General features: G+C 71.4%; 110 protein-coding genes and 1 riboswitch (1 of these 111 only partly in view). Of the genes, 36 read left to right on the top strand and 74 right to left on the bottom strand.

The window, feature by feature from the left end:
- The 11 genes from lgt to hisI all read right to left on the bottom strand — a co-directional run.
- Window positions 1-930 (bottom strand): prolipoprotein diacylglyceryl transferase (gene lgt, locus BT364_RS01240; RefSeq protein WP_256259550.1); only part of this gene is annotated, 930 nt, incomplete at its 3' end.
- A 109-nt stretch (window positions 931-1,039) separates the two neighbouring features.
- Window positions 1,040-1,867: a DsbA family protein gene (locus BT364_RS01245; protein WP_072483166.1), complete on the bottom strand. Its 828-nt coding sequence runs from the start codon at window positions 1,865-1,867 to the stop codon at window positions 1,040-1,042.
- A 74-nt stretch (window positions 1,868-1,941) separates the two neighbouring features.
- On the bottom strand, window positions 1,942-2,754 hold the full coding sequence (gene trpA, locus BT364_RS01250) for a tryptophan synthase subunit alpha (protein ID WP_072483167.1): 813 nt from the start codon (window positions 2,752-2,754) through the stop codon (window positions 1,942-1,944).
- Window positions 2,751-4,031: a tryptophan synthase subunit beta gene (gene trpB / locus BT364_RS01255; protein WP_072483168.1), complete on the bottom strand. Its 1,281-nt coding sequence runs from the start codon at window positions 4,029-4,031 to the stop codon at window positions 2,751-2,753. Before trpB ends, trpA begins: the two co-directional genes overlap by 4 nt.
- A 137-nt stretch (window positions 4,032-4,168) precedes the next feature.
- Window positions 4,169-4,384 carry a tryptophan biosynthesis modulator TrpM gene (gene trpM, locus BT364_RS01260; protein WP_371267897.1) on the bottom strand — a complete coding sequence of 72 codons (216 nt, stop codon included), beginning with the start codon at window positions 4,382-4,384 and terminating at the stop codon, window positions 4,169-4,171.
- 8 nt (window positions 4,385-4,392) lie between these two features.
- Window positions 4,393-5,202, bottom strand: coding sequence for an indole-3-glycerol phosphate synthase TrpC (gene trpC, locus BT364_RS01265; RefSeq protein ID WP_072483169.1), 810 nt, complete (start codon window positions 5,200-5,202; stop codon window positions 4,393-4,395).
- 115 nt (window positions 5,203-5,317) lie between these two features.
- Window positions 5,318-5,773, bottom strand: a complete 456-nt coding sequence (locus BT364_RS01270; protein ID WP_072483170.1) for a DUF2752 domain-containing protein — start codon at window positions 5,771-5,773, stop codon at window positions 5,318-5,320.
- A gap of 80 nt (window positions 5,774-5,853) precedes the next feature.
- Entirely contained in the window at window positions 5,854-6,102 is a 249-nt protein-coding gene (locus tag BT364_RS01275; protein ID WP_072483171.1) for an HGxxPAAW family protein, read from the bottom strand.
- Between the two features lie 128 nt (window positions 6,103-6,230).
- Window positions 6,231-6,890, bottom strand: a complete 660-nt coding sequence (locus BT364_RS01280) for a TIGR02234 family membrane protein (RefSeq protein WP_072483172.1) — start codon at window positions 6,888-6,890, stop codon at window positions 6,231-6,233.
- Window positions 6,891-6,904: 14 nt separating this feature from the next.
- Window positions 6,905-8,398: an anthranilate synthase component I gene (locus tag BT364_RS01285; RefSeq protein ID WP_072483173.1), complete on the bottom strand. Its 1,494-nt coding sequence runs from the start codon at window positions 8,396-8,398 to the stop codon at window positions 6,905-6,907.
- A gap of 12 nt (window positions 8,399-8,410) precedes the next feature.
- Window positions 8,411-8,794 (bottom strand): phosphoribosyl-AMP cyclohydrolase, encoded by a 384-nt coding sequence (hisI, locus tag BT364_RS01290; RefSeq protein WP_072483174.1) that lies wholly within the window; start codon window positions 8,792-8,794, stop codon window positions 8,411-8,413.
- Window positions 8,795-8,878: 84 nt separating this feature from the next.
- Here hisI and BT364_RS01295 point away from each other — a divergent pair, with 84 nt between their 5' ends.
- Entirely contained in the window at window positions 8,879-9,511 is a 633-nt protein-coding gene (locus BT364_RS01295) for a TIGR03085 family metal-binding protein (RefSeq protein WP_072483175.1), read from the top strand.
- A 17-nt stretch (window positions 9,512-9,528) separates the two neighbouring features.
- On the opposite strand, the gene BT364_RS01300 is transcribed toward BT364_RS01295, so the two are convergent.
- From BT364_RS01300 to hisD, 10 genes are all read right to left on the bottom strand, one after another.
- A complete protein-coding gene (locus BT364_RS01300; RefSeq protein WP_072483176.1) occupies window positions 9,529-10,779 on the bottom strand; it encodes an MFS transporter in 1,251 nt (416 codons plus the stop codon).
- Between the two features lie 25 nt (window positions 10,780-10,804).
- Window positions 10,805-11,392: an ArsR/SmtB family transcription factor gene (locus BT364_RS01305; RefSeq protein WP_072483177.1), complete on the bottom strand. Its 588-nt coding sequence runs from the start codon at window positions 11,390-11,392 to the stop codon at window positions 10,805-10,807.
- A gap of 169 nt (window positions 11,393-11,561) precedes the next feature.
- Window positions 11,562-12,317 (bottom strand): imidazole glycerol phosphate synthase subunit HisF, encoded by a 756-nt coding sequence (gene hisF, locus BT364_RS01310; RefSeq protein WP_072483178.1) that lies wholly within the window; start codon window positions 12,315-12,317, stop codon window positions 11,562-11,564.
- On the bottom strand, window positions 12,314-12,712 hold the full coding sequence (locus BT364_RS01315) for a RidA family protein (protein ID WP_072483179.1): 399 nt from the start codon (window positions 12,710-12,712) through the stop codon (window positions 12,314-12,316). The genes hisF and BT364_RS01315 overlap by 4 nt, the downstream gene beginning before the upstream one ends.
- Window positions 12,709-13,434, bottom strand: a complete 726-nt coding sequence (priA, locus tag BT364_RS01320) for a bifunctional 1-(5-phosphoribosyl)-5-((5-phosphoribosylamino)methylideneamino)imidazole-4-carboxamide isomerase/phosphoribosylanthranilate isomerase PriA (protein WP_072483180.1) — start codon at window positions 13,432-13,434, stop codon at window positions 12,709-12,711. Before priA ends, BT364_RS01315 begins: the two co-directional genes overlap by 4 nt.
- The gene (hisH, locus tag BT364_RS01325) at window positions 13,434-14,075 is read right to left on the bottom strand and encodes an imidazole glycerol phosphate synthase subunit HisH (protein ID WP_072483181.1); all 642 of its coding nucleotides are present in this window, start codon (window positions 14,073-14,075) and stop codon (window positions 13,434-13,436) included. Before hisH ends, priA begins: the two co-directional genes overlap by 1 nt.
- A gap of 11 nt (window positions 14,076-14,086) precedes the next feature.
- On the bottom strand, window positions 14,087-14,254 hold the full coding sequence (locus BT364_RS41275) for a hypothetical protein (RefSeq protein WP_164493121.1): 168 nt from the start codon (window positions 14,252-14,254) through the stop codon (window positions 14,087-14,089).
- The gene (gene hisB, locus BT364_RS01330) at window positions 14,251-14,847 is read right to left on the bottom strand and encodes an imidazoleglycerol-phosphate dehydratase HisB (RefSeq protein ID WP_072483182.1); all 597 of its coding nucleotides are present in this window, start codon (window positions 14,845-14,847) and stop codon (window positions 14,251-14,253) included. The genes BT364_RS41275 and hisB overlap by 4 nt, the downstream gene beginning before the upstream one ends.
- A gap of 115 nt (window positions 14,848-14,962) precedes the next feature.
- Window positions 14,963-16,090 carry a histidinol-phosphate transaminase gene (locus BT364_RS01335; protein WP_072483183.1) on the bottom strand — a complete coding sequence of 376 codons (1,128 nt, stop codon included), beginning with the start codon at window positions 16,088-16,090 and terminating at the stop codon, window positions 14,963-14,965.
- Window positions 16,087-17,409, bottom strand: a complete 1,323-nt coding sequence (hisD, locus tag BT364_RS01340) for a histidinol dehydrogenase (RefSeq protein WP_072483184.1) — start codon at window positions 17,407-17,409, stop codon at window positions 16,087-16,089. Before hisD ends, BT364_RS01335 begins: the two co-directional genes overlap by 4 nt.
- Before the next feature lie 138 nt (window positions 17,410-17,547).
- On the opposite strand from hisD, the gene BT364_RS01345 reads away from it, so the two are divergent.
- The 4 genes from BT364_RS01345 (at window position 17,548) to ybaK (ending at window position 21,738) form a co-directional block, all read left to right on the top strand.
- Entirely contained in the window at window positions 17,548-19,149 is a 1,602-nt protein-coding gene (locus BT364_RS01345; RefSeq protein ID WP_072483185.1) for an oxidoreductase, read from the top strand.
- 268 nt (window positions 19,150-19,417) lie between these two features.
- On the top strand, window positions 19,418-20,455 hold the full coding sequence (locus tag BT364_RS01350) for a hypothetical protein (protein ID WP_072483186.1): 1,038 nt from the start codon (window positions 19,418-19,420) through the stop codon (window positions 20,453-20,455).
- Between the two features lie 5 nt (window positions 20,456-20,460).
- Entirely contained in the window at window positions 20,461-21,204 is a 744-nt protein-coding gene (locus BT364_RS01355; RefSeq protein WP_072483187.1) for an LON peptidase substrate-binding domain-containing protein, read from the top strand.
- A gap of 30 nt (window positions 21,205-21,234) precedes the next feature.
- Window positions 21,235-21,738 (top strand): Cys-tRNA(Pro) deacylase, encoded by a 504-nt coding sequence (ybaK, locus tag BT364_RS01360; protein ID WP_072483188.1) that lies wholly within the window; start codon window positions 21,235-21,237, stop codon window positions 21,736-21,738.
- Between the two features lie 192 nt (window positions 21,739-21,930).
- Here ybaK and BT364_RS01365 read toward each other — a convergent pair whose 3' ends face one another.
- The 4 genes from BT364_RS01365 to BT364_RS01380 all read right to left on the bottom strand — a co-directional run bounded on the left by BT364_RS01365 (window position 21,931) and on the right by BT364_RS01380 (window position 26,010).
- A complete protein-coding gene (locus BT364_RS01365) occupies window positions 21,931-22,635 on the bottom strand; it encodes an ABC transporter permease (RefSeq protein ID WP_072483189.1) in 705 nt (234 codons plus the stop codon).
- 34 nt (window positions 22,636-22,669) lie between these two features.
- A complete protein-coding gene (locus BT364_RS01370) occupies window positions 22,670-23,398 on the bottom strand; it encodes an ABC transporter permease (RefSeq protein WP_256259570.1) in 729 nt (242 codons plus the stop codon).
- 199 nt (window positions 23,399-23,597) lie between these two features.
- Window positions 23,598-24,572: an ABC transporter ATP-binding protein gene (locus BT364_RS01375; protein WP_072483191.1), complete on the bottom strand. Its 975-nt coding sequence runs from the start codon at window positions 24,570-24,572 to the stop codon at window positions 23,598-23,600.
- Window positions 24,573-24,726: 154 nt separating this feature from the next.
- A complete protein-coding gene (locus tag BT364_RS01380) occupies window positions 24,727-26,010 on the bottom strand; it encodes an NYN domain-containing protein (protein WP_072483192.1) in 1,284 nt (427 codons plus the stop codon).
- 224 nt (window positions 26,011-26,234) lie between these two features.
- Here BT364_RS01380 and BT364_RS01385 point away from each other — a divergent pair, with 224 nt between their 5' ends.
- Window positions 26,235-26,414 (top strand): hypothetical protein, encoded by a 180-nt coding sequence (locus BT364_RS01385; RefSeq protein WP_072483193.1) that lies wholly within the window; start codon window positions 26,235-26,237, stop codon window positions 26,412-26,414.
- Window positions 26,415-26,513: 99 nt separating this feature from the next.
- Here BT364_RS01385 and dnaE read toward each other — a convergent pair whose 3' ends face one another.
- Window positions 26,514-30,053, bottom strand: a complete 3,540-nt coding sequence (gene dnaE / locus BT364_RS01390) for a DNA polymerase III subunit alpha (RefSeq protein WP_072483194.1) — start codon at window positions 30,051-30,053, stop codon at window positions 26,514-26,516.
- Window positions 30,054-30,273: 220 nt separating this feature from the next.
- Between dnaE and BT364_RS01395 the strand changes: the two genes are divergently transcribed.
- The 5 genes from BT364_RS01395 (at window position 30,274) to BT364_RS01415 (ending at window position 36,295) form a co-directional block, all read left to right on the top strand.
- Window positions 30,274-31,599, top strand: a complete 1,326-nt coding sequence (locus tag BT364_RS01395) for a DUF2252 domain-containing protein (protein WP_072483195.1) — start codon at window positions 30,274-30,276, stop codon at window positions 31,597-31,599.
- A gap of 60 nt (window positions 31,600-31,659) precedes the next feature.
- Window positions 31,660-32,379, top strand: a complete 720-nt coding sequence (locus tag BT364_RS01400; RefSeq protein WP_072483196.1) for a hypothetical protein — start codon at window positions 31,660-31,662, stop codon at window positions 32,377-32,379.
- A gap of 48 nt (window positions 32,380-32,427) precedes the next feature.
- A complete protein-coding gene (locus BT364_RS01405) occupies window positions 32,428-33,243 on the top strand; it encodes a DsbA family protein (RefSeq protein WP_072483197.1) in 816 nt (271 codons plus the stop codon).
- 97 nt (window positions 33,244-33,340) lie between these two features.
- Window positions 33,341-35,002 (top strand): alkaline phosphatase D family protein, encoded by a 1,662-nt coding sequence (locus BT364_RS01410; RefSeq protein ID WP_072483198.1) that lies wholly within the window; start codon window positions 33,341-33,343, stop codon window positions 35,000-35,002.
- Window positions 35,003-35,317: 315 nt separating this feature from the next.
- The gene (locus BT364_RS01415; protein WP_072483199.1) at window positions 35,318-36,295 is read left to right on the top strand and encodes a zinc metalloprotease; all 978 of its coding nucleotides are present in this window, start codon (window positions 35,318-35,320) and stop codon (window positions 36,293-36,295) included.
- A gap of 51 nt (window positions 36,296-36,346) precedes the next feature.
- On the opposite strand, the gene BT364_RS01420 is transcribed toward BT364_RS01415, so the two are convergent.
- Window positions 36,347-36,925: a dienelactone hydrolase family protein gene (locus BT364_RS01420; RefSeq protein WP_072483200.1), complete on the bottom strand. Its 579-nt coding sequence runs from the start codon at window positions 36,923-36,925 to the stop codon at window positions 36,347-36,349.
- 37 nt (window positions 36,926-36,962) lie between these two features.
- On the opposite strand from BT364_RS01420, the gene BT364_RS01425 reads away from it, so the two are divergent.
- Complete coding sequence (locus BT364_RS01425; protein ID WP_072483666.1) at window positions 36,963-38,090, top strand: mechanosensitive ion channel family protein; 1,128 nt, start codon at window positions 36,963-36,965, stop codon at window positions 38,088-38,090.
- A gap of 29 nt (window positions 38,091-38,119) precedes the next feature.
- Here BT364_RS01425 and BT364_RS01430 read toward each other — a convergent pair whose 3' ends face one another.
- Window positions 38,120-39,706 carry a Na+/H+ antiporter gene (locus BT364_RS01430; RefSeq protein ID WP_072483667.1) on the bottom strand — a complete coding sequence of 529 codons (1,587 nt, stop codon included), beginning with the start codon at window positions 39,704-39,706 and terminating at the stop codon, window positions 38,120-38,122.
- Window positions 39,707-39,880: 174 nt separating this feature from the next.
- Between BT364_RS01430 and BT364_RS01435 the strand changes: the two genes are divergently transcribed.
- Window positions 39,881-40,660, top strand: coding sequence for a glycoside hydrolase family 95-like protein (locus BT364_RS01435; RefSeq protein ID WP_072483201.1), 780 nt, complete (start codon window positions 39,881-39,883; stop codon window positions 40,658-40,660).
- Window positions 40,661-40,684: 24 nt separating this feature from the next.
- Here the strand turns inward: BT364_RS01435 and BT364_RS01440 are convergent, their stop codons facing one another.
- The 4 genes from BT364_RS01440 to BT364_RS01455 are packed head-to-tail and all read right to left on the bottom strand — an operon-like array spanning window position 40,685 to window position 43,578.
- Window positions 40,685-41,167, bottom strand: a complete 483-nt coding sequence (locus BT364_RS01440) for a GNAT family N-acetyltransferase (protein ID WP_072483202.1) — start codon at window positions 41,165-41,167, stop codon at window positions 40,685-40,687.
- Complete coding sequence (locus BT364_RS01445) at window positions 41,164-42,105, bottom strand: RluA family pseudouridine synthase (RefSeq protein ID WP_072483203.1); 942 nt, start codon at window positions 42,103-42,105, stop codon at window positions 41,164-41,166. The genes BT364_RS01440 and BT364_RS01445 overlap by 4 nt, the downstream gene beginning before the upstream one ends.
- Window positions 42,106-42,128: 23 nt before the next feature.
- Complete coding sequence (lspA, locus tag BT364_RS01450) at window positions 42,129-42,731, bottom strand: signal peptidase II (protein WP_072483204.1); 603 nt, start codon at window positions 42,729-42,731, stop codon at window positions 42,129-42,131.
- Between the two features lie 58 nt (window positions 42,732-42,789).
- On the bottom strand, window positions 42,790-43,578 hold the full coding sequence (locus BT364_RS01455) for a TraR/DksA family transcriptional regulator (RefSeq protein ID WP_072483205.1): 789 nt from the start codon (window positions 43,576-43,578) through the stop codon (window positions 42,790-42,792).
- Between the two features lie 567 nt (window positions 43,579-44,145).
- On the opposite strand from BT364_RS01455, the gene ileS reads away from it, so the two are divergent.
- Window positions 44,146-47,328: an isoleucine--tRNA ligase gene (ileS, locus tag BT364_RS01460; protein WP_072483206.1), complete on the top strand. Its 3,183-nt coding sequence runs from the start codon at window positions 44,146-44,148 to the stop codon at window positions 47,326-47,328.
- A gap of 345 nt (window positions 47,329-47,673) precedes the next feature.
- Here the strand turns inward: ileS and BT364_RS01465 are convergent, their stop codons facing one another.
- The 16 genes from BT364_RS01465 to rsmH all read right to left on the bottom strand — a co-directional run bounded on the left by BT364_RS01465 (window position 47,674) and on the right by rsmH (window position 65,619).
- Window positions 47,674-48,804, bottom strand: coding sequence for a DivIVA domain-containing protein (locus BT364_RS01465; protein WP_072483207.1), 1,131 nt, complete (start codon window positions 48,802-48,804; stop codon window positions 47,674-47,676).
- A gap of 49 nt (window positions 48,805-48,853) precedes the next feature.
- Window positions 48,854-49,138, bottom strand: coding sequence for a YggT family protein (locus BT364_RS01470; RefSeq protein ID WP_072483208.1), 285 nt, complete (start codon window positions 49,136-49,138; stop codon window positions 48,854-48,856).
- A 70-nt stretch (window positions 49,139-49,208) separates the two neighbouring features.
- Complete coding sequence (locus tag BT364_RS01475; RefSeq protein ID WP_072483209.1) at window positions 49,209-49,826, bottom strand: cell division protein SepF; 618 nt, start codon at window positions 49,824-49,826, stop codon at window positions 49,209-49,211.
- Window positions 49,827-49,952: 126 nt separating this feature from the next.
- Window positions 49,953-50,672 (bottom strand): YggS family pyridoxal phosphate-dependent enzyme, encoded by a 720-nt coding sequence (locus BT364_RS01480; protein WP_072483210.1) that lies wholly within the window; start codon window positions 50,670-50,672, stop codon window positions 49,953-49,955.
- A gap of 6 nt (window positions 50,673-50,678) precedes the next feature.
- The gene (gene pgeF, locus BT364_RS01485) at window positions 50,679-51,419 is read right to left on the bottom strand and encodes a peptidoglycan editing factor PgeF (RefSeq protein WP_072483211.1); all 741 of its coding nucleotides are present in this window, start codon (window positions 51,417-51,419) and stop codon (window positions 50,679-50,681) included.
- The gene (gene ftsZ, locus BT364_RS01490) at window positions 51,416-52,633 is read right to left on the bottom strand and encodes a cell division protein FtsZ (RefSeq protein WP_072483212.1); all 1,218 of its coding nucleotides are present in this window, start codon (window positions 52,631-52,633) and stop codon (window positions 51,416-51,418) included. The genes pgeF and ftsZ overlap by 4 nt, the downstream gene beginning before the upstream one ends.
- A gap of 277 nt (window positions 52,634-52,910) precedes the next feature.
- The gene (locus BT364_RS01500; protein WP_072483214.1) at window positions 52,911-53,705 is read right to left on the bottom strand and encodes a cell division protein FtsQ/DivIB; all 795 of its coding nucleotides are present in this window, start codon (window positions 53,703-53,705) and stop codon (window positions 52,911-52,913) included.
- Window positions 53,706-53,755: 50 nt separating this feature from the next.
- Window positions 53,756-54,850, bottom strand: a complete 1,095-nt coding sequence (gene murG / locus BT364_RS01505; RefSeq protein ID WP_072483215.1) for an undecaprenyldiphospho-muramoylpentapeptide beta-N-acetylglucosaminyltransferase — start codon at window positions 54,848-54,850, stop codon at window positions 53,756-53,758.
- Window positions 54,851-54,856: 6 nt separating this feature from the next.
- Complete coding sequence (gene ftsW, locus BT364_RS01510) at window positions 54,857-56,317, bottom strand: putative lipid II flippase FtsW (protein WP_177327995.1); 1,461 nt, start codon at window positions 56,315-56,317, stop codon at window positions 54,857-54,859.
- 84 nt (window positions 56,318-56,401) lie between these two features.
- Window positions 56,402-57,835 (bottom strand): UDP-N-acetylmuramoyl-L-alanine--D-glutamate ligase, encoded by a 1,434-nt coding sequence (gene murD, locus BT364_RS01515; protein ID WP_177327996.1) that lies wholly within the window; start codon window positions 57,833-57,835, stop codon window positions 56,402-56,404.
- Window positions 57,817-58,887 (bottom strand): phospho-N-acetylmuramoyl-pentapeptide-transferase, encoded by a 1,071-nt coding sequence (gene mraY / locus BT364_RS01520; RefSeq protein ID WP_072483217.1) that lies wholly within the window; start codon window positions 58,885-58,887, stop codon window positions 57,817-57,819. The genes murD and mraY overlap by 19 nt, the downstream gene beginning before the upstream one ends.
- On the bottom strand, window positions 58,884-60,290 hold the full coding sequence (locus BT364_RS01525; protein ID WP_072483218.1) for a UDP-N-acetylmuramoyl-tripeptide--D-alanyl-D-alanine ligase: 1,407 nt from the start codon (window positions 60,288-60,290) through the stop codon (window positions 58,884-58,886). The genes mraY and BT364_RS01525 overlap by 4 nt, the downstream gene beginning before the upstream one ends.
- Window positions 60,291-60,294: 4 nt before the next feature.
- On the bottom strand, window positions 60,295-62,022 hold the full coding sequence (locus BT364_RS01530) for a UDP-N-acetylmuramoyl-L-alanyl-D-glutamate--2,6-diaminopimelate ligase (RefSeq protein WP_072483219.1): 1,728 nt from the start codon (window positions 62,020-62,022) through the stop codon (window positions 60,295-60,297).
- A 19-nt stretch (window positions 62,023-62,041) separates the two neighbouring features.
- Window positions 62,042-64,024 (bottom strand): peptidoglycan D,D-transpeptidase FtsI family protein, encoded by a 1,983-nt coding sequence (locus BT364_RS01535; RefSeq protein WP_072483220.1) that lies wholly within the window; start codon window positions 64,022-64,024, stop codon window positions 62,042-62,044.
- A gap of 4 nt (window positions 64,025-64,028) precedes the next feature.
- On the bottom strand, window positions 64,029-64,604 hold the full coding sequence (locus BT364_RS01540; protein WP_072483221.1) for a cell division protein FtsL: 576 nt from the start codon (window positions 64,602-64,604) through the stop codon (window positions 64,029-64,031).
- Between the two features lie 49 nt (window positions 64,605-64,653).
- A complete protein-coding gene (gene rsmH, locus BT364_RS01545) occupies window positions 64,654-65,619 on the bottom strand; it encodes a 16S rRNA (cytosine(1402)-N(4))-methyltransferase RsmH (protein WP_072483222.1) in 966 nt (321 codons plus the stop codon).
- 380 nt (window positions 65,620-65,999) lie between these two features.
- Between rsmH and BT364_RS01550 the strand changes: the two genes are divergently transcribed.
- The 4 genes from BT364_RS01550 to BT364_RS01565 all read left to right on the top strand — a co-directional run bounded on the left by BT364_RS01550 (window position 66,000) and on the right by BT364_RS01565 (window position 71,718).
- Window positions 66,000-66,551, top strand: coding sequence for a beta-class carbonic anhydrase (locus BT364_RS01550; RefSeq protein ID WP_072483223.1), 552 nt, complete (start codon window positions 66,000-66,002; stop codon window positions 66,549-66,551).
- A 243-nt stretch (window positions 66,552-66,794) separates the two neighbouring features.
- A complete protein-coding gene (locus tag BT364_RS01555) occupies window positions 66,795-67,844 on the top strand; it encodes an AAA family ATPase (RefSeq protein WP_072483224.1) in 1,050 nt (349 codons plus the stop codon).
- Window positions 67,844-69,232 carry a DUF58 domain-containing protein gene (locus BT364_RS01560; protein WP_072483225.1) on the top strand — a complete coding sequence of 463 codons (1,389 nt, stop codon included), beginning with the start codon at window positions 67,844-67,846 and terminating at the stop codon, window positions 69,230-69,232. The genes BT364_RS01555 and BT364_RS01560 overlap by 1 nt, the downstream gene beginning before the upstream one ends.
- Window positions 69,229-71,718: a transglutaminase TgpA family protein gene (locus tag BT364_RS01565; protein WP_072483669.1), complete on the top strand. Its 2,490-nt coding sequence runs from the start codon at window positions 69,229-69,231 to the stop codon at window positions 71,716-71,718. The genes BT364_RS01560 and BT364_RS01565 overlap by 4 nt, the downstream gene beginning before the upstream one ends.
- A gap of 166 nt (window positions 71,719-71,884) precedes the next feature.
- On the opposite strand, the gene BT364_RS01570 is transcribed toward BT364_RS01565, so the two are convergent.
- From BT364_RS01570 to BT364_RS01580, 3 genes are all read right to left on the bottom strand, one after another.
- Window positions 71,885-72,277 carry a DUF3040 domain-containing protein gene (locus tag BT364_RS01570; protein WP_072483226.1) on the bottom strand — a complete coding sequence of 131 codons (393 nt, stop codon included), beginning with the start codon at window positions 72,275-72,277 and terminating at the stop codon, window positions 71,885-71,887.
- 294 nt (window positions 72,278-72,571) lie between these two features.
- The gene (locus tag BT364_RS01575; RefSeq protein ID WP_072483227.1) at window positions 72,572-73,330 is read right to left on the bottom strand and encodes a class I SAM-dependent methyltransferase; all 759 of its coding nucleotides are present in this window, start codon (window positions 73,328-73,330) and stop codon (window positions 72,572-72,574) included.
- Between the two features lie 102 nt (window positions 73,331-73,432).
- Window positions 73,433-73,960 (bottom strand): SAV_6107 family HEPN domain-containing protein, encoded by a 528-nt coding sequence (locus tag BT364_RS01580; protein ID WP_072483228.1) that lies wholly within the window; start codon window positions 73,958-73,960, stop codon window positions 73,433-73,435.
- Window positions 73,961-74,128: 168 nt separating this feature from the next.
- Between BT364_RS01580 and BT364_RS01585 the strand changes: the two genes are divergently transcribed.
- The 5 genes from BT364_RS01585 to BT364_RS01605 all read left to right on the top strand — a co-directional run bounded on the left by BT364_RS01585 (window position 74,129) and on the right by BT364_RS01605 (window position 80,171).
- Window positions 74,129-74,944: an ATP-binding cassette domain-containing protein gene (locus BT364_RS01585; protein WP_072483229.1), complete on the top strand. Its 816-nt coding sequence runs from the start codon at window positions 74,129-74,131 to the stop codon at window positions 74,942-74,944.
- Window positions 74,916-77,003 carry a YhgE/Pip family protein gene (locus BT364_RS01590; protein WP_072483230.1) on the top strand — a complete coding sequence of 696 codons (2,088 nt, stop codon included), beginning with the start codon at window positions 74,916-74,918 and terminating at the stop codon, window positions 77,001-77,003. Before BT364_RS01585 ends, BT364_RS01590 begins: the two co-directional genes overlap by 29 nt.
- A gap of 29 nt (window positions 77,004-77,032) precedes the next feature.
- On the top strand, window positions 77,033-77,644 hold the full coding sequence (locus BT364_RS01595; protein ID WP_072483231.1) for a TetR/AcrR family transcriptional regulator: 612 nt from the start codon (window positions 77,033-77,035) through the stop codon (window positions 77,642-77,644).
- 361 nt (window positions 77,645-78,005) lie between these two features.
- On the top strand, window positions 78,006-78,623 hold the full coding sequence (locus BT364_RS01600; RefSeq protein WP_072483671.1) for a DUF4126 domain-containing protein: 618 nt from the start codon (window positions 78,006-78,008) through the stop codon (window positions 78,621-78,623).
- A 30-nt stretch (window positions 78,624-78,653) separates the two neighbouring features.
- Window positions 78,654-80,171, top strand: a complete 1,518-nt coding sequence (locus BT364_RS01605; protein ID WP_256259552.1) for a phytoene desaturase family protein — start codon at window positions 78,654-78,656, stop codon at window positions 80,169-80,171.
- 46 nt (window positions 80,172-80,217) lie between these two features.
- Here the strand turns inward: BT364_RS01605 and BT364_RS01610 are convergent, their stop codons facing one another.
- From BT364_RS01610 to BT364_RS01640, 7 genes are all read right to left on the bottom strand, one after another.
- A complete protein-coding gene (locus tag BT364_RS01610) occupies window positions 80,218-81,141 on the bottom strand; it encodes a hypothetical protein (RefSeq protein ID WP_072483232.1) in 924 nt (307 codons plus the stop codon).
- Window positions 81,142-81,191: 50 nt separating this feature from the next.
- Window positions 81,192-82,109, bottom strand: a complete 918-nt coding sequence (metF, locus tag BT364_RS01615) for a methylenetetrahydrofolate reductase [NAD(P)H] (RefSeq protein ID WP_072483233.1) — start codon at window positions 82,107-82,109, stop codon at window positions 81,192-81,194.
- A 120-nt stretch (window positions 82,110-82,229) separates the two neighbouring features.
- Window positions 82,230-82,883, bottom strand: a complete 654-nt coding sequence (gene thiE, locus BT364_RS01620; RefSeq protein ID WP_072483234.1) for a thiamine phosphate synthase — start codon at window positions 82,881-82,883, stop codon at window positions 82,230-82,232.
- A gap of 112 nt (window positions 82,884-82,995) precedes the next feature.
- Window positions 82,996-83,361 (bottom strand): Rv2175c family DNA-binding protein, encoded by a 366-nt coding sequence (locus BT364_RS01625; RefSeq protein WP_072483235.1) that lies wholly within the window; start codon window positions 83,359-83,361, stop codon window positions 82,996-82,998.
- A gap of 43 nt (window positions 83,362-83,404) precedes the next feature.
- Window positions 83,405-85,153: a peptide-N4-asparagine amidase gene (locus BT364_RS01630; RefSeq protein ID WP_072483236.1), complete on the bottom strand. Its 1,749-nt coding sequence runs from the start codon at window positions 85,151-85,153 to the stop codon at window positions 83,405-83,407.
- 111 nt (window positions 85,154-85,264) lie between these two features.
- Complete coding sequence (locus BT364_RS01635; RefSeq protein ID WP_072483237.1) at window positions 85,265-86,521, bottom strand: NAD(P)/FAD-dependent oxidoreductase; 1,257 nt, start codon at window positions 86,519-86,521, stop codon at window positions 85,265-85,267.
- A 28-nt stretch (window positions 86,522-86,549) separates the two neighbouring features.
- The gene (locus BT364_RS01640) at window positions 86,550-86,894 is read right to left on the bottom strand and encodes an avidin-fold protein (RefSeq protein ID WP_072483238.1); all 345 of its coding nucleotides are present in this window, start codon (window positions 86,892-86,894) and stop codon (window positions 86,550-86,552) included.
- Between the two features lie 52 nt (window positions 86,895-86,946).
- Window positions 86,947-87,059: riboswitch (TPP riboswitch) on the top strand.
- On the opposite strand from BT364_RS01640, the gene thiO reads away from it, so the two are divergent.
- From thiO to BT364_RS01670, 6 genes are all read left to right on the top strand, one after another.
- Window positions 87,057-88,241, top strand: a complete 1,185-nt coding sequence (thiO, locus tag BT364_RS01645; RefSeq protein WP_072483239.1) for a glycine oxidase ThiO — start codon at window positions 87,057-87,059, stop codon at window positions 88,239-88,241. It overlaps the preceding riboswitch by 3 nt.
- On the top strand, window positions 88,238-88,474 hold the full coding sequence (gene thiS, locus BT364_RS01650) for a sulfur carrier protein ThiS (RefSeq protein WP_072483240.1): 237 nt from the start codon (window positions 88,238-88,240) through the stop codon (window positions 88,472-88,474). Before thiO ends, thiS begins: the two co-directional genes overlap by 4 nt.
- 3 nt (window positions 88,475-88,477) lie before the next feature.
- Window positions 88,478-89,272 carry a thiazole synthase gene (locus tag BT364_RS01655; RefSeq protein WP_072483241.1) on the top strand — a complete coding sequence of 265 codons (795 nt, stop codon included), beginning with the start codon at window positions 88,478-88,480 and terminating at the stop codon, window positions 89,270-89,272.
- 110 nt (window positions 89,273-89,382) lie between these two features.
- Window positions 89,383-91,299 (top strand): Stk1 family PASTA domain-containing Ser/Thr kinase, encoded by a 1,917-nt coding sequence (gene pknB / locus BT364_RS01660; protein ID WP_072483242.1) that lies wholly within the window; start codon window positions 89,383-89,385, stop codon window positions 91,297-91,299.
- 6 nt (window positions 91,300-91,305) lie between these two features.
- The gene (locus BT364_RS01665; protein WP_072483243.1) at window positions 91,306-92,160 is read left to right on the top strand and encodes a deoxyribonuclease IV; all 855 of its coding nucleotides are present in this window, start codon (window positions 91,306-91,308) and stop codon (window positions 92,158-92,160) included.
- A gap of 80 nt (window positions 92,161-92,240) precedes the next feature.
- Window positions 92,241-92,798 (top strand): DUF4396 domain-containing protein, encoded by a 558-nt coding sequence (locus BT364_RS01670; RefSeq protein ID WP_072483244.1) that lies wholly within the window; start codon window positions 92,241-92,243, stop codon window positions 92,796-92,798.
- Window positions 92,799-92,831: 33 nt separating this feature from the next.
- On the opposite strand, the gene BT364_RS01675 is transcribed toward BT364_RS01670, so the two are convergent.
- Entirely contained in the window at window positions 92,832-93,464 is a 633-nt protein-coding gene (locus tag BT364_RS01675; RefSeq protein ID WP_072483245.1) for a sulfite oxidase-like oxidoreductase, read from the bottom strand.
- 154 nt (window positions 93,465-93,618) lie between these two features.
- On the opposite strand from BT364_RS01675, the gene bfr reads away from it, so the two are divergent.
- Window positions 93,619-94,098, top strand: coding sequence for a bacterioferritin (bfr, locus tag BT364_RS01680; protein ID WP_072483246.1), 480 nt, complete (start codon window positions 93,619-93,621; stop codon window positions 94,096-94,098).
- Between the two features lie 20 nt (window positions 94,099-94,118).
- Here the strand turns inward: bfr and BT364_RS01685 are convergent, their stop codons facing one another.
- Window positions 94,119-94,415, bottom strand: coding sequence for a (2Fe-2S)-binding protein (locus BT364_RS01685; protein WP_072483247.1), 297 nt, complete (start codon window positions 94,413-94,415; stop codon window positions 94,119-94,121).
- A 169-nt stretch (window positions 94,416-94,584) separates the two neighbouring features.
- Window positions 94,585-95,931, bottom strand: coding sequence for a class II 3-deoxy-7-phosphoheptulonate synthase (locus BT364_RS01690; RefSeq protein WP_072483672.1), 1,347 nt, complete (start codon window positions 95,929-95,931; stop codon window positions 94,585-94,587).
- A 103-nt stretch (window positions 95,932-96,034) separates the two neighbouring features.
- On the opposite strand from BT364_RS01690, the gene BT364_RS44035 reads away from it, so the two are divergent.
- Both BT364_RS44035 and BT364_RS01695 read left to right on the top strand, forming a co-directional pair.
- A complete protein-coding gene (locus tag BT364_RS44035) occupies window positions 96,035-96,091 on the top strand; it encodes a trp operon leader peptide (RefSeq protein WP_107408160.1) in 57 nt (18 codons plus the stop codon).
- Between the two features lie 93 nt (window positions 96,092-96,184).
- On the top strand, window positions 96,185-98,071 hold the full coding sequence (locus tag BT364_RS01695; protein ID WP_072483248.1) for an anthranilate synthase family protein: 1,887 nt from the start codon (window positions 96,185-96,187) through the stop codon (window positions 98,069-98,071).
- A 34-nt stretch (window positions 98,072-98,105) separates the two neighbouring features.
- Here the strand turns inward: BT364_RS01695 and BT364_RS01700 are convergent, their stop codons facing one another.
- The 4 genes from BT364_RS01700 to BT364_RS01715 form a co-directional block, all read right to left on the bottom strand.
- Complete coding sequence (locus BT364_RS01700; protein WP_072483249.1) at window positions 98,106-99,110, bottom strand: 2-hydroxyacid dehydrogenase; 1,005 nt, start codon at window positions 99,108-99,110, stop codon at window positions 98,106-98,108.
- A gap of 126 nt (window positions 99,111-99,236) precedes the next feature.
- Window positions 99,237-99,929 carry a response regulator gene (locus BT364_RS01705; protein ID WP_072483250.1) on the bottom strand — a complete coding sequence of 231 codons (693 nt, stop codon included), beginning with the start codon at window positions 99,927-99,929 and terminating at the stop codon, window positions 99,237-99,239.
- Complete coding sequence (gene macS / locus BT364_RS01710; protein WP_072483251.1) at window positions 99,926-101,149, bottom strand: MacS family sensor histidine kinase; 1,224 nt, start codon at window positions 101,147-101,149, stop codon at window positions 99,926-99,928. The genes BT364_RS01705 and macS overlap by 4 nt, the downstream gene beginning before the upstream one ends.
- Window positions 101,150-101,200: 51 nt before the next feature.
- Entirely contained in the window at window positions 101,201-101,944 is a 744-nt protein-coding gene (locus BT364_RS01715) for a lysophospholipid acyltransferase family protein (protein WP_072483252.1), read from the bottom strand.
- A 195-nt stretch (window positions 101,945-102,139) separates the two neighbouring features.
- Here BT364_RS01715 and BT364_RS01720 point away from each other — a divergent pair, with 195 nt between their 5' ends.
- Window positions 102,140-102,919 (top strand): alpha/beta hydrolase, encoded by a 780-nt coding sequence (locus tag BT364_RS01720; RefSeq protein ID WP_072483673.1) that lies wholly within the window; start codon window positions 102,140-102,142, stop codon window positions 102,917-102,919.
- Window positions 102,912-103,592: a hypothetical protein gene (locus BT364_RS01725; RefSeq protein WP_072483253.1), complete on the top strand. Its 681-nt coding sequence runs from the start codon at window positions 102,912-102,914 to the stop codon at window positions 103,590-103,592. The genes BT364_RS01720 and BT364_RS01725 overlap by 8 nt, the downstream gene beginning before the upstream one ends.
- Before the next feature lie 35 nt (window positions 103,593-103,627).
- Here the strand turns inward: BT364_RS01725 and BT364_RS01730 are convergent, their stop codons facing one another.
- The 6 genes from BT364_RS01730 to BT364_RS01755 form a co-directional block, all read right to left on the bottom strand.
- Entirely contained in the window at window positions 103,628-104,386 is a 759-nt protein-coding gene (locus BT364_RS01730; protein WP_072483254.1) for an endonuclease/exonuclease/phosphatase family protein, read from the bottom strand.
- A 73-nt stretch (window positions 104,387-104,459) separates the two neighbouring features.
- Complete coding sequence (locus BT364_RS01735; RefSeq protein ID WP_072483255.1) at window positions 104,460-105,401, bottom strand: ROK family glucokinase; 942 nt, start codon at window positions 105,399-105,401, stop codon at window positions 104,460-104,462.
- Window positions 105,402-105,476: 75 nt separating this feature from the next.
- Window positions 105,477-105,935: a DUF5304 domain-containing protein gene (locus tag BT364_RS01740; protein ID WP_072483256.1), complete on the bottom strand. Its 459-nt coding sequence runs from the start codon at window positions 105,933-105,935 to the stop codon at window positions 105,477-105,479.
- Between the two features lie 83 nt (window positions 105,936-106,018).
- Window positions 106,019-107,281 carry an ArsA family ATPase gene (locus tag BT364_RS01745; protein WP_072483257.1) on the bottom strand — a complete coding sequence of 421 codons (1,263 nt, stop codon included), beginning with the start codon at window positions 107,279-107,281 and terminating at the stop codon, window positions 106,019-106,021.
- Window positions 107,282-107,285: 4 nt separating this feature from the next.
- Window positions 107,286-107,735: an SRPBCC family protein gene (locus tag BT364_RS01750; protein ID WP_072483258.1), complete on the bottom strand. Its 450-nt coding sequence runs from the start codon at window positions 107,733-107,735 to the stop codon at window positions 107,286-107,288.
- Window positions 107,736-107,847: 112 nt separating this feature from the next.
- Window positions 107,848-108,639, bottom strand: coding sequence for a metallophosphoesterase family protein (locus BT364_RS01755; RefSeq protein ID WP_079179305.1), 792 nt, complete (start codon window positions 108,637-108,639; stop codon window positions 107,848-107,850).
- A gap of 280 nt (window positions 108,640-108,919) precedes the next feature.
- On the opposite strand from BT364_RS01755, the gene BT364_RS01760 reads away from it, so the two are divergent.
- Window positions 108,920-110,716: an AMP-dependent synthetase/ligase gene (locus tag BT364_RS01760; protein ID WP_072483260.1), complete on the top strand. Its 1,797-nt coding sequence runs from the start codon at window positions 108,920-108,922 to the stop codon at window positions 110,714-110,716.
- A gap of 86 nt (window positions 110,717-110,802) precedes the next feature.
- Here the strand turns inward: BT364_RS01760 and BT364_RS01765 are convergent, their stop codons facing one another.
- Window positions 110,803-111,945 carry a glycosyltransferase family 4 protein gene (locus tag BT364_RS01765; protein ID WP_072483674.1) on the bottom strand — a complete coding sequence of 381 codons (1,143 nt, stop codon included), beginning with the start codon at window positions 111,943-111,945 and terminating at the stop codon, window positions 110,803-110,805.
- A 119-nt stretch (window positions 111,946-112,064) separates the two neighbouring features.
- Between BT364_RS01765 and BT364_RS01770 the strand changes: the two genes are divergently transcribed.
- Window positions 112,065-113,315, top strand: coding sequence for a glycosyltransferase family 87 protein (locus tag BT364_RS01770; protein WP_079179276.1), 1,251 nt, complete (start codon window positions 112,065-112,067; stop codon window positions 113,313-113,315).
- Here BT364_RS01770 and BT364_RS01775 read toward each other — a convergent pair.
- Both BT364_RS01775 and BT364_RS01780 read right to left on the bottom strand, forming a co-directional pair.
- Complete coding sequence (locus BT364_RS01775) at window positions 113,312-114,550, bottom strand: gluzincin family metallopeptidase (protein ID WP_177327997.1); 1,239 nt, start codon at window positions 114,548-114,550, stop codon at window positions 113,312-113,314. The two genes, BT364_RS01770 and BT364_RS01775, sit on opposite strands and share 4 nt — an antisense overlap.
- 16 nt (window positions 114,551-114,566) lie before the next feature.
- Window positions 114,567-114,587, bottom strand: partial view of a C40 family peptidase gene (locus BT364_RS01780; RefSeq protein WP_072483261.1) — the final stretch only. Its footprint extends 1,011 nt past the window's final position; 21 of the gene's 1,032 nt are visible here — the last part of the coding sequence; its start codon lies beyond the right edge, outside the window; it ends in the stop codon at window positions 114,567-114,569.

Raw genomic sequence — 114,587 nt, forward strand, 5'->3', positions numbered from 1 at the left:
GTCCGCGTCGTCCTTGGAGTCCGCGTCGTCCTTGGAGTCCGCGTCGTCCTCGGCGGTCTCGACGCCATCGGCGGTCTCGACGCCCTCGGCCTTCGCCGCCTCCGCCGCTTCCTTCGCGGCGCCCGGCTCCACGATCTCCTCGCGCCCCGGCCGTACCTTCGCCGAGATCACGATGTACGCCACCGCCAGCACGAACACGATCAGCGCGGTCCACACGTTCAGGCGCAGGCCCAGGATGTGGTGGGCCTCGTCGACCCGCATGTACTCGATCCAGGCCCGTCCCGCGCAGTACGCGGCGACGTACAGGGCGAACGCCCGGCCGTGTCCGAGCTTGAAGCGGCGGTCCGCCCAGATCACCAGCAGGGCGACACCGATGCACCACAGCGACTCGTAGAGGAACGTCGGGTGGTAGGTGCCGGCGACCCGGTTGGGGCCCTCGCTGATCTCCAGCGCCCACGGCAGATCGGTCTGCTTGCCGTACAGCTCCTGGTTGAACCAGTTGCCCCAGCGGCCGCAGGCCTGGGCCAGGGCGATGCCGGGGGCGAGCGCGTCGGCCCAGGCGGGCAGCGGGATCCCGCGGCGGCGGCAGCCGATCCAGGCGCCGACGGCACCGAGGGCGATCGCGCCCCAGATGCCGAGGCCGCCCTGCCAGATCTTGAAGGCGTCGACCCAGTTCTCACCGTCGCTGAAGTACAGCTGGTAGTCGGTGATGACGTGGTAGAGCCGGCCGCCGACGAGGCCGAAGGGCACGGCCCAGACGGCGATGTCGGCAACGGTGCCGGATCTGCCGCCCCGGGCGACCCAGCGCTTGTTGCCGAACCAGACGGCGACGAAGACACCGATGATGATGCAGAACGCGTAGCCGCGGAGCGGGATCGGGCCGAGATCGATCACGCCGGTCGACGGGCTGGGAATGTAGGCAAGGTCCATGGCAGGGTCGACGCTACCTTGCCGGGTGGGGCGTACGGCAACCCACCCGACAACGTATGGGTAACGGGCAGGTCATCGATTCCCCTGCTCGACTCCGCGCGGGGACCGGTCAGGAACCCGACGGGGTGGGGGTGACCGTGGCCGGCTTCTTGCCCTTGTTGGCCTCGGCCACCCACTTCTTCAGGTTGGCCACGGTGATCGGCTCGTTCCCCTTCTTCGGGAAGATCGATTCCCCGTTGAGCTGCGCGGTCGGCGTGCCCTGGAATCCGCCGTTCTGGAACGCCGTGTTGGACTTCTTGACCCAGCCGTCGTGCTTGCCGTCCTCCACACAGCTGCGGAAACCGGGGGTGTCGAGCCCCGGGACCTTCCCCGAGAGCTCGACCAGCTTGGCGTTGTCACCGAAGGCGTCGTCGGTCTCCTGCGGCTGGTTGCGGTAGAGCACGTCGTGGTACGCGGAGAACTTACCGGCGTCCTGGGCGCAGGCCGCCGCGTTGGCCGCGCGCAGCGAACCGCTGCCGCCGAGATTGCCGTCGATGATCGTGGCGAGGTGGTACTCGACCTTGATCTGCCCGGTGTTCTCCAACTGGTGGATCGTGTCGCGGAACGCGTTCTCGAACTGGGCGCAGACCGGGCAGCGGAAATCCTCCCAGATGGTGAGCGTGGACGGGGCGTCGTCCGCGCCGACCCGGATGGCCAGGCTGTCCTTCCCGGTCGCGCCGGACGGGGCGGCGACGGGGCCCCCCGCCTCGCTCTTGTCACCCTTGCCGCCCGAATTCGCGGCGATCACGCCGACGACGGCGGCCAGCGCCAGCACACCCACCACCGCACTGGCGACGATCAGCGTGCGCCTGCGGCGCTCACTGGCCTTCTGGCGCTCACGCTGCTGTACGAGCCGGTCTCGCGCGGCCCTTTTTCCCTGTTCGTTCTTCTCGCTCACACCCGCAGCAACGAACCGGGGAGGCACGTGCGTGCCTCCCCGGTCCAGGTCCACTCGTTTGGGTTACACCCGATTCAGCGCTTTCGAACGCCTTCGGCGAGTTCGCCCGCCAGGGAGCGGACGGCGGCCAGACCGGCCGCCTCGTCGGGGGCGTCCAGCATCGCCTTGACGAAGGCGGAGCCGACGATCACCCCGTCGGCGAAGCCCGCCACCTCGGCGGCCTGCCGGGCGTTGGAGACGCCCAGGCCGACGCAGACCGGCAGGTCCGTCGTGGCGCGGGTGCGCCGGACCAGGTCCTGGGCCTGGTCGCCGACCGAATCGCGGGTGCCGGTGACACCCATCAGCGAGGCCGCGTAGACGAAGCCGGAGCCGGCCGCGGTGATGGTGGCGAGGCGCTCGTCCTTGCTGCTGGGCGCGACGACGAAGACGGTCGCGAGACCGTGCTTGTCGGCGTGCTCGCGCCACAGCTCGGACTCCTGGACCGGCAGGTCGGGCAGGATGCACCCGGCCCCGCCCGCCTCGGCGAGCTCGGCGGTGAAGCGCTCGACGCCGTACCGGTCGATCGGGTTCCAGTACGTCATGACGAGGATCGGGGCACCGGTCGCCTCGTGCGCCTCACGGACCGTGCGCATCACGTCGGCGATCTTCACACCGCCGCGCAGGGCGATGTCGTCGGCGGTCTGGATGACCGGTCCGTCGAGCACCGGGTCGCTGTGCGGCAGCCCCACCTCGACGATGTCCGCGCCGCCCGCCACGACCTCCTTCACGGCCTCGATCGCGCCGTCGACGGTCGGGAACCCGGCCGGGAGGTACGCGATGAGCGCGGCCCGGTCCTCCGCCTTCGCCTGCGCGAGGGCGGTGTTCAACAGCTCCACATTGCCGCTCACTTGGTGACCTCCTCTTCCCCGTCGGCCACATCGGCCTCGACGACCCCGTCGGTCGCGTCGTACAGCCCGAAGTAGCGGGCTGCGGTGTCCATGTCCTTGTCGCCGCGGCCGGACAGGTTGACCACGATCAGCCCGTCCTTGCCGAGCTCCTTGCCGACCTCCAGGGCTCCGGCCAGCGCGTGGGCGCTCTCGATGGCCGGAATGATCCCTTCGGTGCGGGAGAGGAGACGCAGCGACTGCATGGCCGCGTCGTCGGTGACCGCGCGGTACTCGCCGCGGCCGATGTCCTTGAGGTACGAGTGCTCCGGGCCGATGCCCGGGTAGTCGAGACCGGCCGAGATGGAGTACGGCTCGGTGATCTGGCCCTCGTCGTCCTGGAGGACGTAGCTGCGCGAGCCGTGCAGGATGCCGGGCTCGCCCGCGGTCAGGGTCGCCGCGTGCTCGCCGGTCTCCACGCCGTGTCCGGCGGGCTCGCAGCCGATCAGCCGGACGTGCGCGTCCGGGATGAAGGCGTGGAAGAGCCCGATGGCGTTGGAGCCGCCGCCGACGCAGGCGATGGCGGCGTCCGGCAGCCGGCCGGTCCGCTCCAGGATCTGGCGGCGGGCCTCGACACCGATGACCCGGTGGAAGTCGCGGACCATGGCCGGGAAGGGGTGCGGTCCCGCGACGGTGCCGAAGAGGTAGTGCGTGCGGTCCACATTGGCGACCCAGTCGCGGAACGCCTCGTTGATGGCGTCCTTCAGGGTCCTGGAGCCGGACTTCACGGCGATGACCTCCGCGCCGAGCATCCGCATCCGCGCCACGTTCAGCGCCTGCCGCTCGGTGTCGATCTCGCCCATGTAGATGGTGCATTCGAGGCCGAAGAGCGCGCAGGCGGTCGCGGTGGCGACGCCGTGCTGGCCGGCGCCGGTCTCGGCGATGACCCGGGTCTTGCCCATGCGCTTGGTGAGCAGCGCCTGGCCCAGCACGTTGTTGATCTTGTGCGAGCCGGTGTGGTTGAGGTCCTCGCGCTTGAGGAAGATCCGGGCGCCGCCCGCGTGCTCCGCGAAGCGCGGGACCTCGGTCAGCGCGCTGGGCCGGCCGGTGTAGTTGACCATGAGCTCGTTGAGCTCGGCGGCGAAGGCCGGGTCGGCCTTCGCCTTGTCGTACTCGACGGCGACCTCGTCCACGGCGGCGACGAGCGCCTCCGGGATGAACTTGCCGCCGAACGCACCGAAGTACCCCTCGGCGCTGGGGATCAGACCCTCCGGGTCCGGAATGAAGAAGTCAGATGACATCCGACGTGCTCCTCGACATCGCAATGGGTGGATTCACCGTATGCGCCGTGAGCGGAGCGCCACCGCGACCGGTGATCGGTCGGGCGGTGCGGTCGTACGTACGACGGGAGTGGTGCGGGTACGTCGGCCGGGGCTCGCTACAGCGCGGTCCCCGGGCGCCATCGCATGCCGTTGACCTGGCCGGGCTCGTCGCCGATCACGTACCGCACCCGCCGGCCGTGCACGCGGCGCGCGGGGGCGCGGCAGCCGCGGGGGCGGCAGCCGCGCGCCAGCGGGGCGTGCGGTACCCGGACCGTGGCTCCGGTGGGGCGCAGGCCCCGCCGGCGACGGGACGCGGGACGTTCGGCGGACACGGGCCGGGTCAGCTCCGTCCGTGCCGCAGCGCCGGGTGGGCGCCGGCGGCGACCAGGTCGGCGACGGCGGCCCGCGGGTCGCGGCCGGTGACCAGCGACTCGCCCACGAGCACCGCGTCGGCGCCCGCGTTGGCGTAGGCGATCAGGTCGTGCGGGCCACGGACACCGGACTCGGCGACCTTGACGATGTGGTTCGGGATCTCGGGGGCGACGCGCTCGAAGGTGGAGCGGTCGACCTTGAGGTCCTTCAGGTTGCGCGCGTTGACACCGATGACCTTCGCCCCGGCGTCCACGGCGCGCTCGGCCTCCTCCTCGTCGTGCACCTCGACCAGCGGCGTCAGGCCGATGGACTCGGCGCGCTCGATCAGGGAGACCAGGGCCTCCTGGTCGAGGGCGGCGACGATCAGCAGGGCGAGGTCGGCACCGTAGGCGCGGGCCTCCCAGAGCTGGTACGAGGTGACGATGAAGTCCTTGCGCAGGACCGGGATGTCGACCTTGGCGCGGACGGCCTCCAGGTCGGCGAGCGAGCCGCCGAAGCGGCGCCCCTCGGTGAGGACCGAGATGACGGACGCGCCGCCCGCCTCGTAGTCCGCGGCGAGCGCGGCCGGGTCGGCGATCGCGGCCAGGGCCCCCTTGGAGGGGCTGGAACGCTTGACCTCGCAGATGACGGTGACGCCCTCGCCGCGCAGGGCGGCGACTCCGTCCTTGGCCCCGGGAGCGCGCGCCGCGCGCTCCTTCAGCTCGTCGAGGCTGACACGCGCCTGCCGCTCTGCGAGGTCGGCGCGTACGCCGTCGATGATCTCGTCGAGCACACTCACGCGAGCGGCCCCCTTCCGGGACGGTGATGAGGGAACAGGATCAGCCATGTCAATGCTATCCGTAGGAGGGCGAAGGGCCCGAATCCGGTGGGCGAATGTCCCACTACCTGGGCATTCAAGGCACCAGAAACGAACCGATCGGCAGATTCCGGACGACCGAGAAGATCAGCAGTACGGCCCCGGTCCCCCACCAGACGACGGGTTTCGCGGCGAGGCTCATGGGCCTGCCCCGGGCGGCGCGGACCATCCAGACGGCCCACAACACGGCGAAGGCCGCGTAGCCGACGACGGCGAGCGCGTTGGAGCCGAGGGCGGCGGCGATGTCGCCGTGCGCGACGGCATGGGCGCTGCGCAGTCCGCCACAGCCCGGACAGTAGAGCCCGGTGAACCTCAGCAGCGGGCAGAGCGGGTAGTGGCCGGGCTCGTTGGGGTCGACGGCACCGACGTAGCCGAACGCGCCGACGACGACGGCCATGACGCCGACCGGCGTGGCCAGCCGCCGGATGCGCGAGGCCGGTACGGGGGCCGGGGGGAAGACCGGCGGGGCGGCGGGGGTAGGCGATGCGTCCACCCGGTGATTGTCCCTGCTGACGCGGAAAGGCGCAGCCCGGGCCGGGCTGCGCCTCGCATGCGTATGGGTGCCGCGTGGCGTCAGGAGACCTGGGCCTGTGCGGCGCGGGCCCGTGCCTGGGCCATCTCCGCGGACTCCTTCGGCGTGCCGAGGCCCGCGGCCTTCATCGCGAGGCCGACGACCCCGCCGAGGAGGACGACGGCGATTCCGGCCCAGAAGCCGACGGGGTTGGCCGCGACCATGAAGACGCCTGCGGCGCAGAAGCCGATGAAGGAGATGATGACACCGGTCCAGGCGGCCGGGGTGTGTCCGTGGCTGCTGCCCGCCATGAGTTGCTCCTTGTTGGTGTTGCGCTGTTGGTATCGCTGTACGCAAAGCTGGTGGCGCTGTTGGTGCCGCTGTGCTGAAAGCTCGGATTCATTGTCCCGTACGTGCGCGGCCGGACATGATCTGGGGGTCACACCTCGCGCGTCGGGTCCTCGCCGCGGTCCAGGGCCTTCCAGAGATCCTCGGGCCGGTCCGGGTCCGGGGCGGTGCGGGCGGCCTTGCGGGGGCGGGGGGTGCCGTCCCGTTCGTACCGTCCCGACATGGTGGGCCAGAGCTTCCCGTAGCGCAGGGCGAGCAGCCCGGCGAGCAGGATCAGCAGGCCGCCGGCCGCGGTGACGTAGGGCCACGCGGTGTGGGCGAGCGCGCCGATGGTCGCCGAGGCGTCGCCGGTGGACTGGGCGGCCTTCTCGTCGAGCGCCGCGCTGTCGGAGGCGCCGAGGCAGGCGCTCAGTCCGGCGCCGAGGCCGCTGAGGGCGAGGAGCCCGGCGACGACCAGCCGGCCGGCGCCGCGGACCGCGAAGACGGCGACGAGGGCGGCCAGGCCGACTACGGCGAGGGCCGCCGGGAGGCCGGTGACGTCCTGCCCGTCTGCGGTCAGGGGCAGCGAGCCGCCGCCGACGGACGCCTCGCCCTCGGCCCAGGTCTGGCCGGAGGCGAGCAGCACGACGGTGGCGCCGGCCGCCCCGAGGAGCAGACCGGCGGCCAGACTGCGACGGCTTCCCGAGGCGTCGGGCGCGGCGACGGCTCGGGCACGGGGCTGGGGTACGGGGACAGCACTCACGTACTCCACTATCCCCTACCGCCTCAGACGCCGTGGAGCCGGTTGGCCGTATGCACCGCGCGGAGCACCGCCGCGGCCTTGTTGCGGCATTCGGTGTCCTCGGCGACCGGGTCGGAGTCCGCGACGACGCCCGCTCCGGCCTGGACGTACGCCGTGCCGTCGCGGAGCAGGGCGGTGCGGATGGCGATGGCGGTGTCGGAGTCCCCGGCGAAGTCGAGATAGCCGACGCAGCCTCCGTACAGTCCGCGGCGGGCCGGTTCGAGCTCCTCGATGATCTGCATCGCGCGGGGCTTGGGGGCGCCGGAGAGGGTGCCTGCGGGGAAGCAGGCGGTGAGGACGTCGAAGGCGGTGCGGCCCTCGGCGACGCGGCCGGTGACGGTGGAGACGATGTGCATCACGTGCGAGTACCGCTCGATCGACATGAAGTCGACGACCTCGACGGTGCCGGGTGCGCAGACCCGCCCCAGGTCGTTGCGGCCGAGGTCGACCAGCATCAGGTGCTCGGCGCGTTCCTTCGGGTCGGCGAGGAGTTCGTCGGCGAGCGCCTGGTCCTCCTGCGGGGTGGCGCCGCGGTGCCTGGTCCCGGCGATCGGGTGGACCATGGCGTGTCCGTCCTCGACCTTGACGAGGGCCTCCGGGCTGGAGCCGGCGACGTCGAAGCCGTCGAACCGGAAGAGATACATGTACGGCGAGGGGTTGGTGGCGCGCAGCACCCGGTATACGTCCAACGCGCTTGCCGTGCACGGGGTTTCGAAGCGCTGGGAGGGGACGACCTGGAAGGCCTCGCCGGCCCTGATGCGCTCCTTCACGTCCTCGACGGCGTCCTGGTACGCCTTGCCGCCCCACAGTGCGGTGTACGGGGGCAGCTCGGACGGCGGAAGGGTGGCGGGGGCGTTCTCGACGGGGCGCGAGAGGTCGCGTTCCATGGCGTCGAGGCGGGCGACGGCGTCCGCGTACGCCTCGTCGACACCGGTCGAGAGGTCGTTGTGGTTGATCGCGTTGGCGATCAGCAGGACGCTGCCGTCCCAGTGGTCCAGCACGGCCAGGTCCGAGGTGAGCAGCATGGTCAGCTCGGGCACGTGCAGGTCGTCCTCGCCGCTGTCGCCGATCTTCTCCAGGCGGCGCACGATGTCGTAGCCGAGGTAGCCGACCATGCCGCCGGTGAACGGGGGCATTCCGTCGTCGACGACCAGGTCGTGCGGGGTGTGCAGGGTCTCGATGGTGGCGCGCAGGGCCTCCAGGGGGTCGCCGTCGACGGGGACCCCGACGGGCGGGACGCCCAGCCAGTGGGCCTGTCCGTCGCGTGCGGTGAGGGTGGCGGCGCTGCGTACCCCGATGAAGGAGTAGCGCGACCAGGTGCGGCCGTTCTCCGCGGACTCCAGGAGGAAGGTGCCGCTGCGCTCGCCCGCGAGTTTGCGGTAGAGCCCGACCGGGGTGTCGCCGTCCGCGAGGAGCCTGCGGCTGACGGGGATGACGCGCCGGTCGACGGCGAGTTTGCGGAAGGTGTCGAGATCCATGGCGGGCGGCCCTTACTGCGCGAGCGGGAGGACGTCGGCGTCGAAGCAGGTGCGGTCGCCGGTGTGGCAGGCGGCACCCGTCTGGTCGACCCGGACGAGGACGGTGTCGGCGTCGCAGTCGAGGGCGACGGACTTGACCCGCTGGATGTGGCCCGAGGTGTCGCCCTTGACCCAGTACTCCTGGCGGCTGCGGGACCAGTAGGTGCAGCGGCCGGTGGTGAGGGTGCGGTGCAGGGCCTCGTCGTCCATCCAGCCGAGCATCAGCACCTCGCCGGTGTCGTACTGCTGGGCGATGGCGGGGACGAGTCCGTCGGCACCGCGCTTGAGGCGGGCCGCGATGGCCGGGTCGAGGTTGCCGGACGGCGGCGGAGTGCTGGGCGTGGGCGCGCTGGTCATGCGCCCATTGTGCCGTGGCCGCGGGGTCGTTCCCGTGCGACGTCCACTGGGCGGACCGCGTGCGGCGGTCGTACGCTGGCGACCATGTCGACCCATGCGAAGCGCGAACGACTTCTGCTCGCCGACCTGTTGGAGGCGGCGGGACCGGAGGCACCGACCCTGTGCCACGGCTGGACGACCCGGGACCTGGCCGCCCATGTGGTGGTCCGCGAGCGCAGGCCGGACGCGGCGGGCGGGATCCTGCTGGGCGCGCTGAAGAACCGGCTCGAACGGGTGCAGGCCGAATTCGCCGCGAAGCCGTACGAGGAGCTGATCCAGCTGATCCGTACGGGACCGCCGAGGTTCTCCCCGTACGCCGTGAAGCAGATCGACGAGGCCGCCAACACCGTCGAGTTCTACATCCACACGGAGGATGTCCGCCGGGCCCAGCCGGACTGGTCGCGGCGCGAGCTGGACCCGGTCTTCGCCGATCTGCTGTGGTCGCGTGCCGAGAAGACGGCCCGGCTGCTGGGCCGCAGGTCCCCGGTGGGGCTGGTACTGCGCCGCCCGGACGGCCAGACCGCGGTGGCGCACAAGGGCACCCCGGTGGTGACGGTCACCGGCGAGCCGGGCGAGCTGCTGCTCTTCGCGTTCGGGCGGCAGGACGCGGCCGTGGTGGGCCTGGAGGGCGACAAGGAGGCGGTGGACCGGCTGCACACGGCGGAGCTGGGGATGTAGGGCGCACGGGGGCGGGGTCAGCGCGGGAGTTCCGCGCGGCGCAGCCCGGCGATGGCCAGCCCCGTCACCGCCCCCGAGGCGCACACCGCGGCGCTGGCGGCGAAGACCGGGCCGGTCCCCCAAGCGGCGACGGCGGCTCCCGTGACCGGGTAGCCGAGCGGGGCGATCGCGTGGGTGAAGAGCGTCGAGACCGAGGTGACCCGGCCGAGGTAGGCGGGTTCGGTGACGGTCTGGATCAGGGCCCCGCACAGGGAGCCGCCGAGGCCGGCGAAGAGCCCGACGCAGACCGCCCCGGCGGCGGCGAGGGGCACCGAGGGCAGGTACGCCAGGGCGCCGATGGCGACCGCGCCGATCAGCACCGTCAGGCACATCACCAGCCCGGCGCGCGGCACCCGGCCGCGCACGGCGAGCAGCAGGGCCGACGCACCGGCGCCGATGCCGAAGGCGGCGATGATCCAGCCCATGCCGGACGCGCCCCAGTCACGCTCCCGGGCGAGCAGGACAAGTCCGAGGTTGAGCGGCCCGACGAAGCCCAGCTCGCTGACGGCGACGACCAGCATCAGCGGTCCGAGCAGCGGGTGGCGGCGGATGTGGCGCAGCCCGTCGGCCAGGTCGTGCCAGGCGGTGCCGGAGGGTTCGGCGCCCTCCTGGTCGGGCAGCGGGCGGATCCGCAGGGACAGGAGCAGCGGCAGCGACACGGCGAAGAGCACCCCGGCCGCGGCGAAGGCGAGCGCCGGTCCGCCGAGGGCCACCGCGACGCCGCCGAGCGGGGCGCCGACAACATTGGCGGTACGGGTGGCCAGTCCGCGCATTCCCTGGACGCGGGCCAGCTCTCCGGCTGCGGTGATCCGGGGCGGCAGGGCGCCGACGGCGGGCAGGAAGAGGGCGTCGACCACGCCGAAGACGAGCGCGACGGCGATCAGCATCCACAGCGCGGGCGAGGTGAGCAGCAGCGCGCCGGCCAGGCCGAGGACGACCAGGCAGCGGGCGGCGTCGCTGCCGATGACGACGCGGCGCGGTCCGATCCGGTCGGCGAGCACTCCCCCGCCGAGCATCAGCACGGCCCGGGGTATGGAGCCGACGGCGAGGACGATCCCGGTCTGGGCGTCGCTGCCGGTGCGGGCGGCGGCCCAGGCCAGCGCCATGTAGTAGACGCTGTCGCCGATCATCGAGGCGGTGTGGGCGCCTAACCAGCGCAGGACGTTGGCGTCGCGGTGGGCGGGGCGTTCGGCGACCTGCGTGGGCGTGACGGTGTCGGTGACGGTCATGGGGTCGGCCTCCCGGGGCGGCGGGTCAGGGGCGGAACGGGAATGTGTACAGGTGTACGGCGACGTTCTCGCGGCCTTCCGTCTCCCCGGCCTCTTCGCGGGCACGGCCGAGTCCCTCGTACCGGTCGACGACCTCGTGCATCTCGCGGGTGAGCGCGGAGAGCTCCTCGGCGGTGAGCCGGGCCAGGTACTCGGAGCTGGAGGCGGCGCTGCGCCACTCCAGCGGCCAGGTCGGGGCCGAGTCGAGGTAGCGGCGGTACAGCTCGATGTGCTGGTCGAAGGAGAGCCGGCCGACGGCGGCGTGCGTGGCGGCCTTCTCGGGGGCGTCGGTGAAGTCCTCCTCGTGGAAGTTCAGCCCCTTCGAGGCGGGCTGCCACCAGCGTTCGCGGCCGTCCGCGCCCTGCTGCTCGGCCTCCTCGATCAGGCCGTGGTCGGCGAGCTTGCGCAGGTGGTAGCTGACGAGCGAGACCGCCTCGTCGACCTGCTCGGCCAGTTGGGACGCGGTGGCCTTGCGGGCGATGTAGAGCGCCCGGTAGAGCCGCATCCGCAGGGGGTGCCCGAACGCCTTCAGGGTCTCCAGGTCCGAGACCCGGCGTGATTCCTTGCTTGCCATGCCCCGACCGTAGATGGAAAAGAAAGCTTGCGCAATCTTTATTGCGCAATAAAAGTTGTGGGATCCCGGACGGCAGAAGAGACGACGGAAGAGACAGCGGAAAAGCCCGTCGCCGGGCGGGGCCGATGGATCGGCTCCGCCCGGCGACGGGCTCGGTGAGTGGTGCGGGTCAGCGGACCGGGTGTCCGGCCTCCCTGAGCGCGTCCTTGACCTCGGAGATCCGCAGATCGCCGAAGTGGAAGACGGAGGCGGCGAGCACCGCGTCGGCGCCCGCCTCGATGGCGGGTGCGAAGTCGGCGAGCCGGCCGGCGCCGCCGGAGGCGATGACGGGGACGGTCACGTGCTTCCGTACCGCCGTGATCATCTCGGTGTCGTAGCCGTCCTTGGTGCCGTCCGCGTCCATCGAGTTGAGCAGGATCTCGCCCGCGCCCAGCTCGGCGGCGCGGTGCGCCCATTCGACGGCGTCGATGCCGGTGCCCCTGCGGCCGCCGTGCGTGGTGACCTCGAAGGTGCCCCGGGGGGTGCGCCGGGCGTCCACGGAGAGCACCAGGACCTGACGGCCGAAGCGCTCGGCGATCTCCCGGATGAGGTCGGGGCGGGCGATGGCGGCGGTGTTGACGCCGACCTTGTCCGCACCGGCCCGCAGCAGCTTGTCGACGTCGTCGGCGGTGCGGACGCCGCCGCCGACCGTGAGCGGGATGAAGACCTGCTCGGCGGTGCGGCGCACCACGTCGTAGGTGGTCTCCCGGTCGCCGCTGGAGGCGGTGATGTCCAGGAAGGTCAGCTCGTCGGCGCCCTCGGCGTCGTACAGCTTCGCCATCTCGACGGGGTCGCCCGCGTCGCGCAGGTTCTGGAAGTTGACGCCCTTGACGACCCGGCCGTTGTCGACGTCCAGGCAGGGGATGACGCGTACCGCGAGGCTCATCGCGCACCTGCCCGGTAGGCCTCGACCTCGACCTCGACGACCAGGCTCGGGTCCACGAAACCGGACACGATGATCATCGAGGCGGCGGGGCGCACGTCGTCGAAGAGCTCCTTGTGGGCGCGGCCGACCTCGTCCACGTCCCGGGCGTGCGTGAGGTACATCCGGGTACGGACGACGTCCTCGCGGCCCAGGCCGAACTGCTTCAGCGCGTCGAAGGCGATCCTGAAGGAGGTGACGGTCTGCTCGTACGGGCCGCCCGCGGAGATCTGGCCGTTCTCCACCGACGTGCAGCCGGCGACCAGGACGAGGCCGTTCGGCAGCTCCACCGCGCGGGAGTAGCCGAACTTCTCCTCCCACGGGCCGCCGGAGGAGACACGGTTGACGGAGTCGCTCATCCGGAGACCACCTGCAGCGCTTCTTCGAGGGTGAACGCCTTCGCGTACAGCGCCTTGCCGACGATCGCGCCCTCGACGCCGTCCGGGACGAGCGAGGCGATGGCCCGCAGGTCGTCCAGCGAGGAGACGCCGCCGGAGGCGACGACGGGCTTGTCGGTGGCGGCGCAGACGTTCTTCAGGAGCTCCAGGTTGGGGCCCTGGAGCGTGCCGTCCTTGGCGATGTCGGTGACGACGTAGCGGGCGCAGCCCTCGGAGTCGAGGCGGGCGAGCGTCTCGTACAGGTCGCCGCCGTCACGGGTCCAGCCGCGGCCGCGCAGCGTCGTGCCGCGGACGTCGAGGCCGACGGCGATCCGGTCGCCGTGCTCGGCGATGACCTTGGCGACCCATTGAGGGGTCTCCAGGGCGGCGGTGCCGAGGTTGACCCGGCGGCAGCCGGTGGCGAGGGCGGCGGCCAGCGAGGCGTCGTCGCGGATGCCGCCGGAGAGCTCGACCTTGATGTCCATGGCGCCGGCCACCTCGGCGATCAGCGCCCGGTTGTCCCCGGTGCCGAAGGCGGCGTCCAGGTCGACGAGGTGCAGCCACTCGGCCCCGGCGCGCTGCCAGGCGAGGGCGGCCTCCAGCGGGGAACCGTAGGAGGTCTCGGAGCCGGACTCGCCATGGACGAGGCGGACGGCCTGGCCGTCGCGGACGTCGACGGCGGGGAGCAGTTCAAGCTTCGGCATCAGAGTGTCTCGATCCAGTTGGTCAGCAGCTGGGCGCCGGCATCGCCGGACTTCTCGGGGTGGAACTGGGTGGCCCACAGGGCACCGTTCTCCACGGCGGCGACGAACGGCTCGCCGTGGGTGGCCCAGGTGACCCGGGGGGCGCGGATCTTGGCGTTGGTGACTTCCAGGCTCCAGTCGTGCACCGCGTAGGAATGCACGAAGTAGAACCGGGCCTCGGGGCCGAGACCGGCGAAGAGCTGGGAGTCCTCGGGGGCCCGCACGGTGTTCCAGCCCATGTGCGGGACGACCGGGGCCTTCAGCGGGGCGACGGTGCCGGGCCATTCGTCCAGGCCCTCCGTCTCCACGCCGTGCTCGATGCCGCGCTCGAAGAGGATCTGCATACCGACGCAGATGCCCATGACGGGGCGGCCTCCGGAGAGCCTGCGGCCGATGATCCATTCGCCGCGGGCCTTCTTCAGCCCGTCCATGCACGCGGAGAACGCGCCGACGCCGGGCACCAGCAGCCCGTCGGCGTTCATCGCCTTCTCGAAGTCACGGGTGATCTCGACGTCCGCGCCGACGCGGGCCAGGGCCCGCTCGGCGGAACGGACGTTGCCGAAGCCGTAGTCGAAGACGACGACCTTCTTGTTGTCGCTCACAGCTCGTTCCCTCAGTCCCAGAGTCCCTGGATCCGCAGAATGCCTGCCACCAGGCACATCACGGAGGCGAGCGAGAGCAGGACGATGACCCCCTTGGGCATGCCCTGCTTCGCGAAGGAGTAGACGCCGCCGGCCAGGAAGAGGCCGACGACGATCAGGATGGTGTTGAGGCCGGTCACAGCGCGCCCTTCGTGGAGGGGAGGATCCCGGCGGCGCGCGGGTCGTGCTCGCTGGCGTAGCGCAGGGCGCGGGCGAGCGCCTTGAACTGGCACTCCACGATGTGGTGGGCGTTGCGCCCGTACGGCACGTGGACGTGCAGGGCGATCTGCGCCTGTGCGACGAAGGACTCCAGGATGTGCCGGGTCATCGTCGTGTCGTACGCGCCGATCATCGGCGCCATGTTCTCCGGCTCGGTGTGCACCAGGTAGGGGCGGCCGGACAGGTCGACGGTGACCTGGGCGAGCGACTCGTCCAGCGGGACGGTGCAGTTGCCGAAGCGGTAGATCCCGACCTTGTCGCCGAGCGCCTGCTTGAACGCGGCGCCGAGGGCGAGGGCGGTGTCCTCGATGGTGTGGTGCGAGTCGATGTGCAGATCGCCGTCGGTCTTGACCGTGAGGTCGAAGAGCCCGTGCCTGCCGAGCTGGTCGAGCATGTGGTCGTAGAAGCCGACGCCGGTCGACACATCGACCTTGCCGGTGCCGTCGAGGTTTATCTCGACCAGTACCGAGGTTTCCTTGGTGGTGCGTTCCACGCGGCCTACGCGGGGGCTCATGCGCTTGCTCCTTGGTTGTGCTCGCCTCGCCGGGCCGGATCACGGTCGGCCCCGTGTCGGCTGGGTGTCCGGGGGGCCTCCCCCGGGAGATGCAGTACGCGGCCTGCGCGGGGGCTCATGCGTCGTGCTCCTTCTTCAGTTCGCTTACCGCATCGAGGAACGCGTCGTTCTCTGCCGGCGTGCCCGCGGAGACCCGCAGCCATCCCGGTACGCCGTTGTCCCGGACCAGGACGCCCCGGTCGAGGATCCGCTGCCAGGCGGTGTGGCTGTCGGCGAAGCGGCCGAACTGGACGAAGTTGGCGTCCGAGTCGGTGACGTCGTAGCCGAGAGCGCGCAGCTCGGTGACGATCCGGTCGCGCTCGTTCTTGAGCTGCGCGACGTACCCGAGCAGCGTATCGGTGTGCTCCAGGGCGGCGAGCGCGGTGGCCTGGGTGACGGAGGACAGGTGGTACGGCAGCCGCACCAGCTGGACCGCGTCGACCACGGCCGGGTCGGCGGCGAGGTAGCCCAGGCGCAGTCCGGCGGCGCCGAACGCCTTCGACATGGTGCGCGAGAGCACCATGTTCGGCCGGCCCTCGATCAGCGGGAGCAGCGAGGCGTGGTGGCTGAACTCGCCGTACGCCTCGTCGACGACGACCATCGACGGCCTGGCCGCCTGGGCGGCTTCGTAGAGCGCGAGCACGGTCTCCGCGTCGACGGCGGTGCCGGTGGGGTTGTTGGGAGAGGTGATGAAGACGACGTCGGGGCGGTGCTCGGCGATGGCCTCGCGGGCGGCCTCGACGTCGATGGTGAAGTCCTCGTTGCGCGGTCCGGAGATCCAGCCGGTGCCGGTGCCGCGGGCGATGAGGGCGTGCATGGAGTACGAGGGCTCGAAGCCGATCGCGGTACGGCCGGGGCCGCCGAAGGTCTGGAGGAGCTGCTGGAGCACCTCGTTGGAGCCGTTGGCCGCCCAGACGTTGGCGAGGGCGACCTCGTGCCCGGCGGTGCGGGTGAGGTAGCGGGCCAGTTCGGTACGGAGCTCGACGGCGTCCCGGTCGGGGTAGCGGTTGAGGTCTCGGGCGGCCTCGCGGACCCGCTCGGCGATCCGGTCGACGAGCGCCTCGGGCAGCGGGTAGGGGTTCTCGTTGGTGTTCAGCCGCACGGGTACGTCGAGCTGCGGCGCCCCGTAGGGGGACTTGCCGCGCAGCTCGTCGCGGATCGGAAGATCGTCGATGCGGGTGCGGGGGGTGTTGCCGTTCGTCACTGCTGCGGGACCTTCCAGCCGAACCTGGCCTTGAGCGCGGCGCCGTGGGCGGGGAGGTCCTCCGCCTCGGCGAGGGTCACGACGTGGTGGGTGACCTCGGCGAGCGCGTCGCGCGTGTAGTCGACGATGTGGATGCCGCGCAGGAAGGACTGCACGGAGAGGCCCGAGGAGTGGCAGGCGCAGCCGCCGGTGGGCAGGACGTGGTTGGAACCGGCGCAGTAGTCGCCGAGCGAGACCGGGGACCAGGGGCCGACGAAGATCGCGCCGGCGTTGCGGACCCGGTCGGCGACGGCGGCGGCGTCGGCGGTCTGGATCTCCAGGTGCTCGGCGGCGTACGCGTCGACGACCTTGAGGCCGTCCTCCAGGTCGTTGACCAGGACGATCGCGGACTGGCGGCCGGCCAGTGCGGGCTCGATCCGGTCGGTGACGTGCTTGGTCGCGGCGATCTGCGGCTTCAGCTCGGCCTCGGTGGCCGCGGCCAGCTCCGCGGAGTCGGTGACCAGGACCGCGGCGGCCATCGGGTCGTGCTCGGCCTGGCTGATCAGGTCGGCGGCGACGTGCACCGGGTCGGCGGTGGAATCCGCGAGGATCGCGATCTCGGTGGGGCCCGCCTCCGCGTCGATGCCGATGCGGCCCTTGAGGAGGCGCTTGGCGGCGGCGACGTAGATGTTGCCGGGGCCGGTGACGAGGTTCACCGGAAGACATTCGGCCGTTCCGTACGCGAACATCGCGACGGCCTGGGCGCCGCCCGCCGCGTACACCTCGTCGACGCCCAGCAGGGCGCAGGCGGCGAGGATGGTGGGGTGCGGCAGACCGCCGAAGTCCTTCTGCGGCGGGGAGGCGACGGCGATGCCCTCGACGCCCGCCTCCTGGGCCGGTACGACGTTCATGACCACGGACGACGGGTAGACGGAGCGCCCGCCCGGGACGTACAGACCTACGCGCTCGACCGGCACCCACTTCTCGGTGACGGTGCCGCCGGGGACGACCTGGGTGGTGTGCGTGGTGCGGCGCTGCTCGCGGTGGACGAGGCGGGCCCGGCGGATCGACTCCTCCAGGGCGGCCCGCACGGCCGGGTCGAGCCGCTCGACGGCCCCGGCGATCGCCTCGGCCGGGACCCGGATCGAGTCGAGCCGTACGCCGTCGAATTTCTCCCCCCACTCGATCACTGCCGCGGAGCCACGATGGCGTACGTCCTCGCAGATGGGCCGCACCGTCTCCAGGGCGGCTTCCACGTCGAACTCGGCACGGGGCAGCAGGTCGCGCAGGGCTCCACCCTCGGGGAGGGCATCGCCGCGCAGATCGATTCGAGAGATCACACCGCAATTCTCGCAGACCGCCTGCGGCGTCCGGTCGCCCGTATCACTGGCTGATACATGTCCCGGACGTCACTGCTGACCAATAGCGTTCACGTCGTCACCCAGGGGGAAGAACAGCTCCGAGCGGAAGGGGCACCCGTGACCGAGCCGCACGACGGCGATTTTCCGGACGGTCTGAGCGCGGCCGAGCTGGGCATGTGGCAGGCCTTCCGGAACGGCAGCACCTACGATCTGCGCGCCCGCGACCCGGCGCAGGACGATCCGTTCGCGCCGCGCGTCTGGGGACCGGAGCGCAGTGTGGACGGGCGAGTCGTCGCCCGTCTGCTGCTCTCGGGTCCGCCGCCGCGGCCCGGCCGGGTCGCGGCGCTGAAACTCCGGGGCGTGCGGATCACCGGGGTGCTCGATCTGGCGGGCGGGCGCGTCGCGCCGTACGTCGAGATGACCGGCTGCCGCTTCGAGAGCGAGGTGGTGCTGCCGGAGTGCCACTTCACGACGTTGCGGATCGTCGGCTGCGCGATGCCGAGGCTGGAGGCGGCCCGGCTGCGCACCGAGGGCGATCTGCATCTGCCGCGCTGCCGGATCCCGCGCGGGATCCGGCTCACCGACGCCCAGATCGGAACCGATCTGCTGATCAACCAGATCGAGATCGGCCCGGACCGGGGCGGGCGGGCACTGGCCGGTGACGGGCTGGCGGTCGCCCAGGACCTTCAGGCGGAGCTGATCGAGGCGCGCGGCGAGCTGAGTCTGCGCGGGGCGAAGGTCGGCGGTTCGCTGAGCCTGCGCGGCAGCCGGCTGCGGGGCAGGGAAGGGCGGCGCGCGCTGAACGCCCCGCAGCTGACCGTGGAGCGGACGCTGTACATGAGCGAGGCGTGGGTGAGCGTCGACACCGGGATCCAGGGCACCACTCCCCCGTTCGGCATCGTCATGGCGTCGACCCCGGCGAACGGCACCCGTGCGCAGGGGTTCGAGTGCCGGGGCGGGGTGCGCCTGGACGACGGCCGGTTCGGCGACGCGGTCGATCTGCACAAGGCGCGGTTCGTGCTGGGCCGGCACGAGGAACTGTCGCTGCGCCGGATCGTCACCCCGGAGCTGCGGTTCAACGTGGAACGGCCGGAGGAGGGCCGGGTCGTGCTGAACGGCGCGAAGGTCGTCACGCTGATCGACGTGTCGACCAGCTGGCCGGGGCCCGGCGGGCTGGCGATGGGCGGTTTCGTGTACGAGAACCTCGTCCCGTACGGGCACTTCCCGCTCTCCCGGCGCCTGGAATGGGTGGCGGCGGCGACCCCGGAGTACGTCCCGGAGCCGTACGAGCGGCTCGCGACGGTGCTGCGCAACTGCGGGGAGGACGCGGACGCCCGGGAGGTGCTGCTGGCCAAGCAGCGGCGGCGGCGCGAGACGTTGCCGCTCGCCGCGAAGCTCTGGGGCTTCCTCCAGGACTGGACGGTGGCGTACGGCTACCGGCCGGGGCGGGCCGCGGTGTGGATGGCCCTGCTGTGGGCGGCGGGGGCGCTGGCCTTCTCCCAGCACGTCCCGGCGGCGATCAAACAGGACGAGCATCCGCAGTGGAACCCGGCGCTGTACGCGCTGGACCTGCTGATCCCGGTGATCAATCTGGGCCAGGACGGCTACTGGCGGATGGAGGGCGGCTGGCAGTGGGCGGCGGCGATGCTCGTCCTGCTGGGCTGGATACTCGCGACGACCGTCGCGGCGGGGGCCTCGCGGCTGCTGCGCCGGGGCTGACGCGAAATCCGGCCACGGCCGGCCGGGCGACGGCCGCCCGACCGCTCGTGGCCCCGCTGCCGAGCGGGCGGCGCGGCGCCCGCAGGCCGTGGTCGAACGGTCGCCCGAGCCGCGTCCGAACTACCGGAAGTCATCGGCCGGAACAACAGGAACAAGCCAGATTCCGCACTTTCCTTTACTTCTTCTTGACTCGGTCCGATACAACCCATTCACTCGGCACCAAAGCTTCACAGCGAGCCTCTGGCGCCGTCCCGACCAGCGCTTTTCAATGGTCTGCACCATGCCAATCCTTCGTGCCCTGTTCCGTGCCGCGTGCACGTTCCGGCGCCCCGCACAGGGCTCCGCCGGACTGCCCGCGGACGACGAGGTGCTGCTCGACGCCCCCGACGAGCGGCTCTCCCCGGCCCTCGTCGCCGCCGCCCTCGGGGAGTACGGACCGGCCGCGAAACTCCTCGCCACCACCCGGGACGGTGCCGAGTGGGAGAACCGCGACCGCTACCTCGGCCGGCTCGTCACGTTCGCCCGCAGCCGCGACGGCTGGCTGACCGACTGGCTCGCCGCCGCCCCGCACGACCCGGACGCGCTGCTCGTCAAGGCCCAGCTGGCGGTCCGCCGGGCCTGGGAGTCGCCCGCCCGGGCCGAGCAGCTGCGCGAGGTGGGACCGTTGATCACGGCGGCGGCCGAGAGCGATCCGCGCGACCCGGTGCCCTGGCGCCTCGCGCTCGACCACGCGCGCGGCACCCACGCCACGCACACCATGTTCGAGGCGCTGTGGGAGCAGGCCATACGGCGTTCCCCGCACCACTACGGCTGCCATGTCGCGGCACTGCGGTACCTCTCCGCGGCCTGGTACGGCTCGCACCGCGAGTGCTTCGACTTCGCCGAGCGGGCCGCCGAGGACTCGCTGCCCAGCTCGCTGGTGCAGGCGCTGCCGTTGCGGGCCGCCTTCGCCCTGCTGATCGAGGGGCCCGGCGCCCGGACCACCTCGGTGCAGGAGGAACGGATCGACGCGGCGGCGGATCTGGCCATCGCACTGTCCGCCACGTTCGCGCCGGGCGACCCCTGGCCCGCCGAGGTCCGCAACCTGCTGGCGTTCGTGCTGGTCACCCGGGGCCGCTGGGACGAGGCGCTGGAACAGTTCCGGCGGATCGGGCACCACGCGACGTCGTTCCCGTGGTCGTCGGTCTCCGAGGATCCGCTCGGCCGGTTCCTGGAGACGCGGGACGACACGCGGCTCCGGGCGGCCTGTGCGACACCGATCCCGGGACGGGCCGACCGGAGCGGGCCCGGCGGCCATTACGCTTGACCGTTGTGACCACCGCTCGCCTGCCTCTGTTCCCGCTGAACGCGGTGCTGTTCCCCGGCCTCGTGCTGCCGCTGAACGTCTTCGAGGAGCGTTATCGCGCCATGATGCGCGAGCTCCTGAAGACCGACCAGGACGAACCCCGCCGCTTCGCCGTGGTCGCGATCCGCGACGGCCGCGAAACCGCCCCGCCGGGTACCGGAATGCCGGACGCGGTGAACGTCCCCGCCGAGCGCGGCCCCGCCGACGGCTTCGGCCCCGACCCGGTCCAGACCTTCCACCGGGTCGGCTGCATCGCCGACGCGGCGAAGATCCGGGAACGGCCGGACGGCAGCTTCGAGGTCCTGGCGACCGGCACCACCCGGGTCAGGCTGCTCTCCGTCGACGCGAGCGGCCCCTTTCTGACGGCCGAGCTCGAAGAGCTGGACGAGGGGCCCGGCGAGGAGGCGGGGGCGCTCGCCGAGGGCGTGCTGCGGGCCTTCCGCAACTACCAGAAGCGACTGGCCGGGGCGAGCGAACGGTCCCTGACCACCGGCGCGGACCTGCCCGACGACCCCGCCGTCGTCTCCTACCTGGTCGCGGCGGCGGCCGTGCTCGACGTACCGACCAAGCAACGGCTGCTCCAGGCGCCCGACACCGCGACCCGGCTGCGCGAGGAACTGACGCTGCTGCGCTCCGAGACCGCCGTCATCCGTCATCTGCCGTCGCTGCCCGCGGTGGACCTGACCCGCGCCCCGACCCACCCCAACTGATCCGACCGACCGATCGAGGACCGTTCCCCCGTGGCGAAGAAGCCGAAGAAGCAGCAACAGTCCGGCGGCACCCCGGCCACGGTCGCACTGTCCGCGTCCGGCACGGCGTTCACCGTCCACTCCTACGACCACGACCCGGCATCCCCCTCCTACGGCGAGGAGGCGGCCCAGGCGCTGGGCGTCTCCCCCGACCGGGTCTTCAAGACCCTGGTGGCGGACGTCGACGGCACCCTGACCGTGGCGGTCGTCCCGGTGGCCGGCACCCTGGACCTCAAGGCCCTGGCCTCCGCGGTGGGCGGCAAGCGGGCCACCATGGCCGACCCGGCGGCCGCCGAACGCACCACCGGCTACGTACGGGGCGGCATCTCCCCCCTGGGCCAGCGGAAGCGGCTGCCTACGGTGCTGGACGCGTCGGCGCAGTCCCACACAACGATCTGCGTCTCGGCGGGCCGCCGCGGCCTGGAGGTCGAACTCTCCCCCGCGGACCTGGCGTCACTGGCGGGCGCGGTGTTCGCGGAGATCGGCCGGGGATAGCGAGCTCTGAGCCCGTCCGGCACCTCTCAGGCCACCCCGGGCACAACTGAGCCCGTCCGGCACCTCTCAGGCCACCCCGGCACAACTGAGCCCGTCCGGCGATTGAGGACCGGGGTCCGGGGCAGAGCCCCGGTTCCGGGAAGGGGCGGGCAGGGGACGAGCCCCGCGCAGCGGCCGGCCCCACCCGCACGACTACGACTGCGCCGGCGGCACCGACGCCCCGCCCCCGGGCGCCCCAGGCGCACCCGGAAACACCACCCACTCCGGCTCCGGATCCCGCGGCCCGAACAACGCGGTCAACCCGAGATGCACCGCCATTGCCCCCAGCGGCCACGCCAGCAACGCCCCCTTCGCCCGCAGCTGGAGCGGCGCGTCGAAGACCACACCCTTGCCGACCGCCCGCGCGTGCGCGACCACGTCCTGGGTCGGCCCGAGCCACACACCCAGCCGCCAGGCCAGCAGCGAACCGAGCAGCCCGCCCAGCGCGAGCCCCACCACCAGGGCGATCCCGCCGCGCCGCTGGAACCAGAAGACCAGCGCCGCGGAGACCGCTCCGAAGGCCAGGCCCAGCAGCACGAACGTACCGTCGGCGCCGATCGCCTCCTCGCCCTCGCTGTCGTTCAGGAAGACGGCGGTGCTGTCGGAGATCAGCGGGACCTCCGGCGCCAGCCACAGCCAGAGCAGCCCGAGCGCGACACCGGAGACGGCGACGAGCAGGGCGATGACCGCGGCCCGCCGCAGCTCCGGCGCGAGAGCCTTCTCCTCGGGTGCTCCCGGCAGCCCTTTCGGCTGGTGCGCACCGATCAGGTGGGAGCCCCCCGGGCCACCCCAGTTCGGGGGGGTCTGCCAGGGATCGTTGGACGAGGGCTGGTGAGGCGGTGTCAGAGGTGCGGTCACCGTGCCATCGTGCCAGGCGCCCCCGCGCCGCGCCTCACCGGACCGCTGCCCTGCGGTACGCCCAGGTCGCCACGGCCAGCGAGAGGACGCCGACGACGGCACAGACGGCGAGGTCCAGTGCGACGACCGCCCAGTCCGGGTCGGCGTCGAAGGACCGCGAGAGCGCCTCGACACCGTAGGTCGAGGGCAGCAGATCGCGCGCCCAGCCCACCGGCGCGGGCAGCCGGTCGGCCGGGAGCACACCGAGCAGCAGCGCCGCCGACATGCCCAGCTGGCCGAGCAGCGTGGCCAGCTCCTGCCGGGGCGCGAGCAGCCCCAGCGCCGCGCCCAGCCCGGAGAGCGCCGCCCCGGAGAGCGGGATGACGGCTACGAGCACCCACAGATGCGTCAGCGGCAGCCCGAACAGCACACTGCCGGCCACGGCCGTGACGATCGTGCCGGGCACGGTGAAGGAGGCGTACGCCCCGGCCGCGCCGAGCACCACCGCGGCGGGCGGCACCGGCAGGGTGGCGTAGTGGTCGAGCCCGCCGCCGGCTCGCAGCTGCCCGAAGTACTGGGCGAGGAGATTGAGCGCCACGAAGGCCACGACGAGGACGCTGGAGCCGGCCACGACGGCCCGCGCCTCGGAGCCGCCGTCGACGACCCCGCGCATCAGCACCATGATCCCGACGGACTGGAACGTCGCGACGAAGAGCAGCGGAATACGGGCGACCCTGGCCCTGGAGAGCTGGGCGCGGTAGACGGCCGCGAGCGCGGGGAACAGCCGGGCCCGCGGCGCGAGCGGCGCGGGCGGCGCCCCCTCGTCGACAGAGCCGTCTCCGGAGGGACTGGCCCGGCCGTCCTCCGCCGCCCGGACGGGTCCGGTCACCGCGTGCGCGGGAACGATGCTCGTCACCTGACGCTGCTCCTGTTCGCTCCCTGCCCGGCCGCGTACCCGCACCCGGTCGTCCCGCTCACCGCGGTCATGACTTCACCAGTCCCTTGGTCGCGTCCCCGCCGAGCGCGAGATAGACGTCCTCCAGGCTGGGCGTCGCCAGCGTGAAGTCGTCGAGGGCGGCGAAGGCCGCGCCGCCGGTCACCGCGGCGACCGCCGCCCGTGCCTCGTCGGGGCCGAGGCGCAGCACCCAGCGCCGCCCGGACTCCTGGGCCGAGGCGCGCAGCGCGGCCACCTCGGGTACGTCCAGGGGCGCCCGTTCACGCCACACCAGCTCGACCCGGACCTCGCCCGCGACGCGCTCCTTGAGCCCGGCCGGCGTGTCGCAGGCGATGACCCTGCCGCGTTCGATCACGGCGACCCGGTCGAGGACCGTCTCGGCCTCGATGACGTTGTGGGTGACGAGCAGCACCGTCGTGCCGCGCTCGGCCCGGCGCCGGTCCACGGCGGCCCAGACGGCGCGCCGCGCGACGGGGTCCATGCCGGTCGTCGGCTCGTCCAGCATCAGCAGCGGCCGCTCGCCGACCAGCGCGGCCGCGAAGCAGGCGAGCCGCCGCTGTCCCCCGGAGAGCTTCTTCAGCGGGCGCCCCGCGATCTCGGTGAGGCCGAGTTCGTCGAGCACGGCGTCGCGCTCGGCGCGGGCGTCCGCCGCCGTGAGGCCGCGAAGCCGTCCGGTGGTCTCGGCGGCGAGCGAGACGGTCAGCTCGTCGAGGGCGGTGGACTCCTGCCCGAGGTAGCCGATCAGCCGGGAGGCCCGCTCCGGGTGGCGTACGAGGTCGTGGCCCAGCACGGTGACGCTGCCGGAGTCGGGGCGCATCAGCCCGGTGAGCTGCCGTACCAGGGTGGACTTTCCGGCGCCGTTGGGGCCGAGGAGTCCGAAGATCTCGCCGCGCCGCACGTCCAGGCAGATCCCGTCGGTGGCGCGCACCTCGGGTGTGGCGGGTGCACCGCGGCGGCCGCGGGCGGCGGGATAGGTCCTGACCAGATCACGCACCGCGCACACGGTCCCGGTAGCCGGCTGCGCCAGTGCTGTGCCCGTACTCACGAGGTACGAGGGTACGGGGTCGGATGCCCCGTATTGCGCCCGGGGCCACACCGGCCGGGCTCTGCCGGGTCGATCGGCGACCGGGTCGCCCGCCCGCGGCCGCGCCCGGCGGTCAGCCGGCGGAAGGGGGCGTCCGCTCCGCCGCGGGGGTGTGTTCGGCCGCGGCGCGTACATCGATCTCCCGCCAGAATCCCGCCCGGATCGCGTAGCGGTCGTGCTCGTCGATCTGGTCGTCCTTGTGGGCGAGCAGGCCGAACCGTGCCGCGTAACGCAGCAGTTCGCCGTCGATGCGGTGCGGGATGCGCGGATACATGGTCGACAGCTTCTGCAGATGGACGGTCTCCGGAAGCCGCTCCATCCAGCGACGGGCGAAGACCTGGCCCACCTCGAAGGGGTCGCCGCCGACGGTGGTGATGTCCTCCTCGCGGTCCGCCCAGCGCTGCTCGGCGCTGGTGAGCTGGGCCAGCGTGGGCAGGGAGGCGGTCTCGGCGGGCTCGCCCAGCGGTCCGCCGCGGTCCGTCCAGCTCTTGTCGGAGGACCAGCGCAGGGTCGCGCCGGCCGGCGAGGGCTGCGGGAGGTGCCGGTCGGGCTGGGCGCCGGGGCCGCGCAGGCTGCCTGCCAGGTCCTTGGGGGTGGGGACGCCCTTGCCGGCGTGCGCGGGGCGGTCGGTGGCGGCGCTCTGCTCGGGCGACGGGGCCGCGCCGTCGGCGGCGGCTGCCGACCGGGCCTCGGAGGCCCGCTCGGCGGAGGCGGCGAGGGCGGCCTCGGGCAGCGGCGCGGAGAGGATCGCGGCGATCTCCGGGCGGGGCGCGGGCGGCGGGGCGCAGATGCCGCCGGTCTCCTTGGGCTGTACCGCCTGGGTGATCCAGGCCCGGTCGAGCACCCTTCGTTCGTCGGCCTCGGCCACCAGGTCCTCGGACTGGTTGTAGTCGCCGTCGGCGGCCTGGACGGCCCACAGGTGGACGGCGACGCCGTGTTCCTTGGCGGACATCAGACCGGGCAGCAGGTCACCGTCGCCGGTCACCAGCACCACGTCGGAGCAGGCCCGGTTCCTGGCGAGTTCGGTGAGCTCGGCGTGCATCGCGGCGTCGACGCCCTTCTGCGCCCAGCGCCCGTCGCTGCGGGTCAGGGCGCCGAGCCGGACGGTCACCCGGGGCATCACGCGCAGTCTGCGGTGCTCGGGCTGGGGCACGCGGTCGGGGGCGCCGTCGAACCAGTAGATCCGCAGCAGCGGCTGCTGCGTATCGGCCTCGGCGCGCTCACGCAGGCCCCGGATGAGGGCCGCGTGGTCGACCGTGATGCGGGAACGGGCGGGCTCCCCGGCCAGCAGGCTCGCCGCTGCGCCCAGCAGGTACCCGGCGTCCACCAGAACGACGCAACGGTCCACGCGATCCACCCTCTTCCGGAAGTTCGGGTGCGGTCTTTGCCAAGGGTTTCCTTCGAGTCTGCCCGACCGCGCAGGGGTTGACGTCCGGAACTCGATCATCGGCGTGGCGGATCGGGAAAACGACGCACCCCACCCCTTCACTACGCACGGTAATGATCCAAAATGCACGGTTTACCCCGCTATGTGAATCTGAACGCGGTCCTGGCCCCGAGAGTCCCCATAGGAGGAACACCATGGCCAAGAACAAGAACCGCAAGCAGGGCAGCCAGCAGAACCGCGCGTCCGGTCCGGAGCGCGGTGCGGAAGAGGCCAAGACGACCGCGTACGAGTCGCAGATACAGCCTCAGTCGCAGGCCCAGGGCAGCCCTGCTGATGTTGCCCGTAAGCACCAGCGGCGCTTCGGCCACAACTGACCGGAGCCGTCTGCGGTCCGGACTGTGGCCCGATGACCGAGAGGGGCGCTCCCGCTTTCGCGGGGCGCCCCTCTCGTACGTCTGCGCGGGAGAGTCGGCTCAGCCGGCCAGGCAGGACGGGCCGAGCAGCACCTTCAGGTCACCGAAGAGCGCCGGGTCGGGCTTGACCCGGTGCCGGTCGAGCCGGAGCACCGTGGTCTTGCGGGGGCCCTGGAGCTTGATCCGTACCTCGGTGTCGCCCCGGTGGCTGCTGAGGACCTCGCCGAGGCGGCTGACCATCGGCGGGGTGATCTTGACGGTGGGGATGGTCAGGACCACGGGGGCGTTGGTGCCGGCCGACGAGATGTCGGGGACCTGCATCTCCATGGCGACCAGCCGGGGCACGTCCTCGCGCTTGTCGAGGCGTCCCTTGACGAAGACGACGGTGTCCTCGACGAGCTGGGTGGAGACCAGCTGGTAGGTGGCCGGGAAGAACATGCACTCGATGGAACCCGCCAGGTCCTCGACGGTGGCGATGGCCCAGGCGTTGCCCTGCTTGGTCATCTTGCGCTGGAGGCCGGAGATGATGCCGCCGACGGTGACGATGGCGCCGTCGGCGTGCTCGCCGCCGGTCAGCTGGGAGATCGAGGAGTCGGCCTTGTCGGACAGCACGTGCTCCAGACCGAAGAGCGGGTGGTCGGAGACGTACAGCCCGAGCATCTCCCGCTCCTGGGCCAGCAGATAGGACTTCTCCCACTCGATGTCGGAGAACTCCACGTCGAGCCCGAAGCCCGGCTCGTCGCTCTCCTCCTCGCCCATGCCGCCGAAGAGGTCGAACTGCCCCTCGGCCTCCTTGCGCTTGACCTGCACCACGTTGTCGATCATCGGTTCGTGGTGGGCCACCAGGCCCTTGCGGGTGTGGCCCATCTCGTCGAAGGCGCCGGCCTTGATCAGCGATTCGACGGTGCGCTTGTTGCAGACGACCGCTTCGACCTTGTCCAGGAAGTCGGGGAAGGTGCTGTACTTCCCCTTGGCCTTGCGGCACCGGATGATCGAGTCGACGACGTTCTGGCCGACGTTGCGCACGGCGGTGAGGCCGAAGAGGATCACGTCGTCGCCCTGGGCGGCGAAGTTCGACAGGGACTCGTTCACATTGGGCGGCAGCACCTTGATGCCCATGCGCCGGCACTCGTTGAGGTAGACGGCCGACTTGTCCTTGTCGTCCTTGACCGAGGTCAGCAGCGCCGCCATGTACTCGGCGGGGTAGTTCGCCTTGAGGTACGCGGTCCAGTAGGTGACCAGGCCGTACGCGGAGGAGTGCGCCTTGTTGAAGGCGTATCCGGCGAACGGGACCAGCACGTCCCACAGGGCCTTGATCGCGGCGTCGGAGAAGCCCTTCTCCTTGGCCCCCGCCTCGAAGAGGACGAAGTTCTTCGCCAGTTCCTCGGGCTTCTTCTTGCCCATCACGCGGCGCAGGATGTCGGCCTCGCCGAGCGAGTAGCCGGCGACGATCTGGGCGGCCTTCTGCACCTGCTCCTGGTACACGATCAGGCCGTAGGTGAGGCCGAGGACCTCCTTGAGGGGCTCCTCCAGCTCCGGGTGGATCGGGGTGATCTCCTGGCGGCCGTTCTTGCGCTCGGCGTAGTTCGTGTGCGAGTTCATGCCCATCGGGCCCGGCCGGTACAGGGCCGAGACGGCGGAAATGTCCTCGAAGTTGTCGGGCTGCATCTGGCGCAGCAGGGAGCGCATCGGGCCGCCGTCGAACTGGAACACGCCGAGCGTGTCACCGCGGCAGAGCATCTCGTACGTCTTGGGGTCGTCCAGCGGGAGGCCGAGCAGGTCCAGCTTGACGCCCTTGTTGGACTCCACCATCTTCACGGCGTCGTCCATGATGGTGAGGTTGCGCAGACCGAGGAAGTCCATCTTCAGCAGGCCGAGCGACTCGCACTGCGGGTAGTCCCACTGCGTGATGGTGACGCCGTCGGTGTGCCGCACCCAGATCGGGGCGTGGTCGACGATCGGCTCGCTGGACATGATGACGCCGGCGGCGTGCACGCCCATCTGCCGGACCAGGCCCTCGACGCCCTTGGCGGTGTCGATGACCTTCTTGACGTCCGGCTCGTTCTCGTACATCCCCCGGATCTCGCCCGCCTCGCTGTAGCGCGGGTGCTTGGGGTCGGTGATGCCGTTGAGGTCGATGCCCTTGCCGAGGACGTCGGCGGGCATGGCCTTGGTGAGCCGGTCGCCCATCGCGTACGGGTAGCCGAGGACCCGGGCGGAGTCCTTGATGGCGTTCTTCGCCTTGATCTTTCCGTACGTGCCGATCATGGCGACCTTGTCGGCGCCGTACTTCTCCGTCACGTACCTGATCACTTCGACGCGCCGACGCTCGTCGAAGTCGATGTCGACGTCGGGCATGGAGACGCGCTCGGGGTTGAGGAACCGCTCGAAGATCAGCCCGTGCTCGATCGGGTCGAGGTCGGTGATGCCCATCGCGTACGCCACGATCGAACCGGCGGCGGAGCCTCGGCCGGGGCCGACCGCGATGCCGTTGTTCTTCGCCCACATGATGAAGTCGGCGACGACCAGGAAGTACCCCGGGAACCCCATCTGGATGATGATGTCCATCTCGTACTCGACCTGCTTCTGCCGGTCCTCGGGGACACCTCCCGGGAAGCGCCGGTTCATGCCGCCGCGGACCTCTTCCTGGAACCAGGTGATCTCCGTGTAGCCGTCCGGGATGTCGAACTTCGGCATCAGGTCGCGCTTCTCGAACATGCCGGCGGTGTCGATCTGCTGCGCGACCAGCAGGGTGTTGGCGCAGCCCTCCTGCCAGGCGTCGGAGGAGTCGACGCCGTACATCTCGTCGGTCGTCTTGAGGTAGTAGCCGGTGCCGTCGAAGCGGAAGCGGTCCGGGTCGGAGAGGTTCTTGCCGGTCTGGATGCAGAGCAGGGCGTCGTGCGCGGTGGCCTCGTGCGCGTAGGTGTAGTGCGAGTCGTTGGTCACCAGCGGCGGGATGTTCAGCTTCTTGCCGATTTCGAGGAGCCCGTCACGGACCCGGCGCTCGATCTCGATGCCGTGGTCCATCAGCTCCAGGAAGTACTTGCCCTCGCCGAAGATGTCCTTGTAGTCGGAGGCGGCCTGGACGGCCTCGTCGAACTGGCCGAGCCGCAGCCGGGTCTGCACCTCGCCCGAGGGGCAGCCGGTGGACGCGATCAGGCCCTCGGACCACTGGGCGATGGTCTCCTTGTCCATGCGCGGCCACTTCTGCAGCCAGCCCTCGGCGTACGCGTCGGAGGAGAGCCGGAAGAGGTTGTGCAGCCCGGTGCTGTTCGCCGCCCAGATCGTCTTGTGGGTGTAACCACCCGAACCCGACACGTCATCGCGCTTCTGGTGCGGCTGGCCCCACTGGATCTTCCGCTTGTGCTTGCGCGACTCCGGGGCGACGTACGCCTCGATGCCGATGATCGGTGTGACGCCCGCCTTCTGCGCCGAGTGGAAGAAGTCGTACGCCCCGTGCAGGTTGCCGTGGTCCGTCATCGCGATGTGCGACATGCCCATCTCGTTACAGGCAGCGAACATGTCCTTGAGCCGCGCGGCACCGTCCAGCAGCGAGTACTGGGTGTGGACGTGAAGGTGCGTGAAGGGCGGCTTGGTCACGGCGGTGGGCCTCCGATGTGCAGGCGCGGCGCGGAGCGCCCGATGAGGGGCGACGGGCGGGCGGGCGATGGCTGACTGGGGGACAGCGTGGAAGTCTACGTCTCCGAGCTGACGACCGACGGGCACTCCGGGATACGGTCGCGCGTTGGAGGGGCGAGGACGCGCGTCCCATTTGTCATGTACTTCGTCATGCACGCCAGGTACCAGGAGGCACCCAGAGATGTCGGAAGCGCAGACCGGCGCGGCACAGCGCGGGGAGCAGATTCTTGAGGTCTTCGACACCGCGTTCGGGGAGCTGCTGGCCGCCGATCCGGCTGCCTTCCGGGTCAAGTTCCGCAAGATGGCGGGCTCGGCCTTCGCCTTCTACCGGGGCACGGCGTGCCTGTTCTACAACGACCTGGAGCGGGAACGGCACGGCGGCCCGTACCTGGACGAGCGGACCGGCCGGGTGTGGATCCACGGCGATCTGCACGCGGAGAACTTCGGCACGTACATGGACGCCAACGGCCGGCTGATCTTCAACGTGAACGACTTCGACGAGGCGTACGTCGGCCCGTTCACCTGGGACCTCAAGCGGTTCGCCGCCTCCGTCGCCCTGATCGGGTACGCGAAGGCGCTGAGCGACGACCAGATCACCGAGCTGGTCCAGGTCTACGCGGCGGCCTACCGCGAGCGGATCCGCGCGCTGGCGACGGGTGCGAAGAATGAGGAGGTGCCGCCCTTCACGCTGGACACGGCGCAGGGCCCGCTGCTGGACGCGCTGCGCGACGCCCGGTCGCTGACACGGTTCTCGCTGCTGGACTCGATGACGGAGATCCGGGACTTCGAGCGCCGGTTCGCCCCGGGCGGCGGCTCGATCGACCTGGACGCGGCGACGCGCTACAAGGTGCTGGCCGCCTTCGACGGCTACCTGGAGACGCTGCCGGAGTCGAGCCTGACCCGCCCCGACTCGTACCGGGTGAAGGACGTCGTCGGCCGTCGCGGCATCGGCATCGGTTCGGCCGGGCTGCCCTCGTACAACATCCTTCTGGAGGGCAACAGCGACGCCCTGGAGAACGATGTGGTGATCTACCTCAAGCAGGCGCAGACCCCCGCGGTCTCCCGGCACATCACCGACGCGGCGGTGCGCGAGTACTTCCGGCACGAGGGCCACCGCACCGTGATCTCGCAGCGCGCCCTGCAGGCGCACGCCGACCCGTGGCTCGGCTGGACCGAGTTGGACGGGGCGGGCCAGCTGGTCGCCGAGGTGTCGCCGTACGCGGTCGATCTGGACTGGTCCGACATCGACGAGCCGGAGGAGATCGCGGCGGTCGTCGCCGATCTCGGCCGGGCGACGGCGACGATGCATTCCGCGGCGGACGACGAGAGCGGCCACTCGCTGGTGCCGTTCTCCACCGAGCGGGCGATCGACGCGGCGATCGCGGCCGACGAGGAGGGCTTCGCCGAGCTGCTGGTGGACTTCGCCCACGGCTACGGCGCCCGGGCGCGGGCCGACCACCAGATCTTCGTGGATCTCTTCCGCAACGGCCGGATTCCGGGGCTGTAGCTCCCCGTTGTCGGTCCCTTTAGGGGTCACTTACAGGTTGGCATGCGACACTCCTGGGCGATGGACATATCCGGGACGCAACTCAGAGTCGTTCGCGCGGCGCTTTTCACAGCGCTCGTCGTGACGCTCTCCGTCGCGTCCCATGTGCTGCTCTCCCGGGTCCCGCTGCCGCTGACCGCCGTCGCCCTGCTGGTCGGCGTGGTGTTCGCCGCGGCGTACGCGCTGGCCGGCCGGGAGCGCGGCTTCGGGGCGATCGCCGGACTGCTGGTCCCGCTGGAGCTGGCCGCCGACACCTTCTTCACCACCGGTCAGCACGTCTGTTACGGCGCGGCCGGCGGCCCGATCGCGGGGCCGCTGCGCTCGGTCGGCGTCGATGTGCTGTGCGGCGGCGCGATCGGCACCGGGGCGGCACGGGCCGGTGCCGATGGCACCCCGCTCGCCACGGTGGCCGACGCCGGGCACACCACGGCCGCGCTGCTGGCCTCACCCGGCCCCGCGGTGCCGTGGCTGCTGCTCGCCGCCCATGTGACGGTCGGGCTGCTCGCCGCGGCCTGGCTCCGGCGGGGCGAGATTGCGCTGGCTCGTCTGCTGGAGGCGGCCGCCGCCCTGGCGTTCCGGCCGCTGCTGGTCGCGGTCGCCGTGGTCGGTACGGCCCGCCGTCCGGTGCGCCGCCGGGCGCGGCCCGCGGGACACGGTCCGCATCTGCTCGTACACGCCCGTCTGCTCGTGCACTCCGTGGGACGGAGGGGACCGCCGCGCTCGGCCCATGCCATCGCCTGAGCACGCAGATCCCCGACGACACACCCCTCACACCATGGAGATACAGACATGAGCAAGCGCAACAGCCAGGCCAACAAGTCGGCGGCCCGCGAGCGGCTGCGCGCCGAGCGCGAGCGCCAGGCCAAGAAGGACAAGGCCCGCCGGCAGATCATCGTCGGCGTCTCGATCGTCGGCGTCCTGGCGGTCGTGGGCCTCGGCACCTGGGGCGTCATGCAGCTGAACAAGCCGTCCGGCTGGGAGGCGGCCGAGGACGCGAAGAACGTGACCGCGCCCAAGAACACCTCGGGCGAGGACGGCACCACCGTCGTCATCGGCAAGTCGAGCGCCAAGAAGACCCTGGAGCTGTACGAGGACTTGCGCTGCCCGATCTGCGGAACGCTTGAGCAGTCCATCGGCGAGACGGTGCACAAGGACGTCGACGCCGGAAAGTACAAGATCAAGTACATCGGTGCCACGTTCATCGACGGCATGGCCGGCGGAGAAGGCTCGAAGAACGCGCTGAGCGCGCTGGGTGCCGCGCTCGATGTCAGCCCGGAGGCCTTCCTGGACTACAAGTACGCGCTCTACTCCACGAAGTACCACCCGGAGGAGACCGACGACAAGTTCAAGGACGACTCCTACCTGATCAAGATCGCCGACTCGGTGGACGCGCTGAAGGGCAACGCCGCCTTCCAGAAGAACGTCAAGGACGGCACGTTCGACAGCTGGGCGATGAAGATGTCGGCGAAGTTCGAGGACAGCGGCGTGAAGGGCACCCCGACGCTGAAGATGGACGGCAAGGCGCTCACCGACGGGAAGAGCGAGAACGCTCCGATGACGGTGGAGGACTTCAACACCGCGATCACGGCCGCACTGAAGGGCTGACCGGCCGACGACCTCACGGCGGCGGCTCCCCGACGGGCAGGCGAACTTCCTTCGTTCGCCTGCCCGTTCGCTTTACCCGCCAGTAGGATTTTTGACCGTGACCAGTCGACAACGCTTCTCACCGATCTCCTCCCCCAGCCGCCGCACGGTCGTCAAGGCCGCTGCCGCCACCGCCGTCGCGGCTCCCGTACTGGGCTCCGCCGCCACCGCACGCGCCGCGGACGGGCCCGCCTTCCTGCACGGCGTCGCCTCCGGCGATCCCCTCCCCGACGGCGTCCTCCTCTGGACCCGCGTCACCCCGACCCCCGACGCGGTGCCCGGTTCGGGCCGCGGCGCCGATACGGCGGTGCGCTGGGAGGTCGCCGAGGACAAGGACTTCGCCCGGGTCGTCGCCCACGGCACGACCGTCGCGAAGGCCGCGTCCGACCACACCGTCAAGGCCGATGTGCGGGGCCTGGCCCCCGCCACCACGTACTGGTTCCGCTTCACTGCGGGCGACGGCACACAGACCGTCTCACCGGCCGGGCGCACCCGGACGGCGCCCGCGGCGGGGGCGGCCACGCCCGGTGTGCGGTTCGGGGTGGTGTCGTGCGCCAACTGGGAGGCCGGGTACTTCTCCCCGTACCGCCACCTCGCCGCCCGCGCCGACCTCGACGCGGTCCTGCATCTCGGCGACTACATCTACGAGTACGCCTCGGGCAGTTACCCGGACGCGAAGTACGTCGTACGGCCGCACGAGCCGGAGCACGAGATCCTCACCCTCGCCGACTACCGCACCCGGCACGCCACGTACAAGACGGACACCGACCTCCAGACCCTGCACGCCACCCACCCGGTGATCGCGATCTGGGACGACCACGAGTTCGCCAACGACGCCTGGTCGGGCGGGGCCGAGAACCACACCCCGGGCACGGAGGGCTCCTGGGCCGACCGGGCGGCGGGCGCCAAGCAGGCGTACTTCGAGTGGATGCCGGTCCGCGCCGCCACCGAGGGCACCGTCTACCGGCGGCTGCGCTTCGGCAGCCTGGCCGATCTCCACCTCCTCGACCTGCGCAGCTTCCGCTCCCAGCAGTCGTCGATCGGCAACGGCGCGGTCGACGACCCGGAGCGCACCATCACCGGCCGGGCGCAGCTGGACTGGCTGAAGTCGGGGCTGGCCGGCTCGGACGCCACCTGGCAACTGGTCGGCACATCGGTGATGATCTCGCCGGTCGCGTTCGGCTCCGTGCCCGCCCATCTGCTGGAGCCGCTGGCCGAGTTGCTGGGGCTGCCCAAGGAGGGTCTCGCCGTCAACGTCGACCAGTGGGACGGCTACACAGACGACCGCAAGGAGCTGATCTCGCACCTGCGGGACCGGTCGATCACCAACACGGTCTTCCTGACCGGCGACATCCACATGGCGTGGGCCAATGACGTGCCGGTGAAGGCGGCGACGTATCCGCTCTCCGCCTCGGCCGCCACCGAGTTCGTGGTGACGTCGGTGACCTCGGACAACATCGACGACATCCTGCATGTGGCGCCGCAGACGGTCTCGGTGGTCGCGGCCGCCGCGGTCAAGGCAGCCAACCGCCATGTGAAGTGGGTGGACATGGACTCGCACGGTTACGGCGTCCTCGACGTGACCGCCGAGCGCTCGCAGATGGACTACTACGCGGTCTCCGACCGGACGAAGCGGGACGCGACCTCCGCCTGGACGCGTTCGTACCGGACGCTCAGCGGAACACAGAAGGTCGAGCGGGTGGACAGCCCGGTGCACTGAGGGTTCATTTTCGGCCACCCCCGCATATGTTGACGGTGCATTACATCGCTACGGCGGGTGGTGTGCCCCACGGCCCGAATGGGGACACACCACCCGCCGGGGTAACGCCTACGATTACGTCGCCGTCTCAAACTCTGGAATGCGAAGAAAGATTTATTCCGGTTTCCGCCCTTTGGCGAATACTTGATTGGGCCTGATCATTTCTCCTCCGAGGGTGACATGCGCACGTAATCTCCCGGCGGCGGGTGAGGAAATGCCTCTCCCACACATCCGCGAGGAGTCCCCGTGCGCGCTCTTGCCCGTATATCGCCGCGTATGCGTAACCGTGCGATCGGCACCGCCGTTCTGGCCGGAACTCTGGCCCTGGCACCGCTCTCCGCTCCCTCCGGCTCCGCCGCTTCCGCCGCTTCCGCCGCCTCCAAGGTCTCCGCCCCGGCCGCCCAGAAGTGCGCCGACGACGCGGGCACCAACGCCACGGCACGGGAGGCCCGGCCCTCGGGCGCCGCCCACACCGACGACCCCAATGAGCTGACCGCGGCCCAGGCCAAGTCCATGGACGCGCAGTTGAAGCAGAGACTCGCGGACCGCCGGCTCAGCGGCCCCTCGCTCGCCGCGGGCGCGACGATCCCGGTCTACTTCCACGTCGTGCACTCCGGAACGACCGGCAAGCTCAGCGCGTCCGCGATCAGCAGCCAGATGAACGTCCTGAACGCCGCCTACAGCGGACAGGGCTCGGGCAACACGAACTCCGGCTTCCAGTACACGCTGGCCGGCACGGACTACACGGACAACAGCTCCTGGTACAACGGCGTCTCCCCGGGCTCCGCCGCCGAGAAGGCCATGAAGTCCTCGCTGCGCAAGGGCGGCGCGAACGCCCTCAACATCTACACCGCCGACCTCGGCGGCGGGCTGCTGGGCTGGGCCACCTTCCCCAGCTCGTACAAGTCCAACCCCTCGGACGACGGCGTCGTCATCCTCGACGCCTCGCTTCCCGGCGGCTCCGCCGCCAACTACAACGAGGGCGACACCGCCACCCACGAGGTCGGCCACTGGATGGGGCTCTACCACACCTTCCAGGGCGGCTGCAATGGAAACGGCGACTACGTCGCCGACACCCCGGCCGAGAAGAGTGCCGCGTACGAGTGCCCGACCGGGCGCGACACCTGCACCAACAAGACCGGGGTCGACCCGATCCATAACTTCATGGACTACACCTACGACTCGTGCATGACTCAGTTCACCGCGGGCCAGGTGCAGCGGATGAGCGACAGCTGGACCGCCTACCGGGGCTGATCCGCCCCGTCCGTACGGAGGGCCCCGCACCGCGCGGGGCCCTTCGCGCGGTCACAGCGTGGCGAGGAAACCGAGCGCGACCTTCCAGGCCAGCTCGGCCGACGCCCGGTCGAAGTCGGGCAGTTCGGCGTCCGTGAAGAGATGGCCCGCGCCCGGGTAGCGGTAGACCTCGACATCGGCACCGGTCCGCTGCATCTGCAGATACCAGGAGTTCAGCCAGTCGTGCGTCTCGAACGGGTCCGGGTCGGCGACATGCAGCTGTACGGGCAGCTCGTCCACGGAGGCGTTCTCGGCGATGTCCGAGGTGCCGTGGAACATCAGCAGGCCACGGGCCTTCTCGTCGCCGAGCGCCAGGGTCTGCGCGGTGGCGGCGCCGAACGAGAAGCCCGCGTACACCAGGCCCCGGTCCGAGTAGGGGGCGGCGGCCAGCACGGCCCGCTTGAGCAGCTCGTCCTTGCCGACCTCCTCCTTGAAGGCCAGGCCCTCCTCGACGGTCTCGAACGTGCGCCCCTCGAAGAGGTCGGGCACCTGCACGTCGTGCCCGGCGGCGCGGAGCCGGTCGGCAGCGGCATGCACCGCGGGGCGCAGACCGTACGTCGAGTGGAAAAGCATGATGTTCATGAGTTCCATGGTGCCAGCTACGGTCGGGGGCATGGAGAACGACGGGATGGAGAACATACTGCGCCCGCTGATCGTCGTCGGCGGCTCGGTCGTGATCACGCTGCTGGTCGGCGCGCTGGTGGATCTGCTGCTCAGACGGGCCGACGGCCGGCACCGCGACACCCCGCTGTGGGGGCTGCTGCGGCGCTGCCGGATCCCGCTCCAGCTGACGCTCTGTACGGCGCTGCTGCGGGGCTCGTACACCCACGCCCGGCTCGAAGTGATCCAGGACCACCGGGCGGGGATCGGCCAGGTCCTGACGCTGGTGCTGATCGGGGCCTCGGCCTGGCTGGTGGTGCGGATCGCGACGGCCGTCGTCGATTCCCTCTTCGCGCGGTACGCCGCGAACACGGCCGATCCGGCGCGGGTGCGGCGGGTCCGCACCCAGGTGACGCTGATCCAGCGGGTGGTCACCGCGATCGTGGCGGTGGTCGCCGTCGGTGCGATGCTCCTGACGTTCCCGACGATGCGGACCTTCGGCACCTCGATGCTGGCCTCGGCGGGTGTGCTCGGCATCGTCGCGGGGGTGGCCGCCCAGTCGACGCTCGGCAATCTCTTCGCGGGACTTCAGATCGCGTTCGGCGACATGGTGCGCATCGGTGACACGGTGGTGGTGGACGGCGAGTGGGGCACGATCGAGGAGATCACGCTGACCTTCCTCGCGGTGCGCACCTGGGACGAGCGGCGGATCACGATGCCGGTCTCGTACTTCACCAGCAAGCCGTTCGAGAACTGGTCGCGCGGCGGCGCGCAGATGACCGGCTCGGTCTTCTTCCACCTCGACCACTCGGCCCCGGTCGCCGCGATGCGCGAGCAGCTGCGGGACATCCTGGGCGAGTGCGCCGCCTGGGACGGCCGCGACTGGTCCCTCGCCGTCACGGACACCACACCGTCGACGATCCTGGTCCGCGCGGTGGTCACGGCGAAGGACCCGAGTGACATCTGGACGGTGCGCTGCGCCGTACGGGAGCAGCTCATCGGCTGGTTGCGGGACCACCATCCGTACGCGCTGCCCAGGGTCGCGACGGCGCCCGCGGCACTGCCACCGCACGGCGAGTGGCCGCATCTGCCCGGCCCCGCGCACGAGAAACCTTCGGGCAGGGACAGTTCCACGCATCGCACGGGACGCGGCTGACCGGACCGGCGGGCGCGGCCGTCCCCGCCTCACCGCAGGCTACGGACGTCCAGCTGCCGCAGCACCCGGTCGACGATCTCCGGGTCCGCCCCCGCCTCGTTGCGGGCCGACAGCACCGCGTGGCGGGCGGCCGACATCATCTCGCGCTGGACGCGGCTGACCGCCTTGAAGCGCTCGGCCCGCTGCGCGTACGCCTCGCGGCGCTCGTCGTCGACCATGTCGGGACTGATCCGCGCCCCCACGTCGTACGCCAGCCGCTGCAGCCGCTCGGCGACCTCGTCCGGGAACTCCTCGACCTCCTGGATCTCCTTGAGGCGCTGCTTCGCGGCCTGCGCGGCGCGGATCGCGAGGTCCTTCTCCAGCGCCTCCTCGGCGTCCGTGTCCGCCTTGACGCGGAGCTTGCGGACCAGCCAGGGCAGGGTGAGCCCCTGGATGACGAGCGTGGCCAGGATCACCGCGAAGGCGATGAAGACGATCTCGTCGCGGCCCGGGAACGGCTTCCCGTCGTCCGTCTTCAGCGGGATCGCGAGCGCCAGCGCGACCGAGGCCACTCCGCGCATTCCGGCCCACCACATGACGACGGTCTCCCGCCAGCTGGTGGGGATCTCCTCGCTGACGTCGCGCCGGGTGTGCAGCCGCTTGGCCAGCCAGGTGGCGGGCAGCAGATACAGCAGCCGTACGCCGACGACCACCGCGACCACGGCGAGTCCCCAGCCCAGCAGCCGGAGTTCGCGCCCGTCCGCCGTCCCGAAGACGTTGTGCAGTTCGAGGCCGATCAGCCCGAAGGCGACCCCGGTGACGAGCGTGTCGACGATCTCCCAGAAGGTGCGGCCGGTGAGCCGCCCGAGGACGTCGTCGGCGTCGGCGGTGTGCTCGGCGAGGAAGAGCGCGGTGGTGAGGACGGCGAGGACGCCCGACCCCATCAACTCCTCCGCGAGCACATAACTCACGAACGGCACCAGCAGGGTGAGGCCGACCTGGAGCGTGGCGTCGCCGAGCAGGCCCATGAGCTTGATGGTGAGCCAGCCGAGCACCAGGCCCACCACCACGGCCACCACCGCGGAGAGGATCAGCAGCCCGAACGCCTCCGGCAGCGAGAAGCTCCCGCTCACCGCGGCGGCGATCGCCACGTGGTACAGCACGATCGCGGTCACGTCGTTGAACAGCCCCTCGCCCTCCAGGATGGAGACGAGCCTGCGCGGCAGCCCGACCGAACCGGCGACGGCCGTCGCCGCGACCGGGTCGGGCGGGGCGACGAGCGCGCCGAGCGCCACGGCCGCGGCGATGGGCAGCCCCGGGACGATCGCGTTGGCGACCGCGGCGACGGCGGCCGTCGTGACGAAGACCAGCGCCACGGCCAGCAGAAAGATCGGTCGTTTATTGGCCGCGAACTGCCGCCAGGAGGTTCGCTGCACGGAGGCGTAGAGCAGCGGCGGCAGCAGCGCCGGAAGGATGATCTCAGGCGGGATCTCCACGTTCGGTACGAAACTGAGGAACGCCATGCCGACCCCGGCGAGGGTCATCAGCACCGGCGCGGGCAGACCGAGACGCTCCCCCAGTGGCACCGTGATCACAGCCCCGAGCAACAGCAGGAGGAGCAGTGCCATTTGGTCCACGAGGTGCCTTCCGGAGCGCGGGTCGCCGATCTCCGTGATCGGCGGATCTGGGGTCAAAGCCTGCCACGCAAGGCCCGCAATCCGGACAACGCCCCCTCATTCCAGCCTCCCTGAGCAACATTCCTCCGATGTATATGCGGTTACCCCCTTCCCCTGCCTCCTCGGGCGGGCAGTATGCGGCGTGCGCGCGAGGGCCCGGACGGCCGGCTGCACCTGCCTCGGACCCGCTCCCCCGAGTACGCCAACGCCGCGGACTGCACCTACGACCTCTCGCTGATCCGCTGGGGCGTGCGCACCCTGAGCGCGTCGGCGAAGCTGCTGCGCAACGACGATCCGCGGCTGGGGCGCTGGCAGGACATCGAACGGCGCCTGGCCCCGTACGCCGAGGACCCGGCGGCCGGCGTCATGATCGGCAAGGATGTCCCGCTCGCCGGCTCGCACCGGCACCACTCGCACCTGCTGTGGCTGTACCCGCTGCGCGAACGGAGCTGGGACCGGGCCGGGGACCGCGAGGTGATGCGGCGCTCGATGGACCACTGGGTCTCCATGCAGCAGCTGTGGCACGGCAGGGTGGCGCAGAGCCACGAGGGGGTGGTGAAGGTCTTCCCGTCCGTCTCGGAGCGCTGGGCCGACGCGTCGATAGCGTCCCTGCGCGCCCAGGGCGCCTTCCTGGTGGACGCGGACCGCTCGGGCGGTGCCACGCGCTGGGTACGGGTGCACAGCGAGGCGGGCGCGCCGCTGACCCTGGACCACTCGATCAGGGGCGGGATCGAGGTGCGGGACGCGCACGGGCGCACGCTGCACTGGTGGGAGACCGGACCGGGCCGGATCACCCTCGCCCTGCCGCGCGGCGGTACGGCGGTGGTCACCCCCCAGGGTTCGCGCCGCCCGCGGACGGACCCGCGCGATGTGCCGTCGAACGGCGACTGGACCCGCTGGGGCCTGCCCGGCTGAACAGGCCCCGGGCCCCGGCGGTCCTCAGTCCCCGAGAACGCGGCGCATCGCCCGGTGGGGCATGCCCGCGTCCGGGAACTCGGGGCCGTACGCCACATAGCCGAGGCGCTCGTAGAAGCCCAGCGCATGGGTCTGGGCGTGCAGGTCGACGGCGGCCAGACCCAGCTCGCGGGCCGCGTCCTCGATGGCCCTGACCAGCGCCGCGCCGACGCCGAGACCGCGTGCCTCCTTGGTCACCGCGAGCCTGCCGAGCGAGCCGACGGCCGGGTCGCCGCCGGTCCTGGCCGCGGCGGCCGGGCCGTGCAGCAGCCGCCCGGTGCCGAGCGGCGAGCCGTCCGCCGCGACGGCGACGACATGCAGGGCGACCGCGTCGTACTCGTCGTACTCGATCTCCTCGGGCACGTCCTGCTCGCCGACGAAGACGTCCTTGCGGACCAGGAAGCAGGCCGCGAGGTCCTGCTCGCCGACGGCGGTACGCGTGGTGTACGGGGCGGGCGAGCCGGTCATTCGCTCTCCGCCGCGATCTTGTCCAGGGCCTGCTGGAGGTCGTCCGGGTAGCTGCTGGTGAACTCCACCCAGCTGCCGTCGGACGGGTGCTCGAAGCCGAGCCGGACGGCGTGCAGCCACTGCCGGGTCAGGCCGAGGCGCTTGGCCATCGTCGGGTCGGCGCCGTAGGTGAGGTCACCGACGCAGGGGTGGCGGTGGGCGGACATGTGCACCCGGATCTGGTGCGTGCGGCCCGTCTCCAGCTTGATGTCCAGGAGGCTGGCGGAGCGGTAGGCCTCGATGAGGTCGTAGTGCGTCACGGAGGGCTTGCCCTCGGCCGTGACGGCCCACTTGTAGTCGTGGTTGGGGTGGCGCCCGATGGGGGCGTCGATGGTGCCGCTCATCGGGTCCGGGTGGCCCTGCACCAGCGCGTTGTACTTCTTCTCGACGACCCGGTCGCGGAACTGCGCCTTCAGCAGGGTGTAGGCCCGCTCGGACTTGGCGACGACCATCAGGCCGGAGGTGCCGACGTCGAGACGGTGGACGATGCCCTGGCGCTCGGCGGCACCGGACGTCGAGATCCGGTACCCGGCGGCGGCGAGCCCCCCGATGACGGTCGTGCCGGTCCAGCCGGGGCTCGGGTGGGCGGCGACCCCGACCGGCTTCACGATCACGACGATGTCGTCGTCGTCGTGCACGATCTCCATGCCCTCGACGGGCTCGGCGACGATCTGCACCGGAGCGGGGGCCTGCGGCATCTCCACTTCCAGCCAGGCACCGCCCCGGACCCGCTCGGACTTCCCGACCACCGAGCCGTCCACCTGCACCTTCCCGGCGGCCGCCAGCTCGGCGGCCTTGGTGCGGGAGAAACCGAACATCCGGGAGATGGCGGCGTCGACACGCTCGCCCTCCAGACCGTCGGGTACGGGCAGGGTGCGGACCTCGGGATACGTACTCACCGTTCGAGTATGCCTTGCGGAATCTAGTCCTTGTGCACGGTGCCGTCGGGGTCCAGGCCCTTGAAGGAAAGGATCACGACCAGGATCCCGCCGCAGACGATCGCGGAGTCGGCGAGGTTGAAAACGGCGAAGTGCGCGGGGGCGATGAAGTCCACCACCGCGCCCTGGAAGGTGCCGGGGGCGCGGAAGATGCGGTCGGTGAGGTTGCCGAGCGCGCCGCCGAGCATCAGGCCGAGCGCGATGGCCCACGGCAGGCTGTAGAGCTTGCGCGCGAGCCGGGTGATCACGACGATGACGCTCGCCGCGATGCACGTGAAGATGATGGTGAACGCCTCACCGATACCGAACGCGGCACCGGCGTTGCGGATCGCGCTGAGCTGCAGCCAGTCACCGATGAGCTCGATCGGCTCGTGGTGCTCCAGCTTCGCGACCACGATCATCTTGCTGATCAGGTCGAGGAGATAGGCGAACACGGCCACGACGAAGAGCACCGCGACCTTCCGCTTGCCCCTGGTCGAGGCGGTCTCCTCACCCCGGTCATCGGCCCGGTCCGCGGCCTCGTCCCCTTCGGTCCCCTCAGCATCGGGGATGTCCGGCGTACCGATGATGCGCTCCGCCTCTGCCACGTGAATCCCTCAACCTAGGTTCCTGACTGAGGACGAGGGTACGGCACACCGCCGGGGATCAGCCGCGTCGCTCCTGCTTCTGTTTGTCCTCGACGCAGAGCGTGGCGCGGGGGAACGCCTGCATCCGCGCCTTGCCGATCGGATTGCCGCAGATCTCGCAGAGTCCGTACGTCCCGGCGTCGAGCCGGGCCAGGGCCCGCTCGGTCTGGTCCAGCATCTCCCTGGCGTTGGCGGCGAGCGACATCTCGTGCTCGCGGGTGATGTTCTTGGTGCCGGTGTCCGCCTCGTCGTCACCCGCGCCGTCGCCGGAGTCACGCATCAGCCCGGCGAGCGCGGCGCTCGCGGCCTCCAGCTCACTGCGCAGCCGCATGGTCTCGCTGCTCAGCTCGGCCCGCGCCTCGGCGACCTCCTCCGGGGTCCAGGGATCCTCGCCCGGCCGGACCGCCAGCTCGCCGGGGGCTGTCGTGGCGACGGCGCGGGCCGGGGGCACGGGCGCCGCGCCCGTGCCTGCCGTGCGGGTCCGGGCCGCGCTCTTCTTGGCTACCACCGTGTGGGCTCCCGTCTTCCTGGCGGCCTCGGCCGCCCCCTGGGCCGCGGACGCGACCTTCTTCGAAGCCTTCTTGGCCACGCTCTTCTTCGCAGCCGCCTTCTTGGCCGGCGCCGCGTGCCCGGCGGACGCCGCCTTCTCGGCCGCGGGCTTCTTCACCGCCGCCTTCTTCGCGGCGGTCTTCGCCGCACCGGCCTCCGGGACGGTCTCCATGCCCGCGTCGCCGTCCGGCTCCCCGGCCGGCACGCCCGTGGATCCGGGCGACGCCGTCTGCTCTGCGGCGGTCTTCTTCGCCACCATGGCCGCGGCCCCTTCACATATTGTGATCTTGCACGCGAATCGTGCTGGGACGATAAATCGACCCCAGCCCCGCGGCAACGGGGCACGCCGCCGAATCGATCCTCCCCGCGTCCGGACAACGACCTGCCTGCCTCCGTTGTGCCCAGCTCACCGCCGGGTAATCCGCCTCCCGGCGCGCCGCCCGGACTCCGTACCCCGCCGTCTGCCCATTCGGGTCACGCCCCGCCCCTCGGGTTAAACCGGTCGGCCGTCCCCCGTACGGGCCCGTACACTGGCCCCAGCGAGAGGCGTGGATGGGACGAGTAGCGTCGTACGCAGCCAGGAGCGACCCGGGGACGGTGGAAGCCCGGGGGCGAGCGCGTCGTGAAGATCACCCGGAGCCGTCGGAAGAAAGCTTTGGACAGTGGGCTCCGCCCACGGGCGCAAGGCGAGTAGAACCGGCATCGCGACCCCAATGAGGGGGCCACGGGCACGCGCCCGGGGCCAAGGAGGGTGGTACCGCGGGAGCCGATGAGGCCCTCGTCCCTCCGACGGAAGTGGAAAACGTCCGCCGGAGGAAGTCCGCCCATGACATCGCCGCAGTACCACCAGGTACCCGCCCAGGTCGACCTGCCCGCGCTGGAGCACGCCGTGCTCGATTTCTGGCGCGACAGCAAGGTCTTCGCCAAGAGCCTCGAACAGTCCGAGGGTCGCCCCGAGTGGGTCTTCTACGAGGGCCCGCCCACCGCCAACGGCATGCCCGGCGCCCACCACATCGAGGCCCGCGTCTTCAAGGACGTCTTCCCCCGCTTCCGGACCATGCAGGGCTACCACGTCGGCCGCAAGGCCGGCTGGGACTGCCACGGGCTGCCGGTCGAGCTCGCGGTCGAGAAGGAGCTGGGCTTCAACGGCAAGAAGGACATCGAGGCGTACGGCATCGCCGAGTTCAACGCCAAGTGCCGTGAGTCCGTGACCCGCCACACGGACGCATTCACCGAGCTCACGACCCGCATGGGCTACTGGGTCGACCTCGACGACGCGTACCGCACGATGGACCCCGAGTACGTCGAGTCGGTGTGGTGGTCGCTGAAGGAGATCTTCAACAAGGGCCTGCTGGTCCAGGACCACCGCGTCGCCCCCTGGTGCCCCCGCTGCGGCACCGGTCTCTCCGACCACGAGCTGGCACAGGGGTACGAGACGGTCGTCGACCCGTCGGTCTTCGTCCGCTTCCCCCTCACGTCCGGCCCGCTGGCCGGCGAGGCGTCCCTCCTCGTCTGGACGACCACCCCCTGGACCCTGGTCTCCAACACCGCCGTCGCCGCGCACCCCGACGTCACCTACGTCGTCGCGACGAACGGCGAGGAGAAGCTCGTCGTCGCGCAGCCGCTCGTCGAGAAGGCGCTGGGCGAGGGCTGGGAGACCACCGGTGAGACCTTCACCGGCCGCGAGATGGAGCGCTGGACCTACGAGCGCCCCTTCACTCTCGTCGACTTTCCGAGCGTCAGCGAGGGAAGCAACGGGCACAGCCCGGCCGAGGCGCACTACGTCGTCAACGCCGAGTACGTGACGACCGAGGACGGTACGGGTCTGGTCCACCAGTCCCCCGCCTTCGGCGCCGACGACCTCCTGGTCTGCAAGGCGTACGGCCTGCCGGTCGTGAACCCGGTCCGCCCCGACGGCACCTTCGAGGAGGACCTGCCGCTGGTCGGCGGTGTCTTCTTCAAGAAGGCCGACGAGACGCTCACCGAGGACCTGGCCGCCCGCGGCAAGCTCTTCCGGCACGTCCCGTACGAGCACAGCTATCCGCACTGCTGGCGCTGCCACACCGCGCTGCTCTACTACGCGCAGCCGTCCTGGTACATCCGCACGACCGCCATCAAGGACCGGCTGCTCCAGGAGAACGAGAAGACCAACTGGTTCCCGGACTCGGTCAAGAACGGCCGCTTCGGCGACTGGCTGAACAACAACGTCGACTGGGCGCTGTCCCGCAACCGCTACTGGGGCACCCCGCTGCCGATCTGGCGCTGCGAGGACGGCCACCTCACCTGTGTCGGCTCTCGCGCCGAGCTCGGCGAGCTCACCGGCACCGACCTCTCGGGCCTCGACCCGCACCGCCCGTTCATCGACGAGATCACGTTCACCTGCTCGCACGAGAACTGCCAGCTGGAGGCGTACCGCGTCCCCGAGGTCATCGACGCCTGGTACGACTCGGGTTCGATGCCGTTCGCGCAGTGGGGCTACCCGTACAAGAACAAGGAACTCTTCGAGAGCCGCTACCCGGCGCAGTTCATCTCGGAGGCCATCGACCAGACCCGCGGCTGGTTCTACACGCTGATGGCGGTCGGCACCCTGGTCTTCGACAAGTCGTCCTACGAGAACGTGGTCTGCCTGGGCCACATCCTCGCCGAGGACGGCCGCAAGATGTCCAAGCACCTGGGCAACATCCTTCAGCCCATCCCCCTCATGGACCAGCACGGCGCGGACGCGGTGCGCTGGTTCATGGCGGCCGGCGGCTCCCCGTGGGCGGCTCGCCGCGTCGGCCACAACACGATCCAGGAGGTCGTCCGAAAGACCCTCCTGACGTACTGGAACACGGTCGCCTTCCAGGCCCTGTACGCCCGTACGTCCGACTGGGCCCCCTCCGCGGCCGACCCGGCCCCGGCGGACCGCACGGTCCTGGACCGCTGGCTGCTGAGCGAGCTGAACGCGCTGGTGGACCAGGTCACGCAGGCCCTGGAGGGTTACGACACCCAGCGCGCCGGCAAGCTCCTGTCCGCCTTCGTCGACGACCTCTCCAACTGGTACGTACGCCGCTCGCGCCGCCGCTTCTGGCAGGGCGACAAGGCGGCGCTGCGCACCCTGCACGAGGTCATCGAGACGGTGACCCGGCTGATGGCCCCGCTCACCCCGTTCATCACCGAGCGGGTCTGGCAGGACCTGGTCGTTCCGGTCACGCCGGACGCCCCCGAGTCGGTCCACCTCTCCAGCTGGCCGAAGGCGGACCCGGCGGCGATCGACCCGTCCCTCTCCACACAGATGGCGCTGGTGCGCCGCCTGGTCGAGCTGGGCCGGGCCACCCGGGCCGAGTCCGGTGTGAAGACCCGTCAGCCGCTGTCCCGGGCCCTGGTCGCGGCGGCCGGCTTCGAGTCGCTCTCCCCCGAACTGCACGCCCAGATCACCGAGGAGCTGAACGTCTCCTCGCTGGCCTCCCTGTCCGAGGTCGGCGGCTCGCTGGTCGACACGACGGCGAAGGCGAACTTCCGGGCGCTCGGCAAGCGGTTCGGCAAGGGCGTGCAGGCGGTGGCCAAGGCGGTCGCGAACGCCGATGCGGCGGCCCTCTCGCTGGCCCTGCGCGAGGGAACGGCGTCGGTCGAGGTGGACGGCGAGACGATCACCCTCTCGCCGGACGAGGTGATCATCACCGAGACCCCGCGCGAGGGCTGGTCGGTCGCGTCCGACTCGGGCGCGACGGTCGCCCTGGACCTGGAGATCACCCCGGAGCTGCGGCGCGCGGGCCTCGCCCGTGACGCGATCCGCCTCATCCAGGAGGCCCGCAAGAACAGCGGCCTGGACGTGGCCGACCGCATCGCCGTCCGCTGGACGTCGGCCTCCCCCGCCACGGTGGAGGCCCTGACCGAACACGCCGCCCTGATCGCGGACGAGGTCCTGGCCCTGGACTACGCCCAGGACGAGGCGGACCCGACCTACGGCGAACCGTTCGAGGACGAGGGCCTGGCCTTGACGTTCCGCCTCCGCAAGACGGAGCAGTAACCCGCGAAAAGCAGAAGGGCCCGGCCGGACACCAGTCCGACCGGGCCCTCTGCTGTTTCCTCAGTCTCCCAGCGCCGCGATTCCAGCCCCTCCCACCCTCGCAATTTCAGCCTGCCCCGGCGTCACTTGGAGCCCCTCCGGCGATTGAGGAGCGGGGCAGAGCCCCAGGTCCGGGAAGGGGCGGGTAGGGGAACAGCCCCGCGCAAGCGGCCCGCGCACCCCCACCCTCACCCGCCCCCGCAAAGCGACCCGCACCGTGCACAGCAAAAGGGCCGGGCCCCGGGGAAACCCCGGGGCCCGGCCCTCAGCCTGCCGACGGCTACGCGCTCACCGCGCGCACCCGGCTCAGTTGTCGTCCTCGTCGATCAGGAACCCGCGCATCGGCGAAGGAGCCTGCTGCATCGGCTGCGGCGCCTGCGGCCGCACCGGCGCCATCGGCTGGGTCATCGCCGGCGACATCTGCTGCTGACCACCGTACGAGGGCCCACCGCCCATGGACGGGGCGCCGCCCATCGGCTGGTTGCCGTGGTTGCCGCCCATGCTGTGGCCCATGGCACCCGCACCGGCCGGAGCCAGCGAGGGCGACGGCGGCAGCGAAGCGGTCGCGGGAGTCCGCGGCGGAGCCAACGAGTCGTCCGCCTGGGTCTCCAGCTGACGCAGCTGGCTCTCCAGGTAGGACTTCAGGCGGGTCCGGTACTCACGCTCGAAGCCACGCAGATCCTCGACCTTGCGCTCCAGCGTCGCGCGGGCCGACTCCAGCGAGCCCATCGCCACGCGGTGCTTCTCCTGCGCGTCCCGCTCCAGGGCGTCCGCCTTGGCACGGGCGTCCCGCTCCAGGCCCTCGGCACGGCTGCGCGCCTCGCCGACGATCTTGTTGGCCTCGGAACGGGCCTCCGCGATCGCCTGGTCGGCGGTCTGCTGCGCGAGCGAGAGGACACGGGCTGCGCTGTCGCCACCGGGGCCCTGACCGGGCTGCTGCATCTGCGGCTGCTGCATCTGCTGCATCTGCTGCTGCGGGGCGTGACCGCCCATGGGGCCGCCCATCGGGCCACCCATGGGACCGCCCTGCATCGGACCGGGGCCGTGCGGGCCCTGCGGACCGGGGCCGTGCTGGCCCTGGGGACCAGGACCGTGACCGCTGGGACCGGCGGGCAGCTGCGGAGCACCACCGGGCAGCTGGGGGGGACCCATCTGCGGGGGCTGCTGCTGGACCGGCGGACCCGATATGGCGGCGGGCACAGGTGCCCCGGGCCGGTCCTGCGGCTCCGGTTTGCGCATGCCCTGCTGCTGGTTCTGCGCGGCGGCACGCGTGGCGGCGGCCAGCTTCGCGCGCAGGTCCTCGTTCTCACGGAGCAGGCGGGTCAGCTCGGACTCGACCTCGTCGAGGAAGGCATCGACCTCGTCCTCGTCATAGCCTTCTCGGAGGCGGACGGTCGTGAACTGCTTGTTCCGCACGTCCTCAGGAGTCAGCGGCATCTCTTCTTCACCTCTACGTAGTCGTCGGCAGTCGGCAAGACCGTATCGCTCACAGCCTGATCACGATGCTGATCAGGATGTAGACGATGATCATCAGAACGAAGAAGGACAGGTCGAGTGCCACGCCCCCGAGACGCAGCGGCGGGATGAACCGCCGCAGAAGCTTGAGCGGTGGATCGGTGACAGTGTAGGTGGCCTCAAGTATGACCACCATCGGCTTGCCGGGCTGCCATGAACGCGCGAACTGGAAGACGTAGTCCATGACCAGCCGGAAGATCAGCACGATGAGGAAACACATCAGCGCGATATAGACAACCTGCAGTGCGACGCCCATTTCGCGCTTCCCTCTCCCCTGGCTCTCGTAGCTCCGGCCTCACGGCCGGGTTGTTCCCGGTGTCGTGTTCTCAGCTCTGGTTGAAGAATCCGCCCTCAGCGATGCGGGCCTTGTCCTCCGCCGTGACATCGACGTTAGCAGGCGACAGCAGGAACACCTTCTGCGTCACGCGCTCAATGCTGCCATGGAGACCGAAGACGAGTCCTGCAGCAAAGTCGACAAGTCGCTTTGCGTCCGTATCGTCCATCTCCGTGAGATTCATGATCACCGGAGTGCCCTCACGGAAGTGTTCCCCGATGGTACGGGCCTCGTTGTAGGTCCTGGGGTGCAGCGTGGTGATGCGGTAGGGCTCCCGCTCGGACACGACCTTGGGCATGATCACCGGTGCGTTCTTCTCCATGTTCGGGCGTTCAGGTGTGATGGATGCCACGGGTGCGATCCGGGCGGGTCGTTCTCTTTCCACCGGGATCTGAACCGGCTCCCGCTGTGCGGGAGGCTGCACCGCTCGTACCGGTTCGTCCCGCTCCCGTTCCCGCTCCACCTGATGCGCGGGCTGGTGCCGCCGCCGGTCGCGCTCGGGCTCCGGCTCGGGTTCGAATTCGTCGTCGGGGTCGAACCCCGGACCGTCGTACCCATCGTCCTCCACGAGGCCGAGGTAGACCGCCATCTTGCGCATCGCGCCGGCCATGCTCTGAGTCCTCCGCTCTGTGGTGGATCGGCATCTGTCACCAAGTGCCCCGCGATCCACTGAGGCCTGCCCGCCATGGGCGGGAATGACCATATTTTCTGCTGTGGTCCGACCTGCTTGGCGACGTTACCCGAGCCCGGGTCGGACTCCGAGTACCGCCGTACCGACGCGCACATGTGTCGCCCCGGCCGCGACCGCGTCCTCGAGGTCCGCGCTCATCCCCGCAGAGACCATGTTCGCAGCCGGATGATTCCCGCGCAGGCGGGATGAGAATTCCATCAGCCGGTCGAAGGCGGCCCGTTGCCGTCCCGCATACGGTCCGGCGAGCGGTGCGACGGTCATCAGACCGCCGAGCCGCAGCCCGGGCGCGGCGTCGACCACGGCGGCCAACTCCTCGATCCCGTCCGGCGCGACGCCGCCCCGGTCGCCCCGCTCACCGCTCTCCGCGTCGAGTGCCACCTGGATGAGACAGCCGAGTTCGCGCCCCTCGCGCACGGCGGCGGCCGAGAGTGCCGTGACCAGTCTGGCCCGGTCCACCGACTGCACGACATCGGCATAACTCGCCACAGAACGAACCTTGTTCGTCTGCAATTGACCGACAAAGTGCCACGTGAGCGACAGATCCGCACATTCGGCTGCTTTGGGGGCCGCGTCCTGGTCACGATTCTCCGCGACATGACGTACACCCAGTTCGTGCAGAATCCGCACATCGCTCGCGGGGTAGGTCTTGGTGACCACGATGAGGGTCACTTCCTCCCGCCCGCGGCCGGCGGCGGCACAGGCGGAAACAATGCGTTCCTCCACCCGCGCTAGATTTTCGGCGAGTTGAGCCTTACGGTCCGTCATGCCCTATCAGTCCAACCAGACATATCCGGCGAGCCGCCCGGTGGTGCGGTCGCGGCGGTACGAGAAGTGGTCACTCGATTCGAGGGTGCAGACCGGCGAGGCCTGCCGGTCCTCGACCCCGAGCGCTTCGAGCTGGGCATGGACCCCGGCGGTGACGTCCACGGCCGGAGTGCCCCAGCTGGTCTCGGACCAGGCGGCCGGGACGCTCCGGGCCACTTCGGCGCGCATGTCGGCCGGGACCTCGTAGCAGCGTCCGCAGACCGCCGGTCCGGTGCGGGCGACGATCCGGGAGGTGTCGGCGCCGAGCCCGACCATGGCCTCGACCGCGGCGGGGACGACCCCGGCGACCAGACCCGGGCGGCCCGCGTGCGCCGCGGCCGCGATGCCGGCGACCGGGTCGGCGAGCAGTACGGGGGTGCAGTCGGCGGTGAGCACGGCGAGCGGGAGCCCGCGCCGCGCGGTCACCACCGCGTCCACCGCGGGGATCTCCGAGGCGTCTGCCCACGGCCCCTCGACGACCGCGACGTCCCGCCCGTGCACCTGGTTCATCCAGACGACCCGCGCCGGGTCCAGGCCGAGGGCCCGGGCGGCGCGTTCGCGGTTGGCCAGAACGGCGGCGGGGTCGTCTCCGACCGCGCCGCCGAGGTTGAGCTCCTCGTACGGAGCGGCGCTCACTCCGCCCCACCTGTCGGTGAAGGAGAAGTGGGCGCCGCCCGCCGAGGACCGTGCGTGGTGCTGAGCTATCACTTCAAGAAGTCCGGAACATCCAGCTCTTCGGCCTGCGAGTCCTGGTACGCGGGACGGGCCGGCGGGACGTGCGGCGTGGCGACCGGCGGCAGGTGGGTCTCGCTCGCCACCGGTACGGGCTCCGCATGGGCCGGCGGCTCCTCGCGGATGGGCACGGATCCCAGTCCACCGCTCTGACGCACGGGCTCCGGGGTCCGGACCGGCGCGGCGGGCTCCTCGCGCTTGGCGGAGTTCGCGCCCAGAACGTTCTCGCGCCGGGCCGGCGGCTGTCCGCCGTCGAAGCCCGCGGCGATCACGGTGACGCGTACCTCGTCGCCCAGCGCGTCGTCGATGACCGCGCCGAAGATGATGTTCGCCTCGGGGTGCGCCGCCTCGCTCACCAGCTGGGCGGCCTCGTTGATCTCGAAGAGACCGAGGTCGCTGCCGCCGGAGATGGAGAGCAGGACACCGCGGGCGCCGTCGATGGACGCCTCCAGGAGCGGCGAGGAGATCGCCATCTCCGCGGCGGCCACCGCGCGGTCGTCGCCGCGGGCCGAGCCGATGCCCATGAGTGCCGATCCGGCCTCGGACATGACCGACTTGACGTCGGCGAAGTCGAGGTTGATCAGCCCCGGGGTCGTGATGAGGTCGGTGATGCCCTGGACACCCGAGAGCAGCACCTGGTCGGCCGACTTGAAGGCGTCGAGCACGCTGACCTGGCGGTCCGAGATGGACAGCAGCCGGTCGTTGGGAATGACGATGAGGGTGTCGACCTCTTCGCGGAGCTCGGCGATGCCGTCCTCCGCTTGGTTCGCGCGTCGCCGGCCCTCGAAGGTGAACGGGCGGGTGACCACGCCGATCGTCAGGGCGCCGAGCGAGCGTGCGATGTTGGCGACGACGGGTGCGCCGCCGGTGCCGGTGCCGCCGCCCTCTCCGGCGGTGACGAAGACCATGTCGGCCCCCTTGAGGACCTCCTCGATCTCCTCACGGTGGTCCTCTGCCGCCTTGCGACCGACTGCCGGGTTGGCGCCGGCGCCAAGGCCGCGGGTGAGTTCGCGGCCGACGTCGAGCTTGACGTCGGCGTCGCTCATCAACAGGGCTTGCGCATCAGTGTTGATCGCGATGAACTCGACGCCCTTGAGACCGACCTCGATCATTCGGTTGATGGCATTGACACCACCGCCGCCGACACCGATGACCTTGATGACTGCGAGGTAGTTCTGCGGTGCTGCCACGTCGAAGGCCTCTCGCCTCGAGTTACGTGTCGTCGCTTCGCGGTAGTCCCGCCGCGACGACGGATGCCGATTGGGGCGGTCCGAAACGCCGACCCAAACCCTAACGTTGAAGTTTAGGGTTACCAGTGTGTCTGCTTCATGGACTCTTCCGAACAGGACACTAAGTCGACAAGTGGCGCACGTTCAACGAACACGCCGAACCTCCCGTTTTTCTTTTCACCCTATGTGATCACCCGTAGCGCTGACCAACCAGGGTGCTGGCCAGGCCAAATGTGCGTCAACTGCCCGACGCGGCAGGGGCGGTGGGTGCACTCACGTCGAAGTGTCCCGCTTTGGGTGCGACTTTCATGAGAGCGGTGAGAACTCTCGCCTTCACCGGACCTCCTTCGCCGCTGCCCCAGATCACCGTGCGCCCCCGGGTGAGTTCCAGGGAGATCGAGTCGTACGAGGTGACCCGTACGACCTCGGTGTCCTTGGCGACAGCGCCCGGAAGTTCGCCCGCGACCCGGACCGCTTCCCGCACCAGCCGGTCCTTGCCGAAGCGGCGCAGACCGGCGGACTGATCAGGTTTCAGTTCCAGCAGGGGTACACGCCCGGGCGATTTGTCCACCGTTGCGAAATGCACGCCTTTCGCATCCACTTCAATGAACTTTGCGCCCTTTTTCACCAACACGACCGGCTGTCGTTCTGTCACCTTAAGTCTGATTCCGTGCGGCCATGACCGTACGACATCCACGGAATCGATACGAGGCAACTTCTGGCGCAATCGCGCGGCGATGGCGTCGGTGTCGACGGAGATCAGCGGGGCCCCGATCGGGACCGCCGCGGCGGCCTCCACCTCGGCCGGTGTCAGTACGTCGACTCCGGTGGTCCTGACCTGTTCGGCCCGGAGCCAGGAGGAGCCGTAGAGCGCCCAGACGGCACCGGAGGCGAGCAGCAGCACCAGCACGCCGCTCACGATCAGCGTTCTGCGGCTGGGCAGTCGGCGCCCTTGGGGACGCGGGCGCGGCGGGCGGGCCGGGGAGTCCTTCCGCTGCCCTGTGCCGCGCTGGGCGGTCGTCGGTCCGGCCACGCTCGCTCCTTATGCCGGGTCCGGGGGCGCCGCCCCCGGACCCGTCCGCCTCACGCGCCTCGGCGTGCGGCAATCGCCTCGTACACCATGCCGACGAGCAGGTCGTCGGCGTCCCGGCGGCCGAACTCGGCGGCGGCGCGGGACATCTCGTACAGCCGGTGCGGATCCGCGAGCACCGGGAGGACGTTGCCCTGCACCCACTCGGGGGTGAGCGCCGCGTCGTCCACCAGCAGACCGCCGCCGGCGTTGACCACCGGCTGGGCGTTGAGCCGCTGTTCGCCGTTGCCGATGGGCAGCGGGACGTAGGCGGCGGGGAGCCCGACGGCGGAGAGTTCGGCGACGGTCATCGCGCCGGCACGGCAGAGCATCATGTCGGCCGCGGCGTACGCGAGATCCATCCGGTCCACGTACGGTACCGGGATGTAGGGCGGCATCCCGGGCATGTTGTCGATGCGCGGCAATTCGTTCTTCGGTCCGACCACGTGCAGGATCTGGATGCCGGAGCGCTGCAGCAGCGGGGCGACCCGCTGGACCACCTCGTTGAGGTGGCGGGCGCCCTGCGAGCCGCCGGAGACCAGCAGCGTCGGCAGGTTGGGGTCGAGGCCGAAGGCGGCACGCGCCTCGGGGCGGACCCGGGCCCGGTCCAGGGTGGCGATGGTGCGGCGCAGCGGGATGCCGATGTAGCGGGCACCGCGCAGCTTGCTGTCGGGGGTGGAGACGGCGACGCCGTGGGCGTACCGCGAGCCGATCTTGTTGGCCAGGCCGGGGCGGGCGTTGGCCTCATGGACGACGATCGGCACTCCGGCCCGCTTGGCGGCGAGGTAGCCGGGCAGCGCGACGTAGCCGCCGAAGCCGACGACGCAGTCCGCCTTGGTGCGTTCCAGGACCTGCTCGGCGGCCTTGATGGTGCCGCGCAGCCGTCCCGGGACGGTGATCAGTTCCGGGGTGGGCTTGCGCGGCAGCGGGACGGCCGGGATCAGGGCGAGTTCGTACCCCCGCTCGGGTACGAGCCTGGTCTCGAGTCCGCGCTCCGTGCCGAGGGCAGTGATTCCCACGGTCGGGTCCTGCCTGCGCAGGGCGTCCGCGAGGGCAAGCGCGGGCTCGATGTGGCCGGCGGTCCCCCCGCCGGCGAGTACGACATGCACCGAAATTCACCGCTCTCCGGACGGACGCTTCTTGACGCGCCGTCTCATCGTCTTCCATCTCACCCCGGGCCTCCGCACGGCCAGGGCCGCCTTCGCTGCGGGATCGTCTCGCGCGAACGCGATCAGCAGCCCGACGGCGAACATGGTCGGCAGCAGGGCCGATCCTCCGTAGGAGAACAGCGGGAGCGGGACACCGGCGATCGGCAGCAGGCCGAGCACCGCACCGATGTTGATCACGGCCTGCACCGTGATCCAGGTGGTCACACCTCCCGCGGCGTACCTCACGAAGGGGTCCTCCGTGCGTCCGGCCACGCGGATACCCGCATAGCCTAGAGCCGCGAAGAGGGCGAGTACCGACAGCGTCCCCGCCAACCCCAGTTCCTCCCCGGTGATGGCGAAGATGAAGTCGGTGTGCGGTTCAGGTAGTTGGCCCCATTTTTCCACACTCGCACCGAGCCCGGAACCGAACCATCCGCCGGATGCCAGAGCATAGATCCCGTGCACCGCCTGCCAGCAGGAGTCCCCCGGTCCGGGCTCGCTGGCGCCGATGCAGGCGAGTCTGGACATCCGGTTCGGGCTGGTCTTGATCAGTACGAAGGCGATCAGCGCGGCGAAGCCGAGCACCCCGCCGAAGAGCCGGGTGGGTGCCCCGGCCAGCCAGAGCAGTCCGAACAGGATCGCGGTGAGAATGATCGCAGTTCCCATGTCGCCGCCGAGCATGATCAGCCCGAGGAGCATGAAGGCGACGGGGACGAGCGGGACGAGCAGGTGTTTCCACTGCGTCAGCAGCCGCTTGTCCTGTTTGCGGGCGAGCAGGTCCGCGCCCCACAACACCAGGGCGAGCTTGCCGAATTCGCTGGGCTGGAGCTGGAAGGGGCCGCCCAGGTAGAGCCAGTTCTGGTTGCCGTTGACCGACATCCCTATCCCCGGCACCTGGACCAGCACCATCAGGAAGACGGTTCCCATGAGCAGCGGGTAGGCGAACGCCCGGTGCAGTTTGGCGGGCATCCGGGCGGCGAGTGCCATCAGTCCGGCGCCGATGACGGCGGCGAGGAACTGTTTACGGAAGAAGTAGGTGCCCGGTTTGTCCAGCTCCAGGGCCTTGATCATCGAGGCGGAGTAGACCATCACGAGGCCGAGCACGGTGATCAGCAGGCCGGCGCCCAGGATCAGGTAGTACGCGGTCAGAGGGCGGTCCCAGGCCCGGCGCACCCGCTCGTGGATCCGCCGCACGCCGCCGCGGGGCGAGCGGGGAGCACGGGGGCCGCCGGTGGAGCGCCCCTTGGAGCGCGGCACCGGGGGTCGCCGGGAGCCGGTGGCCGCACGGACCCGCAGGGCGGGGCCGAGCGCCGCCGGGGCGCCCGCTCCCGCTCCCGCGAGCAGTGGCGGGGTGAGTGCCCGACTGATCGCCGTGGTGGCCCGTGAGCGGCCCCCACGGGGCCCGGCAGAGCTCTCTTCGGCCGGCATTGTCACTGTCCCCTCCACTGCTCGTGCCCACGGCCGCCGCCGAGGGCCGGCGGCCGTGACGGGGCGGCGCGGGGGCCGGGCCCGTCAGGCGCTCTCGGCGGCGAGCGCGCGGACCGCGTCCGCGAACGCCTCGCCCCGCTTGTTGTAATTGACGAACATGTCCATCGAGGCGCAGGCCGGGGCCATCAGTACGGTGTCTCCCGGCCGGGCGAGCCGTGCCGCCTCGCGGACCGCCTCGGACATCGCCCCAGTGTCGGTCCGGCCGAGGTCGACCACCGGGACCTCGGGGGCGTGTCGCGTGAGGGCTTCGCGGATCAGTTCCCGGTCCCGGCCGATCAGTACGACGCCCCGCAGCCTTCCCGCGGCCCCGGTCACCAGCTCGTCGAAGGTGGCGCCCTTTGCGAGGCCGCCGGCGATCCAGACGATCGGGTCGTAGGCCGCCAGGGAGGCCTCGGCGGCATGGGTGTTGGTGGCCTTGGAGTCGTCGACGTACGCGACCTGGGCGACGTCCGCGATGTGCTCGATGCGGTGCGGGTCGGGGCGGAAGGCCCGCAGTCCGTCGCGTACGGCCGCGGGCTCGACGCCGAAGGCGCGGGCCAGGGCCGCCGCCGCGAGGGCGTTGGCGATGTTGTGCGGGGCGGGCGGGTCGATGTCCTTGACCTCGGCGAGCTCCTGGGCCTGCTTCTGCCGGTTCGCCACGAAGGCGCGGTCGACGAGGATGCCGTCGACGACGCCCAGTTGGGACGGGCCCGGGGTGTTCAGGGTGAAGCCGATGGCCCGGCAGCCCTCCTCGACGTCGGCCTCGCGGACCAGGTCCTCGGTCACCGGGTCGGCCGCGTTGTAGACGCAGGCGACCCGGTTGCCCTCGTAGATCCGGCCCTTGTCCGCGACGTACGCCGCCATGGAGCCGTGCCAGTCGAGGTGGTCCGGGGCCAGGTTGAGGACGGCGGCGGAGTGGGCGCGCAGCGAGGGTGCCCAGTGCAGCTGGTAGCTGGACAGCTCGACGGCGAGTACGTCGTACTCCTCGTCGCCGAGGACGGCGTCCAGGAGGGAGACGCCGATGTTGCCGACGGCCGCGGTGCGCAGTCCGGCCGCCTCCAGGACCGAGGCGAGCATCCGTACGGTCGTGGTCTTGCCGTTGGTGCCGGTGACCGCGAGCCAGGGGGCCGCACCGGGGCCCCGCAGCCGCCAGGCGAGTTCGACGTCGCCCCAGACGGGGACGCCCGCCTCGGCGGCTGCGGTGAAGAGCGGCTTGTCGGGCTTCCAGCCCGGGGTGGTGACGATGAGCTCGGTGGACTCGGGCAGGGTCGCCCCGTCGCCGAGGCGCACGGTGATCCCCTGCGCCTCCAGCTCCGCGGCCTGCGTACGGGAACGCTCGTCGTCCCCGTCGTTGACCACCGTGACGACGGCCCCGAGGCCGCGCAGCACCTTGGCCGCCGGGATTCCGGAGACTCCGAGTCCCGCGACGGTGACGTACTTGCCCTGCCAGTCCTGGTTGCTCACTTCTCGGCTGCCCATCCCGCGTAGAAGAGTCCGAGTCCGACGATCACGCACATGCCCTGGATGATCCAGAAGCGGACCACGACAAGGACTTCGGACCACCCCTTGAGTTCGAAGTGGTGCTGGAGCGGCGCCATCCGGAAGACCCGCTTGCCGGTCATCTTGAAGGATCCGACCTGGATGACCACGGACATGGTGATCATCACGAAGAGGCCGCCGAGGATGGCCATCAGGAACTCGGTGCGGGAGCAGATCGCCAGACCGGCGAGGGCGCCGCCGAGGGCGAGCGAGCCGGTGTCGCCCATGAAGATCTTGGCGGGCGAGGTGTTCCACCACAGGAAGCCGAAGCAGGCACCCATCAGCGCGGAGGCGACGACTGCGAGGTCGAGCGGGTCGCGTACCTGGAAACAGGCGTTGGGATTGGTCAGGGTGTCCGCGTTGGCGCAGGACTCCTGGAACTGCCACAGCCCGATGAAGGTGTACGCGCCGAAGACCATCACCGACGCGCCGGTGGCCAGGCCGTCCAGACCGTCCGTCAGGTTCACGCCGTTGGACATGGCGAGGATCATGAACAGTGCCCAGACGACGAACAGCACCGGGCCGATCGACCAGCCGAAGTCCGCGACGAACGACAGCCGGTCGGAGGCCGGGGTGTTGCCGCGGGCGTCGGCGAACTGGAGCGAGAGCACCGCGAAGGCGATGCCCACGATCAGCTGGCCGGCCATCTTCGCCTTGGCCCGCAGACCCAGCGAACGCTGCTTGACGATCTTGATGTAGTCGTCGAGGAAGCCGACGAGGCCCATGCCGGCCATCAGGAAGAGCACCAGCACGCCGGAGAATCGCATCTCCTCGCCGGTGATCAGCTTCGCCGCGACGTACGCGATGATCGTCGCCAGGATGAAGGCAATGCCGCCCATGGTGGGCGTGCCCTTCTTGGACCCGTGGGTACGCGGGCCGTCGTCCCGGATGAACTGCCCGTATCCCTTGCGGGCGAGCAGCTTGATCAGCAGCGGAGTTCCGACCAGGGTCAGGAAGAGCCCGATGGCCCCCGCGAAGAGGATCTGCCTCATCGGTCGGCGACCTCGCCCTCGGACGCGTTCTCCAGCAGTGCCATGGCGACCTGCTCCAGGCCGACCGACCGGGACGCCTTCACCAGCACGACGTCTCCCGGGCGCAGTTCACTGCGCAACAGGTCGACCGCGGCCTGTGCGTCGGACACGTGCACCGACTCCTCACCCCACGAACCCTCGTTGTATGCGCCCAGTTGCAGCCAGGAGGCTTCTCTGCCCCCGACCGCGACGAGCTTGCTGACGTTGAGCCGGACGGCGAGCCGTCCGACCGCGTCGTGCTCGGCGAGCGAGGCGTCGCCGAGCTCGGCCATGTGGCCGAGCACCGCCCACGTACGCCTGCCCTTCCCCATGGCGGCCAGCGCGCGCAGCGCGGCTTTCATGGATTCGGGGTTCGCGTTGTAGGCGTCATTGACGAACGTCACGCCGTCCGGACGCTCGGTGACCTCCATGCGCCAGCGGGAGAGGGTGCCCGCCTCGGAGAGCCCTTCGGCGATCTCGTCTGCGGACAGGCCCAACTCATGGGCGACGGCGGCCGCGGCGAGCGCGTTCGACACGTGGTGCTCACCGTACAGGCGCATGGTCACGTCGCTGCACCCGGTGGGTGTGTGGAGCTGGAAAGCGGGGCGTCCGTCGTCGGTGAGACGGACCTTCTCGCCCCGTACGTCCGCTTCCGCGGCTTCCCCGAAGAGCAGCACCCGGGCCTTGGTGCGGGAGGACATGGCGCGTACGAGCGGGTCGTCGGCGTTGAGTACGGCGACGCCGTCCTCGGGCAGCGACTCGACCATCTCGCCCTTGGCCTGTGCGATCTGCTCCCGGCCGCCGAACTCGCCGATGTGGGCGGTGCCGACGTTGAGGACGAGGCCGACGCGGGGCGGGACGAGTCCGGTGAGGTAGCGGATGTCGCCGATGTAGCGTGCACCCATTTCGAGGACGAGGTGGCGGGTGTCCTCGGTGGCGCGCAGCGCGGTGAGCGGCAGGCCGATCTCGTTGTTGAGGTTGCCCGCCGGGTAGACGGTGGGCCCCTTGCGTTCGAGGAGCTGGGCGATGAGGTCCTTGGTGGAGGTCTTGCCCGCGGAGCCGGTGAGCGCGACGACGGTGGTGCCGAGGCGGCCCACGACGGCGCGGGCGAGCGCGCCGAGTGCGGCCACGACGTCGTCGACGACGATCGCCGGAACACCGACGGGGCGGGCGGCCAGCACGGCTGCCGCGCCCGCCTCGACGGCGCGCTGCGCATAGTCGTGGCCATCGACCCGCTCACCGGCGAAGGCGGCGAACAGACTGCCTTGCTCCACCTCTCGGGAGTCGATGACGACGGGCCCGCTGACGATTGCTGCCGGATCGGGTATGTCGTGCGACTGCCCGCCGACGATTTCGGCGATCTCGGCGAGGGAAAGGGCGATCACTTGGTCATCCCTGACTGTTGTTCTCGTGGGTGTGGGCGCGGTGGTCGGAGCTCTCGGTGCGCTCGTGCCCCGTGGAGCGCTCGATGGCCGCGCGCAGGACCACGCGGTCGTCGAAGGGGCGTACCACGCCGTGGATGTCCTGGCCCTGCTCGTGGCCCTTGCCGGCGATCAGCACCGTGTCACCGGGCTGGGCACGGGCGACCGCGGCGGCGATGGCGGCGGCCCGGTCGGCGTCGACCAGGACGTCGCCCCGCTCGTCGACGGGCACCTCGGCGGCGCCCGCGAGCATTGCGGCGAGGATTTTGAGGGGGTCCTCGGACCGGGGGTTGTCGGAGGTCAGTACGGCGGTGTCGGCGAGGCGGGCCGCGGCAGCGCCCATCGGGCCGCGTTTGGTCGTGTCGCGGTCGCCGCCGCAGCCGAGGACGATGTGCAGCCTGCCCTCGGTGACCTTGCGCAGGGAGCGCAGCACGGACTCGACGGCGTCGGTCTTGTGCGCGTAGTCGACGACCGCGAGATACGGCTGTCCGGCGTCGACCCGCTCCAGCCGGCCGGGCACGCCCGGAACGGCCGCGACTCCGTCGGCCCCGGTCTGCGGGTCGATGCCCGCGACGGCGAGCGTGACGATCGCGGCGAGGGTGTTGGCGACGTTGAACGGGCCGGGCAGCGGGGCCCTGGCGGCGATCCGCTCGCCCTGGGGACCGACGGCGGTGAACGTCGAGCCGAGCGGCCCGGTCTCGACGTTCTCGGCGCGCCAGTCGGCGTCCGGGTGGCCCTCGGCGGAGAAGGTGAGGACCGGGACGGACGCCTCGCCGATCAGCCTGCGGCCGTACTCGTCGTCGAAGTTGACGACGCCCCGCCTGCTGCGCCGCGGGGTGAAGAGCTGCGCCTTGGCCTGGAAGTAGTCCTCCATCCCGGAGTGGAACTCCATGTGTTCCGGGCTGAGGTTGTTGAAGACCGCGACATCGAAGACGCAGCCGTCGACCCGGCCGAGCACCAGGGCGTGGCTGGAGACCTCCATGGTCACCGAGTCCACGCCGCGCTCGCGCATGACGGCGAACAGGGCCTGCAGATCGGTGGCTTCGGGGGTGGTGCGCTCGGACTTGATGCGCTCGTCGCCGATCCGCATCTCCACGGTGCCGATGAGCCCGGTGGCGCGCCCGGCGCTGCGGAAGCCGCCCTCGATCAGGTAGGCGGTGGTGGTCTTGCCGGAGGTTCCGGTGATGCCGATCTGGAGGAGACCGGCGCCGGGCCGTCCGTAGATCTCGGCGGCGAGCTCGCCCATCCGGCTGCGCGGGTCCTCGGTGACCAGCACCGGGAGTCCGGTGGCCGCGGCGCGCTCGGCGCCCGCGGGGTCGGTGAGGATCGCCGCCGCGCCGAGACCGGCCGCCTGGGCCGCGAAGTCGGCGCCGTGGAGGCGGGCGCCCGGCAAGGCCGCGTAGACGTCGCCGGGGCGTACCGCCCGCGAGTCGTGGGTGATGCCGGTGACCTCTCCGGTTTCCGGCGGCTCGACTCCCAGCCGGGCCGCCAGTTCGCCGAGCGAGGTCGGTCCGATCCGGTCCGGACGGGGCGCTCCCGGGTAGTTCACAGGGGCGGCCTTCTGGGTGGTTTGGAACTGATCAGCGTGGGGCACGGCGGTGAGCGTACCGGGCGCACCCGGCCTCTCGCGAAGTGAGGGGCCAGGGTTCCGGTGGTTCCCGTTCCGGTTCCCGGGATCGGGCGTGATGGTTGTCACTGGATGGTTTCCCCCGAGTTCACTCGCCGGGATCGAAGGACACCGGCAGCCGGGCTGGGCCGCTGCCGGACGGTGGGGTCTGGAGGGTCTTGAGCGCGAACTCCATGACCTGCTTGTAGATCGGTCCGCAGATCTGGCCGCCGAAGTAGCTGCCCTTGGTCGGGTTCTGGATCGCGCAGTAGACGGTGATCTGCGGGTTGTCGGCGGGGGCGAAGCCCGCGAAGGACGCGGTGTAGCCGTGGTAGCCGCCGCGTACCGGGTCGACCCGGTTGGCCGTACCGGTCTTGCCCGCCACCCGGTAGCCAGGGATCTTGGCCTTCGTTCCGGTGCCCTCCTCGTCGCCGACCACCGACTCCAGCATGGCGGCGAGCGACTCGGCGGTCTTCGCGCTGACCACCCTGGTCCGCCCGGGTGGATCGGCGGCCTTGAAGTGGCCGTCGGCGCCCTTGGTGCCGCGTACCAGCGTGGGCGCGATACGGACCCCGTCGTTGGCGATCGTCGAGTAGATGGAGGCGGCCTGCATGGCGTTGAGCGAGAGGCCCTGGCCGAACGGGATCGTGTACTGCTGCGAGGTCGACCAGTCCCCGGGCTTGGCGAGGATGCCGGGGGTCTCGCCGGGGTAGTCGAGCCCGGTCGGCGAGCCGATCCCGAACTTGCGCAGGTAGGAGTAGAGGACCTTGTTGGCCTCGGCCTGGGTCCTGCCCAGCTCGCCGGTGGCCAGGATGGTGCCGATGTTGCTGGACTTGGCGAGTACGCCGTTGAGCGTCAGGTACCAGGTGGGGTGGTCGATGTCGTCCTTGAAGAGCCGGTCGCCGCGGTGCAGCCGGTTGGGGACGGTGACATGGGTGCCGGGGGTGGCGGCCCCCTCCTCCAGCACGGCGGCCATGGACATGACCTTGCTGGTGGAGCCGGGCTCGTAGACGTCCTGGAGGGCCGCGTTGCCCAGCGACGCCGCGTCGGCCTGCGAGAGGTCGTTGGGGTCGAAGCCGGGCGCGTTGGCCATGGCGAGGACCTCGCCGGTCCGGGTGTTCTGCACGACGACGTAGCCGCGGTCGGCCTTGGACTTCTTCACCTGGTCGGTGATGGCCTGCTGGGCGGCCCACTGGATGTCGCGGTCGATGGTCAGCTCGATGTCGGCCCCGGGGACGGCCGGGACCTCCTCGGTGCCCGCGGTGGGCACCCGCCGGCCGCCCGCCTGGGCGTACCTGATCTTGCCGTCCTCGCCCGCGAGCTCCTTGTCCAGCTGCGACTCGAGGCCGCCCGCGCCCTTGCCGTCGGCGTTGACGTAACCCAGTATCCCGGCGGCGAGCCCCCCGTTGGGGTAGACCCGTTTGGTGGTCGCCTCCTGGAAGACCCCGGCAAGGACATTGGCTCCCGGGCCGCCGCTCGCCCGGTCCTTGCCCGCCTTCTCGGCGAAGACGGACTTGAGGTCCTTGATCTGGTTCCAGACCTGTGGGGTCTGGCGGCGGGCCAGGACGACGTAGCGGCCCTTCCGGGACAGCTTCCGGGTCAGCTCGGTGGCGTCGGTGCCGAGGATCGGGGCGAGGAGCGCCGCCGCCTGCTGGGGCGCGTCGGGGGCCTTGCTGAACTCGGGCGTGAACATCGAGGGGTCGGCGGTGATGTTGTACGCGTCGACGCTGGTGGCCAGGGCGATCCCGCTGCGGTCGGTGATCTCGCCGCGCTCGGCGGAGATCGTGTAGCTGAGGTAGCGGTTCTCCTTGGCCTTGGCCGCGTACGCGTTCGCGTCGACGGCCTGGACCTGGAGCAGCCGCACGACGAACGCCAGCATGACGAGGGTCAGGGCGAGGCTGACCAGGCGGAGCCGGGGACGCGGGTTGCCGAGCCGCAGCGGACGCGCGGTCCGGCCGCGGGGCGGGTGGGGGCGTCGTGCCGGGGAGGACGGGCGGCGGGCCGCGGGCCTCGGGCGCCCCTGCCCGCCTGCGGCGCTGCGCGGGCGCGCGGGGCCTGGGACCCGGCGGCGCGGTGGATCCTTGGGCGGCACTGCGTCACCTGCCGGGGCTCGTCGGGGGCTGGTCTGCCGGGGTACGCGGCCCGGCGGGCGGGGTCGCGGAGGTACTGGGCGACGCGGCGGTGCCCGGGGAGCCGGCCGGCGCCGACGGGGAGGGCGAGGCCGGGGCGGTGGTGGGGAGCGCGGTCGCGGGGGGCGCCGCCGGCGTACTGCTCTTCGGCGGAGGCGGGGCGGGGGCGGGCTCGGCGGTGGACTCGACGGGTACGCCGCGGACCGTGCCGTCCGGGTTCAGGAAGGCGGGGCTGCCGCCGGGCACCATGCCCAGCTCGCGGGCGCGCCGCTCCAGGGCGTCCGGCTTGGAGTAGTTGTCGACGTCGTGCTGGAGGGCCTGCTGCTCGTCGGTGAGCTCGGTGGTCCGCTTCTTCAGCTCGCTCAGCCTGAACGACCCTTCGTTGAGGGCCGAGTTGAGCACCAGGAGCGTGATCAGGCCGCCGCCGAGCAGCACCACGACCAGCAGGACGAAGGGGGTACGGGCCGCGTTGCTGGGCCCGGACGGCATCAGCCGGGTGAGCCGCGCGGCGCGCCCTTTCAACTGCCCGGCCGGTCCGCTCACCGCGCCGCCCCGTGGGCCGCCGGTTTCCGGGTCCCCGGACGCCGGACGCTCATCGTTCCTCCTCGCGGATCCGCTGGGCGCCGCGCAGCCGGGCGGGGGCGGCGCGCCGGTTCTCGGCGACCTCCTCCTCCGTGGGCAGTTCCGCGCCGCGGGTCAGCAGCTTCAGCCGGGGCTGGTAGCGCTCGGGGACGACCGGCAGTCCGGGGGGCGCCGTGGTGGCGGCGCCCGCCGCGAACACCTGCTTGACCAGCCGGTCCTCCAGCGAGTGGTACGAGAGGACGGCGATGCGGCCGCCGACCGCGAGGCTCTGCACGGCGGCCGGAATGGCCCGCTCCAGGACGGTGAGCTCGCCGTTGACCTCGATGCGCAGCGCCTGGAAGGTCCGCTTGGCGGGGTTGCCGCCGGTGCGCTTGGCGGCCTGGGGCAGCGAGTCGCGGATCAGCGCGACGAGCCGGGCGCTGTTGCTGAACGGCTCCTTCTCGCGCTCGCGCACGATCGCCGAGACGATCCGCTTGGCCTGCTTCTCCTCGCCGTACGCCCGCAGGATCCGGACCAGCTCGCCCGGCGGATAGGTGTTGAGCACCTCGGCAGCGCCGATGCCGGTCGTCTGGTCCATCCGCATGTCGAGCGGGGCGTCCTGGGCGTAGGCGAATCCGCGGTCGGCCTCGTCCAGCTGCATGGAGGAGACGCCGAGGTCGAACAGGACGCCCTGGACCTTCGGGATGCCGAGCCTGTCGAGCACCTCGGGCAGTTCGTCGTAGACCGCGTGCACCAGAGTGGCCCGGTCGCCGTACGGGGCGAGCCGCTCGCCGGAGAGCCGCAGCGCCTCCTTGTCCCGGTCCAGCCCGATCAGCCGTACGGAGGGGAAGGCGGAGAGCAGCGCCTCGCTGTGCCCGCCGAGGCCGAGGGTGCAGTCGACGACCACGGGCACCTGCGGGTCCGGCGCCTCCAGAGCCGGGGCCAACAGGTCCAGGCACCGCTGGAGCATCACCGGGACGTGTCGGGTCTGGCTCATGCGCCCTCTCAGGCTCAGGTCCCGTGTGGCCGCACGTACGGCCTGGTCCCCGCCCGCTCAGAAGGGGAGGTCGGCAGGCGCCGGGGAAGGAGCGCCGGCCGGCCGGCGAGCGGGAGAGGGCCGGGCCCGTACGTACGCCGCACACACAGGGGAAATCTACGGAATGTGCAGGGTGTCGGTAACTTCCCGTCACTTTAGTCCACCCTGCCATTCGATCGATTCCCGATCAATCAACCCGGCTGCGCGTCGCCCCGCCCCCCGTTCACCCGCACGGCCGCACAGTGTGAGGCTTGTGGGTTACCTCACAACAAGTCTCGTTGACGTTCTTTGTCCCTTCTCACAACACGACGGACGCAGGTGCGGGGGATAACGTCATAGCCATGTCGACTTCCGCGCAATCCCCCGCCGGGCCCGCCGCCCCGGCCCGCCCCGGAGACACGGTCACCGACCGTCTCGTCGAGGCGAATGTCCGGTACGCCGCCGATTTCGAAGACCCGGGCATGGATGCCAAGCCGGTACTGCGCGTCGCCGTGGTCGCCTGCATGGACGCCCGGCTCGACCTGCACGACGCGCTCGGCCTGGCGCTCGGCGACTGCCACACCATCCGCAACGCGGGCGGTGTGGTCACCGACGACGTGATCCGTTCGCTGACCATCAGCCAGCGGGCCCTCGGCACGCGCAGCGTCATACTCATTCATCACACCAACTGCGGCCTGGAATCGATCACCGAGGAATTCCGCCAGGAGCTGGAGGTGGAGGTCGGCCAGCGTCCGGTCTGGGCGGTAGAGGCGTACAAGGACGCCGACCAGGACGTACGCCAGTCGATGCAGCGCGTGCGCACCTCGCCGTTCCTGCTGCACACGGACGACATCCGTGGCTTCGTCTTCGATGTGACCACCGGTCTGCTGCGGGAAATCCTCCCCGCCTCCTGACCGGCCGGACGCCGTCCTTCCGGACCGAAAATCCCACCAAAACCGGCATATCACCCCCACTTGTCCACAGGCGAGTGACACGAAGCGGTAACGGCAACAAGAATGCCCGTGTGACATCCCGCCGGACGTGTCCGGGAGCGGTGTCCGTGTTTCGGGGTGGGCCGGACCGCTGTGTGCGCGTCGGCCCGTGAATGGGGTATCCCCTGCTCCTGGTGAGCGTGGGGCAGGGCCGAGGAGGGCCGGGTGACGACCTATGACGATCGAGCGAGCCTCACAGATCTGACCACGACTGCGGAGCGGGTGCGCAGGTCGGTGGAGAGCGTGATCGAGGGCAAGCCCGAGGTCGTACGGCTTTCGCTGACCGTACTGCTGGCGGAGGGGCATCTCCTCATCGAGGACGTCCCCGGAGTCGGCAAGACGATGCTGGCCAAGGCGCTGGCACGGTCCATCGACTGCTCGGTGCGGCGGATTCAGTTCACGCCGGACCTGCTGCCCTCGGACATCACCGGTGTGTCCATCTTCGACCAGCAGCGGCGCGACTTCGAATTCAAGCCGGGCGCGATCTTCGCCCAGATCGTGATCGGCGACGAGATCAACCGCGCCTCGCCGAAGACCCAGTCGGCGCTGCTGGAGTCCATGGAGGAGCGCCAGGTCACCATCGACGGGCACAGCTACGAGCTGCCCGACCCGTTCATGGTGGTGGCCACCCAGAACCCGGTCGAGATGGAGGGCACCTATCCGCTGCCCGAGGCCCAGCGCGACCGGTTCATGGCACGGGTGTCGATCGGCTATCCGACCGCGGAGGCCGAGCTGCAGATGCTCGATGTGCACGGCGGTATCTCGCCGCTCGACGACCTTCAGCCGGTGGCGCACGCGCACGAGATCGTGAAGCTGATCGACGCGGTGCGGACGGTCCATGTGGCCGACGCCGTGCGACGGTACGCGGTGGAGCTCGTCGGGGCCACCCGCAGCCACCCCGATCTCCGGCTCGGCGCCTCGCCCCGGGCCACCCTGCATCTGCTGCGCGCCGCCAAGGCCTCCGCGGCGCTGAGCGGCCGGGACTACTGCCTGCCGGACGATGTGCAGGCACTGGCGGTCGCGGTGCTCGCGCACCGGCTGCTGCCGACGGCCCAGGCCCAGCTGAACCGCCGTACCGCCGAGCAGGTCGTGCTGGAGATCCTCCGGCAGACGCCGGTCCCGACCGCGAACGGCGGCGTCAGCCAGGTGCAGCCGCAGCACCAGCCGGGCCGTCCGGCGTACGGCCGGCAGCAGCCCGGCGCACGGCGGGTGTGATGACCGCCGGGGGGCCGGCCGCGATGGACGACGGCGACGAGAAGGGCGGTCTGCGGGCCGCTCTGAGCGGGCTGACCACCCGTGGGCGGTCCTTTCTGGCGGCCGGGATCGCCGCGGCGATCTGCGCCTATGTGCTCGGCCAGGCGGATCTGCTGCGGGTCGGGCTGCTGCTCGCCGCGCTGCCGCTGGTCTGTGTGGTGGTGCTCGTCCGCACCCGCTACCGGGTCGCGGGCACCCGGCGGCTCACGCCGTCCCGGGTCCCGGCCGGCACCGAGGCGCGGGTCCATCTGCGGATGGAGAACGTGTCGCGGATGCCCACCGGGCTGCTGATGCTCCAGGACCGGGTGCCCTATGTTCTCGGGCCGCGGCCCCGGTTCGTGCTGGACCGGGTGGAGGCGGGCGGCCGCCGCGAGGTGTCCTACCGGGTGCGGTCGGATCTGCGCGGGCGCTATCCGCTCGGGCCGTTGCAGCTGCGGCTGAGCGATCCGTTCGGGATGTGCGAGCTGACCCGTTCGTTCAGCGCGTACGACACCCTCGTGGTCATTCCGCGGACCGAGCCGCTGCCGCCGGTGCGGCTGGCCGGCGAGGCCTCGGGGTACGGCGAGGGACGGCAGCGTTCACTGGCGCTGGCCGGTGACGACGACGTGATCCCGCGCGGCTACCGGCACGGCGACGATCTGCGCCGGGTCCACTGGCGCTCGACCGCGCGCTACGGCGAACTGATGGTGCGCCGCGAGGAGCAGCCGCAGCGGGCCAGATGCACGGTGCTGCTGGACACCCGGCGGATCGCCTACCAGGGGACGGGGCCCGACTCCGCCTTCGAGTGGGCGGTGTCCGGGGCCGCGTCCGCGCTGACGCACATGCTGGAGCGGGGTTTCGCCGTCCGGCTGCTGACCGACGACGGGACCGCGGTCCCCGGCGAGGGCGCGAGCGGTTTCGCCGGTTCGACGCAGGAGTCCGCCGAGTCCGCGGGTCTGATGCTGGACACCCTGGCAGTGGTCGACCACTCCGACGGCAGCGGTCTGTCGCGCGCGTACGACGTACTGCGCGGGGGCAACGAAGGGCTGCTGATCGCCTTCTTCGGCGATCTGGACGAGGAGCAGGCGGCGGTGGCGGCGCGGATGCGGCAGCGCAGCGGCGGCGCCGTCGCCTTCGTACTGGACAGCACGGACTGGGGGCAGGGCGATCCCCCGCGCGCGGGGGCGCGAGAGGCTTCCGGGCAGCGGCTGCGACTGCTGCGGGAATCGGGCTGGACGGCTGTGGCGGTGGCGCCCGGGACCGGTCTCGCCCGCTGCTGGCAGCAGGCGGGGCACCAGGACGTGGCGGCTCAGTCCGCCGTCGGCGGCGCCGCGGACGGCACGACAGGTTTCTCCGGGGGATGGTCATGAGCAGTCGTGGTCGGCTGGCGCTGTGCGCCTTTGCGGCGACGCTGATGGCGGCGGCCTCGATGCTGCCGCTGGTCGAGCCGGCCGGGTGGATCCTGCAGGCGGCGTTCCTGCTGGCGGTCCAGTGCGGGACGGGGGCGCTCGTCCGCCGGGCGCCCGTGCCCCGTGTGCTGATCGTCGCGGCGCAGGCGTTGGTCACGCTGGTCCTGCTGACGGTGGTCTTCGCCAGGCAGCAGGCGCTGGCCGGTCTGCTGCCCGGCCCGGAGGCCGTCCAGCGGCTCGCGCATCTGCTGACATCGGGTGCCGAGGACGTCGGAAGGTATGCCGCTCCGGCTCCCGTGACGGACGGCATCCGGCTGATACTGATCGGCGGTGTGCTGCTGGTCGGGCTGGCGGTGGACGCCCTCGCGGTGACGTTCCGCAGCGCGGCCCCGGCCGGCCTGCCGCTCCTCGCGCTCTACTCGGTGGCCGCGGGGCTGTCCGAGGGCGGGGCGGACTGGCTCTGGTTCCTGCTGGCGGCCGGTGGCTATCTGCTGCTTCTGCTGGCCGAGGGCCGGGACCGGCTCTCCCAGTGGGGTCGGGTCTTCAGCGGCGCGGCCGCCAGGTCCCCGGGGGGCCCGGCGGTCGGTGCGGCGCTTTCGAGCGGCCGGCCGACGGCCCCGGTCCGCACCGGGCGCCGCATCGGCGCGCTGGCGCTGGGCGTCTCGCTGGTCGTCCCGGCGGCGCTGCCGGGACTCGGCGGCGGTCTGCTGGCGGGTACGGGCGGCGGCGGGAACGGCAAGGGTGGCGGCGGCACCATCTCCGCGGTGAACCCGCTGGTCTCGTTGCAGGACAATCTGAACCAGCCGGAGAACCGGCAGGTGATGTCCTACCGCACCAATTCCGGCGCCCCGCAGGACTTCTATCTGCGGATTCTGGCCCTGGACCAGTTCAACGGGAGCGAGTGGCGGCCCTCCACGCGCCGTCTGAGGGACGTGCCGAAGCGGCTCCCCGATCCGGCGGGCCTCGGCCCGGACGTGGCGGTCACGGAGGTCAGGACGAACGTCTCCGCCTCCGGCTCCTACCAGCAGACCTATCTGCCGCTCCCCTACCCGGCGACCGAGGTCCGGATCAACGGGCGCTGGCGGTACGAACCGGAGGGGCGGACGCTCGTCGGTGACCGCGGGGAGACGACCCGCGGTGCGCAGTACCAGGTCTCCAGCCTGGTGGTCGCGCCGACCGCCGAGCAGCTCGCCGCGGCTCCGCCCGCGCCGGCCGCGCTGCGGCGCGAGTACACCCGCGTACCCGCCTCCCTGCCGAGGGTGGTCGAGGAGACCGCGGACAGGGTGACCAAGGGCGCCGCCAACGATTACGAGCGGGCGGTGAAGCTGCAGGACTACTTCGCCTCGGACGGCGGGTTCACCTACGACACCTCGGTGAACTCGGGCACCGGGAGCGCGGCGATCAGCCGGTTCCTCAAGGACAAGCAGGGCTTCTGCGTCCACTTCTCGTTCGCGATGGCGGCGATGGCACGGACGCTGGGCATTCCGGCCCGGGTCGCGGTGGGCTTCACCCCCGGCACCGGGCAGTCGGACGGTTCGGTCTCGGTGGGGCTGCGCGACGCGCATGCCTGGCCCGAGCTCTACTTCGAGGGCGTCGGGTGGACCCGTTTCGAGCCGACTCCGACGCGGGGCAGCACCCCGTCGTACACCCAGCAGGCCGTTCCCACGGGTGACACGGACGTCCCGGCCCTGCCGGAGAAGGGCTCCTCGGCTGCTCCCTCGGTCGCGCCGTCCGTCCCGGACAGCTGCCCGGCGCAGATGCGCAAGCAGGGCGAGTGCGGCAGCACGGCGGCGCCCGGGGTGACGACTCCGACGGACTCCGGGACACCCACGGGCACGGTCGTCGGTCTGGTCCTGCTCGCCGTGGTGGTCCTCGCGCTGCCGCTGCTGCCGCTGCTCTGGCGCCTGCGGGCCCGCAGGCGCAGGCTGGGTCTCTCCACCGGGCGTACGCCGCCCACCGACCGGGACACCGACGGCACCGATCCGGACCCCGGAGCCGGACCGGGCCGTGCCCCGGTGCACGCGATGTCCGGCACGCTCGCGGCCTGGCAGGAGATCACCGACACGGCCTGGGACCACGGCATCGAGCCGGACGACTCCCGGACCCCGCGCAAGGCGGCGGACCGAGTGGTGCGGCTGGGGCAGCTGGGACCCGATGCGGCCGCCGCGGTGCACCGGGTCGCCGGAGCGGTGGAGCAGGTCCTCTACGCCCCCGTGCCCCGGCCGGCCACCGGACTGGCCGAGGACGTGGAGACGGTACGAGCCGGTCTGCGGGCCTCTGCCGACCGGCTCACCCGGATCCGGGCCGTCGTGGCACCGCGCTCGGCCGTTCGGGTGATCTGGGCGGCCACGGACCGCTGGGCGGCGATCACCGGTCGCTGGACGGCGCTCCGGCGCCGGGACCGGTGGGCGGGCGTGCTGCGGAGGCCGTCGCGCCAGCAGGGGTGACCGACCGGGGGCGCGGCCCTCGCGAAGGCGCCTGGGAACGCCGCTCGCGAGGGCCCGCCCGGCCAAGGAAACCTGGCCGGTGGCCGCCCTCGGCGGCCCGCGCCGGGCGCGCATGAGGGGCGGCCGCGAAGACGCGGCCGCCCCTCATCCAAGTGTGTCCGAGGGCCTACTGGCCCTGCTCGTCGCGGCGGCGCTGCCACCGCTGCTCGATGCGGTTCATCACGGTCCGGCGCTGCCTGGGCCGACCGCGCTCGCCGGCGCCTCCGGCTGCCGGATGCTCGCCCGGTTTGGGGGCTTTGCGCCAGCCAGTGACCGCAAGGACCGCACAGCCCAGCATGACGAGAAAACCCACCACGCTGATCCAGATGAGCTGGGCGACCATTCCGGCCATGAGGAGCGCGATACCCACCAGGAAGCCTGCGACCGCCTGGTAGACCCGTCGCCGGGTGTACGTACGCAGCCCGCTTCCCTCGAGCGCTGTCGCGAACTTGGGATCTTCGGCGTACAGCGCTCGCTCCATTTGCTCGAGCATTCGCTGCTCGTGCTCCGAGAGCGGCACGGAGTCCTCCTCGTCGTCGGCCGCGGGGGGCGGCCGGTATGCGGCCCTTCCAGGATAGGCAGGGAATCGCCCCCGTGAAACCCGCCTTCTTGCCCATCAGCCAGTCCGGGCCGCCACAACGGCTCAGCTGCTGAGGCGTTGATTCCCCAACCTCCGATCCGTCATGCCGGATGGTGTCCCCCGATCATACGGGGCGAAGCGCCCGATCGGGGGGCCTGGTGCGTACTCCGTCTGCCGCTGCGCCGCTGATCAGCCGTGCTGCGTCCGGAGCCGCCGGACCGGACCGGCTCGCGCTCAGGCGCGCTTCGTGCCCAGGACGTGCAGCTGCGTCGCCACCGAGTGGAAGGCGGGCAGTTCGGCCGCGGCGGCCTCCAGCTTGAGCAGGGCCTCCATGGCACCGGGCTCCGTGTCCACCAGGACACCCGGCACCAGGTCGGCGAAGACCCGTACGCCGTGGACCGCGCCGACCTCGACGTCGGCCCCGGAGACCAGCTCGGTGAGCTGCTCCGCGGTGTAGCGCCGGGGCATCGGGTCGCCCTCGCCCCAGCGGCCCGCCGGGTCGCCGAGCGCCTGCCGGGCCTCGGTGAAGTGACCGGCGAGCGCCCGTGCCAGGACGGCACCGCCGAGCCCGGCGGCGAGCAGGCTGAGTGCGCCGGACGGCCGTAGCGCCTCCACCGCGTTGCGCACGCCCTCGGCGGGGTCGTCCACGTACTCCAGGACTCCGTGGCACAGCACCGCGTCGTACCCACCGCGCTCGACCACCTCGAACAGGCCGTGGATGTCGCCCTGGACGCCGCGGACCCGGTCGGCGACCCCGGCCTCGGCGGCGCGGCGCTCCAGCGCGAAGAGCGCGTTGGGGCTGGGGTCGACGACGGTGACGCGGTGGCCGAGACGGGCGACCGGCACCGCGAAGTTGCCGGTGCCGCCGCCGGTGTCCAGGACGTCCAGGGCGTCCCTGCCGGTCGCCTTCACCCGGCGGTCGAGGGCGTCCTTGAGGACCTCCCAGACCACGGCGGTACGGAGGGAGGCGCGGGGGCGCAGCTGGTCCGACACGGCAGATGACTCCTCGGCACGGTGCCGCCTCTGACGGCGGAGCGTGAACAGTGCAGGTGGTACGAGCGCTGCCCACCCTATTGCCTCGCGCCGCCGCTGCCGTCATCCCGCGTCGGACCGCTCCCTCCTGGCCTGCGGGAGCACCGGCTGGAGCACCAGCAGCCGCTCGACCAGACGCAGGAACATCGCCGCGTCACGCAGCAGGTCGTCGGCGTCCCGCCGGCTGGCCGCACCGGGGATCCCGGCTTCGGCACGGGCCCTGCGGCGAGCGCCGGAGGCGAACAGCGCGCTCCATTCGGTCAGCTCGGGGGCTATTTCGGGCAGGACCTCCCAGGCGCTGCGGATGCGCTCCCGGCGCCGCCTGGACGTCTCCGGGCGGCCCCGCGCGGCGAGCACCGCGGCCGCGGTGCGCAGCGCTGCGAGGTGGGCGGTGGCATACCGCTCGTTCGGCACATCGAGAACGGCGGCCTCGTCGAGGCCGGTGCGGGCCTTCGCGAGCAGATCGAGGGCGGCGGGCGGCGCCGTGGTGCGGCGCAGAACGGGATGGACATCGCTTGCCGGGCCGGTCAGTGAGGGGGCAGGGCCGTCTGCGCGGCGCCGGGGTGCGGCTGCTGCGGACGAGTGGGCCATGACGAAACCTCCGTCTCGTGTAACGGCTCCGTGGCCGTATGTATCCATCGTGAGGGGCACCACTGACAATCGACCCGAATCCCCCTTTGACCTGCACTTTTGCTTCGTTCGCAAGTTCGGGCTACCTTTTTGGACTGACTGGTCAGTTCAAAAGAAGGGGAAGGGCCTGTGGACAGCCCGCACGGGGCATCCGTCACCGCCGAGGACTTCGGCCTCAAGGGGCCGCGCGGCTGGGCCTTCCAGGGCCTGGACCTCGATGCCGGACCCGGCTCACTGGTGGCGATCGAGGGCCCGTCCGGCTCGGGCCGCACCTGCCTGCTGCTCGCTCTCACCGGCCGGATGCGCCCCACCGAGGGCCAGGCGAAGGTCGGCGGGCTGCGTCTGCCGCGCAAGATGGCCGCCGTACGCCGCATCGCCGCGCTGGGCCCGGTCCCCGGCGTCAGCGAGCTCGACCCTGCCTTCACCGTCGACGAGCACCTGCGCGAGCGGGCCCTGCTGCAGCGCCGCTTCGACGGCTCGCTGCGCGCCCTGCTGCGCCCGCGTGCCGAGCGGATCGCCGCAGCCCGGGCCCGGATCGACGCGGCGCTGGACGCCGCCGGACTCGACCCGGCCACCCTGCCCAAGGCCGGGCGGACCTCCGTACGGGATCTGGAGCGGCTGGAGGCGCTGCGGCTCTCCGTCGCCCTCGCGCTGATCGGCACCCCGCGGCTGCTCGCGGTGGACGACACCGATCTCAAGCTCTCCGACGCCGAACGCGCCGAGGCCTGGGACCTGCTGCGGTCCGTCGCGGACAGCGGCACGACCGTGCTGGCCGTCTGCAGCCAGGCGCCCGAGGACGCGATCACCCTGCGTACGGAGAACACGGACGACACGGCCGGCACGACCGCGAGGACCGCGAGGACCGCGACCGGGGAAACCGCGACCGGGGAAACCACGACCGAGGAAGGAACGGCCGATGCGTTCGCCAAGACTGGCCGCGCTTGAGCTCAAGCGTTTCGGCAGGGGAAAGCTCCCGCGCGCCGCGCTGGTCGCGCTGCTGCTCCTGCCGCTGCTGTACGGCGCCCTGTACCTGTGGTCCTTCTGGGACCCGTACGGCCGCCTCGACAAGATCCCCGTCGCGCTGGTCAACAACGACAAGGGCACCACCGCGGCCGGCAAGCGTATCTCGGCCGGTGACGAGATCACCGGCAAGCTCCTGGACTCCAAGGTCTTCGACTGGCACGAGGTGAGTTCCGCCGAGGCCGACAAGGGCGTCGAGGACGGTACGTACTACCTCTCGCTCACCATGCCGTCGGACTTCAGCAAGCGGATCGCGTCCAGTTCGGGCGACTCCCCCGAAGCCGGCGCCCTCCAGGTGCGGACCAACGACGCCAACAACTACATCGTCGGGCAGATCTCCCGCTCGGTCTTCTCCGAGGTGCGCACCGCCGCGTCGACCACCGCCTCGCGCGGCTTCTACGACCGGATCTTCATCAACTTCTCCGACCTCCACGACGCGACCGCGAAGGCCGCCAAGGGCGCGGACGACCTCAAGGGCGGCATCAGCAAGGCCAAGGAGGGCTCGCAGGATCTCGCGGACGGGCTGAAGGACGCCAAGGCCGGAAGCAACAGGCTGGCCGGCGGGATCGTCAAGCTGAACAAGGGCGCGAGCGACCTCGAAACCGGCTCCCGGCAGGTGGCCGAGGGCACCCAGCAGCTCGCCGACAAGGTGAACGGGGTGGCCGCCGACATCCGCCCGTTCCTGAAGGACAACGGCAAGTCGATCGGCGACACCGCCCGGCTGGTCTCCGACTCCTCGAAGACCGTGCGGGACAACCTCGACGTGCTGGTGAAGGCGGCGCCCACCGCGGCCACCGCCGCCCGCACGGCCTCCGACGACCTGGCCGAGATCTACCGCACCAGTTGCACGCAGGAGCCGGTCCCCGACTCCACCGTCTGCCCGCCGCTGAAGCGTGCCAAGACCGCGGCGGCCGATGTCGCCGACGTGGCCGACGACGTGAACGCACTGGTCACCAATCAGAACGGCGATCTGAAGAAGCTGCGCACCCAGCTGACCACCCTTCAGCGGCAGGCCGACGACCTGGCCGAGCGCGCCCCGCACCTGGACGAGGACCTGGAGTCCGCCGTCAAGAAGGTCAACGCGCTCAACACCGGCGCCCACAAGGTCTCGAAGGGGGCCGACGACCTGCACACAGGCCTGGTCACGGCCAGGACCGGCTCCGCCGACCTGGACAGCGGCGTGGGCGACCTCAAGAAGGGCGCGGCGAATCTGGACGGGGGGCTGGTCCGGCTCGGCGACGGCTCGGCCACCCTCGCCCAGGGACTCAACGACGGCGTCGGCGAGATCCCCGACTACGACAAGAAGGACCGCGACGCCCGGACCGGAGTCATGGCCGACCCGGTACAGCTGGCCTCCCAGTCGCTGCACGCGGCCCCCAACTACGGCACCGGTTTCGCGCCCTACTTCATCCCGCTCTCCCTCTGGGTCGGCGCGATGGTGGCCTACATGCTGATCCAGCCGCTCAACCGGCGCGCGCTCGCCGCCGGGGCCTCCGCCTGGCGGATCGCCTTCGCGGGCTGGCTGCCGGTGGCCGCGATCGGTCTGCTCCAGGTGGCCGCCCTGATGTCCGTACTGCACTGGGGGCTCGGTCTGCAGATGGCCCGCGCCGCCGGCACGGTCGGCTTCCTGGCACTGGTGACCTGCTGCTTCGCGGCGATCGTGCAGTGGCTGAACGCCCGGTTCGGAGCCGCGGGACGGATTCTCGTACTGGCGGTGCTGATGCTCCAGCTGACCTCGGCCGGGGGAACGTATCCCGTCGAGACCAGCCCCGGGTTCTTCAACGCGATCCACCCCTACCTGCCGATGAGTTACATCGTCGAGGGGCTGCGCCGGCTGATCACGGGCGGCGGGCTCGGCCCGGTCTGGCAGGGCAGTGCGGTGCTGCTGGCCTTCACGGCGGGGGCGCTCGCGCTGACCGCGGTGGCCGCACGCCGCAAGCAGGTGTGGACCCTGGACCGGCTCCACCCGGAGCTGAGCCTGTGAGCACGCCGGAACCTGTGAGAATCGGGGACATGGAAAGCAGTAGCACCACGCGTCGCCGGGCCACCCGGCAGAAGCTCTACGAGGCGGCCGTGACCCTCATCGCCGAGAAGGGCTTCTCGGCGACCACGGTGGACGAGATCGCCGAGCGCGCCGGCGTCGCCAAGGGCACGGTCTACTACAACTTCAAGAGCAAGACCGAGCTCTTCGAGGAGCTGCTGCGCCACGGCGTCGGCCTGCTCACGGCCTCGCTGCGCACCGCGGCCGAAGAGACCGGGAAGCGCGGCGGCACCCGGGTCGAGGCCCTGGACGCGATGATCCGGGCCGGTCTGGTCTTCATCGACCGCTATCCGGCCTTCACCCAGCTGTACGTCGCGGAGCTGTGGCGCACCAACCGGGCCTGGCAGGGAACCCTCCTGGTGGTGCGTCAGGAGGCCGTCGCGGTGGTCGAGGGGGTGCTGCGCGAGGGTGTGGGCAACGGTGAGCTCAGCGAGGAGATCGACATCCCGCTGACGGCCGCCGCACTCGTCGGCATGGTGCTGGTGGCGGCCCTGGACTGGCAGGCGTTCCAGCCGGAGCGTTCGATCGACGATGTGCACTCGGCGCTCTCGTTGCTCCTGCACGGGCGGGTCAGCGGGCGCTGACCGTCCGGGACCGGGGCCCGGCAGCGCAGAAAGAACGCCGGTCCGGTGAGGCTCGATCCCCCCGAGCCTGCGCCGGACCGGCGTCTTCCGTACTGCCGGAGAGCCTTCCCCCGTGACCTTCGTCCCCCGTGATCCCCCGGGCTCTCCTTCGTGCTCCCCCGATCCGGAGGGAGCGCCGCGACCGTTCCGCCGCCCCGTGCCGGCGGTGCGGAGGCGCCCCTCTCCGTGCGTTCCACTCTCCCGTCCGCACAGGTGGAAGCCCATCCGCGCACCTACTCATCTCGTCGCCTAGGTACGGATACTCAGGGCTGCGCACCCGACCGGGCCCCGGGCGTTGCTCCATCTGGTTACGATCGCGTCCGTGTCCGTACTTCCCCTGGTGTTCACAAGCGGCTGGGCGAGCGGGATCAACGCCTATGCGGTGGTCCTGCTGCTCGGTGTCTTCGGTGCGACCGGCCTGACCGACGAGGTGCCCGCGTCGCTGCAGCGCACCGATGTCCTCGTCGTGGCCGGCGTTCTCTTCCTGTGCGAGGTGGTGGCCGACAAGATCCCGTACGTGGACTCGGTCTGGGACACGGTGCACACCGTCATCAGGCCGGTCGCCGGTGCCGTCGTGGCCGCGCTGCTGGCCGGCGAGAGCGGTTCGCTGCCGCAGCTCGCGGCCGCGGCGGTGGGCGGTTCCACCGCGCTGATGAGCCATCTGGTGAAGGCGGGCACCAGAATGGCGGTCAACTCCTCCCCCGAACCGTTCAGCAATGTCGTGGTGAGCATCGCGGAGGACCTGGGTGTCGCCGGGATCGTCACCTTCGCGATATTCCATCCGGTGGTGGCCGCCGTCATCGCGGGAACGCTGTTGCTGCTGGGCATCGTCACAGTGGCCTTCCTGGCCTCCAGAATCCGCCGCTACCTGCGCCGCAGGGCTCAGCGGCGGGAGGAGAAACGCCTGGCCGGGACGGGTTCGCACTGGCCGGCGGAGTGACTGTCGGTGGTGGCCGCTAGGGTCACTGACATGGCACGTATTGCGGTGATCGGCGCCGGGATGGGCGCGATGGCGGCGGCCGCCCGGCTCGCCGTGGCAGGCCACCGGGTGACGGTGTACGAGCGGTCGGAGACCTTCGGCGGTTCGGTCGGCCGGTATGCCCATGAGGGCTTCGCCTTCGACACCGGCCCGGCGCTGCTGCATCTGCCCGCCGTCTACCGCGACTTGTTCGTGAAGACCGGCAAGGAGCCGCTGGAGCGGTGCGTCACCATGACACAGGTCGATCCGGCGAGCCGTCATCTGTTCGCCGACGGCACGGCGGTCTCGCTGCCGAACGCCTCACGTGCCGGAGTCGTCTCCGCGCTGGACGGCGCGCTCGGCGGCGGTGCGGGCGCGGCCTGGGGCGAGTTCCTGGACCGGGCGCGCGATGCCTGGGACCGGTCCCGGCGTCCGCTCCTGGAGGAGCCGCTGCGCGCCGACTGGCAGGTGCTGGGCCGTGATCCGTATCCGGCGCTCCGGCAGCGCCGCCTGCTGCGCTCCGCCCGGCAGGCGGGCACGGTCTCGGAGGTCGGCGCGTGGGAGCTGGCGGACCCCCGGCTGGCCGCGCTCCTCGACGGATACGCCCTGTCGTACGGGCTCGATCCGCTGCGCGCACCGGCGGCTGCGGCCCTGCTGCCGTACATGGAGGAGACGTTCGGCAGCTGGTACGTCTCCGGCGGGATGCGGGCCCTGGCGCAGGCGGTGTACGAGCGGTGCCTGGCCCGGAAGGTGAAGTTCGTCTTCGGCGCCGAGGTCGCCCGGGTCGTCGAGAAGGACGGCCGGGCGTCGGGCGTCGAGCTCGTGGACGGCACGGTCGCCGAGGCCGGCCATGTGGTGCTGGGGGTCCGGCCGCGGCCGGAGCTGGTGCCCGGTCAGGAGCTGTGGCAGGACGGGGACGTGGCGGTGCAGCCCCGGCCCGGACAAGGGGTGGTGCCGGGGCGCTTCCTGGTTCTGCTCTCGTTGCGCGGCGCCCGGCCCGCGTATGCCGTGCACCGGACGCTGGTGCATCCGCAGGACGGCGCGGCGGAGCGCGAGGCGGTGTTCGGCGGAAGCCTCGCCGAGCACCCCACGGTGACGGTGCTGCGCCCGGACGACCCCTCGACCCGTCCCGACGACGCGCACGAGGCGGTGACGCTGACGGCGACGGTCGCCCCGCACGGTGCGGTGAACTGGACGGACCCGGCGGTGCGCGAGCAGTGCGCCGATGCGCTGATCGACGCGGCGGCCGCGGCCGTGCCCGGGATACGGGAGCGGCTGCTCCATGCCGAGGTGCGGACGCCGGCCGAGACGGCCGCCGACACCGGCGCGGAGGGCGGTTCGGTGCCCGCGCCCGCGCTGGCCGGGGCGGGCGGCGCACATCTGCACCCGGGCAATCGCACCCGGCTGCCGGGGCTCTACGCCGCGGGCGGCTGGTCGCACCCGGGCGGCGGGCTCGCCCACGCGGGCATGTCGGGAGCGCTGGTCGCCGGGCTGATCGTGGAGGGCGACGGCTTCCGGGGCTCCCAGTGACCGGGAGAGCCGTCGGCCGGGCCCGGCCGACCGACCGTCGTCGTCGTCAGTAGCGGTACTGCTGCTCGTCGTAGCCGTTGCCGTTGTTGTAGCCGTTCGGGTGCGGGGCGGGGCGCGCGGGCGGCTCCGGCGGGGCGACCGGGTACTGCTCGCCCTCGCGCTGCTGAGGCACCCAGACACCGCCCGGCGGCGTCTCGGGGGCGTACTGCTGGGCGTACGGGTCGGCGTCGTACTGCTGCCGGCCGCCGAAGCTGTCGTAGCCGTTGCCGTGGCTGTCGTACGCGTCGTACTGAGCGGGACCGCCGGTGGTGCCGGTCCCGATGTACGGGTCGGAGTACGCGGCGTACTGCTGCCGCTCGGTGCCGTAGTCGTACTGCCCGGCGAGCGGGTCCTGACCGGCGTACGGATCCTGGCCCTCCGCCCCGTACGCGGCGGGGGCGGGGGCGGCGTACGGGTCGTGCGCGGCGTACTGCGGCTGGGGCTGCCCCGCCTGGCCCGCCCCCTGCTGCGACCGGTGGTGGTCGGAGTAGACGCCGTACTGCCCGGTGTCGTCCGGCATCGGCTCGGGCTCGTAGACCGCGGCCGCCAGAGCCTCGGCGTTGGCCCGCTGCGGGGCCTGCTCGTCGTGCGGCGCCATCTCCAGGTCCGACACCTGGAGCGTGGGCCCGCGGCCCTCCCGGTCGCCGCCGCCCCGGCGACGACGGCTCGCACCGGGCTTGCCCCCTATGGCCCAGCCGGTGGAGAAGCCGCGCCGGAAGGAGAGCGTGACGTAGGTCTGGCCGGTCGCGAAGGCGATCGTGCCGACGACTATGACGAACACCGACGGAATCAGCACGCCGACGACCACACAGCCGAAGCCGCCGAAGGCGAGCAGACGCCAGCGAAGGCGCGCCTTGTACTGCAGGAGCACCTCGCCGAGCAGCCACAGCGCGACGATTCCGAACGCGATGTAGAGGACCGTCCAGCCCATGCCCGCCCCCTCCTACGGCCACCGCCCCGGGTCACGGCGGGTATGGCCGGTCACGACTGCTTGTGCAGTCCGAGATTCTCGTAGATTTCGAGCGTCGCCGTCGAGTTGTTGAGCGTGATGAAGTGCAGTCCGGGCACACCCTCGGATCGCAGCCTCGCACAGAACTGCGTTGCGAAGTCGATACCAATGGAGCGTACAGCGGCGGGATCGTCCTTGGCGGCGAGGATGCGTTCTTTCAGGGACGAAGGGAAAGACGCGTTGCTGAGCTGCGCAAACCTGTCCAGCTGTTTGACGCTGGTCAGCGGCATGACCTCGGGAATGATCGGGGTTTCGCAACCCGCAGCGACCACGCGGTCACGCATACGCAAATAGTCCTCCGGATTGAAGAACATCTGGGTGATCGCATAGTCGGCACCGGCGCGGCACTTGTCCACGAAATGCCGGATGTCGGTGTCCCAGTCGGTCGAGCGCGGGTGCATCTCGGGAAATGCCGCGACGCCGACACAGAAATCGCCGGATTCCTTGATGAGCCGGACGAGATCGGCCGCGTACCGCACGCCCTGCGGGTGCTCGACCCACTCGCCCATCGGGTCGCCCGGCGGGTCTCCGCGCACGGCGAGGATGTTCCGGATCCCGGCGTCCGCGTACTGCCCGATCATGTTGCGCAGCTCGGCGACGGAGTGGTTGACCGCCGTGAGGTGGGCGACCGGCGTGAGGGTGGAGTCGGCCGCGATCTGCTCGGTGGCCTTCACCGTCCCGGCCCGGGTGGAGCCACCGGCCCCATAGGTCACGGAGACGAAGCCCGGCCGCACCGCCTCGACCCGGCGCAGCGCGTTCCAGAGGTTCCGCTCACCCTTCTCGGTCTTGGGCGCCCAGAACTCGAACGAGTACGAGGTCTTGCCGGTCGCGAGAAGCTCACGCACCGTATGCGCGTGATCTGTCCTGGTGGATGGTGTGCCAAGGGCCATACGGGCAGGTTAACCAGAGCGCGACGGCCGAAGGACCGGACCAGCGTGAATTGCCCGAATTGACTGGTTGTTTGTCCATCCTTCGGACAGTCGGCCTGATACCGCCCCCGGACGGCCGGATCACGCCGCGGTGCGTGCCCGGATCCTTCCGGCCAGCTCGGCGGTGGCGGCGGCCGGGTCGGCGGCCTCGGTGATCGCCCGTACGACGACGACCCGGCGGGCTCCGGCGTCCAGCACCTCGTCGAGATTGCCGGCGTCGATCCCGCCGATGGCGAACCAGGGGCGAGGCTGGTCGAGCGAGGCGGCGTACCGCACCAGGTCCAGGCCCGGGGCGTGCCGTCCGGGCTTGGTCGGGGTGGGCCAGCAGGGACCGGTGCAGAAGTAGTCCACGCCGGGCTCGGCGACGGCCGCGTCGACCTCGGACCGGGCGTGGGTGGAGCGGCCGATCAGCACGTCCTCGCCGAGGATGGCGCGGGCGGCGGGCACTGGCAGGTCCCCCTGGCCGAGGTGGAGCACGTCGGAGCCGATGGCATGGGCGACGTCGGCCCGGTCGTTCACCGCGAGGAGCTTGCCGTGACGCCGGCACGCGTCGGCGAGGACGGCCAGGTGGTCGAGCTCCTCGGCCGCCTCCATGCCCTTGTCGCGGAGCTGGACGATGTCCACCCCGGAGGCGAGGACGGTGTCGAGGAACGCGGGGAGGTCGCCCTGGCGCCTGCGGGCGTCCGTGCACAGATAGAGCCGGGCATCGGACAGCAGCGCGCGAGGCGTGGGCATGGTGCGGTTCCCCCTGGGAGAGCGTCGTGGAGCGGCCTGCGCCGGGCGGTGCGGGGTGCGGGGTGCGGGCCGCGCGGTGTCGCGCGGCCCGCCCCTCACCTACGGCCGGCGGTCAGACGGCGAGCGCCTGGGCGCGGCGCTTCACCTCCGTGCCACGATTCTCGCTCAGTGCCTGGGCAGGGGTGCCCGGCAGGGTCGGGTCGGGGGTGAAGAGCCACTCCAGCATCTCTTCGTCGTTGTAGCCGTCGTCCCTCAGGAGCGTCAGGGTGCCGGAGAGGCCCTTGACCACCTTGTCGCCGTCGATGAAGGCGGCAGGCACCTGGAGCGTCCGGTTCTCACCACGTCGTACGGCGATCAGCTGGCCCTCCTTGACCAGCTGCCGCACGCGCGTCACCTCGACATCGAGCATTTCGGCGATGTCGGGCAGGTGGAGCCAGGCGGGGACGAGAGCATCGATCTTTGCGTCAATCTCGGTCACGGGTACAAGCCTGCCATCCCGCACTGACAGCCGATACCCGGACTCAGCCCTTCAGGGCCTCGCGGACCACGTCGGGGACCCGGCAGTGGCTCCGCCGGTCGCCGGTGACCCAGCCGTGCGCGGTCGTCAGGGAGCGCGCGTAACAGGCCCCGGTGTCGGTGGTGCCCCGGTACGTCTCGGACGACGCGCCGTCGGCGGCCCGGACTGCGCCGTTCTCGCGGGCGAGGTTGCCGGTCGAGTCCACGGTGTCGTCCGTGACCGCGTCCGTGCGCCAGTCGTGCCCGGAGGCCGTCCTGGAGGTGTCGAGGAGCACGCGGCGCTGGGTGACGGCGGCGTTCAGTTCGTAGTTGTTGTAGTCGCCGTAGAGCGGGATGTCCATGTCGACGTCGATGGGGTAGGACCAGGCGTGCCGCCGGGCCTCGGTGCGCCCGCCGGTGCTGGTCGTCACCGTGGTGGCGCCGTGGTCGCGCTGGTGCATCGTCTGCTGCTGACCGGTCCTGGAGACCGTGTCCTCGTTGGTGTACGAGAAGCGCTGCTCGACGGTGGTGGTGACCCGGCCCTTCGAGGTCCGGACGTAGCCCGAGATCCTCCAGGAGCGCCCGGTCGACACGGCGACATGGGTGGAGCCGTCGCCGCGCGGGGTCTGGACGGTCTTCACCACCGGCTCGTCGGTGAGCGTGTCGACAGTGACCCTGCCGCTCGTACGGGCCGCGTGCGCGTCCGTGCGCAGGAAGAGCGAACCGTCGACGATCCAGGTGTCGGCCGCGCCGTACGGGGTGATGCTGATGGCGTGCGGCCTGCCGTCGGCCAGTTCACCGGCGAAGGGGGTCAGGTCGATGTCGTACGCCTCGGTCCTGAACTGGTCGATGGCCGGGACCGGCCGCCACAGGGTCGGCACGATGCCGCCGGAGTAGACCACGGGGTACGGCTGGGCGAGGCCCGCGGGCCGCCCGTCCACGGCGATCTGCACCTCGCGGTAGGGGCCGCCGCCGCAGAGGTAGTCCGGGGCGGTGGCGGCGAGGTCGCTGGGGACCGCGTCGAACCACTGCTCGTCGCAGCCGCCGCCGCGTGCGTACACCTGGAGGCGCGCGGCGGTCAGGTTGCGCGGGAAGGTGACGTCGGTGCTGGTGGAGCCGCCCTTGCCGACGCTCATCCAGGGGGCACCGGCGGACCCGGTGTCGCCGAGGGGGACGATCCGGTCGGCGGTCCGCGCGGCCGGGTGGTGCTTGTCGGCCCGGTAGTACGTGATCGTCAGCTTGACCTTGTACACACCGGTATAGGTGTCGTTGACAACGTTACCGAGGTCCAGCTGGAGCTTCTGCGGGTCCTTGAGGAGCGGCGCGAAGTCTGTGATGTCCTTGGCGACGTGCCAGCTGATGCCGTCCTCGTCGGGCTCGGCGGTGCTGGTGCGGAAGATCTCCGCACCACCCACGAACACAGCGGCGAGACGGTCGTACTGACGCCCCTTCACACTGGCCGACCAGTCGAGAACGACCTTGTTCCAGGGGCCCTCGCACTTGTCGGGCGGGGTGAGCGTGGTGGTGTACGGCGGCCCGCCGAGGGTGTTGCCGAAGTCGTGCTCGACGGCCGTCACCGCGCAGTGCGCGGTGTCGGGCCGGGAGACCGGTGGCAGCGCGTCGACCGGGTCCTGGTAGTCGACGGCCGGATTGGAGCCGGGCTTCGGGGCGGTGCCCGCGTTCGCCGGGACGGCGAGCGCGCCGCCGGCCAGGGCGATCGAGGCAGAGACCACGGAGATCCTGCGCAGTGCGCGGATCCATCTGTGTCGGGACATGCACTTCCTTCGGGAACGGGTGAGTGATCCAAAAGATGTACGGTGCACCAATTTCGGCCGCAGTCCAAGAGGTTGCCCGCATGCCGGACACTCCCCGCGCACGCCGGCGCGCTACTGACGGATCGCCGACTTCAGCGGTACGGAGGGGTCGGCGGCCCGCGCCGGATCGAGCCGCGCCCCCGCCTCGATGAGCTTGCGCCCCTGCGCCAGATCGCGCGGCCGGCCGACGGCGAGCACCGCGACCAGCACACCGTCGCGCAGCCAGCACACCGACCAGGCGGGCTCGGCCGGATCGCCGCGCCACAGCAGGGTGTCGGCGCTCCCGTGGTGGCCCGCGTACTGCACGAACCGGTCGAACTGCTCGGACCAGAAGTACGGCACGGGGTCGTAGGCCACCGGCGCCGCGCCGTCCCCGGCGAGCGCCCCGATGATGTTCGCGGCGGCGGTGCGCGGGCCCTGGAGCGCGTTGTCCCAGTGGTGGACGAGCAGGCGTTCGCCGTACCGGGCGGAGGGGAACGAGGCGCAGTCGCCGACCGCGTACACATCCGGCAACGAGGTGCGCAGCGCCCCGTCGGCGGTCACCGATCCGTCGGGGCCGAGCTCGATGCCGGAGCCGGCCAGCCAGCCGGTGGCGGGCCGGGCACCGATTCCGACGACGACCGCTCCGGCCGGGACCGTACGGCCGTCCGCGAGGACCACCCGGCCCGGCTCGACGCGGTCGACCCGGGCGCCGGTGAGGAGTTCGGCGCCGGTCTCCGCGTACCAGGCGGCCATCGGGGCGGCGACCTCCGCGGGCATCGCGCCCGCGAGGGGCCGGTCGGCGGCCTCGACGACGGTGACCGCGCAACCGGCGGCGCGGGCCGCGGTGGCGAACTCGGCGCCGATCCAGCCCGCGCCGACGACCACGACGCCGTGCTGCTCGTCGAGGACCGGCCGCAGCCGTGCCGCGTCGTCGAGGGTGCGCAGCAGGTGGACGCCGGGAACGCCCCCGGCCCCGGGCAGGACGACGGGTTCGGCGCCGGTCGCGATCACCAGGACGTCGTAGGGAACGGGGCCCGAAGGGGTGTCCAGTTCATGTGCCGCGGGGCGCACGCCGGTGACCTCGCGGCCCAGTTGCAGATCGATCTCCAAGGCCTCGAAGTCGATGTCGAAGGCGGAGTCCTCAGCCTTGCCGAGCAGCACCGCCTTGGACAGCGGGGGCCGGTCGTAGGGCTGGTGCGGTTCGGCGCCGATCAGGGTGACGGGGCCGGTGAAGCCCTGCTCGCGCAGGGCCACCGCGGTCTGCACCCCGGCCATACCCGCTCCGACGACGACGACACGGCTTCCTGTCCGCCGGTCCGGCTGCTCTGACTGCTGCTGCTCGCTCACCCTTACACCTTAAGCACCTGACAGATCGTCAGGAAAGGGCGAGTTCCTCGACCGTGCTCGTCCCGCTGCCCTCCTGCGACTCCCACTCCCACCGCTCGTCCAGCCGGACCCGGCCGTCCGCGAGGTCGACGACGGTGGAGACACAGTGGCCGGAGGACGTCGTTCCGTCCTGCTTGAGCTGGACGTACCGGAAGTCGAGCAGGTCGCCGGTCCGGGTGCCGACGAGATGGCCGCGGACCACGTCGCCGCCCGCGTACTCGGCCCAGATCCGGCCGTCCTCCTCGTGGTAGGTGAAGCGGGTACGGGTGCCGACCTGGCCGGGCGCCTGGTCGGCCACCGGTGACAGGACGAGTCCGTCGAGCGAACGGGCCACGGTGGCTGCTCCCTTACTGGGCCGGGGGGGACGGGGTTTAGGGTGGCCAACGTAAAGCACTCGCGGGAGCCCGGACGCACCGGGCTGAGAGGGAGGCTGGGCGGCCTCCGACCGTACGAACCTGATCCGGGTCATGCCGGCGAAGGGAGGGGCTGGAAGCCCATGCGTTCTTCTCGGAACGGAAACGGATCCGATGTCCTGGTCATCGGGGGCGGGATCATCGGCCTGGTGACCGCCTGGCGGGCAGCTCAACGCGGACTGCGCACCGCGGTCGCCGATCCCGAACCGGGTGGCGGGGCCGCCCGGGTGGCGGCCGGCATGCTGGCCGCCGTCACCGAACTCCACTACGGCGAACAGTTGCTGCTGGGCCTCAATCTGGCCTCCGCCGCCCGATATCCGGCCTTCGCGGCCGAGCTGGAGGCGGCGAGCGGGCTGGAGACCGGCTTCCGCGCCTGCGGCACCCTGGCCGTCGCGCTGGACTCCGACGACCGCGCCCATCTGCGGGACCTGCACGCCCTGCAGCGGCGTTCGGGGCTGGAATCGGAGTGGCTCACCGGCCGTGAGTGCCGCCGTCTGGAGCCGATGCTCGCGCCGGGCGTCCGGGGCGGTCTGCGGGTCGACGGCGACCACCAGATCGATCCGCGCCGCCTGGCCGCCGCCCTGCTGACCGCCTGCGAGCGGGCCGGGGTGGTCTTCCACCGCGGCCGGGTGGAGCGCCTGAGCGTGGCGGGCGACCGGGCCGCCGGGGCGGTGCTCGCCGGGGGTACGGAGCTCGCGGCCGACCAGGTCGTGCTCGCCGCGGGCAGCCTCAGCGGCCGGCTGGCGGGGGTGCCGGACGAGGCCGTTCCGCCGGTCCGGCCGGTGAAGGGCCAGGTGCTGCGGCTGACCGTGCCGGCGCCGTACGCACCGTTCCTGAGCCGGACGGTACGGGCCCTGGTCCGGGGCAGTCATGTCTATCTGGTGCCGCGCGAGAACGGCGAGCTGGTCGTCGGCGCCACCAGCGAGGAGACGGGCTGGGACACCACCGTCACCGCGGGCGGCGTCTACGAGCTGCTGCGGGACGCCCACGAGCTGGTGCCCGGCATCACCGAGCTGCCGCTCACCGAGACCCTGGCCGGCCTGCGCCCCACCTCCCCCGACAACGCCCCGCTGCTCGGCCCCACCGCCCTGCCCGGCCTCCACCTCGCCACCGGCCACCACCGCAACGGGGTACTGCTCACCCCCATCACCGGTGACGTCATGGCCGAGCTCCTCACCGGCGGCGAGCCGCCCGAGCCGGCCCGCCCCTTCACTCCGCGCCGTTTCCCGTCCCCCGCCGTCTCCGTACGTCAGGAGCAGCCCGCATGACCGAGCCCGCACCGCTCTCCGAGGCCGCCGCCCTCTCCGTGTCCGTGAACGGCGAGGTCCGTCGCCTCGCCGCAGGCACCACCCTGGCGGCGCTCGTCGCCACGCTCACCACCGCGCGCTCCGGCGTCGCGGCCGCCGTCAACGAGACCGTCGTACCGCGCGGCCAGTGGTCCGCCGCCGCACTCCTGGACGGCGACCGCGTCGAGGTCCTGACCGCGGTCCAGGGAGGCTGAACCATGCCGGACGACCTCTTCACCCTCGGCGACGCCACCTTCTGCTCCCGGCTGATCATGGGTACGGGCGGGGCGGCCGGCCTCGACGTGCTGGAGCGCTCCCTGACCGCCTCCGGCACCGAGCTGACCACCGTCGCGATGCGCCGCCTCGATCCGACCGTTCAGGGCTCGGTGCTCTCCGTCCTGCGGCGGCTCTCCATCCGCGTGCTGCCGAACACGGCGGGCTGCTTCACCGCGGGCGAGGCCGTGCTGACCGCCCGGCTGGCCCGCGAGGCGCTCGGCACCGACTGGATCAAGCTGGAAGTGGTGGCCGACGAGCGGACCCTGCTGCCCGACCCGATCGAACTGCTGGACGCCGCGGAGATCCTGGTGGACGACGGCTTCACCGTGCTGCCGTACACCAATGACGACCCGGTGCTGGCCCGCAGGCTCCAGGACGTGGGGTGCGCGGCGGTCATGCCGCTCGGCTCCCCCATCGGCTCCGGGCTCGGCATCCGCAATCCGCACAACTTCCGGCTGATCGTCGAGCAGGCCCGGGTGCCGGTGATCCTCGACGCGGGCGCCGGGACGGCCTCCGACGCGGCGTTCGCGATGGAGCTGGGGTGCTCGGCGGTGATGCTGGCGTCCGCGGTGACCCGGGCCCAGGAGCCCGAGCTGATGGCCTCGGCGATGCGCCACGCGGTGGAGGGCGGGCGGCTGGCGTACCGGGCCGGCCGGATTCCGCGCCGCCACTTCGCCGAGGCGTCCTCGCCGGTGGAGGGGCGCGCGGTGCTGGACCCGGAGCGCCCGGCCTTCTGAGCCGCCGGTACGGCGTGGAGTGCGTGTCCCTGTCACGGCTCGGCTGCAGTACGGCCCCGGGAGTGCCCCGGCCCGTGGGCCGTGTCCGTGGCGGCTCGTAGACTCGCTGCGTGGATACGACCCTCCAGGACCCTCTTGTCGGGCAGCTGCTCGACGGCCGCTACCGCGTCGATGCCCGCATCGCCGTGGGCGGCATGGCCACGGTCTACCGGGCCGTGGACACCCGGCTGGACCGGGTGCTCGCCCTCAAGGTGATGCACCCGGCGCTGGCGACCGACGCCTCGTTCGTCGAGCGCTTCATCCGGGAGGCCAAGTCCGTGGCCCGGCTCGCGCACCCCAATGTGGTCGCGGTCTTCGACCAGGGCGCCCAGGGGCAGTACGTCTACCTGGCGATGGAGTACGTCGCGGGCTGCACCCTGCGCGACGTGCTGCGCGATCGCGGGGCGCTCCAGCCGAGGGCCGCCCTGGACATCCTGGAGCCGGTCCTCGCCGCCCTGGGCGCGGCGCACCGGGCGGGCTTCGTGCACCGCGACATGAAGCCGGAGAACGTCCTGATAGGGGACGACGGCCGGGTCAAGGTCGCCGACTTCGGGCTCGTACGGGCGGTGGGCACCGTCACCAGCACCACCGGGTCCGTCCTGGGCACGGTCTCCTATCTCGCCCCCGAGCAGATAGAGGACGGCACGGCGGACACCCGCACCGATGTGTATGCCTGCGGCGTCGTCCTGTACGAGATGCTGACCGGGTCCAAGCCGCACGGCGGCGACACCCCCGCCCAGGTCCTCTACCAGCACCTCAACGAGGCCGTCCCGCCGCCGTCGGCCACCGTCCCGGGGCTCCCGGCCGCGCTCGACGACCTGGTGGCGAGCGCCACCGCCCGTGACCCCGAGCTCCGCCCGTTCGACGCGGTGGCGCTGCTCGCCGAGACCCGTGAGGCCCGCTCCGGTCTCACCGACGCCCAGCTGGACGCCGTACCGCCGCAGGCCACCGCCGAGGTGCACGACGCCGCCGAGGACCGCACCAGCGTGATCCCGCGGCTGCTCCCGGCCGGCCAGGGCGTCTCGCACCACACCAGCCGGCTGGAGATGCCCCCGCCTCAGCCGCCGCGGACCGCGGCGCCGGACCGGGGCCTTCGCGGGCCGCGGAGCTCCGTGATCGCCGTGGTCGTCGCCGTGCTGCTGGCACTGGGGATCGGCACCGGTGTCTGGTACATCAACTCCGGGCAGTTCACCCGGGTGCCCTCGCTGCTCGGCCAGACCGAGCAGAACGCCGAGCGGCGGCTCTCGGACGCCGGTCTGGAGCTCAAGGGCGTCAAGCGGTCCTACAGCGACACCGTGGAGCGCGGCACGGTCATCAGCAGCGACCCGGAGTCCGGCGCCCGCGTCAGGGACAACGACGCGGTGACGCTCGTCGTCTCGCGCGGCCCCGAGATCGTGAAGGTGCCCGATCTTCAGGACCTCTCGCTCGCCGACGCCAGGGCAGAGCTGAAGAAGGCCGGCCTGGTGCCCGGGATGGTCACCAAGGAGTTCAGCGAGGCGACGGTACGGGGCGACGTGATCCGTACGGACCCCGTGGCGGGCACCGAGCGCCACCCGGACTCGGCGATCGCTCTCGTCGTCAGCAAGGGCACTCCGGTGGACGTCCCCGATGTCACCGGGCTGTCGGTGGCGGACGCCACCGCCGCGCTGAAGGAGAAGGGGCTGAAGGCAAAGGCGCTGCCCGGCCGGGTCAATTCCCCGGAGGACGCGGGCGACATCGCCCGGCAGTCGCCGGGCGAGGGCACCGAGGCCGCCGAGGGCGACACCGTCGAGCTGACGGTCTCCGACGGGCCGCGCATGATCGACGTCCCGGACGTCACCGGCAAGGACATCGACGAGGCCACGAGCGATCTGGAGGACGCGGGCTTCGAGGTCAAGGTCGACCGCCCGTTCCTGTCCTTCAGCGACACCATCGCGAGCCAGTCCGTCGACGGCGGCGAGCAGGCCCCCGAGGGCAGCACCATCACCATCAAGACCAAGGGACTCTAGATCCACATGCGCAACCCAGTCGGCGGCCATGTTCCGGTGGCCGGCGGCCTCGCCAAGGTCGGCCTCCCCTACGCCCGCGAGATGGGGGCGGAGGCCGTCCAGGTCTTCGTCGCCAACCCGCGCGGCTGGGCGACCCCCGTCGGCAACCCGGCCCAGGACGAGCAGTTCCGCGCCGAGTGCGCCGCCGGGTCCATACCGGCGTACGTCCACGCCCCGTACCTGATCAACTTCGGATCGCACACTGCGGCGACGGTCGAGAAGTCCGTGGAGTCGCTGCGCCACTCGCTGCGCCGGGCCCGCGAGATCGGCGCCCTGGGCGTCGTGGTGCACACCGGATCGGCGACCGGCGGCCGGCCGCGCGAGCAGGCTCTGGCCCAGGTACGCACGCACATGCGGCCGCTCCTGGACGAGCTGACCCATGACGACGACCCGTATCTGCTGCTGGAGTCGACCGCCGGGCAGGGGTTCTCGCTCTGCTCGCGGACCTGGGACTTCGGCCCGTACTTCGACGCGCTCGACGCCCATCCCAAGCTCGGCATCTGCCTCGACACCTGTCACGTCTACGCGGCGGGCCACGATCTGACCGGTCCCACGGGCATGCGGCAGACCCTGGATCTGCTGGTTTCGACGGTCGGCGAGGGCCGGCTGAAACTGATCCACGCCAATGACTCCAAGGACGTGGTGGGGGCCCACAAGGACCGGCACGAGAACATCGGCGCCGGGCACATCGGCGAGGGGCCGTTCCGTGAGCTGTTCTCACATCCGGCGACCGCGGGCGTACCGCTGATCATCGAGACGCCGGGCGGCAAGGAGGGCCACGCGGCGGACGTGGCCCGGCTGAAGGGGCTGCGCGACAACTGATTCCCCATTGAGGAATACCCCATGGGGGTATACGGTTCTTGCTGTCGGCAGGAACCGCTACTCGGCATGGGGGGATCGCCATGCAGCACGACACGCACCACGGGCAGCACAGCCACCACGCGGACCACTCGGGCCACGCAGGCCACGTGGACCATATGAGCCACGTGGACCACTCCACCCACGCCGGTCATCAGCCCGGCAAGGTGGGCTGGGCCATGGCCGCACAGGCCACGCTGCACTGCCTCACCGGCTGCGCCATCGGCGAGATCCTCGGCATGGTGATCGGCACGGCGCTGGGCTGGGGAAACATGGCCACGATGGTGCTCGCCATCGTCCTCGCCTTCTTCTTCGGCTACACGCTGACCCTGCGCTCCATCCTGAAGGCGGGCGTCGACTTCGGTACCGCCCTGCGGGTCGCGCTCGCCGCCGACACCCTGTCCATCGCGGTGATGGAACTGATCGACAACGGCGTGATCGCGCTGTGGCCGGGCGCCATGGACGCCACCCTCTCCGACACACTGTTCTGGGGCGCGCTCGCGCTCTCGCTCGCTGTCGCCTTCGTCGCCACCACACCGGTCAACAAGTGGATGATCGGCCGCGGCAAGGGGCACGCGGTGGTGCACCAATACCACCACTGAGGAACGGGCCGGAGCGGCCCGGGAGCCATCAGGTCAGGGCTCGGGGCCGTCCCCGGGCTCTTCCTGGTAGGAGTAGCGCTGCTCGCTCCAGGGGTCACCGATGTTGTGATAGCCACGCTCCTCCCAGAAGCCGCGGCGGTCGGCCGTCATGTACTCGACGCCCCGGACCCACTTGGGTCCCTTCCAGGCGTAGAGGTGCGGCACGACGAGGCGGAGCGGGAAACCGTGCTCGGCGGTGAGCAGTTCGCCGCCCTTGTGAGTGGCGAAAAGTGTTCGGTCCGAGGCGAAGTCGGAGAGCCTCAGATTGGAACTGAAGCCGTACTCGGCCCAGACCATCACATGGGTGACGTTCGGCGCGGGCGGCGCCAGCTCCAGGACCGTACGGGCCAGGACCCCGCCCCATTCGGCGCCGATCATGCTGAATTTCGTGACGCAGTGCAGGTCGGCGACGACCGAGGCGAACGGCAGTACCGAGAACTCCTGATGGTTCCAGCAGTGCTTCTCGCCGTCCGCAGTGGCCCCGAAGACCCGGAACTCCCAGCGGTCCGGCTTGAACTTGGGCACGGGCCCGTAGTGGGTAACCGGCCAACCACGCTGGAGTCGCTGTCCCGGCGGAAGCTCGGACTGCTCTGACGCTCGGTGTTCCCGGCTTTCCGGCTGACCCATGACTCCATGGTGACAGACAGGCAGGAGTGGTCCCGACCAGGACAGGGGGAATCATGACAACTCACAGTAAGTCTGCACTTACTGGACGACCATCGGGTGCGATGACAAGATGCGGCCAACTTGCCCAGTTCACCGGTTGGAAGGAGCCTCTGCGATGCAGGGCGACCCCGAGGTCCTTGAGTTCCTGAACGAGCAGCTGACCGCAGAATTGACTGCCATCAATCAGTACTTCCTGCACGCGAAGATGCAGGACAACTTCGGCTGGACGAAGCTCGCGAAGTACACCCGCTCCGAGTCGTTCGACGAGATGAAGCACGCCGAGATCCTCACGGACCGCATCCTCTTCCTCGACGGACTCCCCAATTACCAGCGGCTGTTCCATGTGCGGGTGGGCCAGACCGTCACCGAGATGTTCCAGGCGGACCGCCAGGTCGAGGTGGAGGCGATCGACCGCCTCAAGCGCGGGATCGAGCTGATGCGCGGCAAGGGCGACATCACGTCCGCGAACGTCTTCGAGTCGATCCTGGCGGACGAGGAGCACCACATCGACTATCTCGACACCCAGCTGGAACTGATCGAGAAGCTCGGCGAGCCGCTCTACATCGCCCAGCAGATCGAGCAGCCGGACAGCTAGGCCGGCGCCGGCGGGAACGATCAGGCCGCGTCGGGGAGCGGGATTCCCGGAGCCACGCCCGGGGCGATGCCCTGGGCCGTCCCGGGCGCGGCCTCCGTGGTGGTGTCGGCGGCGGTGCCGGGCGTCCGCTTCCGGTCGAGCAGTTCGCGGCGCGGACAGGTGCCGCGGCCGAGTACGGCCTGAATGGCCCGGACGCAGCCACCGCAGTCGGTGCCCGCCTTGCAGGCGGAGGCTATCTGCCTGGGCGTGCAGGCCCCGGCGTCCGCATGCTCCTTGACCTGCTTCTCCGTGATGCCGAAGCAAGAGCAGACGTACATGCGGTTCACCTCCCGGCGGGATCGATCGTTCGCTGCCACCCCGTCTATCGGTGAGGCTAACCTAACCTTACCCGGCACGGAAGTCGTTGAAAGCCCCCGAACGCCCTGTGGGGCACGGATCACATCGATCCGTGCCCCACAGTCGTATGCGCGTCGCCTGCGGTGACGCCTACTGGTCCCGGTACATCTCCGCGACCAGGAACGCCAGGTCGAGCGACTGGCTGCGGTTGAGCCGCGGGTCGCAGGCCGTCTCGTAGCGCTGGTGCAGATCGTCCACGAAGATCTCGTGTCCGCCGCCGACGCACTCGGTGACGTCGTCACCGGTGAGCTCGACGTGGATGCCGCCCGGGTGCGTACCGAGGGCCTTGTGCACCTCGAAGAAGCCCTTGACCTCGTCCAGGACGTCGTCGAAGCGACGGGTCTTGTGGCCGGAGGCGGCCTCGAAGGTGTTGCCGTGCATCGGGTCGGTCACCCACGCCACGGTGGCGCCGGAGGCGGTGACCTTCTCGACCAGGGCCGGGAGCTTGTCGCGGACCTTGTCGGCGCCCATGCGGACGATGAAGGTCAGCCGGCCGGGCTCGCGCTCGGGGTCGAGGCGTTCGACGTAGCCGAGCGCCTCGTCGACCGTGGTCGTCGGGCCGAGCTTGATGCCGATGGGGTTGCGGATCTTCGAGGCGAACTCGATGTGCGCGCCGTCCATCTGGCGGGTGCGCTCACCGATCCAGACCATGTGGCCGGAGGTGTCGTACAGCTCGCCGGTGCGCGAGTCGGTGCGGGTCAGCGCCGACTCGTAGTCCAGCAGCAGGCCCTCGTGCGAGGAGTAGAACTCGACCGCCTTGAACTCGGCCGGGTCCGTACCGCACGCCTTCATGAAGTTCAGCGCGTTGTCGATCTCGCGGGCGAGCGCCTCGTAGCGCTGGCCGGACGGGGACGACTTCACGAAGTCCTGGTTCCAGGCGTGCACCTGGCGCAGGTCCGCGTAACCGCCGGTGGTGAAGGCGCGGACCAGGTTCAGCGTCGAAGCGGACGCGTGGTACATCTGCTTCAGCCGCTCCGGGTCCGGGACGCGGTCCTTCTCGGTGAAGGCGAAGCCGTTGACGGAGTCGCCGCGGTAGGTCGGCAGGGTGACGCCGTCGCGGGTCTCGGTCGGCTTGGAGCGGGGCTTGGAGTACTGACCGGCGATCCGGCCCACCTTGACGACGGGCACGGAGGCCGCGTACGTCAGGACGGCACTCATCTGGAGCAGCGTCTTCAGCTTGGCCCGGATGTGGTCGGCCGACACGGCGTCGAAGGCCTCGGCGCAGTCACCGCCCTGCAGCAGGAACGCCTCGCCCTTGGCGACGGCTCCCATGCGGGCGCGCAGCTGGTCGCACTCGCCCGCGAACACGAGGGGCGGATACGACGCGAGGTCCGCGAGTACATCGCGCAGAGCCTCGGCATCGGGGTACTCGGGCTGCTGCGCCGCGGGAAGGTCTCGCCAGGTGTTGCCACCGGCGACGGAGGTATTGGCGTTCACGGTCACAACGCCAACATTACGGGTTCCGGCGGTAGGTCCATCCGCAGGCTCAATAGTTGAGACGCGCGCTCGGACGGTACCGGCGTCCGCTAGGGTTCTGGACATGTTCGCGCAGACAAACCAGAACTGGTGGTGGACCGCTCATCCGGCGGCCCACTGACAATCGCGCGCGACAGACCACGCGAAGGCCGCCCGAGGGGCGGCCTTCTCCGCGTTTTCGGGAGCCGTTCCTCCATCCGGAAGGAACACCCCCATGCCCCACCGCACCGCCGCCGTCGTCCGGCGACTCCTGAGCGACGGCTGCCCGCCGTTCGCGCTGCTGCGCAGGCGCACCCCCGGCCGCGACCAGGACACCGTCGAGGTGCTGGTCGGCCGGGTGCGGGAGGCGGACCGGCTCGCCGATCTCCCCGTCGGTGAGCTGCCCTCGCTCGCCCTGGTGCCGTTCCGGCAGATCGCCGAGCGCGGTTTCGATGTACGCGACGACGGCACACCGCTGTCCGTGCTGGTCGCGGACGAGACGTACGAGCTGCCGCTCGCCGAGGTGCTGGACCACCTGCCGGTCCGGGACGTGCGGGTCGAGGGCGGCGCGTTCGACGTCGGGGACGAGGAGTACGCCGGGATCGTCCGGCGGGTCGTCGAGGACGAGATCGGGCAGGGCGAGGGCGCGAACTTCGTCGTCCGGCGGACCTTCCGGGGGGAGATCCCCGGATTCGGCCGGGCCGATGCGCTGGCCCTCTTCCGACGGCTGCTGGCCGGTGAGCGCGGCGCGTACTGGACCTTCGTCGTGCACACCGGGGCCAGGGTGCTGGTGGGCGCCAGTCCCGAGGTGCATGTGCGGATGTCGGGCGGGACGGTCGTGATGAACCCGATCAGCGGGACGTACCGCTACCCCGCCGAGGGCCCGACCGCGGAGAGCCTGCTGGCCTTCCTCGCCGACCGCAAGGAGACCGAGGAGCTCTCCATGGTGGTCGACGAGGAGCTGAAGATGATGTGCACCGTCGGCGACATGGGCGGGGTGGTGATCGGGCCGCGGCTCAAGGAGATGGCCCATCTCGCCCATACGGAGTACGAGCTGCGCGGGCGCTCCTCGCTGGATGTGCGGGAGGTGCTGAAGGAGACCATGTTCGCGGCGACGGTCACCGGCTCCCCGGTGCAGAACGCCTGCCGGGTCATCGAGCGGTACGAGCCCGGCGGGCGCGGCTACTACGCGGGGGCCCTGGCGCTGCTGCGGCAGGAGCCGGGCGGGGCCCAGACCCTGGACTCGCCGATCCTGATCCGTACCGCCGACATCTCGGCCGACGGCGAGCTGCGGGTGCCGGTCGGGGCGACGCTCGTACGTCACTCCGATCCGGACGGTGAGGTCGCCGAGACCCATGCGAAGGCGGCCGGTGTGCTCACCGCGCTCGGGGTGCGGCCCGGCCGGCCGGTGGGCGAGGCGGCCCGGCCGCGGCTGGCGGGCGACCCTCGGGTGCAGGCGGCGCTGGCTGCCCGGCGGGACGGCCTCGCGCCGTTCTGGCTGCGGATGCAGGAGCGCACCCACGAGCTGTCCGGGCGGGCGCTGGTGATCGACGGGGAGGACACCTTCACCGCGATGCTGGCGCATCTGCTGCGCTCCTCGGGCCTGGAGGTGTCGGTGTGCCGCTACGACGAGCCGGGGCTGCGCGAGCTGGTGCGGGCGCACGAGGGTCCCGTCGTACTGGGCCCCGGGCCGGGGAATCCGGGCGACACCGCCGATCCGAAGATGCGGCTGATGCGCGGGCTGGCCGCGGAGCTGGTCCGTGATCACCGGTACGGCCTGCTCGGGGTCTGCCTCGGCCATGAGCTGATCGCGGCGGAGCTGGGGCTGGAGATCGTCCGCAAGACCGTGCCGTACCAGGGCGCGCAGACCCGGATCGAGCTGTTCGGGCGGCCGGAGACGGTGGGGTTCTACAACAGCTTCACCGCGCGCTGCGAGGAGGCGGTGGTCGCCGAACTCGCGGCGCACGGTGTCGAGGCGAGCGTGGACGCGGCCACCGGTGAGCTGCACGCGCTGCGCGGGCCGGGCTTCGCCTCGGTGCAGTTCCACCCGGAGTCGGTGCTGACGCTGCGCGGCGCGGGGATCGTGGCCCAGCTGCTGGCGGGGCTGCCGGTGGCCGGCTGAAGGGGCGGACGGGACCCCGGGGCGATTCGGGGTCTCAGCTCGCCGGGAGCGCCGGGACCAGGACGTTGTCGCTGCGCCGGCCGGCCAGGTAGTCGGCGACGTTGCGCACGGTGGTGTCGATGATCTGTCCCACCGCGTCCTCGGTGTAGTACGCCTGGTGCGAGGTCACGATGACGTTCGGGAAGGTGACGAGCCGGGCCAGGGTGTCGTCGTCGATGCCCTCCAGCGACTTGTCGAGGAAGAAGAGCCCGGCCTCCGCCTCGTACACATCGAGTCCGACGCCCAGGAAGCGGCCCGCGCGCAGTTCGGTGACGAGCGCGGTGGTGTCGATGAGTCCGCCGCGGCTGGAGTTGACCAGGATGACGTCGTCCTTCATCCGGGCCAGGGCTTCCTTGCCGATGATGTGGTGGGTCGAGGGCAGCAGCGGGACGTGCAGGCTGATCAGGTCGGACTCGGCGAGCAGCTGTTCCTTCTCCACGTACTTCATGCCGAGCGCGACGCAGGCGGGGTTCTCGGCGACGTCCCAGCCGAGCAGCTCCATGCCGAAGCCATGGGCGATACGGGTGAAGGCCTCGCCGATCTTGCCGGTGCCGACCACGCCCGCCGTGCGGCCGTGCACGTCCCGGCCGAGCAGTCCGTCGAGCCGGAAGTCGAAGTCGCGGGTGCGGCCCGCGGCCCGGATGATCCGGCGGTTGACGGCCATCGCGAGGGTCCAGGCGAATTCGGCGACCGAGTACGGGGAGTAGGAGGAGACCCGGGCGACCCGCAGGGCGAGGCGCTCGGCGACGTCGAGGTCGATGTTGTTGAAGCCGGTGGAGCGCTGGGCGATCATCTGCGTGCCGCCCGCCGCCAGGGTCTGCAGGACTCTGCCGCCCAGGTCGGCGTTGACGCTGGTGGAGATGATCTCGTAGCCCGCCGCGATGGGGGCGGTGTCCCTGTTCAGGAAGACGTCCAGGCAACGGACCTCGTGCTGTCCTGCGAAGGCCTTCTCGATCAGCGGCTTCTCGTCGGACTGCACACCGAAGGCCAGGATTTCCACGACTTCTCCCGTTCGTCGCACGGATCAGCGGATCAGGGGCATGGGCCGGTCATCGCGAATATACGGCCCATGCCGCTGCCCCGCCGCTCGGCCGAACGGGGTGGCCGGCGGTCTGCTCCGGGGTGCTCAGGCGTCGTCGAGGCCGCGCTCGATCGCGTACCGCACGAGCTCCACGCGGTTGTGCAGCTGGAGTTTGCCCAGGGTGTTCTGCACGTGGTTCTGCACGGTGCGGTGCGAGATGACCAGCCGCTCGGCGATCTGCTTGTACGAGAGCCCCTTGGCGACCAGCCGCAGCACCTCGGTCTCACGCTCGGTGAGCTGCGGGGCCTTGGGCTCGTCGGAGGCGACGGGCGTGGGGTCGGAGGCGAGCCTGCGGTATTCGCCGAGGACCAGTCCGGCCAGGCCCGGCGTGAAGACCGGGTCGCCCACGGCGGTGGAGCGCACGGCCTCGGTCAGCTCCTGGGTGCTGGCCGACTTGAGCAGATAGCCGGTGGCGCCGGACTTGACCGCTTCCAGTACGTCGGCGTGCTCGCCGCTCGCGGAGAGCACCAGCACCCGCAGCCCCGGGTGGGAGCCGACGAGCTCCTTGCAGACCTGGACGCCGGGCATGCCGGGCAGATTGAGGTCGAGTACGAGGACGTCGGGGGTGGCGGCCTTCGCCCTGCGGACCGCCTGCGGTCCGTCACCGGCGGTCGCCACCACCTCGAAGCCCGACTCGGAAAGGTCACGGGCGACGGCGTCGCGCCACATCGGGTGGTCGTCCACCACCATCACCCTGATGGTCCGCTCCTCGGCAGCCCCGGTGTTCTCCGTGCTCATCTCGCTGATCCTGCCTTCCCCCGTGAAACCTTCGGAACCTTCAACTCGACCTCGGTGCCCTGGCCGGGCACCGAGACCAACTCCGCCGTGCCGCCCAGGTCACGCAGCCTCCCCAGGATCGACAGGGCCACCCCCATCCGCCCCTCCCCCTCGGCCTGGGCGAGGCGCCCCTCCGGGATTCCGGGGCCGTCGTCCCGGACCGTCACGATCACCTCGTCCGGCCAGTCCTCGACCAGGATCCATGCCTGGGCATTCTCCCCCGCGTGGACCCTGACATTGTCCAGGGCGGCACTGACAGCGGCCGCCAGCTCCGTCGCTGCCGCCGGGGCCAGCAGCACCGGAGCGCCCGGCTCCGCGAAGCTGACCCGGGAGCCGGCGTGCGGGGCGAGCAGGGAACGCAGATCGCAGTCGGCGCGGCCGGACGGCTCGTCGTCGACCTCCACGCTGCGGACCACGGCGCCCTGGGCGGCGTCCTCGGAGACCCGGGTGGTGGGCACAAGACCGCTGGAGACCAGGGTGCGCAGGGCGACCTCCTGTTCCCCGGCCATCCGGCCCAGCTCGGCCGCCTCCCCGCCGAGCGCGGTGCCGCGGCGCTGCACCATCGCGAGGACCTGGAGCACACTGTCGTGGATGTCCCGGGCCAGCCGTTCCCGCTCGCGGGTGGCGGCCTCGATCTCCAGGGCGCGGGCGAGGGTGCGCTCACTGGCCCTGGCGACCTCGACGACGTACCCGATCGCGATGGAGGCGACCCAGACCAGCAGCACGTTGTGGAAGGTGTCCCGGCTGGGGTCGCCGCGCTCGATGATGTTGACGACGGCGACGAAGGTGGAGGCGAAGGCCGCCCAGCGCCAGCCGCCCTTGATCGCGAAGGCCAGCACGGAACCCGCGGTCCAGATCGACGGCAGCGTCGGGCCGTCGACCTGCTGGGCCTCGAAGTCGGCGAGCGGGGTGAGGAGTATCCCGGCCAGGGCGATGGTCAGATCGGCGCCGAGGAAACGCTTGGTGCAGGCGGCGGCGCCCGCGACCTTCGGAAGGGTGGCGAGCGTCCAGACCACCATCACCGCCAGGAAGACGATGGCCACCCACGGCCGGTCGTACTTCTCCCGGCCGAAGACGGAGAGCAGGACCGCGTACAGCATCGTCAGGATGCGGTACGCCGTCAGCGCACTCCACAGCGGCTGCTCGACCGACATCCGTACGACGCGCTCGCGCCTGGCCACTTCCCCCACCCCCCGGACAGCACCGGCGCGCTCACGCGCCGTACCGTTCCTTCAGCCTTGCGTTCCGGGCTCGGTGCCCTTGTGCTTCTCCGCCTCGGCGCGGCGTTTCGCCTCGTCCGCGATCTGCCGCTTGGCCGCCGTCGCGTAGATGTCGACGTACTCCTGGCCGGAGAGCTTCATGATCTCGTACATCACCTCGTCGGTGACCGAGCGGAGGATGAAGCGGTCCCCGTCCATGCCGTGGTAGCGGCTGAAGTCGAGCGGCTTGCCGATCCTGATCCCCGGACGCATCAGCTTGGGCATCACCTGGCCGGGCGGCTGGATCTTCTCCGTGTCGATCATCGCGACGGGGATGACGGGCGCTCCGGTGGCCAGCGCCACCCTGGCGAGCCCGCCGGGCTTGCCGCGGTAGAGACGGCCGTCGGGCGAGCGGGTGCCCTCCGGGTAGATGCCGAAGAGGCCGCCGCTCTCGATGACCTCGATGCCTGCCTTGATGGCCGCCTCACCGGCGCCGCGGGCGCCCGAGCGGTCCACCGGGAGCTGGCCGACGCCCTTGAAGAAGGCCGCGGTCAGCTTGCCCTTCACGCCGGGTGCGGTGAAGTACTCGGACTTGGCGATGAAGGTGACCTTGCGGTCCAGGACGGCCGGCAGGAAGAAGGAGTCGGAGAACGACAGATGGTTGCTCGCGAGGATCGCCGGTCCCTGCGCGGGAACGTTCTCCAGGCCCTCCACCCATGGCCGGAAGGCGAGCTTCAGGGAGCCGCCGATGGAGAACTTCATTGCGCCGTAGATCAACTCGGGTGCCTCCTGTGTGCTGTCCGACAGACCTTAACCCGTGGGCCGCCCGCGCTCCCGCCCGGCACGGAACCGATGCGGCGGCCGGAGGCGGTGACGACCCTGGTCGGTGTCAGCCCGGTCGCGTACGGTGAAGTAATCCTTCTGCACTCCCCCCTTTCGCTCCCCTTCGAGCCTCACGAACAGGAGACCCCGGTGCCGGTCCTTCCTGGAGCCGAGCCGTTCCGCCACGAGGGCGGAGAGGTCGGCGTCCTTCTCTGTCACGGATTCACCGGCTCCCCGCAGTCGCTGCGCCCCTGGGCGCAATACCTGGCGGAGCGCGGGCTCACCGTCTCGCTGCCCCTGTTGCCGGGGCACGGCACCCGCTGGGAGGACATGCAGCTCACCGGCTGGCAGGACTGGTACGCGGAGGTGGACCGGGAGCTGCGCGCCCTGCTGGAGCGGTGCAGTCGGGTCTTCGTCTTCGGGCTGTCCATGGGCGGCGCGCTGACGCTGCGGCTGGCGGCGAAGCACGGGGACGCGATCAGCGGCCTGGTGCTGGTCAACCCGGCGAACAAGGTGCACGGCCTGTCGGCGTACGCGCTGCCGGTCGCCCGCCATCTGGTGCGGACGACGAAGGGGCTGGCGAGCGACATCGCCCTGTCGGGCTCCGAGGAGGTGGGGTACGACCGGGTGCCGTTGCACGCGGCGCATTCGCTGCGGAATTTCTTCCGCCTGGTCGACGCCGAGCTCCCCCAGGTCACCCAGCCGATCGTGCTGCTGCACAGCCCGCAGGACCATGTGGTGCCGCCCGCCGACTCGGCCCGCATCCTCAGCCGGGTGTCGTCGACGGACGTCGAGGAGATCCTGCTGGAACAGAGCTACCACGTGGCGACGTTGGACCACGATGCGGAGCGGATCTTCGACGAGAGCCATCGGTTCATCGGCCGCCTCGCCCCGAGCGTCGGAAAGAAGGGGAGCACGTCAGGTGGCTGAGCACGACGCGGAGCGCGCGGGCAGCGAGGAGGAGCGCGAGCCCCTTCCCGCGGAGGGGGCTGCCGTGCCCGACGACGGCACGGTTCCGCAGGACGCCGCTGCCCGGGAGGGGTCGCCGGGCGCCGACGGCGGCCGGTCGGAGCCGTCGGCCGACGAGGACGCGGCGTGGCAGGCGATCGTCGCGGGGTACGGCGAGGAGCCGCCGGACCCGCCGGGTACCAAGCCGTTCCGGTCGGTGGAGGATCTCGCGCTGCTGGAGGACGATCAGCCCGGCGTCCTGGATCCCGACAAGGGGCTGGGGAAGAAGTCCGCGAAGCCGCCGGAGAAGCCGCTCGGCAGCTCGATCGTGTTCGCCCCCGGCGTCGTGGGCCCGCGTGACTACGAGGTCACGGAGCCGAAGGACGACGACCTCGACGACGGCGACGAGGGGCATTTCGTCCCCCCGGAGCCGCCGCCGCTGCCGGAGGCCGATGTCACGGCGAAGTTCGCCTGGCTCGCGGTCGTCGGCGGTCCGGTGCTGATGCTGCTCGCGGTGCTGCTGCGGTGGGACATGACCTGGTGGCTCACGACGGTCTGCGTCGGCGGTTTCCTGGGCGGTTTCGTCACGCTGGTGGCCCGGATGAACGACGACGACGAGGACAACGACGACCCCGGGCGCGGGGCGGTGGTCTGAGGCCGGGGGCGCCGCGGCGGGCGGTCCGCTCCGGTTCAGGGCCTGACCGCGGGCACCCGCAGCGCCGCCAGCACCGGCAGGTGGTCGGTGGCGGCCCGCAGGTCCGCGTCGGTGACGCCGGGCAGCCCGGCGGGGACACCGCAGCCGAGCACCTCGATGCCTTCCGTCGCGAAGACCGCGTCGATGCGCCGTCGCGGGTGGTCCGGCGCGTAGGTGTTCTCCCCGCCCCAGGGCCGGACCGCCCAGCAGTCCTGGAGCCGCTCGGCCAGCCGCCGGAACACAGCTCCGGTCGGTACGTCGTTGACGTCGCCGGCCGCGATGGCGTGCTCGACGCCCATCGCGTCCAGCCGTTCCAGCAACAGCTCCGTCTGGGCCAGGCGTTCGTCCCGCTGCAGGCTCAGATGGAAACTCAGCAGACCGATCCTGGTGCCCGCGATCCGTACCACCGACGTGGCGAAGCCCCTGCGGTGCAGTCCGGGGGTGAGCGGCAGCAGCACGTCCTGTGTCCGCTCCACGGTGGCCCGCAGCGAGCAGAGCAGCAGCGGCCCGGCCGCGGTGGCGCCGCCGCTGAGGAGGACCAGGTCGGTACGGGCCGCGAGCCAGGCGGCTCGCTTGCGCCAGCGGAAGAAGCGCGGGGCTTCCTGGATGAAGACCAGGTCGGGGGCGCAGGCGCTGATGACACGGGCCAGCGCCTCGCGGTCGTCGCGCATCGACCGGACGTTGTAGCTGAGCACTCGGATGACGGCCGAACCATCCGGCTCGGTACGGGAGTCGGGCAGTGGCGTCAGGACCATGTGACTCACGATACGACGGACGCCCGCCGCTCCCACAGGGGCGCGACGGGCGTCCGGCTCGGTCCCGTTCGGCTCAGCCCTGGCGGGCCAGGTCGGCCGCGCCCACCAGTCCGGCCTTGCCGCCCAGTTGGGCCGCGAGCACCTGGGCGTGCGGGCGCCATTCGCCGCCGATCAGCCAGCGCCGGAACGACTTGCGGATCGGGTCGAGCACCAGCTCGCCCTCGTCCGACACGCCACCGCCGACGATGAACGCGGAGGGGTCGAAGAGCGAGGCGAGGTCGGCGAGTCCGGCGCCGGCCCAGCGGGCCAGCTCGCGGAACGAGTCGACCGCGACCGGGTCGCCCTGCCGGGCGGCCTGGCTGATGTGCTTGCCCTCGATGCCGTCCACCGTGCCGTCGCCGAGCGACAGCAGGATCGTGGCGTTCTCGGGGGTGGCGTTGGCGCGCTGCTTGGCGTACCGGACGAGCGCGCGTCCGGACGCGTACTGCTCCCAGCAGCCCTGGCTGCCGCAGCCGCAGAGCAGACCGTCCGGGACGACCCGGATGTGGCCGAACTCGGCGGCCACGCCGAAGCGTCCGCGGCGCAGCTTGTTGCCGATGATGATGCCGCCGCCGAGACCGGTGCCGAGCGTGATGCAGATGACGTCGTCGTGGCCCTGCCCGGCGCCGAAGCGGTACTCGCCCCAGGCCGCGGCGTTGGCATCGTTCTCGACGACTACGGGAAGGCCGACGCGCTGTTCGACCTTGTCCTTCAGCGGCTCGTGCCGCCAGTTGATGTTCGGCGCGAACAGGACGGTGGCGCGCTTGTCGTCGACGTATCCGGCCGCGCCGATGCCGACGGCATCGATCTGGTGGCCCTCGCTCGCGCCGGACACCGCCGCCGCGATCGCGTCCACGATGCCTTCAGCCGTCGGCGGGGTCGGCACCTTGTGCGTCGAGAGGATGCGGCCCTCTTCGTCGACCACTCCAGCCGCGATCTTCGTGCCGCCGATGTCGACGCCGATGGTGAGTCCCATGAATCCCTCAGTTCCGGTCGAGCCCCGCTGGGGCCAACCGTACCCGAGCCGGGAGCCCGGCCCTTTCGGTGCCGGTCAGTCCAGGTCGATGTGTTCGCCCGCGGCGGGGCCCTCGTCACGGGGGTCGGAGGGGTCGTCGGCCTTCTTCTCGGTGCCCGCGGGGTCCCCGGCGCCCTGGGTCCAGCGGCGTTCCTGGCCCTCGACGGCGGAGCGGTAGGCGGCGAGGAGTTCGCTGCCGGCCGCGGCGATGTGGTCGAAGACGTCCGGATTGCGCTCGATGACGGGCTCGACCGCGGACTTCGCCTGCTTGATGATCTGCTGCACGGTGCCCTGGGCCGCCGCACCGAACAGCGGCGACTGGAGGGACGAGACCTTGTCGGCCACGGCGTCGACCAGCTTGCGCAGTTCCTCGGCGGCGGAGCCGGGCGGCGGGCCGTGCTGGGCGCGGCGGCGGGCCTTCTCCGCTTCGAGGTCCTCGGCGCAGGCCTTCGCCCACGCGTCGTCGTCGACGGGACGATCGGTGGCATCGCTCATGGCGGACTCCTGCGACGTGGTGTGCCGGCGGCCCGGCATACGGGGCACGTACTACCGACGTTACCCGAACCGTGGAGTGCCGTTCAGTCCGTCCTCGGCCACAGCCCGGGGTCCGGGGTGAACCGGACCCGGAGCACCCCGTCGGTGAGGGCGGCGCCGGAGACGGTGCATCGGCGCAGTCCGGACTCCAGTGGAACGATCCGGTGGAACGGACCCACGGTGAGCAGCAGTTCGTCGCCGCGGCGGACCAGCTGGAGGTCCTTCTTGACGGCGCCGGGCAGCGGCAGGCACCAGACGAGGACCGGGTCGCCGTCGCCGGTCGGCGGGGCGGTCACGATCCGGGTGCCGGGCAGCAGTCCGCCGAGGCCGTCCGGGGCGCCGGGGCTCTCGATCCACCAGGGGTCGTCGGCCCGGCCGGGGCTCCGCGCGTCCGGTTCCGAGGCCGGTCCGTCGCCCTCGAAGAGGCGGGCGAGGTCGTCGAGGCCCCTCGGGTCGCGGCCGAGGTGGGGCACCTCGCACAGCGCGGCCCCGGGCACCCATTCCTCGTACCAGCGGTCGACGGTCTTCTCCTGCTGTGCGGCGAGCTCCGCGAACCAGGGGTCGGCCGAGTGCCTGGGCAGCACCCGGTTGACCGCGAGGGTGTCGACCCGCAGTCCGTGCAGGGCGAGGCCGGTGCGGGCGGTGCGCAGGGCTTCCTCTGCGGCGGGGCCGGGCTCCGCGACCAGCCGGAGCGTGGTGCTGCGGTCCTCGATCAGGGCCTGGACGGCGGCCAGCTCGGCGTCCCTGCGGGCAGCCGCCTCGTACAGCCACTGAGCGGGCATGGGCACACCGGCCAGCTGGGCGAGCATCGGGCGCAGGGCTCGGGCGGCCTGGCGTTCGGGGGGAAGCAGCCGGCGCAGATAGCGGCGCAGCTGCTCGGGGAGGGCGAGCAGGGCGAGTGCCTCGCGCAGCGGTGGCAGGTCGACGACGAGGAGCTCGTGGCCGCGGCGCGACCAGTCGCCCTCGGTGGCGCGGCGCAGGGTGTGCAGGAGGGCGAGCTCGGTGCTGCCGGGGAGTTCGGTCAGTTCCTCGCCGTCCAGCCGGTTCCCGCCGAGCAGGTCGAGTACGACGGAGGCCTGGTCCTGGAGGGCGAGGAGTTCCTCGCGGAAGTGCCCACCGGAGTCGATGCGGGCGGACCACAGCCCGTCGGTGACCTCGGTGGGTTCGGTGCCGTCGGGAAAGCCGGGTATGCCGTCGGCCGTCAGCAGCAGGGTGCGCCGGCCGCGGCGGGCGGCGGCCAGCGCGGTCGCCGCCGCGACGGTGGTACGGCCGGCGCCGCCGGGGCCGGTGACGAGGACCGTACGCACCGGGTCAGGCCTTCGGGACGGACTCGACGCGCTTCTTCAGGCCGGCCAGGGCCCGGTCGATGATGACCTTCTCCGCCTTGCGCTTGATCATGCCGAGCATCGGGATCTTGACGTCGACGGTCAGCCGGTAGGTGACCTCGGTGCGGTCGCCGTCGCCGAGCGGGGCCAGTGCGTAGGAGCCGTCGATGGCGCGCAGCATCTGGGACTTGACGAGGGTCCAGCTGACCTCGTAGTCGCCGATCCAGGTGTAGGCGAGCGTGTGGTCGTCCTTGATCGCTCCGGCGTCGAGGACGAGGCGGACCTTCTCGGCGCGGCCGTGGTCGTCGGTGGAGAGGACCTCGGCCTCCTTGACCTCGCCGGTCCACTCCGGATAGCGGGCGAAGTCGGCGATCACTCCCATGACGTCGGCCGGCGCCGCCTCGATCGTGATGCTCGAGCTGGTGTGTTCAGCCATCGCCGTGGCTCCTCCAGTGCGGTGTACCGGTGCGTCGGCAGAGGCCTGCCGTCAGAAGGCTATCGCGTGCGCGCGGCACCTCGTCCCAGGGTCCGGTGCCGGTGCGGTGCGGTCACCATTCCAGGGCCCAGGGCCTGCCGGTGGACGCGAAGTGACCGACGTTCACACACTCGGTGGCGCCGATCCGCATCCGGCGGACCAGCGGCTGGTGGACGTGGCCGAACAGGGCGTACCGGGGGCGGGTCCGGCGGATGGCGTCCAACAGGGCCCGGCTGCCGCGCTCGAAGCGGCGCGCCACGGTGTCGTAGGTCAGCTCCGGCACCTCGGGCGGGATGTGGGTGCAGAGCACGTCGACCGGGCCGATCGCCTCGATCTTCGCCGCGTACTCCTCGTCGTCGATCTCGTACGGGGTCCTCATCGGGGTCTTCAGGCCGCCGCCGACGAAGCCGAAGACCCGGCCGCCGATCTCGACCCGTTCGCCGTCCAGGACGGTGGTGCCGGGGTGTGCGTACTCGGGCCACAGGCCGGGGACGTCGACATTGCCGTAGGTGGCGTACGTCGGTGTGGGGAAGGCCGCGAAGAGTGCGGCGTACTGCTTGCGCACCGCCGAGACGATCGCGGCGTCGCGGTCCACGCCCTCCCACAGGCCGCGGCCGAACTCGCGGGCCTCCTCGAAGCGGCGCGCGGTGCGCAGCGCGACGATCCGGTCGGCGTTCTCCACACCGAAGAGGTCGGGGAAGATGCCGCGCGAGTGGTCGGCGTAGTCGAGGAAGAGCACCAGGTCACCGAGGCAGACCAGCGCGTCGGCGCCGTCCCCGGCGCGGGCCAGCGCCTCGGCGTTGCCGTGCACGTCGCTGACCACGTGGATGCGCGTGCGCTGTCGGGTGCTGTCTCCGGCTCGCATGACGATCACCCTAGGACCCCGCCGGTCACCTGGGTAGAGGCCGCCGGACCTGCGAATATCGTCGTCCGGTCACGCGGGTGGACTACTGTGCGCCCAAGGATCACCGTTGTGTGTGACGCATGAGACATCTGACCGGAACCCCCTATCGGGAACCGAGTACTGGTGGGTAACGTCCGGGCAGTCCAGTCGTGCTCACCCCACTGAGCGCCTGCCAATCTTGGACCGCAGCCGGTGCGTCGCACAGAGCCGTGGCACCGGAGCCCGATGAGGAGCAGCAGTCTTGCGCGAGTTCAGCCTTCCGGCCCTGTACGAGGTCCCCTCGGACGGCAACCTGACGGATCTCATCCGCCGCAATGCCGCTCAGCATCCCGATGCCGCGGTGATGAGCCGCAAGGTGGGGGGCGCGTGGACCGATGTCGACGCCACGCAGTTCCTGGCCGAGGTCAGAGGCGTCGCCAAGGGTCTGATCGCCGCGGGCGTCGAGGCCGGTGACCGGGTGGCCCTGCTCTCGCGCACCCGCTACGAGTGGGTGCTGCTCGACTTCGCGATCTGGAGCGCCGGCGCGGTCACCGTCCCGGTGTACGAGACCAGCTCGCCCGAGCAGATCCAGTGGATCCTCGGTGACTCCGGCACCGCGCTGTGCCTCGTGGAGTCCGAGGCGCACCAGGCCTCCGTGGTCTCCGTCCAGGCGGACCTGCCGGACCTGAAGGGCATCTGGCAGATCGAGGACGACGCGATCCGCCGGCTGACGGCGATCGGGGAGGACGTCTCGGACGAGACGCTGGACCTGCGGATGGCGAGCGCCAAGGCGGACGACCCGGCCACCATCGTCTACACCTCGGGCACCACCGGCCGCCCCAAGGGCTGTGTGCTCACGCACCGCAGCTTCTTCGCCGAGTGCGGCAACGTGGTGGAGCGGCTGAAGCCGCTCTTCCGGAGCGGCGAGTGCTCCGTGCTGCTCTTCCTGCCCGCCGCGCACGTCTTCGGACGGCTGGTCGAGGTGGCCTCGGTGATGGCCCCGATCAAGCTCGGCTGCGTACCGGACATCAAGCACCTCACCGATGAACTGGCCTCGTTCCGGCCGACGTTGATCCTCGGCGTGCCGCGGGTCTTCGAGAAGGTCTACAACGCGGCGCGCGCCAAGGCGCAGGCCGACGGCAAGGGCAGGATCTTCGACAAGGCCGCGAACACCGCGATCGCGTACAGCCGCGCGCTGGACACCCCCCAGGGCCCGCCCCTGGGCCTGAAGCTGAAGCACAAGATCTTCGACCGGCTGGTCTACGGCAAGCTGCGCGCGGTGCTCGGTGGGCGCGGCGAGTACGCGATCTCCGGCGGCGCGCCGCTGGGCGAGCGGCTCGGCCACTTCTACCGCGGGATCGGCTTCACGGTCCTGGAGGGCTACGGCCTGACCGAGACCTGTGCGGCCACCGCCTTCAACCCGTGGGACCGGCAGAAGATCGGTACGGTCGGCCAGCCGCTGCCCGGTTCGGTCGTGCGGATCGCGGACGACGGCGAGGTGCTGCTGCACGGCGAGCACCTGTTCACCGGCTACTGGAACAACGAGGCGGCGACGGCCGAGGCGCTGGCCGACGGCTGGTTCCACACCGGTGACATCGGCACGCTCGACGAGGACGGCTATCTCACGATCACCGGCCGCAAGAAGGAGATCATCGTCACGGCGGGCGGGAAGAACGTCGCTCCCGCGGTGATCGAGGACCGGATCCGGGGCCACGCCCTGGTCGCCGAGTGCATGGTGGTCGGCGACGGACGGCCGTTCGTGGGCGCGCTGGTCACCCTGGACGAGGAGTTCCTGGGCCGCTGGGCCGAGGAGCACGGCAAGCCGTCCGGCTCGACGGCCGTGTCGCTGCGCGAGGACCCGGAGCTGCTGGCCGCGGTGCAGCGGGCGGTGGACGACGGGAACGCGGCCGTCTCCAAGGCGGAGTCGGTGCGCAAGTTCCGCATCCTGGACTCGCAGTTCACCGAGGAGGCGGGCCACATCACGCCGTCGCTGAAGCTGAAGCGGAACGTGGTGGCGAAGGACTTCGCGGACGAGATCGAGTCGATCTACCGGGGCTGACCCGGCAGTCGATCTACCGGGGCTGACCCGGTATCCGTACGCGAGAGGGCCCGCACGGCGTGTGCAGGCCCTCTCGCGTACGTGGCTCAGAGCAGCGCCCGGAGCCGTTCGGCGAGCAGGTCCCAGCGCCACTTCTCCTCGACCCAGGCCCGGCCCCGCTCCCCCATCCGCTGCCGCAGCTCCGGGTCGTGGAGCAGGGTGACGATCCGGTCGGCCGTCTCCTCCACGCTGCCGCCGCGCACCACCCACCCGGTCTCGCCGTCGAGCACCGCGTCGGGCGCGCCGCCCGAGTCGCCCGCCACCACCGGCAGACCGGTCGCGGAGGCCTCCAGGAAGACGATGCCGAGCCCCTCCACGTCCAGGCCGCCCCGGCGGGTGCGGCACGGCATGGCGAAGACGTCGCCCGCGCCGTAGTGGGCGGGCAGCTCCTCCCACGGCACCGGTCCGGTGAACCGCACGGACTCCTCGACCCCGGTCTGAGCGGCCAGCCGCTTCAGCTCCTTGGCGTACGGTCCGCCGCCGACGATCAGGAGCACCGCGTCCGGCACCTGCGCCAGGATCGCGGGCATCGCGAGGATCAGCGTGTCCTGGCCCTTGCGCGGCACGAGCCGTGACACACAGACGACGACGGGCCGGTCCGCGAGGCCGAGCCCGGCCCTGACCCGGTCCCCGCCCGATCCCGGGTGGAAGGTCTTCTCGTCGACGCCGGGCGGCAGTTGAGCCATGAGCGCCGCGGCCCCGGGGCTGAGCGCGGGGGCGATCCGGGAGCGGGTGTACTCCCCCAGATAGGTGATCGTGTCGGTGCCCTCGCCGATCCGTCGCAGCAGCTGCCGGGCCGCGGGCAGCTGGGCCCAGCCCGCCTCGTGCCCGTGGGTGGTGGCGACCAGACGGCGGGCGCCTGCCCTGCGCAGCGCCGGTGCCATCAGCCCGAGCGGGGCCGCGGCTCCGAACCAGACGGAGGTGCAGCCGTGTTCGCGCAGCAGCCGTACCGCGCGCCGGGTGACCCGCGGGGTCGGCAGCAGCATCGTCGTCGGGTCGCGCACAACGGTGAACGGCTGCTCGGCGTCGAAGGCGGCGGTGGCCGCGACGCCTTCGGCGGTCCGCTTCCAGGTGGAGGCGTAGACGACGATCCGTCCGGGGTCCAGGCGCAGCGCCATGTTGTGCAGAAACGCCTGGATGCCGCCGGGGCGGGGCGGGAAGTCGTTGGTCACGATCAGGGTCTTGTCCATCCCGGCCGACAGTACCGGGCGGTCCGGCCCCGATGGCTCCCGCACCGGCCGTGCGGGCATCATGGCCCCTCGTACCACCGCACAACGACCGACGAATGACGGATACGGATGAGGCGTTCATGACGGGATCGACCGGCGCACGGCTCGCCGCCGCAGCGGTGTGGGCCCTGACCAGGGTCGCGCTGCTGCTCTTCGTCACCAAGGTGATCACACTGCCCGGCCCGGACGTGACCAGTGACGTCTCGGTGATCTACCACGGCTGGTCCGAGGTCCTGAAGACCGGTACGTATCCGGAGTCCGACGTCACCTGGCAGTACCCGCCGCTGGCCGCGCTGGCCATCCTCTCCCCCGCGCTGCTGCCGTTCCTGGACTACGCCTCGGCCTTCTTCGTCCTCGCGTTCGTGTGCGACGGGCTGGTGCTGGCGCTGCTGCTGTACGCGGGCCGGGGCGGCGGCCGGTCGGTGGCGGGCGCCTGGGTGTGGGTGGCGGGGGTGCCGCTGCTCGGCACGACCGCGTACGCCCGTTACGACGTGATGGTCACGGCGGTGGCGGTGGCGGCGCTCCTGGCGGGGCTGCGGCATCCGCGGGTGATGGGGGTGCTGGCCGCCGTCGGTGCGCTGCTGAAGGTGTGGCCGGCACTGATCCTGGCCGGTACGGCGCGCGGCCGGCGCACGCGGCTGGCGTGGACGGCCGCGGCGGTGACGGCGGCCGGGCTGCTGGTGGGGTGCGCCGTGGCGATGCCGGGGGCGCTGGCCTTCCTCGGCGCCCAGCGCGACCGGGGCACCGAGGTCGAGTCGCTGGGCGCGCTGATCTTCCATGTGGCGCGGCAGTTCGGCTGGCAGGGCCGGGTGGAGCTGCACTACGGCTCGATGGAGTTCCTGGGTCCGCACGTGCCGCTGGTGAGCACGCTCGCCCTCGGTCTGTCCGTGCTCGCGTTCGGCTGGCTGCTGGTGTGGCGGCTGCGGGCCCGTGACTTCGGCGCGAGCACTCCGGCGGACGCGGCGTTCGCGGCGGTGCTGCTGTTCACGACGACGAGCCGGGTGATCAGCCCCCAGTACATGCTGTGGCTGGTCGGTCTGGCGGCGGTCTGCCTGGTCTTCCGCGACAGCCGGATGGTCCTGCCGGCCGGTCTGGTGCTGCTGGCGACGGGCATCACCCAGTGGGAGTTCCCGCTCGGGTTCACACACGTGGTGACCAGCGACGCGACCGGCGTGACGCTGATGTTCCTGCGCAACGGCCTGCTGGTCGCGGCGACGCTGATCGCCTGCCGCCGGCTGTGGCGACGGACGGTTCCCGGGGCGGCGCGCGACGACCGCGGGTCCGCCGTGCGGCCCGGTCCCGGCCGGGAGGCGGAGCCGGTCGGCTCCTAGCCGAGCCCGGAGCGCAGATGCTCCCGCCAGAGCGCGGTGAAGTCCTGCGGGGTCGTGTCGAGCACCTCGTGCATGGCCTGCTCCACCGCTCCGTCCCGCCCCCGATGCCCTCCGACGGCCCGGTAGAAGGCGAACAGCTTCTTCTCGCCCCAGTGGTCGGCGATCAGCGCGCAGGCCGCCCAGCCGCCCTCGTACGCCCTCGCCAGGCGCGCGGGGTCGCCCGCGAAGCCGAAGTCCTCGTCCGCGGGAAGCTCGGCGGGCAGGTCGCCGCGCCGGACGGCGTCGGCGAGTTCGGGCGCGATCCGTGCCGGGGTGCGGTCCTCGGAGCGGTAGGCCGCCCAGTCCGCGAAGCCCTCGGAGAGCCAGGCCGGGGTCGCGGCGGAGGTGCGGGCGCGGGTGGCGACATGGGTGGTCTCGTGGGTGAGCACGATCCGCTGCCCGAAGGTGCCGAGCGTGCCGTACGCCTGCGGGTTGACGATCACCCGGTCGGCGGGGGTCCGGCCCGTGCCGCCGGTCTGCCCGGTGGTGACGGCGGCGATGCCCCGGTAGTCCGCCGCCGTGCCCAGCAGCTCCGCCATGTCGTCCACCGTGCGCGGTACGAGCAGCACCACGCGGCCCGCCCAGTGCTCCGGCCAGGCGCGGGAGACGGCGGGCACCGCGCGGTCCGCGGTCCGGGCGATGGCGCGCAGCTCCTGTCCGGTGCGGCCGACGCCGAGCACGAGGCTGTGCGTCCCGTGCACCACCCGTACGTCGCCCTGCTGCCAGAGCAGGCGGGCACCGTCCCCGCCGGCCCGGTCCCCGACGACGTACCAGCGGCCGTCCGCCCGGTCCCGTCTCAGGTCGAGCACCCGGTCCGCGGCGACCGGAGCGGCGTCGTAGTCCTTGATCCGGTAGCGCAGCTCGACCTCGGCGGTGGCCCGGTCGGCGCCCTGCCCGGTCACGTCGTGCAGACGGTACGTCCATGAGCCGAGCGGTACGTCCGCGAGGTTGGCGAGCTCCCGGCGCTCGGCCGTGCGCAGCCCGGTGGCCCCGGGGTCCGTCGTGGCCAGGAAGGCGTCCGTGTCGTGGTCGAGCACGGCGGCGGCCCGGCGGTCCAGCGTGGCGCGGATGCCCCGGGCGGTGGCCCCGGGAGCGGCGTCGTCGTCGGGGGCCGCGCAGCCGGAGACGAGCAGCAGCCCGGCGAGCAGCGCCCCCGCCGCCCGCCGCCCGCCGTGCCGTCCCCGCCTGCCATTCACCCGATCGAGGGTACGGTCAGACGCGGGTGACCGACGA

The sequence above is a fragment of the Streptomyces atratus genome (assembly GCF_900119365.1).
GTDB lineage: Bacteria > Actinomycetota > Actinomycetes > Streptomycetales > Streptomycetaceae > Streptomyces > Streptomyces atratus_B.

Coding starts and splice junctions, on each gene's coding strand:
- BT364_RS01470 (WP_072483208.1), bottom strand. CDS start 49,138: ATGGGCGTCGCACTGCAGGTTGTCTATATCGCGCTGATGTGTTTCCTC.
- BT364_RS01285 (WP_072483173.1), bottom strand. CDS start 8,398: ATGGATCTCGACACCTTCCGCAAACTCGCCGTCGACCGGCGCGTCATC.
- BT364_RS01605 (WP_256259552.1), top strand. CDS start 78,654: ATGGCACGTATTGCGGTGATCGGCGCCGGGATGGGCGCGATGGCGGCG.
- BT364_RS01455 (WP_072483205.1), bottom strand. CDS start 43,578: ATGGTGGCGAAGAAGACCGCCGCAGAGCAGACGGCGTCGCCCGGATCC.
- BT364_RS01420 (WP_072483200.1), bottom strand. CDS start 36,925: ATGGAACTCATGAACATCATGCTTTTCCACTCGACGTACGGTCTGCGC.
- BT364_RS01405 (WP_072483197.1), top strand. CDS start 32,428: ATGAGCAAGCGCAACAGCCAGGCCAACAAGTCGGCGGCCCGCGAGCGG.
- ftsW (WP_177327995.1), bottom strand. CDS start 56,317: ATGCCGGCCGAAGAGAGCTCTGCCGGGCCCCGTGGGGGCCGCTCACGG.
- BT364_RS01435 (WP_072483201.1), top strand. CDS start 39,881: ATGCGGCGTGCGCGCGAGGGCCCGGACGGCCGGCTGCACCTGCCTCGG.
- BT364_RS01425 (WP_072483666.1), top strand. CDS start 36,963: ATGGAGAACATACTGCGCCCGCTGATCGTCGTCGGCGGCTCGGTCGTG.
- rsmH (WP_072483222.1), bottom strand. CDS start 65,619: ATGAGCCAGACCCGACACGTCCCGGTGATGCTCCAGCGGTGCCTGGAC.
- BT364_RS01475 (WP_072483209.1), bottom strand. CDS start 49,826: ATGGCCGGCGCGATGCGCAAGATGGCGGTCTACCTCGGCCTCGTGGAG.
- hisB (WP_072483182.1), bottom strand. CDS start 14,847: ATGAGCCCCCGCGTAGGCCGCGTGGAACGCACCACCAAGGAAACCTCG.
- hisF (WP_072483178.1), bottom strand. CDS start 12,317: ATGAGCCTCGCGGTACGCGTCATCCCCTGCCTGGACGTCGACAACGGC.
- BT364_RS01295 (WP_072483175.1), top strand. CDS start 8,879: ATGTCGACCCATGCGAAGCGCGAACGACTTCTGCTCGCCGACCTGTTG.
- thiO (WP_072483239.1), top strand. CDS start 87,057: ATGCGTTCTTCTCGGAACGGAAACGGATCCGATGTCCTGGTCATCGGG.
- hisI (WP_072483174.1), bottom strand. CDS start 8,794: ATGACCAGCGCGCCCACGCCCAGCACTCCGCCGCCGTCCGGCAACCTC.
- BT364_RS01665 (WP_072483243.1), top strand. CDS start 91,306: ATGCGCAACCCAGTCGGCGGCCATGTTCCGGTGGCCGGCGGCCTCGCC.
- BT364_RS01300 (WP_072483176.1), bottom strand. CDS start 10,779: ATGACCGTCACCGACACCGTCACGCCCACGCAGGTCGCCGAACGCCCC.
- BT364_RS01730 (WP_072483254.1), bottom strand. CDS start 104,386: ATGGTCCTGACGCCACTGCCCGACTCCCGTACCGAGCCGGATGGTTCG.
- BT364_RS01630 (WP_072483236.1), bottom strand. CDS start 85,153: ATGTCCCGACACAGATGGATCCGCGCACTGCGCAGGATCTCCGTGGTC.
- BT364_RS01670 (WP_072483244.1), top strand. CDS start 92,241: ATGCAGCACGACACGCACCACGGGCAGCACAGCCACCACGCGGACCAC.
- BT364_RS01735 (WP_072483255.1), bottom strand. CDS start 105,401: ATGGGACTCACCATCGGCGTCGACATCGGCGGCACGAAGATCGCGGCT.
- BT364_RS01315 (WP_072483179.1), bottom strand. CDS start 12,712: ATGAGCGACTCCGTCAACCGTGTCTCCTCCGGCGGCCCGTGGGAGGAG.
- BT364_RS01580 (WP_072483228.1), bottom strand. CDS start 73,960: ATGGCCCACTCGTCCGCAGCAGCCGCACCCCGGCGCCGCGCAGACGGC.
- mraY (WP_072483217.1), bottom strand. CDS start 58,887: ATGAGGCAGATCCTCTTCGCGGGGGCCATCGGGCTCTTCCTGACCCTG.
- BT364_RS01610 (WP_072483232.1), bottom strand. CDS start 81,141: ATGGGCTGGACGGTCCTCTACATCGCGTTCGGAATCGTCGCGCTGTGG.
- BT364_RS01305 (WP_072483177.1), bottom strand. CDS start 11,392: ATGGCAAGCAAGGAATCACGCCGGGTCTCGGACCTGGAGACCCTGAAG.
- bfr (WP_072483246.1), top strand. CDS start 93,619: ATGCAGGGCGACCCCGAGGTCCTTGAGTTCCTGAACGAGCAGCTGACC.
- BT364_RS01550 (WP_072483223.1), top strand. CDS start 66,000: ATGTCGACTTCCGCGCAATCCCCCGCCGGGCCCGCCGCCCCGGCCCGC.
- BT364_RS01275 (WP_072483171.1), bottom strand. CDS start 6,102: ATGGCGGGCAGCAGCCACGGACACACCCCGGCCGCCTGGACCGGTGTC.
- BT364_RS01765 (WP_072483674.1), bottom strand. CDS start 111,945: ATGGACAAGACCCTGATCGTGACCAACGACTTCCCGCCCCGCCCCGGC.
- metF (WP_072483233.1), bottom strand. CDS start 82,109: ATGGCCCTTGGCACACCATCCACCAGGACAGATCACGCGCATACGGTG.
- BT364_RS01565 (WP_072483669.1), top strand. CDS start 69,229: ATGAGCAGTCGTGGTCGGCTGGCGCTGTGCGCCTTTGCGGCGACGCTG.
- ileS (WP_072483206.1), top strand. CDS start 44,146: ATGACATCGCCGCAGTACCACCAGGTACCCGCCCAGGTCGACCTGCCC.
- BT364_RS01440 (WP_072483202.1), bottom strand. CDS start 41,167: ATGACCGGCTCGCCCGCCCCGTACACCACGCGTACCGCCGTCGGCGAG.
- BT364_RS01350 (WP_072483186.1), top strand. CDS start 19,418: ATGGTCTGCACCATGCCAATCCTTCGTGCCCTGTTCCGTGCCGCGTGC.
- BT364_RS01400 (WP_072483196.1), top strand. CDS start 31,660: ATGGACATATCCGGGACGCAACTCAGAGTCGTTCGCGCGGCGCTTTTC.
- BT364_RS01560 (WP_072483225.1), top strand. CDS start 67,844: ATGACCGCCGGGGGGCCGGCCGCGATGGACGACGGCGACGAGAAGGGC.
- murD (WP_177327996.1), bottom strand. CDS start 57,835: ATGGGCAGCCGAGAAGTGAGCAACCAGGACTGGCAGGGCAAGTACGTC.
- BT364_RS01755 (WP_079179305.1), bottom strand. CDS start 108,639: ATGCGAGCCGGAGACAGCACCCGACAGCGCACGCGCATCCACGTGGTC.
- BT364_RS01590 (WP_072483230.1), top strand. CDS start 74,916: ATGCGTTCGCCAAGACTGGCCGCGCTTGAGCTCAAGCGTTTCGGCAGG.
- priA (WP_072483180.1), bottom strand. CDS start 13,434: ATGCCGAAGCTTGAACTGCTCCCCGCCGTCGACGTCCGCGACGGCCAG.
- BT364_RS01465 (WP_072483207.1), bottom strand. CDS start 48,804: ATGCCGCTGACTCCTGAGGACGTGCGGAACAAGCAGTTCACGACCGTC.
- thiE (WP_072483234.1), bottom strand. CDS start 82,883: ATGCCCACGCCTCGCGCGCTGCTGTCCGATGCCCGGCTCTATCTGTGC.
- BT364_RS01750 (WP_072483258.1), bottom strand. CDS start 107,735: ATGGCTGAACACACCAGCTCGAGCATCACGATCGAGGCGGCGCCGGCC.
- trpB (WP_072483168.1), bottom strand. CDS start 4,031: ATGTCATCTGACTTCTTCATTCCGGACCCGGAGGGTCTGATCCCCAGC.
- BT364_RS01480 (WP_072483210.1), bottom strand. CDS start 50,672: ATGACGGACCGTAAGGCTCAACTCGCCGAAAATCTAGCGCGGGTGGAG.
- BT364_RS01395 (WP_072483195.1), top strand. CDS start 30,274: ATGTCGGAAGCGCAGACCGGCGCGGCACAGCGCGGGGAGCAGATTCTT.
- BT364_RS01695 (WP_072483248.1), top strand. CDS start 96,185: ATGCCCCACCGCACCGCCGCCGTCGTCCGGCGACTCCTGAGCGACGGC.
- BT364_RS01415 (WP_072483199.1), top strand. CDS start 35,318: ATGCGTAACCGTGCGATCGGCACCGCCGTTCTGGCCGGAACTCTGGCC.
- BT364_RS01595 (WP_072483231.1), top strand. CDS start 77,033: ATGGAAAGCAGTAGCACCACGCGTCGCCGGGCCACCCGGCAGAAGCTC.
- BT364_RS01385 (WP_072483193.1), top strand. CDS start 26,235: ATGGCCAAGAACAAGAACCGCAAGCAGGGCAGCCAGCAGAACCGCGCG.
- BT364_RS01655 (WP_072483241.1), top strand. CDS start 88,478: ATGCCGGACGACCTCTTCACCCTCGGCGACGCCACCTTCTGCTCCCGG.
- BT364_RS01770 (WP_079179276.1), top strand. CDS start 112,065: ATGACGGGATCGACCGGCGCACGGCTCGCCGCCGCAGCGGTGTGGGCC.
- BT364_RS01675 (WP_072483245.1), bottom strand. CDS start 93,464: ATGGGTCAGCCGGAAAGCCGGGAACACCGAGCGTCAGAGCAGTCCGAG.
- BT364_RS01705 (WP_072483250.1), bottom strand. CDS start 99,929: ATGAGCACGGAGAACACCGGGGCTGCCGAGGAGCGGACCATCAGGGTG.
- BT364_RS01740 (WP_072483256.1), bottom strand. CDS start 105,935: ATGAGCGATGCCACCGATCGTCCCGTCGACGACGACGCGTGGGCGAAG.
- thiS (WP_072483240.1), top strand. CDS start 88,238: ATGACCGAGCCCGCACCGCTCTCCGAGGCCGCCGCCCTCTCCGTGTCC.
- BT364_RS01685 (WP_072483247.1), bottom strand. CDS start 94,415: ATGTACGTCTGCTCTTGCTTCGGCATCACGGAGAAGCAGGTCAAGGAG.